The following is a 115343-nucleotide window of genomic DNA, read 5'->3' on the forward strand; positions in this document are numbered from 1 at the left end:
TCGCCATCGAGCGCACCCGGGAGTTCCGCGGCCGCTACCACGTGCTGGGCGGTGCGATCAGCCCGATCGAGGGCGTCGGCCCGGACGATCTGCGGATCAGGGAGCTGCTGGCACGGCTCGCCGACGGCACCGTCACCGAGCTGATCCTGGCCACCGACCCCAATCTGGAGGGGGAGGCGACCGCCACCTACCTGGCCCGGCTCTGCAAGCCGATGGGCCTGAAGGTGACCCGCCTGGCGAGCGGCCTGCCCGTCGGCGGGGATCTGGAGTACGCGGACGAGGTCACACTCGGTCGCGCCTTCGAAGGGAGACGACTGCTCGATGTCTGACCGGACGATCAACCAGCAGCCACACGCGCCCCATCAGGCCGGGCCGGAGGAGGCCAGGGACACCGCGCAGGTGCCGCGTCCTCCGCACACGCACGGCCACGGCTCGGAGCCGGACGACTTCGCGGTGCAGATCGCGGACTCGGTGGAGAGCTTCGTGCTCTCGGTGACCGAGGTCGCCAAGGGCGACGAGCCCGGCAGCGCCGTCTCCCTCCTCCTGCTGGAGGTCTCGCAGTTGCTGCTGGCCGGCGGCCGGCTGGGCGCCATCGAGGACGTCGTCCCCGAGGACCGCTTCGAGCCCGACGCTGGTCCGGAGCCGGACGGCGAGCAGCTGCGGGAGCGGCTGGCGGTGCTGCTCGCGCCGATCGACGTCTACCACGAGGTCTTCGACCCGTACGGGCCGCCGGAGAAGCCGAGCGCGTTCCGGATCTCGGACGACCTGGCCGGGGTGGTGAGCGAGCTGCAGCACGGGCTCACCCACTACCGCGAGGGCCGGGTCAGCGAGGCGCTCTGGTGGTGGCAGTTCTCGTACCTGTCCAACTGGGGTACGACCTGCACGGCCGTCCTGCGGGCGCTGCAGTCGCTGATCGCGCACGTCCGGCTGGACAGCCCGATCGGGGCGGCGCCGGACGGGGCGGACACCGACAACGACGGGCTCACCGACGAGCAGCTGGAGCAGCAGGCGGGCGACCTGATGGCGGCCGAGCTCGGCCTGGGCCACTAGGGCTGTCGACCCCTGGCGCGACCGGGGGCGCGAGGAGGCGGAGGGCGGGGACGTCGGCCGCCCGGGGGCCCCGGCGGACGGGAGTGTGACGGAAACCTCACTCCCGGCCACCGACGGAAAACCCCGGGGCGGCCGCCCCTTCGTCCGCCGATTCTCCGGAACGGCGCCCGCCCGCCCGCAGACCTGCCGGTGGCGGTATCCACACCCCCGCTCACCTGCCGAAACGTGTGTCTCATCATATGGAAAGCGGAGGTCGGGGCACCCCCGCTCGGTAGACTGGCGCCGACCGCACAGCCCCCGCCACCCGGGGGTGAGGGGGCCGAGGGCCCCCGGAAACGACACAAGTCGAGGAGCGCACGTGGGCCTTGTCGTGCAGAAGTACGGCGGCTCATCCGTTGCGGATGCCGAGGGCATCAAGCGCGTGGCCCGTCGAATCGTTGACGCCAAGAAGGCCGGCCATGAGGTCGTCGTCGTGGTGTCCGCGATGGGCGACACGACGGACGAGCTCATCGAACTCGCGGAGCAGGTGTCACCTCTCCCCGCCGGCCGCGAGTTCGACATGCTGCTGACCGCTGGAGAGCGCATCTCCATGGCACTGCTGGCCATGGCGATCAAATCCCTGGGCCACGAGGCGCAGTCGTTCACAGGAAGCCAGGCCGGCGTCATCACCGACTCCGTCCACAACAAGGCGCGCATCATCGATGTGACGCCGGGCCGCATCCGCACCGCCCTGGACGAGGGCAACATCGCGATCGTGGCCGGTTTCCAGGGCGTCTCGCAGTCGAGCAAGGACATCACCACGCTCGGCCGGGGCGGCTCGGACACCACCGCCGTCGCCCTCGCCGCCGCCCTCAAGGCCGAGGTCTGCGAGATCTACACCGACGTGGACGGCGTGTTCACCGCCGACCCGCGCGTGGTGAAGAAGGCCCGCAAGATCGACTGGATCGCCTACGAGGACATGCTGGAGCTGGCCTCGTCCGGTTCCAAGGTGCTGCTCGACCGCTGTGTGGAGTACGCGCGCCGCTACAACATCCCGATTCACGTACGCTCGTCGTTCTCGGGTCTTCCCGGGACGATCGTCAGCAACGACAACCCGCACCAGCCCGAAGGGGGCGAGATGGAGCAGGCCATCATCTCCGGAGTCGCCCATGACACGTCCGAGGCCAAGGTCACGGTCGTCGGCGTCCCCGACAAGCCGGGCGAGGCGGCACGCATCTTCCGTGCCATCGCCGACGCCGAGGTCAACATCGACATGGTCGTGCAGAACGTCTCGGCGGCGTCGACCGGTCTGACCGACATCTCCTTCACCCTGCCGAAGGCCGAGGGCCAGAAGGCCATCGACGCGCTGGAGCGGGTCCGGGAGGGCATCGGCTACGAGTCGCTCCGCTACGACGACGCGATCGGCAAGATCTCGCTGGTCGGCGCGGGCATGCGCTCCAACCCGGGCGTCACGGCGACCTTCTTCGAGGCGCTCTCCGCGGCCGGCGTCAACATCGAGCTGATCTCCACCTCGGAGATCCGGATCTCGGTGGTCACCCGCGCCGACGACGTCAACGCCGCCGTGCAGGCCGTCCACTCCGCCTTCGGGCTGGACAGTGAGACGGACGAGGCCGTGGTCTACGGGGGCACCGGGCGATGACCCGGCGGCCGAACCTCGCCGTCGTCGGCGCCACCGGCGCGGTCGGCGAGGTGCTGCTCGGCCTGCTCTCCCTCCGCCAGGACATCTGGGGCGAGATCCGTCTCGCCGCCTCCCCGCGCTCGGCCGGCCGCAAGGCGGTCGTGCGCGGGGAGTCCGTCGAGGTCCTCCCGCTGTCCGAGGAGCTCTTCGACGGGGTGGACGTCGCGCTGTTCGACGTCCCCGAGCAGATCGCCGCCCGCTGGGCGCCGATCGCGGCCGCCAAGGGCGTCGTGGTGGTCGACAACTCCGGCGCGTTCCGGCTGGACGACGCCGTCCCGCTGGTGGTGCCCGAGGTCAACGCGGCCGCCGTGCGGATGCGCTCGCGCGGGATCGTGGCGAGCCCGGACTCCACCACCCTGACCATGATCGCGGCGATCGGCGCCCTGCACGCCGAGTACGGCCTGGAGTCGCTGGTGGTCGCCTCCTACCAGGCCGCCTCCGGGCTCGGCCGGGACGGCACGGACGCGCTGCGCGCCCAGCTCGCCCAGGTGGCCGGCACCGAGGTCGGCGAACAGACCGGCGACCTGCGGGCGGTGATCGCCGACCACGGACCGTTCGCCGCCCCCCTCGCGCTCAACGCGGTGCCCTGGGCCGGCGTGCTGACCGACGGCGGCTGGTCCTCGGAGGAGCGCACGGTGCGCGACGAGTCCCGCAAGATCCTCGGTCTGCCCGGGCTCAAGGTCTCGGCGACCTGTGTGCGGATCCCGGTGGTGCGCACCCACGCGCTGGCCGTGCACGCGGTGTTCGAGCGCGAGGTCACCCAGGAGCACGCCCACGAGATCCTCCGCGACGCCCCCGGGGTGCTGCTGTACGACGACCCGGCGGCGGGGGAGTTCCCGACACCGAACGACGTGGTGGGCACGGACCCGGTCTGGGTGGGCCGGCTGCGGCGCGCCCTGGACGACCCGAACGCGCTGGACGTCTTCCTCTGCGGCGACAACCTGCGGCGGGGCGCGGCGCTGAACGCCCTTCAGATCGCCGAGCTGGTGGCGCGGGAGATCGCCGACCGGGCCACGGCGGCGGACGACGCCGAGGCGAACGGCGTCGAGGCGAACGGCGTCGAGGCGAACGGCGTCGAGAGGTTCCGCGTCGAGGGGTCCGGCGCCGCCGGTGCCGAGGGAGCCGGGACGGGCGCGGACGGTGGCGCGGCGGGCTGATCAGCCCGTCCACCCGGAGTCTGCGCGGTTTGTTCGCGGACTGCTTGACGAATCCTCGCTGAATTCCCTGGAGGGGCGTTCGGACCATGCGCGAGAATATGCGCGGGGGCCGGGCAACCATGACAGGGGATCGAGTGTCCAACGGGCGTGGCGAACGTGATGGTGGGGGCGGGGGCGGGCATCTCGGCGGCAGCCGCGGTGACGTTCCCGTCGCGTGTCCAGTGGCCTGCGGATAGGCCGGAAGATAGCCAGATGACGGCAGTTGCACCCGGTGCCGCGGGTCCTGGCGCCGACACCGCTGCCGGTGCCAGCGAGGACCTCCTCACCGAGACCTATCAGGCGCACTACCGCTCGCTGCTGCGGCTGGCGGCACTGCTCCTCGACGATCTGTCGAGCTGCGAGGACGTGGTCCAGGAGGCGTTCATCCGGGTGCACGCGGCCAGGCGGCGGGTGCGGGAACCGGAGAAGACCCTCGCCTATCTGAGGCAGACCGTGGTCAACCTGTCCCGGTCGACGCTGCGGCGCAGGATCCTCGGACTGCGGCTGCTGCCGAAGCCGATGCCTGACATGGCCAGTGCAGAAGAAGGCGCCTACGATGCGCTGGAGCGGGACCAGTTGAAGGTCGCGCTACGGGGTCTGCAACGCCGTCAGCGGGAGGTGCTGGTGCTGCGCTACTTCGTGGACATGACGGAGGCGCAGGTCGCCGAGACCCTCGGCATCTCGCTCGGTTCGGTGAAGGCGTACGGCTCACGGGGGCTCGCCGCGCTGAGGGTCCAGATGGAGGCCGGGCATGGCTGAGGACGGTCGGATGGGTGACGGCGCCCGGCGGGGTGACGGTGGCCGAACGGGCGACGGCGGTCCGTCGGGTGACGGCCGCCCGTCGGGTGACGGCGGCCGGCCGGGCGGTGCAGGCCGGCCGGATGACGGCGGTCGGCCGGCCGACGGCGGCGGGGCCGGCCACGAGGAGCGGCTGGTGAGGGAGTTGATGCTTCGGGCGGTCGCCGAGGTCCAGCCGGATCCCGCCGGACTCCAGCGCATCCGCCGGGCGGTGCCGCGGCGCAGGGCCGCCCGGCGCGGGGCCTGGACCGGCGTCGCCGCGGTGGCCGTGGTCGCCTCCTTCCTCCTGCCGGCCCTGCACACCACGGACCACCTGGGCCTGTCCGGCGGCCCCGGGTCGTCCGGCGCGGGCAGCGGCAGTGTCTCGCCCAGTCCCGCCGGCACCCTCCCCGGCGGGAGCACCGGCGGTGCCCACCGCCCGCCGGTCCTCGACAGCGGGGCCCCGACCGTTCCCGGCAGCCCGTCCGGCAGCGTCGGCAGTGAGCCGAGCGCCGGCGGCAGCAGCGCCGGCCAGCAGCCCGGCACCTTCGACCCGAGCCCCAGCACCACCGACGGCGGGGCCGACACCCCGGTCCTGGCGCTCTGCACCCGGGCCGATCTGGGACAGGGCACCGCGCAGCTCGGCGCCCCCGACGCGGACGGCCGGATCTACGGATCCTTCACGATGACCAATGTCTCCGGACGCAGCTGCCGGCTCGGCGGGCCCGGATCGGTCACGGTCACCGGCAGGACGGGAGCCACCGGCAGCAGCGGCAGCACGGGGGCGGACAACGGGAGGATCCGGATCGCCTTCCACACCGCGGGCGACCCGGCGACCGGTCTGCCCGCGCCCGGGCCCTCGGCCGGCCCCGCGGCGGGGGCCGATGCCGGGAGCAACGGCCTCGTCCTCGCGCCGCGCGCCGTCTACCGGGTCGACATCGCGTGGATCCCGGACCCGGCGGGCTGTCCCGTCCTCGGTGGGACGACCTCGCCGAGTGCCTCCGCCGGTTCGGGAGGAGCGAGTTCGACCGGTGGCGCGGCGGGCGGTGGTGCGGCGGGCGGGGCGACCGGTGGCGGCGCCACCGGGTCCGCAATGGGCAACGGCGGGGCGACCGGCGGCCCGGGCACGGGCGGGGGCGGCGCGTTGCCCGGGGCCGGCGGTTCCGGCGGGGCGGGCGGCCCGAGCGCCACGGGCCCGGGGCCGGGCTCCGGGGCCGGAGCGGGCCCGAGCACCGGAGGTGGCGCCGGTCCGGGCCCCGTCGGCGTCGCGGCGACCGGCGGCCGGACGGGCGGTCCGGGAACGTCCACCGGTGCTCCCGCCGGGGCGGGCGAGCTGAGCGGGGCGGGCGGGGCCACCGAGGCGGCTCCGGCGGGCGGTCCCACCGGGTCACCGAGCACGACCCCGCAGCCGAGCGGTTCGACGACCGGGGGGAGCACCGGGACCCCGAGCCCGTCCGCGACCCCGGTGCCCGGGCCGGGCGGGGCCTCGTCGAGCGTCACCCTGGCGTACACGCCGGCCCCGGGCAACCCGGCCTCCGCCCGGGTCGTCCTGGCCGACGCCTGCGCGGGCACGGTCTACCGCACCGCGCCGCGGGTCGTCGTGCCGGACGCCCGGACGCCGGCGCCCGGTACCTCGCCGTCCGCGGGGTGACCGGCGCGGGCGTCCGCCCGGGCGGTTCGAGCAGCCCGGGCGGCTCGGCGGGCCCGGCCGGAGCCGCGCGCGGGAAGTCGGCGGGGCCGACTTCCGGCTCCGAGACGGGGGCCTGGGGACGGGCGGAGTGTGAGGAGTGGTTACCGTGGGGGGTGTGTACCGGTTTCTCCTCACCCCGCGCTGGCTGAGCGGCACCGCGCTGGCCGTGGCGGCCGTGGCGGTGTGCGTCTGGCTCGGTTCCTGGCAGCTCGGCCGGTTCGAGGACCGCGTCTCCTCGCACCAGGAGATCAGCCGGGCCGTGAACGACGCCGGCGCGCCCCGTCCGCTCGGTGAACTGCTGGCCGCCGACCGGCCGCAGGTCACCACCGACACCGTCGGCCGCGCCGTGACGGTCACCGGCACCTTCGACCCGGAGCACCAGTTGCTGGTCCCCAACCGGGTGCTGGACGGCCGACAGGGCTACTACGTGCTCACCCCGCTGCGCACCGCCGACGGCCGGACGGTCGCGGTCGTCCGCGGCTGGGCGCCGGGAACGCCGCCGGCCGGGGCACCGCAGGCCGGGGCGTCCGCGCCCGGGGCGCCGGTGGACGCGCCCACCGGCGAGGTGACCATCGGCGGTCGGCTCCAGGCGGGCGAGACCAGCGGGAGCAACGGCGCCGTGGCCGGCGGCCTCCCGGAGGGGCAGCTCGGCACCATCAACCGTGCCGCCCTCGTCAACAAGCTCGCCCTCGACGGCTGGTACGACGGCTGGGTGTCCGCCGACGTCGCGCCGGACGGGCTCACGCCGGTGCCGACCGTCCAGCCGCAGGGTGGAGACGGCCTCTCGCTGCGGGCGTTCCAGAACCTCGGCTACACGCTGGAGTGGTTCGTCTTCGGCGGTTTCGTGGTGTTCATGTGGTTCCGGCTGCTGCGCCGCGAGGCCGAGGCCGAGCAGGACCGGGCCCTCGGACTGGACCCGGTCCTGGACTGACCGCCCGGCTCCGGTGCCCCCAGCTCCGGCGCCCCCGGAGCCGGGGCCGCCGGCCTCGGGTCAGCGGGTCGGCTTCGCCGGTGGCACGGCCGGGACCGCCGGCACGGCCGGGACCGCCGGCTTGGACGGCAGTACCGGCACCCCTGCCGAGCCCGACGGCATCGGTGGAACCGGAGCGGTCGGTGACGGTGGTGCGGTCGGTGACGCTGACGTGGCTGGCGGCGGGTTGTCGCAGCGGCGGCCGTTGTTGCCGCCGCTGCCGTTGGAATCGTCGTCGGAGTCGTACCGGTCGGTGTGGTGACGCGTCGTGCGGCCGCTCTTCGAGCTCTTGGAGCTCTTCGACCCCTTCGAGCCGGACTTGGCGAGCAGCACCACCCCGCCCTCCTCCCCGGCCCCGGCCCCGGCCACCGCCGTGCGGAAGGCGGCCTTCACCACCGTGGAGGTGGCCGTGGGCGGCGCGGTGGCGGACGGCGGGGCCGGGGAGGAGGGCGGGGGCGAGGCGGACGGCGCGGCGGAGGACGGCGAGACGGCCGGCGGGCAGGCCGCGCTCCCGCCGTCGTCGTCCTGCCCCGAGCAGCCGGTGAGCACCAGTGCCCCGGCCACCCCCGCCCCCAGGATCGTCAGCAGGCGTCTCACCCGTGTCCCCCGTTCACTGCTTCTCGGTGTCCGCCAGATTCTCGCCGACCGGGAGTCCGCCGAGGTGCCGGCGGACGAAGTCGATCTCCAACCGCAACTGCTTGATCCGCTCGTCCACGACCAGCGAGCCGTGCCCGGCGTCGTAGCGGTACACCTCGTGCGGCTTGCCGAGCCGCTCCAGCGCCTCGACGTAGTTGTCGATCTGCTTGATCGGGCAGCGCGGGTCGTTGACCCCGGCGCTGATGTAGACCGGGACCGCGACCCGGTCGATGTACGTCAGCGGGGAGGAGGCGGTCCAGCGCTCGGGCACCTCCTCGGGCGTCCCGCCGAAGAGCGTGCGGTCGATCGCCTTCAGCGCCTCCATCTCGTCGTCGTACGCGGTCAGGTAGTCCGCGACCGGAACGGCGGCGACGCCGAGGCTCCACAGCTCGGGCTGCACGCCGAGCCCGAGCAGGGTGAGGTAGCCGCCCCAGGAGCCGCCGGCCAGCACCAGCCGGTCCGGGTCGGCCAGCCCGCTCTCCACTGCCCAGCCGCGCACGGCCGCGATGTCCTCCAGCTCGATCAGGCCGACCCGCTCGCGCAGCGCGTCCGTCCAGGCCTGGCCGTAGCCGGTCGAGCCGCGGTAGTTGACCCGGACCACCGCGAAGCCGTGGTCCAGCCAGGCGGCCGGTCCGGCGGCGAAGGAGTCGCTGTCGTGGTGGGTCGGGCCGCCGTGGACCTCGAAGACGGTCGGGAACGGGCCCTCGCCCGCCCCGGCCGGCCGCTGGACCAGCGCGTGCACCCGGCCGCCCGGCCCGTCCACCCAGACGTCCTCGACCGGCACCGAGCCGGGCGGGACGGCGCCGGGCGCGCGCAGCACGACCGTGCCGGCGGTGGAGCGGACGGCGGACGGGTCGGCGGCGGAGGACCACAGGAACTCCACCGTGCCGTCGGGGCGGGGGGTGGCTCCGCCGACCGTGCCCCGCGGGGTGTCCAGCCGGGTGAGCACGCCCTCGTCCAGGGAGTACGAGAACAGCTCGCTGCGCGCCTCGTACTCGTGCTCGATCAGCAGCGCGCGGGCGCCGGGGCGCCACTGGGCGGAGAGGTCGCCGGGCAGTTCGCGGCCCTGCTCGTCGCGGAGCACGAGGGCGGTCTCCTCGCCGGTCGCGACGTCCCAGATCATCGGCTCCCAGCGGCCGGTGCGCTGGTGGGCGACCAGCAGCCGGGTGTCGCCGTCGACGGGCGCGAAGCCGAGGCAGGCGACCCCGCGCGGGTGCTCGTGGCCGGTGACCTCGTCCAGCTCGGCGACGGTGGGGACGGCGGTTGCGGCGTCGGCGTCGGCGGCGGTTTCGTCGGCGGTTCCCGTTCCGGTTCCGGCCGCGGTTCCGTCGCCGACGAGGCGGACCACCCGGATCGCGCCGTGCATGGCGTCGCCGTGCTCGGTGTGGTCGATGGCCAGCAGGGTGCCGTCGTGACTCAGGTCGCCGACACCGCCGTACTCGGCGTGCCGGTAGATCTCGACGGCCTCGGTCGCGCCCGGGCGGCGCAGGTGCAGGGTGGTGCCGTCCTCGTCGGTGGACCGGCCGACCACCACGGTGCCGTCCCGGCCCAGGGCCAGACCCGCCTCGTAGGACGGGGCCAGGCCGGGGACGGCCTCCTCGTCCGGACCGGTGGCGCCCTCGGGACGGCCGGCGAACGGCTGGCGGCGCCAGACGCCGTACTCGTCGCCGTCGCTGTCGTCGAACCACCAGATCCACTCGCCGTCGGGGGACAGCTCGGCATCGGTGGTGCCGTTCGGGCGGTCGGTGGCCCGCCGGTGGGTGTCGGTGGCGCGGTCCCAGGCGTAGACCTCGTAGGTACCGCTGGAGTTGGACACGTACAGCGCCCGGTCGGGGGCGTCCTCGGCCCAGTCCGGCAGGGAGACCCGTGCCGCCCTGAACCGCTGCTCCCACGCCGGAACGGCGCTCTTCTCCTCGCTCATCCACCCACCCAACCAGATCGGGGCGAGGAAACGGAACGGGACGGGGAAACGGGGGAGGGGAGGGCCGGTGCGGCCCTCCCCTCCTGCCTGTTCCTCCGGGCCTCGCGCCCCGGCCGACCCTCCCGGTCGTCCCGGTCCTGCTTGTCGTCCCGATCGTTCTGGTCCTGCTGGTCCTGCCGGCCCTGTGGGCCCTGTGGGCCCTGTGGGCCAGGTCGACGGTTCCGGTCCTTCCGACCGGCTCACCCCGCTCGGCGGGGCAGCAGCTGGACCAGGCCCGCCAGCAGCACCTCCAGGACCGCCAGCGCCCCCAGGCAGCGCCCGAAGGCGGTGGCCGGGTCGGCGGCGCCGTAGTAGAGGACGCCGATCAGCGCGACCCCGAGTGCCCCCGCGACCTGCTGGACGGTGGCCACCAGGCCCGCGGCCGAGCCGGCCAGCCGGGGTTCGACGCCGGCCAGCACCAGCGAGGTCACCGGGGCGATCACCAGACCCATTCCGAGCCCGTCCACGAACAGGCCCGGCGCAAGCCACCAGACGCTGCCCGTGGTGCCCGCCAGGTGCACGGCCAGCCCGAGCAGACCCAGGCCGGCGGCCATCAGCAGCCCGCCCAGCGCGATCGCCTGCCGGCCGAGCCGGGCGGCCACCCGGTGCGCGGCGGTGGAGGTCAGCAGGTAGCCGAGGCCGATCGCGGTGAAGACCAGGCCCGCCCCGAGCGCGTCCAGCCCGAGGCCCGGCTGCAGATAGAGGGCGAGCACCAGGAAGAACGAGGCCTGGCCGAGCCAGAAGGCCAGCTGGGCGAGCAGACCGGTGGTGAACGCGCGGTCCCGGAACAGCCGGGTGTCGAGCAGCGGCGAGCCGCCCGCGAGCCCGCGCCGGTGCTGGTGGACGGTGAGGAGCACGAGCAGTGCCGCCGCGCCGGCCAGGCAGAGCCCGGTCCACAGCGGCCAGCCGCTCTCGCGGCCCTGGATCAGCGGCAGCACCAGACCGGTCAGGGCGAGGGTGACCAGCACGACGCCCACCGGATCGAGGCCCGGCCGGTGCGGGGCGCGCGACTCGGGCAGGCAGCGTCGGACCAGGGCCAGGGCGGCCAGGCCGACCGGCAGGTTGAGCAGGAAACAGCTGCGCCAGTCCAGGCCGAACAGGTCGGCGCGGATCAGCACGCCGCCGATCAGCTGGCCGAACACCGCTCCGAGGCCCATCGTCAGGCCGTACATGGCGAACGCCCGGGCCTGCGCCGTGCCGGTGTAGGCGGTCCGCAGGATCGCCAGCACCTGCGGGCCCATCAGTGCGGCCGCCAGCCCTTGGGCGACCCGGGCGCCGACCAGGCTGCCCGCCGTCGGCGCCAGGCCGCAGGCGGCCGAGGCCAGGGTGAACAGGGCCAGGCCGAGGCCGAACATCCGGCGGCGGCCGTACCGGTCACCGAGCCGGCCCGCGGTGATCAGTCCGACGGCGAGGGCCAGGCCGAAGCCGGCCACCACCCATTGGACGGCGGCCGGTCCGGCTCTCAGGTCGGTCTGGAGGGAGGGGATGGCGACGTTGACGACGAAGACGTCCAGGGCGGTCATGAAGGTCGCGGTCAGCAGGACCGGCAGCAGGCCGCGCGGTGCGGGGGCGGTAGGGGAGGTGGTGGTCGGTGCGGGGGCGGCGCTGGGGGCGGCGGGGACGGTGGGGGCGGTGCTCCGGGCGGTCAGGGTGCTGGACAACGTCTGCTCCGGTGGGTGCGTGGCGGCGGGGTGTGTGGTGCTGGGGTGCGTGGTGTGGGGTGCGTGTGGGCCGGGACCGGGGCGGGCACAGGTGGCGCCCGCCCCGGGGTACGGTCGGCAGTCGGCGGAGGCCGACGGTTCAGGCGCCGGGGACGCGGTCGAGGAAGCCGTACACCGAGGCGATCCGGCCCTCCGCGTCGGCGACCAGCACGTCGAAGCCGATGACCAGCGGCTCCTCCCCGGCCGGGCCGAGGTTCCACGTGAAACGTGCGATGTCGTGGTGGGCGTCGACCGGGCCGAGCGTGAACACCAGGCCGGGGAACTGCCCCTGCGCCGCGCCGATCAGCGCATCGACGCCTTCGCGCCCGGTGACGGCCGCCAGCGGGTCGGTGTAGCGGCCGTCCTCGGCCCACGCCTCGTCGATCAGCTTCCGGCGGGCGGTCGGGTCGGTCTCGTTCCACGCGGCGAGGTAGGTGGCGGCGAGCTGTCCGAGGTCGGTGGGCAGGTTGGCGGTCATGGTCTTCTCCCTTGTCCGGTGCGGTGGTTGGTGCGGTGTCCGGTGGCCCGTTTCCCGCTGGTCGAAAACTTACGGACGACGGGCCGCGGGCGAATCCGTCACGGATAGGTAGGGGGTACCGGGGTGAGCGCCAGTAGGGTCGGACCTGCCGGGCACGGGGGCCCGCGGGGGAGGAGACCGGGATGCTGTACGGGCGGGAACGGGAGCGGGCGGCCGTCGACGCGCTGCTCGACGGGGCGCGCGGCGGTCGCAGTGGCGTCCTGCTGCTGCGCGGCGAGCCGGGGATCGGCAAGACGGCCGTGCTGGAGTACGCGGTGGCGGCGGCCGGTGACGGGTTCCGGGTGATCCGGGCGACCGGCGTCGAGTACGAGGCCGAGCTCCCCTTCGCCGGGCTGAGCCTGCTGCTGGCGTCCGGCCTGGACCACCTGGACGCCCTGCCCGGGCCGCAACGGCGTTCGCTGGAGGGCGCGTTCGGGCTCGGTGAGGCGACCGGCGGCGCCGACCGGCTGCTCGCCGGACTGGCCACGCTCGGGCTGCTCGCCGAACTCGCTTCCGAGCAACCGCTGTTGTGCGTGGTCGACGATGTGCAGTGGCTCGACCGCTCCTCGCTGGACGCTCTGCTGATCGCCGCGCGCCGGCTCCAGGCCGAGGGCGTCGCCCTGCTGCTCGCCGCCCGGGACACCGGGGCCGGGGCGGACGCCGGGGCCGGGGCGGGCATCGGCGGGACGGGCATCGGGGGAGCGGGCATCGGTGGGGCCGGCGACCCGGCCTTGCCGGTTACGGCCGCCGGACCGCTGGCCGGTCTGCCGGAGCTGCGGCTCACCGGCCTGGCCGAACCGGACGCCGTCCGCCTGCTCGACGACCGTACCGGCACGGCCCTCACCGGCCCGGCCCGCCGCCGACTGCTCGCCGAAGCCGCCGGGAACCCGCTGGCACTCGTCGAACTTCCCTCCACCGAGGCGGATTTGGCGTCCGGTGGGCTCGCGCTCACCAGTCGGCTCCGGATCGCCTTCCACGGCCAGGTCACCGGCCTGCCGCCCGCGACCCAGACCCTGCTGCTGGTCGCGGCGGCCGAGGAGAACGGCGAGCTGGACGTCGTCCTGGCCGCCGCCGCGGCGCTCGGGGCCGGCGCCGACGCGCTGGAGCCCGCGGAGCGGGCCGGACTGGTGACCGTCGGCACCGACCGCCGGTTCGCCTTCCGGCACCCGCTGCTGCGTGCGGCCGTCCTCCAACGGGCCCCGCTCCAGCAGCGGTTGGCCGCCCACCGGGCGCTCGGCGAGGCACTGGAGGAGGGCGACCGGCGGACCTGGCACCTCGCCCTCGCCGCCACCGCGCCGGACGCCGGACTCGCCGACGCGCTGGAGCGGACCGCCGTCCGGGCCGAGGCCCGTGGTGCCCACGGCGGCGCGGCCGCCGCGTACGAGCGCGCCGCCGGGCTCACCCCGGACCGCGACGGAGCCACCCGGCGCCTCGTGCTGGCCGCCGAAGCGGCGACCGAGGAAGGGAAGCTGGAGCTGGCCGAGTCGCTCGCGGACCGGGCCGGCGCGCGCACCGACAGCGTCTTCGCGCACGCGCTGCTGGACCAGGTCCGGGCCGTCGCGCAGTTCTGGCGCGGTGCCTACCCGGCCGCGTACCGGTTGCTGCTGGACGCCGCCGCGACCGACATCGAGCCCGCGCACGCGGCCCGGATGCTGCTCCAGGCCTTCCACGCCGCCTGGTACGTCGGGGAGGAGCCGGTGGCCACCGTGCTCGACCGGCTGGCCGCACTGCCGCTGGGCGCGGACGAACCGCTCGCCCCGCTGGCCCGGCACCTGCCGGCCGCCGTACTGCCCGCGCTGGGTCGTCCCGCCGACCCGCTGCCCGAGGTCCGCGCCACCGTCGCGGAGGCCCGGAGGGCCGGGGCGGAGAGCCCGGTCGACCTGGTGCAGCTGTGCGGCGCGACCCTGGTCCTCGGACGGGACCACGAGACGCTGGAGCTGGCCGCCGAACTCACGGCCGAGGCCCGGGCCAAGGGGACGGTCGGGGTGCTGCCGACGCTGCAGTTCTTCCTCGCCGAGGCCGAACTGTTCCACGGCCGGCACCGTGACGCCGAGGTCACGGCGGCGGAGGGCCTGGCGCTCGCCCGGGACACCGGCCAGGCCCAGTGGACCAGTCAACTCGCCTCGCTGCTGGCCTGCTTGGCGGCTCTGTCGGGGGCCGACGAGCGGTGCGCGGAGCTGGCGGCCGCGGCGCTGGTCCCCGGTTCGGCCGCGCCCGCCGCCGGGGAGCCGTGGGCGCACTGGGCGCTCGCCCTGCTGGACCTCGGCCGGGGCCGCGCGGCGGCGGCCGCCGACCGGCTGCACGCGCTCACCACCGGGCCGTACCGGCACCATGTCGGCGCCACCCGGGCGGTTCCCGACCTGGTCGAGGCCGTCGTCCGGCTGGGCGGACCGGAGCGGGCGGCCGAGCCGTACGAGCGCTTCGCCCGCTGGGCGGCCGCGGCCGGGACGCCCTGGGCGGAGGCCCTGCGGCTGCGCTGCCAGGCACTGCTCGGACCGGACGAGTTCGCCGAATCCGCGTACCGTGCCGCCCTCGACCTGCACGAGGGCGCCCACCGCCCGTTCGAACACGCCCGGACCGCCCTGCTGTACGGCGAGTGGCTGCGCCGGGAGCGCCGTCGGACGGACGCCCGCCCGCACCTGGGCGCCGCCCTGGAGACCTTCGAGCGACTCGGCGCCGAACCCTGGGCGGACCGCGCCCGCACCGAACTGACCGCCACCGGCACCGCCGCCCCGGCCCCGGCCGCCGCCGGGGGCGCGCTGACGGGGCTCACCCCGCAGGAGTTGCAGATCGCCCGGCTGGCGGCCCGGGGGCTGACCAACCGGGACATCGCCGCGCAGCTCTTCCTCAGCCCGCGGACCGTCGGGCACCACCTCTACAAGGCCTACCCGAAGCTGGGGATCGCCTCGCGGACGGAGCTGGCGGCGTTGTTCGCGGCCTGATCGAGAGTCCCGTTCCATTGCAACGGCGATGCGGTCCGGCATTGCCTTTCGACTTCGAATCCATTGCAACGAATGCCCATGATCCCAGCATCTACAAGGCTTTCCCTTTGTTTGGCGTTGACGGACCCGTGAACGCAATGTAGCTTCCTGAGTGTTCGGAAGTTCATGAACACAACGGGCGGGGAGGGTCACCATGACCAGCAGCAACGGCGGATTCACCGACGAGGGACTGCGCAAGGTGCGCGAGGTGCTGACGCGGCACGTCGAGTCGGGCCGGATCCCGGGCGTCGTCGCCCTGATCGGCCGGGGCGACCGGACGCACGTCGAGGCGATCGGCACCATGCGCCACGACGGCGGCGCGCCGATGGGCCGGGACACGATCTTCCGGATGGCCTCGACCTCCAAGCCGGTCACCATGGCCGCCGCCACGGTCCTGCTCGACGAGTGCCGGCTGCGGCTGGACGACCTCGTGCAGACCTGGCTGCCGGAACTCGCCGACCGCCGCGTTCTCGAGCGGATCGACGGCCCGCTCGACGACACGGTGCCGGCCCGGCGGCCGATCACCGTCCGGGACGTGCTGACCTCCACTTTCGGCCTCGGCATGGACATCACGGCGCTGGGCAGCCCGATCATGGGCGCGATCATCGAGAACGGCCTCACGCCCGACCTGCCGCAGCCGATGCCGGAACCGGACGAGTGGCTGCGCCGCCTCGGCACGCTTCCGCTGATGCACCAGCCCGGTGAGCGCTGGCAGTACCACATCGCCAGCGACCTGCTCGGCGTGCTCGTCGCCCGGGTCACCGGCCAGTCGTTCGAGAGCTTCCTCCGCGAGCGGGTCTTCGGTCCGCTGGGGATGGCGGACACCGGCTTCCACGTGCCCGCCGAGAAGATCGACCGGCTGCCCGCCCTCTACGCCCCCGACCCGCGGACCGGCGAGTTCCACGTCTGGGACGAGCCGGCGGACGGTCGCTGGAGCCGGCCCCCGGCGTTCCCCGGCGGTGGCGGCGGCCTGGTCTCCACCGTCGACGACTACCACGCCTACTTCCGGATGCTGCTCGACGGCGGCCTGCACGGCGGCGGGCGCGTCCTCTCCCGCCCCGCGGTCGAGCTGATGACCACCAACCGCCTCACCCCGGAGCAGACCGCCCTGCGCGAGACCCTGGCCAAGGAGAACGTGCACCTGTCGTACGGCCAGGGACAGCACGGCGGCTGGGGCCTCGGCGCCGCGGTGCGGACCTATCGCGGCGACTACGCCCCCGTCGGCCAGTTCGGCTGGGACGGCGGCAGCGGCACCTCCACCTACGCCGACCCGGAGCACGGGCTGGTCGGCATCGTGCTCACCCAGGTCGGGATGACCGTCCCCGACTCGGCGCGGCTGATCCACGACTTCTGGACCACGGTCTACCAGGCCCTCGACGCCTGACCGGGCCACCGGGCCACCGGGTCACCGGGTCACCGGGCCGCCGGCGCTTGCCCGACCGTGCGGCTAGGCCGAGTTCTGGAGCGCGCCCCCGCCACTCCCGCCGCCGACCCGGACCGCCAGGTCCCGGCCGAGCGCGTACGCGGCCGAGACCAGCGTCATGTGATGGTGCCAGCCGGTGTACGAGCGTCCGGAGAAGTCCAGCAGGCCGAAGTCCGAACCCAGCCGGTTCACGGTGCTCCGCGTGGCCGAGGCGGCGTCCAGCAGTGCGAGCACACCCGGGGCGTCCTCGGCCAGATCGGTCAGCCAGTACCGCCGCGGTCCGCCGTCGCCGTCGCACCGCGCCCACAGCCGGTGCACCGGCGCCGACGGCGTTCCGGCCACCGTTCCCGCGGCGCCCGGAGCCGCTCCCGCTCCTGGAGCCGGAGCCGGTCCCGGCGCGGTCACCGGGCCGGGCGGCAGAACGGGCGTGCCGCGCAGCACCGGCTGCGGGTCGGGCGACATCCGCGGCCGGCGCCACGGGAACAGCGACTCGGCGGGCACGGCGCCCTGCTGCACCCGCCCGTGCCGCCCCGTGGTGGCCTGGAGCACCGGCCGGACGGGCTGATCGCCGCGGACCTCCAGCAGGTAGGGGACGGAGCGGCGGGCGAGCGCGGCGGCCAGTCGGACCGGGTCGTCCGTCGCGTCGAGGGTGGCGACCAGCGGTGCCACCGGATGGTGGGCGGCGAGCCGGTCCACCATTCCGGTCAGCAGGTCGCCCGCCGGGTGCGGGGCCACGTCCTCGGGGATCCGGGCCCGGGCGCGCCGCTGCGGGTCGTCCGTCCAGCCCGGGTCGAGCAGCAGCGACCAGTCCACCGGCACGGCGTCCCGGTCGGTGGCGACGAAAAGACCGGTCGCCGCCTGGCATTTGACGGTCCGCCCGGTCGACGGGTCGAACCGCCGGTGGACGCCCACCACCTGGTCGCCGCGCTTGGGGACGACCACGAGCGCGGCGGTCCAGGCCCGCACCGGGCGGGGGCCGGCGGCGAGGTCGGCGAGCACCCGGCGGGCCGGACGCCAGTCCCAGGGGCTGCCGTTGATGAACTGCTGGAGCGAGAGCGAGACGGTGGCCGCCTCCGCCGGTCCGGTGGCGAGACTGGCGGCCATGTTGGCCAGGGACTTGCGGCCGGGAGCCGCCAGCAGGCCCTGCAGATAGGCCCGGGCCCAGCGGCGCTGGTCGGTCCGGCCCAGCTGGGCGAAGACCTGCTCGGCGAACCGGGAGACGGCGGCTTCGCCGACCGGTGAGAGGGGTTGCGAGTCCATGTGATGAGCTCCCCGGGTGGTGTGGTGCTGTGAGGTGCCGTCCTCGGGAGGATAGTGAACGATCGCTTTGTTCCGACTGCCCGTCGGGCCCGGGAGGCGCTTTGGCGAATTCCGGTGTCCCGGTGGCCGACGCTCGCGCCGCGGACACGGTCAGACCGGCGGCGTGGAGGACGGGTCGGGATCCGTCGCCGCCGCGTGCCGCCAGAGCCGCCGGAGCCGCCGCCGGATCTCCTCCGGAGCGGCCGGCCCGCCGCCGCCCAGGGGGACGATCCCCCGCCGCAGCACCGCCGACCCGGCCACCAGGCAGTGCGCCAGCGTCTCCAGATCGACCTCGTCCAGCACCGGCGCGACGCCGGCAGGCACCGCCGACCGCTCACGGGCCAGCCGGTCGCGAAGCTCGGGACCCCAGGCCGTGTACCAGTTGCCCGCCGACTCCGGCCGCTCCCAACTGAGCCGAGCGGCTGCCCGCACGCTCGGCTCCTCGTCCAGCAACCGGGCGAGCAGATCGATCAACCCGCCCGCGCCCGGGTCGGGCGCTCGACCGTCACCCGTGAGCGCGGCCCCCTCGGCCCGGACCGCGTCCGCCAGGGCGGCCTTGGACGCGAAGTGGAACGTGAGCGCCCCCAGCGTCACCCCGGCGCTCCGGCTGATCCGCGCCAGCGAGGTCCCCTCGTACCCGTACAGGTCGAACTCGGTTGCCGCGGCGCACAGTAGAGCACGACGAGTCTGCCGGGCGCGTTCCTGCCGCATCACGCGCCACCACGGACACGACGGGCACGGGGCCGCGCCGCCACGACGGCGGTCGGCGAAAGCGAGTGGCCCAACCACATGGTGGAGATGCCTCCTTCGGGCGATCGGGACGTGCCGGTGCGTACCGGAACGACGACACTCCGACGCTACGCCGCCCCACCCCCCGCCCGCCCGCCAACCGAAGGATTCCCACCCCACCCACCCCCGCCGGCCCACCCGCCCCCGCCGGCCTCCAGCACAGCCAGACCCGTAATCCTGCCCGGATCCGGCCCGGTGGGACGCAGGCGGGACAACGCGCCCTCGTGTACGCGCCCGCGCCCCAAATCGTCCCTGCTGCTGGCCTGCCCTCCGGGCCAGCAGCAGTCCGGTCACAGGCGACCCCCGCCCGCACTACTGCCGCTGCCCTGTACCGCCATCAAGTGTCTCCATCGCACGGGATACGTTGGTCGGACGGTGGCTCCTGGTGTGCTACCTGCGGCGGATCAAAGGTAGGTCGAGGGGGAGATTCTGATGACAGCATGGCTGATGTATATGGGGGACGACCCCAAGCGCGTGGGCAGTGGTTACGACGACAGCGGTCCGAGTCACTACAGCTGGGACAGTCGGGTCCCGAACGCGGGACATGTTCAGGTTGGCGACGAGATCGTGCTCTGGGACGGCCAGACCTCAATAGGAATGTCCGTGATCGAGGACATCGTGACGCGTTCCGCAAGCAAGGAAGTCAGCTCATGCCCGAGCTGTGGCAAGGCCGATATCGCCGAGCGGAAGACGAAGACACCGAAGTACCGGTGCTGGAACCAGAACTGCAAGGCGGAGTTCGGGGAGCCCAAGACCCAGACCGTACCCGTCACCACTTATCGCAGTCGGTACGACTTCGCCTGGATTGGCCTGCCCGGTGTGGTCAGCGGTAGTGAACTGCGAGAGCTGTGTGAGGAGCCCGGCTCCCAGAACGCGATGCGACGGCTGCGGTGGGACGACTTCCAGCACCGTATCGAGACGGGTAAGAACGCCACTCCTCTCGAGATCATCAAGACCACCCGCGATGCCATCGCGGGTGGTCACTCAAAGGCGATGGTCCGAGTCCGTAGGGGGCAGCCGGCGTTCCGCGCCGCGCTCTTGGACGTGTTCGGAGAGGTCTGTGCCTTCACCGGCCCGGCGCCGGCGTGCGTGCTGGAAGCGGCTCACCTCTACAGCTATGCCGCGAACGGCAAGCACCACGCGAACGGTGGTCTACTGTTGCGTCGAGACGTTCATCGTCTCTTCGACCTGGGCCAGATTTCCATCGACCCACAGAGCCTTGCCCTTGATGTCGCTCCGAAGGCCCGGGCCTATCCCGAGTACGCGAAGCTCCACGGCCAGGTCTTGGCGGTGCCCATTACGAACGCGCACAAGAAGTGGATCGCCAAGCACTGGCGCATGCACAGAGATGTAGGCGCGAGCACCGCGTCCCCCACGCTGGACGGTCCCTGATCGCGCTACCTCCTGCGCAGGGGGCGAATCCCGGCGATTCCAGCCCTGTGCGGCGAAGCGCCCTGAGCCCACTGGCGGGGCCGGCGGCGAGGGCGCCACGCCACCGGAGGGGCCGCGAGGGCCGAGTGTCATGCGCCGACTGATCAGGATGTGAGTCGGGACGCGCGAGTGTGTCCCGACTCACATCCCGTTCGTGGGGGAGGAGCCCGGGAGCCTGAGGGCCGGTCACCCAGGTCGGCACGCACAACGCCAGAGGGCCTATCGGATTTCTCCGATAGGCCCTCTGGACTGGGTCGGGGTGGCGGGATTTGAACCCACGGCCTCTTCGTCCCGAACGAAGCGCGCTACCAAGCTGCGCCACACCCCGGTCTTTCTGTTTGTCGCTCCGTCTCCTTCGCGACGAGTAGAACTCTACCGGACGCTCGCCGAGAGACGAAATCCGGTTTCTCGGCGAGCGGGGCGGGTGGGTCAGCGGGGGGTGGGGGTGAGGGTGAGGAGGGTGGCTTCCGGGGGGCAGGCGAAGCGGACGGGGGTGTAGCGGTTGGTGCCGCAGCCGGCCGAGACGTGGAGGTAGGAGCGGCGGCCGCCGGCCTGGTGGGTGGAGAGGCCCTTGACCCGCTTGGCGTCGAGGTCGCAGTTGGTGACCAGGGCGCCGTAGAAGGGGACGCAGAGCTGGCCGCCGTGGGTGTGGCCGGCCAGGATCAGGGGGTAGCGGTCGGCGGTGAAGGCGTCGAGGACCCGCAGGTACGGGGCGTGCACGACGGCGAGGGAGAGGTCGGCGTCGGAGGAGGGGCCGCCGGCGACCTCGCTGTAGCGGTCGCGCCGGATGTGGGGGTCGTCCAGGCCGGTGAACTCCAGGTCGAGGCCGGCGACGGTGAGGCGGCCGCGGGTGTTGGTGAGGTCGAGCCAGCCGGCGGCGTCGAAGGAGTCGCGCAGCTTCTCCCAGGGGTTGTGGACGGCGCCGGTGATCCCGCGGCGGGCGGTGCCGTCGGCGTTGTTCATGCCGTGGCTGCCGGTGCGCATCGCCTGGAGGTAGCGGGCGGGGTTCTTGCGGGCGGGGCCGTAGTAGTCGTTGGACCCGAAGACGTAGACGCCGGGGAAGTCCATCAGCGGGCCGAGCGCGTCCAGGGTGGCGGGGACGCCCTCCGGGTCGGAGAGGTTGTCGCCGGTGTTGACCACCAGGTCGGGCCGCAGGCCCGCGAGGCTCTGCAGCCAGCGCTGCTTCCTGCCCTGCCCGCTCACCATGTGGATGTCGGAGACCTGCAGTACCCGGACGGGCCGGGCGCCTCGGGGGAGGACCGGGACCTCGACCCGGCGGAGGCGGAAGGAACGGACCTCGTACCCAACGGAGTAGGCGAGGCAGGCGGCGCCGGTGGCGGCGATTCCGAGGGGAACGGAGTACAGCGGTCGCATCGGTCCATGCTCTCAGACGGCGGATCAGCAGGTGAACTGTCGGGGTGCGCCCGGGGACACGTCAGGTCGTCCCCCCGGGGCGTTCGCGGCGGGCGCGCAGGGCGCGGACCTTGTGGCGGTTGCCGCAGCGTTCCATCGAGCACCAGCGGCGCCGGCCGGGACGTGAGGTGTCGACGAAGAGCAGTTGGCAGTCGTCGGCGCCGCATTCGCGGATCCGGTCCGCGTGCGGGCCGGTGAGCAGGGCGATGGCGTCGCGGGCGAGGGTGGAGGCGAGCTGGTCGCCGTCGCCGGGCAGGGGCGGCGCCGCGGTGCCGTCGGGGGCGATCTGCGGGGCGAGCGGCGGTCGGGCCGCGGCCCGGTTGAGCACCGCGTGGTCGGCGGGACCGGCGGGCGCGGGGCCGCCGCTCGCGCGGGCCGCGGCGAGGCGCCAGAGGGCGTCCCGCAGGGTGCGGACGGCGGCCAGTTGGCCGTCGCTGATCCGGACGCTGCCGGGCGACAGGCCGAGCCGGGACTGTCCGAGCCACTCGAGCAGGTCGGACGGCCGGTGCAGGATCTCGTACCGGGCGTAGCGGCCCGGGCCGCCGGTGGGCAGGAGCTCCAGGCAGAGCGTGCCGGGGTCGAAGTGGAAGCGCGTTCCGCCGGGGTAGTGCAGGACCAGGCCGGGGCTTCGCTCGTCCGTCATGTAACCAGTTTAAGAGGTTATTCCGGGGCGGGGAAGACACGAGGGGAGCGGGGGCGGGAGACGGCTGACGGGTGGGGGCGGATTAATGCTGGGCGTCGGAACGTGGCAGGTGGGAGACTCGGGGCCATGACGACGCTCAAGGAGCAGCTGCACCAGGACCTGACGGCTGCCATCAGGGACCGGGACGAGCTGCGCTCGTCCACCATCCGGCTCACGCTGTCGGCCGTCACCAGCGAGGAGGTGGCGGGGAAGACGAAGCGCGAGCTCTCCGACGCCGAGGTGCTCAAGGTGATCGGCCGGGAGGCGAAGAAGCGCCGGGAGGCCGCGGAGGCGTTCGACAGCGCCGGCCGGGCCGAGCAGGCCGCGCGTGAGGTGGCCGAGGGCGAGGTGCTGGCCGGGTACCTGCCGAAGCAGCTGTCCGACGAGGAGCTGACGGCCATCGTGGCCGCGGCCGTCGCCGAGAGCGGCGCGGTCGGTCCGCAGGGCATGGGCGCCGTGATGAAGCTGGTGCGGCCGAAGGTCGACGGCCTGGCCGAGGGCGGCCGGGTGGCCGCCGCGGTGAAGTCCGCCCTCGCCGGCTGATCGGTCCGCGGAGCGGATCCGGGTCGAGCGGCAGCGGGGGAGCGGCAGGCCCGGCCGCACGTGCCCGGCCGCACGCGGCCGGACGCAGGGCCGGGAAGCACGCACGCCGAGGACAGGAAACAGGGGCGCCCCCCGAGCGAGATGCTCGGGGGGCGCCCCTCGTCCGTCCTGCCGGAGGCCCTGCGGGCCGTCCGCTCAGTGGTGGCCGCGCCCGTTCCCGCCGCCGTCGTTCCCGCCGATGACCCCCGGCGGGAAGGTGAACCCGCCGCCGATCAGGCCGCCCGCGTTGGTGCCGGGGTTCGGGTTGGCCGCCGGCGGCGGCGGGTTGCCGCCCGCGTTCGGGTCGCCGCCCGGAGCGGGCGAGGCCGGGGGGGTCGCGCCCGGGGTGGCGTTCGGGTCCGGCTTGGGGGCCGGGTCCGGGATGTCGATGGTCTGGAAGGTCTCCTTCGGGGAGCCCTTGAGCGCGCCGTCCATGGCCATCTTCCAGATCGGACCGGGGCCGGTGGCACCGAAGACGCCGTCGGCACCGTAGTAGGTGTCGCCGATCTTCATGTTCTTCATCTCGACGCCGCCGGTGGGCCCGCCGATCCAGACCGCGGTGGCGAGCTGCGGGGTGTAGCCGCTGAACCAGGCGGCCTTCTTCTTGTCGGTGGTACCGGTCTTGCCGGCGATCTGGCGGCCGTCCTCCAGACCGAGGGTGGCGCCGGTGCCCTTCTCGGTCACGTTGAGCAGGACGGTGTTCAGCGCGTCGGCGGTCTGCTCGGAGAAGGCCTGGGTGCAGGTGGTCTGCGGGACCTTGACCTCCTTGCCGTCGACCGTGCTGATCTTGTTGATCGCGATCGGCGTGCAGTGCTTGCCGCGCGCGGCGAAGGTCGCGTAGACGTTCGCCATGGTCAGCGGCGACATCTCCTTGGTGCCCAGGGTGATCGAGGGCACGACGTCCAGCTTGGCGCCGGAGGCGGTGGTGGTGATGTTGAGCTTGTCGAGCATCTGCTTGACGGGGCAGAGCCCCATGTCCTGCTCCATCTGGACGAAGTAGGTGTTGACCGAGAGGGCCATCGCCTGCTTCAGCTCGTAGGGGCCGACCTCGCTCTTGCTCTCGTTCGGGACGTAGCGCTCGTTGCCCTTGTAGGTGTTCTTCCAGGTGCCTTCGCAGGTCTTCATCGTCGGCCACTCGATGCGGTTCTCGGACGGGTACGGCTTGGTGGGCGCCATACCGTTCTCGAGCGCGGCCGCGGCGATGATCGGCTTGAAGGTCGAGCCGGGCTGGAAGCCGTTGCCGCCGCCCATCGCCGCGTCGACGTTGAGGTTGACGACGGTCTGGTTCTTCGACGGCTCCAGGCCGTACGGGCGGGTCTGGGCCATCGCCAGGATCTTGCCGGTGCCCGGCTCCATCATGGTCGCGGCGGCCGACACCGGGTCGGTGACCTTGACCTTGCCGGTGACGGCGGCCTGGGCGGCGGCCTGCTTGTCCGGGTCGAGCGTGGTGTAGATGTTCAGACCGCCCTGGTCCCAGAACTTCTTCCGCTCGGCGGCGTTCTTGCCGAAGGCCGGGTCCTGCTTGACCACGTGCCGGACGTAGTCGCAGAAGAAGCCCATGCCCGCCTGGGCGGTGATGCAGCCGTTCTGCGGGTCCTTGTACTTCAGACCCAGCGGGGCGGCCTTGGCCTCCTTGGCCTGCTCCGGGGTGACGTGCTTGTTCTCGACCATCTTGTCGATCACGACGTTGCGCCGCTTCACCGCGTTGTCGGGGAAGCGCACCGGGTCGTACTGCGAGGGGTTCTGCACCAGGCCGGCCAGGGTGGCGGCCTCGGCGACGGTGAGGTCCTTGTTGGACTTGCTGAAGTACCGCTGCGAGGCGGCCTCGATCCCGTACGCCTGGTGACCGTAGAAGGTGATGTTGAGGTAGTTGGTGAGGATCTGGTCCTTGGTCAGATCCTCCTCCAGCTTGATCGCGACCTTCAGCTCCTGGATCTTGCGGCCCAGGGTCTTGCGCTGGGCCTCCAGGACGGCGGCCTGGTCGTCGCCGGCCTTCTCGACGTTGACGTTCTTCACGTACTGCTGGGTCAGCGTCGAGGCGCCCTGGGACGCGGTGCCGCTCTCCGCGTTCTTGCTGATCGCGCGGAGCACGCCCTTGAGGTCGACGGCGCCGTGGTCGTAGAAGCGGGCGTCCTCGATGTCGACCTGCGCCTGCCGCATGTACGGGGACATCTGGTCGGCGGTGAGGACGGTGCGGTCGCGCTCGTAGACCTTGGCGATCAGGCCGCCCTTGGCGTCGAAGATCTGGGTCGCCTGGGTGAGCGGCGGCGTCTTGAAGTCGTCCGGGATGTTGGAGAAGCCCTCCGCCGTGTTCTTGGCGGTCAGGCCGAGCGCGCCGACGGCGGGCAGGGCCATGCCCGCCAGCAGTACTCCGGACAGCACGCTGACCCCCAGGAACTTCACTCCGTGTCCCGCGTAGTCGAGCGGTGACCCGCGGCGCTTGCCGCGCGGAGCTCCGGTGTTGCCTGGGGGCTGGGGTGCCTGGGGGCGCTTCGGTGCCATGGGGAGAACCCTACGTTGCCGAATGCCGCACACCGGGGCAGGTGTTCGCCTAGGCTTGTCACAAGCTTGCGACAGCTTCGCTGCGTCAGCATCGATCACTCTTGTGAGTGATGAGAATTGCCCGAATTGCCTGCCTTTGGCGCATTTTTGAGGCAGCTGTTGGTGGCTGCACACCTGTGTCCGGTAGCACTGTGTGACGGCCCGCGTGGCGAGAGTACTGAACGCGATCCTGGCAATGCTTGCGACCTGCGATCACTCCAACGAGTGAGCTGATCGCCACCCATAGTCCAATCGGGTCATTCGAGATTGAGCCCGAAGGGGCTGTTGCAAGCTGTCGTTCTTCCGTAACGTCCTCAACTGGCAACGGTGAATATGCCGTTGCCGCCGTGGGGGAGCCTCGATTCGGGAGAGGACGGCGCCGGCATGGGCTGGGTAGACGACTGGAGTGCGCAGGCCGCCTGCCGCACGAGTGATCCGGACGAACTGTTCGTCCAGGGGGCGGCGCAGAATCGCGCCAAGGCGGTGTGCAGCGGGTGCCCGGTGCGCACGGAGTGCCTGGCGGACGCGCTGGACAACCGGGTGGAGTTCGGGGTCTGGGGCGGGATGACCGAACGCGAGCGGCGAGCGCTGCTGCGTCGGCGGCCGACCGTGATCTCGTGGCGGCGGTTGCTGGAGACGGCCCGCACCGAGTACGAGACTTCGCTGGCCACCGGCGTGATACTGACGGACTACGCCCAGGCGGGCTGAGCCACCGCCGCACGGGCTTCGGCCGTGCGGAGCGGAGTCGGCGCGCACCACCCGGGTCGGGGGGCTCGGGTCCGGAGGTCCGGGTCGACGGCCCGGACCGCGCCGGTGGGTCCGGCCGGACGGGTCCGGTCCGCCGAGCCACCGGGTGTCAGTCCGCGGACCCGCCGAGCCGTTCGCCGATCGTCCGCAGTCCCTCCAGGTCGTGGACGTCCCCGGGAAGCGCGGCGACCTCGATGATCGGCACGTCGGGGTACACCGAGACGAAGCGGTCACGGGTCCGCCGCTCGCGCACCATCACCTGCATCCGTTCGGCGTGCAGCCGCAGCAGTCCGGCCGCCAGCAGCTCGGCGTCCGGCGAGACCTGCTCGGAACCGTTCTCCTCCAGCGCCTCGGCCGCGGCCAGCGCCCGCTCGGCGGTGAGCTGCGGGGCGCCGGTCCCGTGCACCCGGTTGAGCACCAGCCCGGCCAGCGGCATCCGGTCGGCGGCCAGCCGGTCCACGAAGTACGCCGCCTCGCGCAGCGCGTCCCGCTCCGGGGCGGCCACCACCAGGAACGCCGTGCCCGGCGCCTGGAGCAGCTGGTACGTGCGGTCCGCCCGCTCCCGGAAGCCGCCGAACATCGAGTCCGTCGCGCTGACGAAGGTCTGGACGTCGGTCAGCAGCTGGGCGCCGAAGATCTTCCCGAGGGTGCCGGTGATCAGGCCCATCCCGACGTTCAGGAACTTCATCGCGGACCGCCCGCCGACCTTGGCCGGGGCGGTCAGGATCCGGATCACCTTGCCGTCGAGGAACGAGCCGAGCCGGTTCGGCGCGTCCAGGAAGTCCAGCGCGGACCGGGACGGCGGGGTGTCGACGACGATCAGGTCCCACTCCTCGGCCGCCCGCAGCTGGCCGAGCTTCTCCATCGCCATGTACTCCTGGGTGCCCGCGAAGCCGGCCGACAGGGACTGGTAGAAGGGGTTCTCCATGATCGCGCGGGCCCGCTCGGGGTCGGCGTGGGCCAGCACGACCTCGTCGAAGGTCCGCTTCATGTCGAGCATCATGGCCTGGAGCTCGCCGTCGCCGGTCACGCCCTTGACGACCCGGGGGGTGTTGTCGAGCTCGGTCAGACCCATCGACTGCGCCAGCCGCCGGGCCGGATCGATGGTCAGGACGACGACCTTGCGGCCGCGCTCGGCGGCCCGCAGACCGATCGCCGCCGCGGTGGTGGTCTTTCCTACGCCGCCGGAGCCGCAGCAGACGATGATCCGGGTCTTCGGGTTGTCGATCAGCTCGTCCACGGCGAGCCGGCTGCCGCCGACGCCCGCTCCGCCCTGTCCGGTGGTGCCCTGTCCGTCGGTGCCGGTCCGCCCGCTCACGCTGCCCCCTGACGCTTCAGTTCGCCCGCCAGCCGGTAGAGCGTGCCGAGGTCCACACCCTCGCCCAGCAGTGGAAGTTCGTAGGTCGGGAGCTTCAGGTGCTGCAGGTCGGCGCGCCGGGCGCGCTCCAGTTCCACCCGCTCGGCGTGCTCCCTGGCCTGTGCCAGCAGTGGATCGAGCAGCGGTTCGACCGCCGCCCGGACGGTGTCCGGCTTGCGCGAGCGGCCGCCGAGACCCGCCTCGCCGAGCGCCAGCGCGACCTCCTCGCGGTGGTCGCCGTCGACCGCGGCCACCGCGGCCGCGTCCAGCAGCGGCGGCCGGACCATGTTGACCAGCACCCCGCCCACCGGCAGACCGGCCTCGCGCAGCTCGGCGATGCCGTCCACGGTCTCCTGGACCGGCATCTCCTCCAGCAGGGTGACCAGGTGCACGGCGGTCTCCGGTGACTTCAGCACCCGCATCACGGCCTGCGCCTGGCTGTGGATCGGCCCTATCCGGGCCAGCCCGGCCACCTCGGAGTTGACGTTCAGGAACCGGGTGATCCGGCCGGTCGGCGGCGCGTCCATCACCACCGCGTCGTAGGTCCGCCGTCCGTCCGGGCCCTTGCGGCGGGCCGCCTCGCAGGCCTTGCCGGTCAGCAGCACGTCCCGGACGCCGGGGGCGATGGTGGTCGCGAAGTCGACGAACCCGACCTTCTGCAGTGCCTTCCCGGCCCGGCCGAGCTTGTAGAACATGTCGAGGTACTCGAGCAGAGCCTGCTCGGTGTCGATGGCGAGCGCGTGCAGCTCCCCGCTCACCGGGCCGCCCGGCGATCCGCTCGCGCCGCCGGACGATCCCTTCGCCGCGCCGCTCGCCGGCAGGCCCAGCTGGGCCGGGGTGACCGTGGCGATCCGGCGCTCCTCGTAGGGGAGTGCCGCTATGCCGAACAGTTCGGCGATGCCCTGCCGGCCCTCCACCTCGATCAGCAGGGTCCGGCGTCCCTCCGCCGCGAGCGCCAGTGCCAGCGCCGCGGCCACGGTGGTCTTCCCGGTCCCGCCCTTGCCGCTGACCACGTGCAGCCGTACGCCCTCCCAGTCGGGATCGCGCCGGGCCGCCTGGCCGGGGGTGCGTGCCACGCTCCGTCTCCGTCCGTCTCCGAGGGCCGGCACCACGCAGGTGCCCTCCCGCGAGGGTAACCAGGGACCGCACCGGATGCCGGGACTACCCGGGGCGCCGGACTCGAATCATGCCCGCTTTGTGGGCCACCTCACACGCACGAGCGCGCCCGGACGCGGACCGGGGCCGATCGCCGGGACGGAACGTCTAGAGTCTGGCCATGACCAAGTGGGAATACATGACGGCACCTCTGCTGGTGCACGCCACCAAGCAGATCCTGGACAACTTCGGCCACGACGGCTGGGAGCTCGTCCAGGTCGTACCGGGTCCGAACCCGGAGCAGCTGGTGGCCTACTTCAAGCGGGAGAAGCAGGCATGAGCAAGGTCGAGGAGAAGCTGGCCGAACTGGGCCTGACCCTGCCGCCGGTGGCCGCCCCGGTCGCCGCCTACGTGCCCGCGCTGCGTACCGGTGACTTCGTCTTCACCTCGGGCCAGCTGCCGATGGTGGCGGGCAAGCTCCCGAGCACCGGCAAGGTCGGTGCCGAGGTCACCCCGGAGGAGGCCAAGGAGCTCGCGCAGATCTGCGCGCTGAACGCCCTGGCCGCCGTCAAGTCGGTGATCGGTGACCTCGACCTGGTCGAGCAGGTCGTCAAGGTCGTCGGCTTCGTCGCCTCCGCCCCCGACTTCACCGGTCAGCCGGGCGTGATCAACGGCACGAGCGAGCTGCTCGGCAAGGTGCTCGGCGACGCGGGCGTGCACGCCCGCAGCGCGGTGGGCGTCACCGTGCTGCCGCTGGACGCCCCGGTCGAGGTCGAGATCCAGGTCCGGGTCCGCGCCGGAGCCTGACCGACCGCACCCGCGACCGGACGACTCTCGGCGCGCTCGACGCCCTCGAGTGCGCCGGACACCCTCGACGCGCCGGACACCCCCGACGCGACGGACACCCTCGACGCCCCGCCCGCCCCGGCCCGTACGGAGTCCGGGGCGGACGTGCGTCCGGGGTGGACGGCCCTCGGGACGGGCGAGCGCCCGGGCGAGCGCGGGCCCGCGGAGGGACGGTCCGTCGGAGACGGTCCGCACGAACGGATCACCCCTGTCCAAGCCCGCCCCCGGGCGCTTAGCATCCGGGCATGGACCAGCGAGCAACGACGCTCCCGATGCCCCCCGGCTGGCCCGCCCGGATCAGGGCGGCGGACGCCGGGGAGCTGACCCCGCCCGTGCCCAGGCAGTCCGCCACCGTGGTGCTGCTCCGGGACACCGGGACGGACGCCGGCCCGGAGGCGTACCTGCTACGACGGCGGACGTCGATGGCGTTCGCGGCCGGGATGTACGCCTACCCGGGCGGCGGGGTCGACCGGCGGGACGCGGAGGCCGAGCTCGGCTGGGCCGGTCCCGGCCCGCAGGAGTGGGCCGAACGGCTCGGCGTGGACGCCCGGACCGCGCAGGCCGTGGTCTGCGCCGCCGTCCGCGAGACCTTCGAGGAGGCCGGCGTCCTGCTGGCAGGTCCGGATGCCGACAGCGTCGCCGAGCCCCGGGACTGGACCGCCGAGCGCGCCGCCCTGGAGGCCCACGAGCTCTCCTTCGCCGACTTACTGCGCGACCACGGGCTGCTGCTCCGCAGCGACCTGCTGGGCGGCTGGGCCCGGTGGATCACCCCGGCCTTCGAGGAGCGCCGGTACGACACCTGGTTCTTCGTCGCCGCCCTGCCGGCCGGGCAGCGTGCCGCCCTCGAGGTCGGCGAGGCGGACCGGGTCGCCTGGCTCACCCCGGCCGAGGCCGTCCGGGGCTACGAGGAGGGCCGGTTCGGGATGCTGCCGCCGACCGTCACCGTGCTGCGCGAGCTGACGCCGGTGCGCAGTGCCGCCGAGGCGCTGGGGGCGGCGGCGGACCGCTCGCTGGAGCCGGTGCTCGGCCGGGCCGAGGTGCGGGGGGAGCGGCTGACCGTCCGCTGGCCGGGGTACGACGAGCTGACGATCGACGGTACGTTCCCCGAGGAACGCGTCGGCTGACCGCGCCCCACCGACCCACCGCTTCGCCCGTCCCCGCCACCGCTTCCTGCCCCACCGCTTCCCGATCCGCCCCGATCCGCCCCCGCACCGCTCCCGAGTGACCCGTACGAGAAAGGACCGACCCGATGACCCACAACGACGTGGCTCGCCGGACGGCGCCCGAGATGCCCGCCCGCCGCCTGAACCCGCGCCGCCCGGCCTGTGAGAGCGACTCGGTCAGCTTCACCGAGATGGCCCAGCGCGCCCTCACCCGGGCACTGCCGCTCCGGGCGCTGCACCGCGACACCGGGGACCGCCGGTGAGCGGACTCCTGCCGGGTGACCCCGCCGCCGGGATCGGCGGCGAGGCCACTCCCCGTGCGCTCTGCGTGCTGGCGCCGAACCCGTCCCCGATGACCCTGGACGGCACCAACACCTGGCTGCTGTCCGAGCCGGACTCGGACCTCGCGGTGGTGATCGACCCGGGCCCGCTGCACGAGGGCCACCTGCGCCGGGTGATCGAGACCGCCGAGCAGCGGGGCAAGAGGGTGGCGCTCACCCTGCTCACCCACGGGCACGCCGACCACTCCGAGGGGGCGGCCCGGTTCGCCGAACTGACCGGCAGCGAGGTCCGAGCGCTGGACCCGGCGCACCGGCTCGGTCCGGAGGGACTCACGGACGGCCAGCGCCTGGACGTCGGGGGCCTCGACCTGCGGGTGATCGGTACCCCCGGCCACACCTCGGACTCGCTCACCTTCCACCTGCCCGCCGACGGTGCGATCCTCACCGGCGACACCGTCCTCGGGCGGGGCACCACGATGGTCGCCCACCCGGACGGCAGGCTCGGCGACTACCTGGACTCGCTGCGGCACCTGCACGGCATGGCGGCCGAGCACGGCGTCCGGACGGTGCTGCCGGGGCACGGGCCGGTGCTCGCGGACGCGCTCGGCGCGGTGGACTACTACCTGGCCCACCGGGCCGGCCGGCTGGCCCAGGTCGAGACCGCGGTCGAGGCCGGCTGCCGGACGTCGGCCGAGGTGGTGGCGCGGGTCTACGCGGACGTGGACCGCGCGCTGTGGCCGGCGGCCGAGCTGTCCGTGCTCGCGCAGCTCCAGTACCTCAGGGACCACGGACTCATCCCGGACTGACCGGGCGCCGGGCGCCGCCCGCCGCACCGTCCGCTGCGGCGGACCCACCGGACCGGCCGGACCCACCGGAGCCGGGAAGGACCCGCCGGACCGGCGAAGGGCCCGTACGCCGGAGCGTACGGGCCCTTCGCGCGGGTTCGGGGATCGCGGACTACCGCGAGCGGCGGGAGAGCCGCTCGACGTCCATCAGCACGACCGCACGGGCCTCCAGCTTCAGCCAGCCGCGGCCGGCGAAGTCGGCGAGCGCCTTGTTGACCGTCTCGCGGGAGGCGCCGACCAGCTGGGCCAGCTCCTCCTGGGTGAGGTCGTGGGCGACGTGGATGCCCTCGTCGGACTGCACGCCGAAGCGGCGGGAGAGGTCCAGCAGAGCCTTGGCGACGCGCCCGGGCACGTCGGAGAAGACCAGGTCGGACATCACGTCGTTGGTCCGGCGCAGGCGGCGGGCGATGGCGCGCAGCAGTGCGATCGAGACCTCGGGGCGCGCGTGCAGCCAGGGCTGGAGGTCGCCGTGGCCGAGGCCCAGCAGCTTGACCTCGGTCAGCGCGCTCGCGGTGGCGGTGCGCGGGCCCGGGTCGAACAGCGACAGCTCGCCGATCATCTCGCTGGGGCCGAGGACGGCGAGCATGTTCTCGCGGCCGTCCGGCGAGGCCCGGTGCAGCTTGACCTTGCCCTCGGCGACGACGTACAGCCGGTCGCCGGGGTCGCCCTCGTGGAACAGCGACTCGCCGCGGGCGAGCGTCACCTCGGTCATGGAAGCGCGCAGCTCGCCGGCCTGTTCGTCGTCGAGTGCCGCGAAGAGTGCGGCGCGCCGCAGAACGTCGTCCACGTGCTTCCTCCTTCTCGGCCGGCCGGCCGTCAAGCCCTCCGGCACAAGTTCGTACAGTGCTCTGCATCACCAAGCATGGCGCATGTCGCTCCGATCATATGAGGAGGGGGTGTGCCGAGGTGTGCTGCGCGGGGCCATTCGTACCGTCGGAACCGCCCCGGCCCCCGGCCCCGGGCGGCTCGGGGAGCCGCGCCGGACCGGCTCGGGAGCCGTCCGACGGCTACCGGAGGCTCACTCGGCGGCGGCGCCGGCCCGGTCCGCCGCGAGCAGGGCGTCGGCGACGGCGGTGCGCGCGTGCAGGACGGCGTGCCCGGCCCGTTGCGCGCTGGTCAGCCCGGCCGCGCGCAGGGCGGTGAGGTGCTGGGAGGTCCCGGCGGTGGAGAGCCCGGTCCGGCGGGCCAGCTCGGTGGTGGAGGCCGGTGCGTCCAGTTCGGCGAGCAGCCGGGCCCGGGAGCGGCCGAGGACGGCGGCGAGTGCCTCGGCCGGTTCCGCGACCGGCCCGGACTCCCACAGGGTGGCGACGCCGCGGGCCGGGTAGGCGAGCTGCGGCGGGTCCGGCGGCAGGGTCCGGGTCAGCACCCGGGGCCAGGCGAACACCGACGGCACCAGGACCAGCCCGGCCCCGGCATCCAGCCGCTGGACCGCGCAGTGCCGCTGCTCCAGCCGCAGCGCGCCGCCGTCCCAGCGGACCGTTTCGTGGAGGTCGTCGAGGACCTGGGCGCTGCCGAGCCCGGCGGACTGCCGGGCGCGGTGCAGCACGTCCGCGTCCAGCAGCGCGCGGATCCGGGCCCAGTGCGGTCGCAGCGCGAACCCCCAGTACTCCTCGATGTCGGCGACCAGGAGGGGCAGCAGGCCAGCCGGATCGCGGTCCAGGGGTTCGAGGACGGCCGGCAGCCGGCCGCCGCGTTCGCCGGCCAGGAGGGCGAGATCGGCCCGCACCTGCTCGGGCGGGGTCGCGGCGACGGAGGCCAGTTCCTCGGCGAGCGTGGCGGCGGCGCCGACGGGTACCGGGGTGAGGAAGTCCGGCAGGTGGCCGACGGCCGGGACCAGCGCGGCCAGCCGCCGGACGGCCGGCCCGGTGGCCTCCGCGGCCCGGCGGACCTGCGCGGCCCAGGGCCGGTGCAGGGCGGGGACGGCCCGGTGGGCCAGGACCCGGAGGCTGGTCACCACCTCCCACATGGGGGAGACGGCGAACCTGGTGCGTGCCAGGTCGTCCGTCGAGAACGCGAGTTCGGTCCGCATCGGTGCCCGCCCACTCTCCCGCTCCGGCCCAGGGTTCGGTCCAGGATTCGGTCCCAGCTTAATCACTGGAGGGTGCCCGCCGACCGGTCGCAGGATGGCGGCGGCGCGTGACCCCCACCGCCGCCCGGGCGGCTCCCGGGCGGCTCGCGGAGTCCCTCGCGCCGCCCGTGATCCCTCCCGTGATCCCTCCCGTGATCCCTCCCAGGACTTCTCCCGGGACCTCTCCCGGGATCCCTCCCGAACCGAAAGCCGGTGACCAGCATGTCCACCTCCTCCCCGCTCCAGCCGTCCACCCTCCGCGCGCGGGCCGAGCGGCTGAGGGCGCTGGTCGCGGACGGCGTGCTCGTCCTGCCGAACGCCTGGGACGCCGGGAGCGCCGCCGTGATCGCCGCGGCCGGGGCGGCCGCGATCGCCACCACCAGCGGCGGCGTCTCCTGGTCGCTGGGCCGGGGCGACGGCCAGCGCCTCGACCGCGCGACGGCGGTCGAGGCTGCCCGCCGGGTCGCCGCCGCCGTCGACCTGCCGGTCACGGTGGACGCCGAGGGCGGCTACGGGCCCTCGGCGGACGATGTCGCCGAGACGGTCCGGGCCCTGGTGGGGGCGGGCGCGGCCGGGGTCAACCTGGAGGACTCCGCGGCCCCCGGCGGCCCGCTGTTCACGGTGGAGGAGCAGGCCGGACGGCTTCGTGCCGCACGGTCGGCGGCGGAGGCGGCGGGTCTGCCGGAGCTGCTGGTCAACGCCCGGACGGACGTCCTCCTGTTCGGCCTGGGCGGACTCGACGAGGTGCTCGTCCGCGCGGAGGCGTACGCGGCGGCGGGTGCGGACGGCCTGTTCGTCCCCGGCCTGCTGGACCTCGAGGCGCTGGCCGAGCTCTGCGCCCGGACGCCGCTGCCGGTCAACGCGATGGCCGTGGCCGGCGGGCCGGGCGTCGCCGAACTCGCCGCCGCCGGGGTGCGCAGGATCAGCGTGGGTACCGCGCTGGCCCAGTTCGCCTACACGGCCGCCCGCCGGGCGGCCGCCGAACTGCTCGGCCCCGGCGCCCTGACGGAGCCGGTCGGCGCGCTCGGCTACGGCGACGTCGACGCCCTCTTCCGGGGCTGACGGGCCGGCGGGCCTTCCCCCGGGCGGTCCCCGTCCTTCCTCTCCCTTCACTGCCCTTCCGCGCCCGGTCCTGGCCGATCCGCCGCAGGAGCACGGCCGTGCGGCGTAGCCTTCACGCATGGCAGAGAGCAAGGTCCGGACGACCGCGTCTGCGGGGAAGCCGGTGGGGAAGGCAGGCGGGGCGCCCAAGCCCGAATCGCGGCTGGCGATGGTGCGGCGGGCACGGAGGATCAACCGGGAGCTGGCGGAGCTGTACCCGTACGCGCACCCGGAGCTGGACTTCGACAACCCGTTCCAACTGCTGGTGGCCACCGTGCTGTCGGCGCAGACCACCGACCTCCGGGTGAACCAGACGACGCCGGCGCTGTTCGCCGCGTACCCCTCGCCGGAGGACATGGCGGCGGCGAACCCGGCCGAGCTGGAGGAGATCATCCGTCCGACCGGGTTCTTCCGGAACAAGGCGAAGTCCCTGATCGGCCTGTCGATCGCGTTGCGCGACGAGTTCGACGGCGAGGTCCCCGGCAGGCTGGCGGACCTGGTCACCCTCCCCGGGGTCGGTCGGAAGACCGCCAACGTCGTCCTCGGCAATGCCTTCGGCGTCCCCGGGATCACCGTGGACACCCACTTCGGACGCCTCGCCCGCCGGTTCGGGTGGACGACCGACGAGGACCCGGTGAAGGTCGAGGCGGCGGTCGCGGAGATCTTCCCGAAGTCCGAGTGGACGATGCTCTCGCACCGCGTGGTCTTCCACGGCCGGCGGATCTGCCACTCCCGGAAGCCGGCCTGCGGAGCCTGCCCGATCGCACCGCTCTGCCCCTCCTACGGCGAGGGCGAGACCGATCCGGAGAAGGCGAAGAAGCTGCTCAAGTACGAGATGGGCGGACAGCCGGGCCAGCGGCTGCGCCCGCCCGCGGACTTCCCGGGCGAGGCCGGCGCCCGCGCCGACGCCGCCGCCCACCACGGCGAGGTCGCCGACCTGGCGGTGGCCGAGTGAGCGACCGGGGGATCGTGCGGGGGGTGGAGCGGGACGGGCTGCCGACCTGGCTGGAGCCGGTCAGGGACGCCGCGGAGCGGGTGCTGCCCGAGCAGCTCAGCCGCTTCCTGCCACCGGACGACGGCGGCCGCGCGGCCGCCGTGCTGATGCTCTTCGGCGAGGGCGCGTCCGGTCCCGACCTGCTGCTGATCGAACGGGCCCGCTCGCTGCGCTCGCACGCCGGCCAGCCCTCCTTCCCCGGCGGTGCGCTGGACCCGGAGGACGGTGACCCGGCCGGTCCCGGCCCGGTGGCGGCGGCGCTGCGCGAGGCCTGGGAGGAGACCGGCCTGGACCCGGACGGGGTGCAGGTGTTCGCCACGCTGCCCGCGCTGTACATCCCGGTCAGCCGGTTCGTGGTGACGCCGGTGCTTGGCTGGTGGCGCGAGGAGTCACCGGTCCGTCCGGTGGACCTGGGGGAGACCGGCGCGGTGTTCCGGGTGCCGATCGACGAGCTGACCGATCCGGTGAACCGGGCCAGGCTGCGGCACCCGTCCGGCCACATGGGACCGGCCTTCGCCGTCGGGGGCCGACTGGTCTGGGGCTTCACCGCCGGGGTGATCGACCGGGTGCTGCACCACAGCGGGCTGGAGCGGCCGTGGGACGCCGGCCGGATCGTCGAGCTCTCGGACGAGGCGCTGGAGCTGGTGCAGGGCGACCGCGAGCGGTCCCGGGCGCTGCTCGGCCGCGACGCCGGGCCGCAGTGAACCGGACGGCGGGCGGATTCGACCATCGCCCGCCCGTCGGGGTGGTCCGTCGTGGGAGGGTGTCCGGGTGAATGTCCTGGATGTGCTGTTGATCGCCGCCGCGATCGGATTCGCCGTGTCGGGCTACCGGCAGGGCTTCGTGGTCGGCGTGCTGTCGGTCCTCGGCTTCCTGGGCGGCGGACTGCTCGCCGTCCAGCTGCTGCCGCTGCTGCTCGACCATCTCAGCCCCGGGACGACCGCCTCGGTGATCGCGGTCGTGGTGGTGATCGTGCTGGCGGCGATCGGCCAGGCGATCACCACCCACTTCGGCTGGAAGCTGCGCGGCCACATCGACCGCCGCCCGGCCCGGACCCTGGACGCCGCGGGCGGCGCCGTGGTCAACGTGATCTCGATGCTGCTGGTGGCCTGGCTGATCGGCTCCGCACTGGCAGGGACGTCCCTGCCGACCGTCTCCAAGCAGGTCCGCACCTCGGCGATCCTGGGCGGGGTCCAGGACACCCTGCCCTCCGACGCCCCCAACTGGTTCTCGGACTTCTCCAAGGTGCTCGCCCGCAACGGCTTCCCGCAGGTGTTCAACCCCTTCGAGCACGAGCCGATCACCCAGGTCGACATCCCCGATCCGACGCTGGCGGGCAGCCCCGCGGTGGCGAGGGCGCGACAGAGTCTGGTCAAGGTCGTCGGCACCGCCACCTCCTGCGGCAAGACCCTGGAGGGCAGCGGCTTCGTCTACGCCCCGCACCGGGTGATGACCAACGCGCACGTGGTCGGCGGGGTCAACGAGCCGACCGTGCAGATCGGCGGGGTCGGCCAGCTGTACGACGCGACGGTGGTCCGTTACGACTGGCAGCGCGACATCGCGATCCTCGACGTGCCCAAGCTGAACGCGCCGGCCCTCACCTTCGCCGGCGAGGCGAAGACCAACGACAACGCGATCGTGGCGGGCTTCCCGGAGAACGGCGCCTTCAACGTCCAGCCGGCCCGCATCCGCGGCCGGATCCAGGCGAACGGGCCGGACATCTACCACCGCGGCCAGGTGGTCCGCGACGTCTACTCGGTGCGCTCACTGGTGCGCCAGGGCAACAGCGGCGGGCCGCTGCTCACCCCGGACGGCCAGGTGTACGGGATGGTGTTCGCCAAGTCGCTGGACAGCGCGGACACCGGGTACGTGCTGACCGCGGCCGAGGTGCGCGAGGACGCCGAGCTGGGCAGTGTGGCCTCGGGACGGGCGGACACCCAGGGCTGCGCCCTCTGACGCGCGGGTCCGCGGGCCTTCCGACGCGCGGGCCCGCAGGTCTTCCGACGCGCGGGTCCGTGGTTCCGGGGGCGGGGGTCGATCAGGTGTCGCGACGGAGCCGGGCACCCACCCAGCGGGCACGTCGGCCGAGGATGCGCGGGATACCGAGCCGGTCCTGCGCCGTACGGGGGTGGCCGTCGGTACCGTCGAACCCGCCGTCGTACCCGCTGTCGTACCGGCGGTCGTAGCCGGTGTCGTATCCGCGGTCGTGACCGCGGTTCTCCGCCCACTCGGAACGGTGGGCGGAACGCTGCGAGCTGTCGCTGTGCTGTCGGCCGCGCGGGGCGCTGCCGCGATCGGGCATCCAGGTCATACCGCAATGGATGCCCCTGGGCCGACGGGGGTAACCGCCCGGCCGGCCATCAACGTGGCCTATGCGCTTGTCATATGTGCGTCACCCGAGGGGAGTTGGGACCTCGGTCCCGGTTCCCCCGATCGGGTGCGGGACCTTCTGCCCGGTCCGGGGGCCCCGCACCACCTCAGTCCTTGTGCCGGCCGATCCAGTCCAGCAGCTCGGCCGTGAACTGCTCCGGCGCCTCCTCGTGCGGGAAGTGCCCGATGCCCGGCAGCAGCCGCCAGCGGTACGGCGCGGCCACGTACTCGCCGCCGCCCAGGGCCGTGTGCGACAGCAGCACCGGATCCGCCGCCCCCTGGACGTGCAGGGTGGGTGCGGTGATCGGCTTCTTCATCCGGCGGGCGAACTGGATGCCGTCGGGGCGGGCCATCGAGCGCAGCAGCCACCGGTACGGCTCGATCGAGCAGTGCGCGGTGCTGGGGATCCGGATCGCCTCCCGGTACGCGGCCACCGCCGCGCGGTCCAGCTGGTTGCGCCCGGTCCAGGCGTCCAGGTAGCGACCGACCAGCGCGGCGTCGTCGGCGACCAGGCGGCGCTCCGGTATCCACGGCCGCTGGAAGCCCAGGATGTGCTCGAAGGCGGCCATCTGCCGCCGGTCGGTCAGCAGCGCCCGGCGGAGGTCCCGGGGGTGCGCGGCGGAGACCACGGTGAGGCTCTGGATCACCGAGGGCCGCATCACGGCCGCCACCCAGGACAGCGTGCCGCCGGAGGCGTGGCCGACCAGGTGTGCCCGGTTCTCGCCGAGGGAGCGGATCACCCCGGTGATGTCCAGGGCGAGGTTGCCCGGGTCGTAGCCGCGGGGGGTGCGGTCGCTGCCGCCGATGCCGCGCAGGTCCAGGGCGACGGCCCGGTAGCCGGCCTCGGCGAGTGCGGTGAGCTGGTGGCGCCAGGCCCACCAGTACTGCGGCCAGCCGTGCACCAGGAGGACCAGCGGGCCCTCGCCGAGTTCGGCGATGTGGAAGCGGGCGCCGTTGGCGGCGAGGTCGCGGTGGGTCCACGGTCCGGCCTGCCGGACGTCCCAGGCGGCCGCGGGCGCGCCCTGGGCGTCGCCGCCGCGGTCGGCGGGCGCCGCGACGCCGCCGGGGACGGTGCCGCCGGAACCGGAGGCGGTCCCGCCGTCATCGGTGACGGTGCCGTCGGAACCGGACGCGGTGTCGCCGGAACCGGCGGGCGGCTGTGCGGGCACGGGCTTCTGGTCGAGCGACATACCGAGAGCGTGTCACATCCGCGCGCCGGACACGCGCCCGGCACTCGCACTCGGACCGTTCGGGCCCTCGGAGCGCCGGCCGCGTGTTCTCACGACGCGGGGCCTGGCCTACGGGATGCGGCCCAGGGCGCGGTCGATCTCCTCCTTGGTGGCGGGACGCGGCCGCGCGTTCTTCAGGACGTCGGCGGTCTTCTGCGCGCCCTCGATGGTGCGGACCGGCTTCTCGATCTTCTTGAACGAACGCAGCGCCAGCAGGCCCAGCAGCACGGCCAGCAGCAGGTACGCGCCGGCCACGACCAGGAACGACCAGCCGAGCGAGAGGCCCAGCGCGTGGATGCCGAACGCCGCGGCGGCGCTGAGCATCGGGACGGCGGCCAGGGCCACCACACCGGCGACGGCCAGCGAGACGCCGCCGGAGACACCGCGCTTGACGTCGGCGCGGATCTCGGCCTTGGCGAGCGCGATCTCGTCGTGGACCAGGGCGGACAGGTCGGCGGTGGCCGCGGCGAACAGCTGCCCCACCGAACGCTCGCCCTCATAGGGCGCCCGGCCGTTGCTGGACGGGTCTGCGGCTCCTGCGGGCATCAGCGGTTCTCCTCTTCGGCCGTGCGGCGAGTGACGCCGCCGCACGGTGCGGCTCCCCGGTGGTTCCGGGTACCGGGGCGGGCCCGGTGGCGTCGGTGGACTGTCGACAGTTCAGAATCATGCCCCTACCGGACGAGCGGACACCACTCCGGGGGGCCCGGCGAGGGACGTGTTCCGGGCAGGTCCGGTCCGGGTCCGGCTCAATGCGGGCGCTGCGGGCCCTCGTCGGCCGGGTGCGTGCCCTGCCGCGGCCGGTTCGGAAGGTCCTGCTGTCCGGCCGGTCGGTCCTGGTGTCCGCCCGGTCGGTCCTGCTGTTCGGCTGTGCGGTTCTGCTCTTCGGCCGCGCGGTTCTGCCGCTCCGCCACGCGTGCCTGCCAGGCCGGGTCGTCCAGCTGGTAGACGTCGGGGATGCCGTCGCCGTCGAGGTCGCGGTCCTCCTCCTCGCACAGCTCGCGGTAGTGCCGGTTGCGCAGCTTCAGCAGCACGGTGGCGATCAGTGCGCAGAGCAGCGAACCCATCAGGACGGCGGCCTTGGCCCGGCCGGCGAGCGCCGGGTCGTCGGGGAAGGCCAGTTCGCTGATCAGCAGCGAGACCGTGAAGCCGATGCCGGCCAGCACCGAGACGGCGAACATGTCCGCCCACTTGAGCTGCGGGTTCAGTTCGGCGCGGGTGAAGCGGGCGGCCAGACGGGTGCCGCCGAAGATGCCCACGGTCTTGCCGACCAGCAGGCCGAGCACGATGCCGAGCGGGGCCGCCTGGGTGAACACCTCGCGCAACGCCGGTCCGGAGACCGTCACCCCGGCGGCGAACAGGGCGAAGACCGGTACGGCGATCCCGGCCGAGACCGGGCGGACCAGGTGCTCGATGTGCTCGCCGGGGGAGGTCTTCTCGTCGCCCTCCCGGTGGCAGCGGAGCAGCAGGCCCATCGCGACGCCCGCCACCGTGGCGTGCACGCCGCTCTCGTGCATCAGCGCCCAGATCACGAAGGCGAGCGGTACGAACAGGTACCAGCCGTGGACCCCGCGCCGGTGCAGGAACCAGAACAGCACCAGCCCGGCGAAGGCCAGCCCGAGCGCCCAGAACTTGATGCCGGAGCTGTAGAAGATCGCGATGATCAGGATCGCGATCAGGTCGTCCACCACCGCGAGGGTGAGCAGGAAGGCGCGCAGTGCCGAGGGCAGGTGGCTGCCGACCACGGCCAGTACGCCGAGCGCGAAGGCGATGTCGGTGGCGGTCGGGACGGCCCAGCCGTTCGGATGGCCGCCGGGGCCGGAGTTGGCCACCGTGAACACGATCGCGGGCAGCGCGACGCCGCAGACGGCGGCTATCACGGGGAGGATCGCGGCACTGGGGCTGCGGAGTTCGCCCGCCACGAACTCGCGCTTGAGCTCGATCCCGGCCACGAAGAAGAAGATCGTCAGCAGGCCGTCCTTCGCCCACGCGTCCAGGCTGAGGTCCAGGTGGAGCGGCGTGGAAGGGCCGACGGTGTAGTCCAGGACGGCCTGGTAGGCGGCCGGCCAGACATTGGCCCAGATCAGTGCGACCACCGAGGCGAGCAGCAGCAGCACGCCGCCGACGGTCTCGGTGCGCAGCGCGTCCGTGATGTAGGTGCGCTCGGGAAGGGACAGCCTGCCGAGGAGCTGGCGGCGTCGGGTCGTCGGCTCGTGGACGGGCGGCTGGCTGGCCACGCGCGGCCTCCTGGGGGCGGGGACGGTGTACGGAGATGCACCGGTGGTGCATTGCCGACCAGACTTCCCGGCTCGCCCTGTGACGCGAATCTTGATGCGTCGTTGACAGTCTAACGGAAACAACAAGGCGACATCCGGATTGTCATACTTCAGGACCTAAGCCTGGGTGGCCCGTTGTGCACCCGTCCGTACGGCCGATCGGCACCCGAACGGAGTCGGCGGCGTGCAGACGGGTGAACGGCTCTCTATCGTCGACCGCAGGGCCCGGCCGAGGTCGGAGCCCCGGTCCAGGGGTTTTCCCCCGGGCTCCCGACCTTTGCGCTGTGGAGGCGCCGCCATGCCCAGACCGCCCCTCTTATCCTTCCGTTCGTATACGTCTCGTGGGTCTCGTCCGTCCTGCCCGCCCCGCACGGTCCGGTCCGGCCGCCGGAGCGCCCTCCGATGAATGCCCCGCTGTACGGCCCGCCCGACCCCGAACTCGACCGCCTGCTCCGCCCGCTGTTCCGTGCCGCCGCACCGGCCGGCGGCGCCGCCGTCGTGGTGATCCGCGGCGACGAGCGGACCGTCGCCTGCCGAGGCCACGCCGTCCGCTCCACCGAACGCCCGGTCCGCGCCGACACCCGCTTCGAACTCGGCTCCGTCACCAAGACGTTCACCGGCCTGCTGCTCGCGGAGATGGCCGCCCGCGGCGAGGTCGGCTACGACGATCCGATCGACCGCTACCTGCCCGCCGACGCGGCCCCCGGCTACCCGCAGGAGCGCCCGATCACCCTGCTCCACCTGGCCACCCACACGTCCGGCCTGCCCCGGCTGCCGGACGGCGTGCTGCCCGGGCAGGTCCCGCGCTGGTTCACCCGCCCGTACGCCACCTTCGGACCGGCCCACCTGCTGCGGGCGCTGCCGAGGACGGCGGTGCGCGGCACGCCCGGCACCCAGGTCCGGTACTCCAACCTCGGCTGCGGACTGCTCGGCCTGCTGCTCGCCAACGCGGCCGGGCAGCGGTACGACGATCTGCTCGCCGCCCGGGTCTGCGGGCCGCTCGGTCTGATGGACACCTCCTGCGGTCCCGGCCGTGAGGAGGACGCCGGATACCGGCGCGGGCGGAGGGTGCCGTCCTTCCGGCTGCCCGCACTGCCGGCCGCCGCCGCGCTCCGGTCCACGGCGGACGACATGCTCCGCTACCTCCAGGCGCACCTCGCGCTGGACGCCGTCCCGCTTCCCGAGCGGGCGGACGCGGCGGTGCTGCGGACGGCGCTGAACGAGGTGCGCCGCCCGCGCACCGACGGGCGGCGCGGTGGGCCGCGGATCTGTCTGGGGTGGAACCACCGGGCGCTTCCGGCGGGGGCGGCGGAACCGCGGGCGGCCGCGAGGCCGGCGGGGGCCGGGGTGGCCGGGGCGGGGGCATCCGTGGCCGCGGTGGGGGCCTCCGTGGCCGGGGCGTTCGGGCGGTCCGGGGCTGCCGGGCGTGCCGGGGTCGCGGGGCGTCCGGGGGCTGCCGGGCGTGCCGAGGCTGCGGGGTGGGCCGTGCTCCCGGTGCCGGTGGCGTCCGACGGGGCGGGCCCGGTCGAGGCCGGCGAGGTGGTCTACCACGTGGGTGCCGACCGGGGGTCCACCGCCTTCGTCGGATTCAGCCCCCGGGTCCCGGTGGGTCTGGCGGTCCTGGCCGGCGGACAGCCGCTGCGCAGCCGGGCCCTGGTGCAGAGCGCGCACGAGACCCTGCGCGTGCTGATCGCCGAGTTCGGCGAGGGCTGACCACCTGACCTGTGCCGGAGCCGACGGTGCCCCGGGCGGTGGAAACCGCCCGGGGCACCGTGGCGTCGGCTGCCCGCCCCGCCGCCCGAAGGTGGCGTGGCGGGCAGCCGACGCGAGGTCGGACCTCCCGGATCAGCCCTCGGAACCGGCCGGCGGGAGCTGGGCCTGGATGAGGTTCATCACGGTCGAGTCGGCGAGGGTGGTGGTGTCGCCGATCTCGCGGCCCTCGGCGATGTCGCGCAGCAGGCGGCGCATGATCTTGCCGGAGCGGGTCTTCGGCAGTTCGCCGACCACCTTGATCTGCTTCGGCTTGGCGATCGGGCCGAGGGTGCGGCCGACGTGCGAGCGCAGCTCCTCGACCAGCTCCGGGCTGTCGGTGGCGGTGCCGCGCAGGATGACGAAGGCGACGATCGCCTGGCCGGTGGTGGCGTCGGTGGCGCCGACGACCGCGGACTCGGCCACCGAGGGGTGCCCGACCAGCGCCGACTCGACCTCGGTGGTCGAGATGTTGTGGCCGGAGACCAGCATGACGTCGTCGACCCGGCCGAGCAGCCAGATGTCGCCGTCCTCGTCCTTCTTGGCACCGTCGCCCGCGAAGTAGCGCCACTCGGGGTCGGCCGCGTTGTGTCCGGCGCCGAAGCGCGACCAGTAGGTGTCGATGTAGCGCTGGTCGTCGCCCCAGATGGTGCGCAGCATGGAGGGCCACGGCTCGGTGAGGACGAGGTAACCGCCGGAGCCGTTGGCGACCTCGACACCGTTGTCGTCGACAACGGTGGCGGCGATGCCGGGAAGGGCGCGCTGGGCGGAGCCCGGCTTGGTCTCGGTGACGCCGGGCAGCGGGCTGATCATGATGGCGCCGGTCTCGGTCTGCCACCAGGTGTCCACGATCGGGGCGGTGGAGGCGCCGATGTGCTCGCGGTACCAGATCCAGGCCTCGGGGTTGATCGGCTCGCCGACGCTGCCCAGCACCCGCAGGGAGGACAGGTCGAACTTCGCCGGGATGTCGTCGCCCCACTTCATGAAGGTGCGGATCGCGGTGGGCGCCGTGTAGAGGAGGGTGACGCCGTACTTCTGCACGATCTCCCAGAACCGGCCCTGGTGGGGGGTGTCCGGGGTGCCTTCGTAGATGACCTGGGTGGCGCCGTTGGAGAGCGGGCCGTAGACGATGTAGGAGTGTCCGGTGACCCAGCCGATGTCGGCGGTGCACCAGTAGACGTCGGTCTCCGGCTTGAGGTCGAAGACGGCGTGGTGGGTGTAGCTGGCCTGAGTGAGGTAGCCGCCGGTGGTGTGCAGGATGCCCTTGGGCTTCCCGGTGGTGCCGGAGGTGTAGAGGATGAACAGCGGGTGCTCGGCGTCGTGCGCCTCGGGGGTGTGCTCGGTGGACTGGCGGGCGGTGAGCTCGTGCCACCACACGTCCCGGCCCTCGGTCCAGGCGGTGTCCTGGCCGGTGCGGCGCACGACGAGGACGTGCTCGACGCCCTCGGCCTTGGTGAGGGCCTCGTCGATGGCGGGCTTGAGGGCGGAGGGCTTGCCGCGCCGGTAGCCGCCGTCGGCGGTGATGACGAGCTTGGCCCGGGCGTCCTGGATGCGGGAGGCGACGGCGTCGGCCGAGAAGCCGCCGAAGACGACGGAGTGGGTGGCGCCGATGCGGGCGCAGGCGAGCATCGAGACGACGGCCTCGGGGATCATCGGCAGGTAGATGGCGACGCGGTCGCCCTTGGTGACGCCGAGTTCCAGCAGGGCGTTGGCAGCCTGGGAGACCTCGTCCTTGAGCTGGGCGTAGGTGATGGAGCGACCGTCGCCGGGCTCGCCCTCGAAGTGGATGGCGACGCGGTCGCCGTGGCCGGCCTCGACGTGGCGGTCCACGCAGTTGTACGCGATGTTGAGCTTGCCGTCGGCGAACCACTTCGCGAACGGCGGGTTCGACCAGTCGAGGGTCTGCGTGGGCTCGACGGCCCAGGTGAGGCGGCGGGCCTGCTCGGCCCAGAAGCCGAGGCGGTCCTCGGATGCCTGAGCGTACGCGGCCGCGGTGACGTTGGCGGCTTCGGCGAGCTCTGCCGGCGGGGCGAAACGCCGCTCCTCCTTGAGCAGGTTGGCCAGGCTCTCGTTGCTCAACGCGCACTCCTCATGAGTCATGATCGGGGTCGTTTCCCGTGCGTGGGGATTGTCCCGTGTGTCCCAGCGCACAGCTCACCAGGCGAAGAGGTCAGTTGACAAGAGGCTCTGGCTAATTGGTGTAGACCTTTGATCGCTCGTCGAACGGCCGCCCGAGGTCGGAGGCGTCTCGGGCGGCCGGAGGAGGTGGGCCCGCGTCCTTGGCCCGCCCGGCCGGACGCGGGCCCGGCTCTCAGGCGGCCAGGCCGGGGCCTCCGCCGTCCCTGGCCGGATCCGCGGCGACGGTACCGGTGGTCGGAACCTGTTCGAATTCATTCACTCGTTCGGGCGTGTCGTGCTCCCTGCGCGGGGTGGACGACAGCGTCGCGGGGGCGGACGTCGCTGCGGAGGCGGCGGTGTCGGCGAAGGTGGGGGTGTCGGTGGAGGTGGAGGTGGCAGCGGCGGAGGTGGCAGCGACGGCCGGCGCCGGTGCCAGCGCCTCGACCGGGCTGAACCGGCCGCTGCCCGGGTCGAGCACGTAGGCCTGCGCGGTGGCGAAGTCGAAGTACATGCCGACCAGCCGCAGGGTGCCCTCGGCGACCCGCCGCTCCACGGCCGGGTTGGCCATCAGCTGGTCCAGCTGCTGGACCACGTTCGTGATGCAGAGCTGTTCGGTCACATCGACCACCGCGCGGTCGGTGAACTCCGCCGGGACCCGGCGCAGCCGGTCCAGCGAGCCCCGGCCGTTGCGCAGCCAGCGGGCCAGGGGAGTGGGTCGGCCGGGCTGCTCGTGCACCCCGTCCAGCAGCGCCTTCATCGCCCCGCAGCCCGAGTGCCCGCAGACGGTGATCGACCGTACCTCCAGCACCTCCACCGCGTACTGCACCGCCGCCGCCACCGAGTCGTCGGCCGCGCCCGGCTCGTGCGGGGCCGGCACCAGGTTGCCGACGTTGCGCACGGTGAAGAGGTCGCCGGGGCCGCTGTTGGTGATCATGCTGGTGACCATCCGGGAGTCGGCGCAGGTCAGGAACAGCTGCGAGGGGGTCTGTCCCTCCCGGGCCAGCCGGGCCAGCTCCGGCCGGATCAGCGGGGCGGTGTGCAGTTGGAACACCCGCACCCCGTCGAGCAGCCGGACGTGCGGGTCCTCCTGCTGTTCGATGCAGTGGTGGCCGACCCAGGGCGTCCACGCGCGGCAGCGGTGCGGGCCGGGGGAGCTTCCGGTGCGGACGGTGCCGTCCGGGTCGAGCACCTCGTCGTCCTGGCGGCGGGTCACCATCGACACCTGTCCGCCGCCCGCCTGGTGGCCGGTGCGCCAGCTGTGCAGTGTCTCGTAGGCGGCGTGGTCCAGGAAGGAGCCGTCGTGCACGACGGCGACCTCGGCGCCGGCCGGGATGCCGGCCAGGGCCCGGCTCAGCCGGGGCACCGCGGCGAAGGTCAGCGGGCCGTGCGTCTCCACGGTGAACGCGCCGTCGGGGCCGGCCAGCACGTCCACGTGCGCGCGGGTCAGCCGGTAGAGCGCGAGCAGCGCGGCCGTGGCGGCGCCCAGCGCCACACCCGGCAGTACGCCGAACAGCACCACGGAGACCACGGTGACCAGGTAGACCGGGAACTCCCGGTGCCGGTGGACCTTGCGGATGTGCGCGAAGCTCACCATCTGCAGGCCGACGACCAGCACCAGGGCGGCGAGGGCGGCCAGCGGGATCCGACGCAGCCCGCCGGTGAGGGCCATCGCGGCCGCCAGCACCCACACCCCGTGCAGCACCGAGGACCAGCGACTGCGGGCTCCGGCCCGGACGTTGGCGGTGCTGCGTACCGCGCCGCCGGCGATCGGCAGTCCGCCGACCAGTCCGCTGATCATGTTGGCCAGCCCCTGGCCGCGCAGCTCGCGGTCGAGGTCGCCGGTGCGGTGCGACATCCGGTCGACCGCGACGGCGGAGAGCAGTGATTCGACGCTCGCCACGGCGGTGACGGTCAGCACGGCGGCGAGCACGGCGAGGGGCGCTCCGTGGGGAAGGTCGGGGACGAGGTCGTGCGGCTCCCAGGCGGGCAGGTCGACCCGGGCGAGCCGCAGGTCCAGCGTGACCGCGAGCGTGGTGGCGGCGGCGACGGCCGCCAGCGGGCCGGGGACCTTGGCCAGTCGGGTGCCGAACTCGCCGTACCGGCCGGGGAGTCGGCCCAGTCGGGGCCAGCCGAGCAGCACCGCCGCAGTGACCGCGCCGACGGCCAGGGCGGACGGGTGCGGGGCCGCCAGCTGGCTCGGCAGGGCGAGCAGATTGGCCAGGGCGGAGCTCTGCGGGGAGCCGCCGAGGACGACGTGCAACTGGGCGATCGCGATGGCGAGGCCGACGCCGGCCAGCATGCCGTGCACGATGGCGGGCGAGACGGCCAGTGCCGTCCGGGCCACCCGCCTTACCCCCAGGAGGAGTTGGAGCAGGCCGGCGGCGAGGGTGATGGCGCAGGTCGCTTGCCAGCCGTACTGGGCGATGAGTCCGGCCGTGATCACGGTGAGCGCGGCCGAGGGTCCGCTGACCTGCAACGGAGTGCCGCCGAACAGTCCGACCACGATGCCGCCGACGGCCGCGGCGGCGAGGCCCGCGGTGAGCGGGGCGCCAGTGGCCAGGGCGATGCCGAGGGAGAACGGCACGGCGATGAGGAAGACCACCAGGGAGGCCGAGAGGTCCTGCGCCCAGGTGGCGCGGGGACGTCGGCCCGGCGGGGCGTGGTCGGTGGTGTCGGAGGCGATGGGTGCGCTGGAGATGTCGAGGGTCATGGGTCTTCCCGTCTGTCCGGGGGAACGAACGCAGTCAGGTCCGGCAGTGAGTCCGGTCATGGGCTCGGTGGAGCGGATCGGCTGTCGTGGGTCGCGACGGTGTGGCGGGATGGTGCGGACGGGCCGGGAGTGCGGGTGTCACCGGCCGGGCCTTGGACCATCGGGGGCTCCGGTGGTCACTCGGTGGGCGCTGGGAGGAGCCAGGCCACGTCGAGGAGCACCGGAACGGATGCTGAACATCAAGACTCGGTACATCAAGACTCGGTAAACCGAGGGTAATGAGAGCTTTGCACAGCGTCATCCGGAGCGACAGGCAATATCCGTCTGGTTCACCCCAATGGGTGGTGGCCGAACGGATGCGAATCTGCTGGTGGGGGCGCCGCGGCCGTGGCGGTGACCGTTGTCGGCGGCAGCACCGCGGGCCGCGGTGGGCCAGGGCGAGGCGGGGCGGGGCGGGTCAAGTCGGGGCGGGGCGGACGCAGGAGGGCCGCGGCCCCGTTCCGGGGTCGCGGCCCGTGTCCGCCGTGTCCGCCGCGGTCGTGCCGCGCGGTGGTGCTCCGCGTCGGCGCTGCGCGGTGCCGATTCGGTCAGACGGTCGCGCCGGCCGCCGCCGGTTCGTCGCCGAGCGCGAAGTCCGGGTCGACCTGGGTGGCGAGGTCGATCCCGACCTTGGCGTTCGCCCAGCTCTCGGCATTGCGCAGGTGGAACAGGACGGCCTGCTCGGTGTAGCGGCGCGGGTCCCGCAGGTCGTACGCGGCGTCCGCCGCCGTCCTCAGCTCGTCCAGCACCGCGCGGTTGGCGGCTTCGAGGGCGCGCAGCGACGGCCGGGCGCCCTGCTCCAGCCGGCGCACCCAGTCGGAGTGCCCGAAGGAGGTCAGCAGGTCCTCGCCGACCTCCCGGTGGAGGAAGTCCAGGTCGTCCTGGCTCTGCACCTTGTTGCCGACCACCCGCAGCCGGACGCCGAAGTCCTGTGCGTAGTCCCGGTACTGGCGGTACACCGAGACGCCCTTGCGGGTGGGCTCGGCCACCAGGAAGGTGAGGTCGAAACGGGTGAACAGGCCCGAGGCGAAGGAGTCGGAGCCGGCGGTCATGTCCGTCACCACGTACTCGTCCCGGCCGTCGACCAGGTGGTTGAGCAGCAGCTCGACCGCGCCGACCTTGGAGTGGTAGCAGGCGACGCCGAGGTCCTCCTCGGTGAAGGCGCCGGTCGCCAGCAGCCGCACCGAGCCCTCGTCGAGTGCGACCGGGCGGGCGCAGGCCGCGTAGACCGGGTTCTCCTCGACGATCCGGAGCAGTCGTGAACCGCGCCCGGGCGGGGTGGTCTTGATCATTTCCTCGGCGGAGCGGATCAGCGGGTTGTCGCCGCGCAGGTACTCCTTGATGTCGGGCAGGTGGGCCCCGAGCGAGGGCAGGGCGGCGGACTGGTCGTCCGTCAGGCCGAGTGCGGGGCCGAGGTGCTGGTTGATGTCGGCGTCGACGGCGAGGACCGGACGGCCCGCGGCGGCCAGGTGGCGGATGAACAGCGCGGACAGCGTGGTCTTGCCACTGCCGCCCTTGCCGACGAAGGCGATCTTCATCTTGGGACTCCGGCTCTCGCTCCAGGACCCGCCGCGTCCGCGGTCCGCGCCGCGGCGAGGTCGACGATCTCCCGAGTTGGAAATCGTTATCGTCTTCGACAGCCATGCTATCCGGGGTTTCGGGCCGTTTGCGGGAGGGAAGTGAGGATTGCCTCGAACGGGTGATGCGTGGTTGCTGTTCCGGCAGAGGCGTCCGGGTCATTACTCTCGGGTAGGTGAGCACTGGAACAGATCCCCTCGCCCCGCTGGCCCAGCTCCCCGGGGTGCCCGACGCGGTGGCCGAGGTGCGCAAGGCCGTCGACCGCCTCTACGGCCACCGGGTGATGCGCCGCCGCGCGGCCGAGGTCACCTCCGAGTCGGCCCTGCGCGGCGCCCGCGCCTCCGCGGCGCTGGCGGGCTCGGACTGGCCGCTGGAGGAGGTCCGCCGACGCAGCGACTTCGGCGCCGACCCCGAGACCCGGACGGTGGGCGCCGCCCTGCGGATCGCCGCCGAGGCGGGGCAGCTGCTGAGCATCTGGCGGCACTCGCCGCTCCAGGTGCTGGCCCGGCTGCACCTGCTGGCGGTCGGCGACGCCGACCCCGCGGCGGGTCGGCCGCGGCAGGCAGGAGAGGGCGTCGAGGACCTGTTCCCGGCGGAGCTGAAGCCGGCCGAAGGCGTCGCGGCGGAGGTGGTCCCGGCTGCCGTGGCGGCCGCTCCGGCGGGCCCTGTGCCGGCCCTCCCGGCGGCACCCGGTCCGGAGGAGGTCGCCGCCCGGCTGGACCAGCTCTCCCGGCTGCTGGTGGCCCGAGCCGAGGGCCAGGGCGTCGGGACGCCGGCCCTGGTGGTCTCCTCGGTCGTGCACGGCGAACTGCTGGCGCTGCGGCCGTTCGGCGCGTACAACGGCCTGATCGCCCGCGCCGCCGCGCGGATCGTGCTGATCGCGGAGGGCCTCGACCCGAAGTCGATCTGCCCGGCCGAGGTGGGGCTCGTGGAGCTGGGGACGGACGCCTACCGGCGGGCGCTCGCCGGTTATCTGGCGGGGACGCCGGAGGGGCTGGCGGCCTGGATCGGCCACTGCGGGCGGGCCCTGCGGCTCGGGGTCCGGGAGAGCACGGCGGTCTGCGAGGCGATGCAGCGCGGGATGGTCTGAGCGGCGCGGTGCGGACGGCCCCGGTCCGGCGGGCGGGCCGGGGGCGGGGTCCGGACGGCCCCCCCGGGGGCTCCGGGCGAGCTCCGGGCACAAGGATGCGGCGGCACCCGAACCTGCCGGGTGCCGCCGCTGGCACAGATGCCGGGTGACCATGCATGCACCGGAAAGTGCCGATCAGACGGGGATCCTGCCCGTTCGTCTGGTGCGGCGGCCCGACAGCGGGTCGGCTGCATGTGGGTGCCCGGTTATCCGTGCACACGGTCCGTGGGGCCTGAACTGCGTTGTCGGTTTGACCTCTTGGGTCCTGACCGGGTCTCGCGGGCCGTGACTCCTTTGTATCGCGTTTCGGGCGAAAGGGGAACCCGAAATGAGAATTCTTCGACTTTTGCCCGTTTTGTCCAAGAGGTGCCGGGCGAGCCGGCCCACGCCGGACTCCCCGCCCGGTCAGGCCGTGGGGCGGCGCCGCCGGCGGGCCGCGTACCAGACGGCGCCGGCCGTCAGGACCGCGGCGCCGACCGCCACCGCCGTCAGCACCGAGCGGCTCGGCGCCGAGAACTCCGGGAGCCGTCGCCGGAGTTCCACCGGCCGGTCGAAGACCAGCACCGGCCACTCCCGTGCCAGCGCCTCCTTCCGCAGTGCCCGGTCGGGGTTGACCGCCGACGGGTGGCCGACGGCCTCCAGCAGGGGCAGGTCCGTCGAGGAGTCGCTGTAGGCGTAGCACTCGGCCAGGTCGTAGCCCTCGACCTCGGCCAACTCCCGGATGGAGGTGGCCTTGTTCTCGGCGTAGGCGTAGTACTCGATCTCGCCGGTGTAGCAGCCGTCCTCGATCTGCAGCCGGGTGGCGATCACGTGGTCCGCGCCGAGCAGTGCGCCGATCGGCTCGACCACCTCGGAGCCGGAGCTGCTGACGATGACCACGTCCCGGCCGGCCGCGTGATGCTGCTCGATGAGCGAGGCGGCCTCGTCGTAGATGATCGGATCGATCAGGTTGTGCAGGGTCTCGGCGACGATCTCGCGGACCTGCTGGACGTTCCAGCCCCGGGTCAGCGCGGAGAGGTACTGCCGCATCTTCTCCATCTGGTCGTGGTCCGCGCCGCCCACCAGAAAGACGAACTGGGCGTACGCACTTCGCAGGACGGCCCGACGGTTGATCAGGCCGCCCTGGTAGAACGGACGGCTGAACGCCAGGGCGCTCGACTTGGCGATGATCGTCTTGTCCAGGTCGAAGAAGGCGGCGGTGCGCGGGCCGCTCGGGCGCGGGCGCACGGCCGCCGGACGGGTCGCGGAGGGGCCGGAGCCGGTCGCTCCGGGCCGCGCGCCGGTCACGGCCGTCCCGTCGGCACCGGAGGCCCCGGGGGTCCCGTCGGGTCCGGCGGTGGCTGCGGCGGTGGAGTCCGGGGACTCGTCGGCGTACTCGTCGGCGTTCTCGGTGGTGTCCACGGGAACCGAGGATAGAGGGCTCCGCAAAACAGCCCGCCATTCGGCGTACTCGCGGGCGTGCGGGTTTGTGTTTCTGGCCGCTCGGGTACACCATGGAAGTCACGGATCGTTCGCGACCGTGCTAACCCGGTCCGGCTCCTCCCCCCCGAGTCGGGCCGTGGATAGACGACCCCCGCTCTCCCCCCCGGCGGGGGTCGTCGCACGTCCGGAGCCGTTTTCGGGGCTCGGGCGGCCCGCCCGGCGGATCCGCCGGTTGATCCGGGCGATCTCTACGGGGGGTGTCGGTCCGTCCGGCTGTCTCAGCGTTTTCGTCACTCTCCGTAGAGCTTTGGTCATGTCCGGCTCCGGATCCACCATGCCTGGAATGAGGCTCGGGCCTGCTCCCGGCAGCACCCGGTACGTGTGGCACTATCCCGTCCCGCCGGGTATGGCGGTTCATCTCCGCGAGCCCGATTAGTCAATTCTTTGTCCAATAGCCCCCCGTCCGGGTGAACGTTTTCCTCCACAGCCCCGAGTTGTCCACAGGGAATCGGAACCCGGAGGACGGAATCGGGATCACCGTCCAACGTGATGCCCGGCAGCGGTTGCCGGGCCCGGTTCCCACGGGCCCCCGGCCGACTGCCGGACCTTTCGTAGGTGTGCCCGGCCGCCGTGCGCGGCCCGGCACCGGGACAGGGGAGCCGCCATGTCGAAGCCCATCACCGACCACGCCGCCACCGGCGGGCCCGAGCCCGCCCGGCCGCTCGTTCTCACCGGGGACGACGCCCTGGCCGAGCACCTGCTGCGGATCTGCGCGGCGGCCGGCACCGATCCGCGGCTGGTCCGGGGCGCGCCGCCGCGCGAACTCTGGGAGGAGGCCTCGCTGGTCCTGGTCGGCGACGACCGGGCGGGGCACTGCGCCGCGATGCCCCGCAGACCCGGGGTGCTCCTGCTCGGGCTGGACCTCGACGACGCGGGCGTCTGGGTCAGGGCCGTCCAACTCGGCGCGGAGCACGTGCTGTTCCTGCCGGACGCGGAGACCTGGCTGCTCGACCGGATCGCCGACGCCGTCGAGGGCGTCGGCCCGCCCGCCCGCACCGTCGCCGTCCTCGGCGGCCGGGGCGGCGCGGGTGCCTCCACCCTGGCCTGCGCGCTCGCGGTCACCGCCGCGCGCCGGGGCCTGCGCACCGTCCTCGTCGACGGCGACCCGCTCGGCGGCGGGCTCGACATCCTGCTCGGCGGCGAGACGGCGGCGGGCCTGCGCTGGCCGGACCTCGCCGGCTCCCGGGGCCGGGTCAGTGGCGCCGAGCTGACCAGGGCGCTGCCCGCGCTCAGGCGGCTCGGCACGCTGGCCTGCCTGTCCTGGGACCGCGGAGACACCCCGACGGTGCCGCCCGAGGCCATGCGCAGCGTCCTCGCCGCCGCGCGCCGCGGCGGCGGCCTGGTGGTGGTCGACGTGCCCCGGCGGTTGGACGCGGCGGCCGGGCAGGCGCTGGAGCAGTCCGACACGGCGCTGCTGGTGGTGCCGGCCGAACTGAGGGCGGTGGCGGCCGCGGACCGGGTGGCCGCGTCCGTGCGGATGCGGATCGACGACGTGCGGGTGGTGGTGCGGCCTCCGGGGCCGTTCGGGCTCCCCGCGCACCGGATCGCCCGGGGGTTGCGGATGCAGCTCGCCGGGATGCTGGACCCGGAGCCGGGACTGGCCCTCGACCTCGAACAGGGGGTGCCGCCCGGCATCCGCGAGGGCGGGCCGCTCGCCAGGTTCTGCGGGGCCTTCCTCGACGAGGTGCTGCCGACGGTGCCGGCGGTCGAGGGGGGTGTGTACTGATGGTGCGACTGCGGAGGGCGGGCGGGGCCGAGGATCCCGGCGCCGGCCGGCCGGGTGCCGACGGGGCCGGTGGAGCGGCCCCGGAGGGCGGGTACCGGTCGGGGCACGGGGGTGACGGTCCGGGCGAGCGGCGGGTGCTGCGGGGCCTGCCCGGCCCCGGGAGCGGTCCGGCGGCGCGGCCGGGGCCGGAGCCGAACCCCTACGGGCGGACGGCGCGGGAGGAGCGCGCCGCCGCGCTGGTGGACGCCGTCCGGCTGCGGCTGGCCGAGTCCGGGGCGGTTCCCACCGCCGGTTCGGTGGCGAACGCCCTGCGGGCGGCCCGGCCGCCGCTCGGCGGGGACGACGTCCTCGACACCGTGCGCTCGCTGTGCGCCGAACTGGTGGGTGCGGGCCCGCTGGAGCGGTTGCTGGCGGCGCCCGACGTCACGGACGTCCTGGTCAACGGGCCGGACGAGATCTGGTTCGACCGGGGCGGCGGCCTGCGCCGGGCCACCGGCGTCCGGTTCGCCGATGCCGAGGCGGTGCGGCGGCTGGCCCACCGCCTCGCCACGGCGGCCGGGCGGCGGCTCGACGACGCGCGGCCCTGGGTCGACGCCCGGCTTCCGGACGGCACGCGGCTGCACGCCGTCCTGCCGCCGATCGCCGCCGGATGCACCCACATCTCGCTGCGGGTGTGCCGCTCCCGGCCCTTCACCGTGGACGAGTTGGTGGCGGGCGGGGCACTCCCGCCGCGGGGCGGCGAACTGCTGGCCGCCGTCGTGCGGGCCCGGCTCTCGCTGCTGGTGAGCGGGGGCACCGGCACCGGGAAGACGACACTGCTCGCGGCGTTGCTCGGCCTGGTCGGTCCGGACGAGCGGATCGTGGTCGTCGAGGACTCCGCCGAACTCTCGCCCGACCACCCGCACGTGGTGCGGCTCCAGGCCAGGCCGCCCAACCAGGAGGGGCTGGGTGAGCTGACCCTGCGGGACCTCGTCCGTCAGGCGCTGCGGATGCGGCCCGACCGGCTGGTGATCGGTGAGGTGCGCGGGGCCGAGGTGGCCGACCTGCTGGCCGCCCTCAACACCGGCCACGAGGGCGGCACGGGGACGGTCCACGCCAACACGGCGGCGGACGTGCCGGTCCGGCTGGAGGCGCTCGGCTCGCTGGCCGGGATGGACCGGCCGGCGCTGCACAGCCAGCTCCGGGCGGCCCTCGACCTGGTGGTGCACCTGGTGCGGGAGCCGGGCACCGGGAGGCGCAGGGTCGCCGAGATCCACACCGTGGGCGGCGACCGGCACGGGCTGGCCGTCACCACGCCCGCCGTGACGTTCACGGCGGACGGCGGCACGGTGCCGGGGCCCGGGTGGTCCAGGCTCGGCCGGCTGCTCGCCGCCCGTGGGGTCGTCGTCGCGGACGGTCCGCCGTGACGGCGGTCCCGGCGGAGGGGGTGTTCCTGCTGACGCTGTGCGGGTGCGCGGGCGGCGCGGTGCTGCTCCTCCGGTCGGGGAGCGGCCGGCGGAGCGGACGGGGGACGGCCGGTGGCCGGGGTAGCCGGGGCGGTCGGGGAGGTTGCGGTGGTGGTCGCGGTCCGTCCTGGTGCCGGTGTCGCGGCCGGCCCGGCCGGCCTGTCGGTGGACGTGGTGGCCGGCGAGGTGGTGGGTGCGGTGATCGGGACGAGGAGGTGGGCGAAGACCGTGGAGCTGTACGGGACTGTGCTGGGGTGGTGGCTGCTGCTGGCCGTCGGCGCGGTGGCGGGGTGGTGCCGGCTGCAGCGGCAGTGGGCGGGTGTTCGTCGGGCCGGCGCGGTGCTGACCGGGGCCCCGGGCGGCTCCGGCGGGAGAGGCGCGAGCGGGAGAGGGCGGCGTGCCGACGACGGCGAGCGCCGTGCGGTGGCGCGACCGGTGGCGCGACCGGTGGCGGCGGCCCTGCGGTGGTCGGGCGGTCCCTGGCGGGCTGTTCGGCGGGCGCCGGAACTCCTGCTCCTGCCCGGCGGGTCGGCGGTGGGGTGGGCGACGGCGTCGCCCGTCCCGGTGCTGGCGGCGCTCGCGGCCGTCCTGCCGGCCCGAAGGTGGCGCTCGCGCCGTGCCGCGGCGGCCGAGGCGAGGTACCGGTCGGCCGCCGTGGTGGAGCTGTGCGCCGGGCTGGCGGGCGAGTTGCGCGGCGGGGCGACACCCGAGCAGGCGCTCCACCTGGTGACCACGAGGATCGCGGCCGACCGGTCGGTGCTGGAGCGGATCGGTGCCGAGCCGATCGCACGGCTCGCGGCCGGCCGGTACGGCGCGGACGTCCCGGCGGCGTTCCGGCTGCTCGCCGAACGGCCGGGCGGGAGCGGGGCGGCGGCGGTTGCCGCCTGCTGGGAGGTCGCCTCCGCCGGTGGTTCGGGTCTGGCGGCCGGGCTGGACGGGGTGGCCGAGGCGCTGCGCGTCGAGCGGGTGCTGGCGGAGGAGATCGTCGGCGAACTCGCCGCGCCGCGCACCACGATCGCGGTCCTGGCCGCCCTCCCGCTGGCGGGGCTGCTGCTCGGCGCGGCACTCGGCGCCCGGCCGCTGGAGGTGTTGCTCCACACATCGGCCGGGCTGGCCTCCTTGGTGGTGGGCGCGGTCCTGGAGGGGCTGGGCCTGGTGTGGACGACCCGGATCGTCGGGGCTGCCGCCGCCGGTGCGCCGGTGGCCGCCCAAGGCCATGAGTCGGGCGACGAGTCGAGTCATGAGCCGAGAAGGGGAGGCGTCGACGGACGCGAGGAGTGGCGGTGCGGGATCACCCGGATCCGGGCCCGCACCCGGTCCGGCCCCGCGCGGCCGAGCGGGGCGTTCCGGCGGGAGGTACTGCCGTGGTGACCCGTGCGGTGGGTCGGGCGTCCGTGGTGCCGCCGGAGCCGGTACCGGCCTGTGCGGGCGGCCGCAGCGGTGGGCGCGCAGGAGGGAGCCGAGCAGGAGGGGCACGGATGGAGTGGGTGACCGAGCACGTGGCGGCCGCGATGTGCGCTGCGGCGGTGCTGGTGGGAGCGACGGCCGGAGGCCGGGCCCGGCGCCGGTGGCGTGCGCGCCGGAGGGCGGCCGCCCTGCTGGGCGGGGAGGAGCGGTCGCGCCGACAGCGGGCCCGTCGGAGGGCGCGGCGGCGGACGGCACGGGGGAGTCCTGCCCTGCCGGGGCGGGTCCGACGGGCAGCGATGGCGCTGGGCGCCGGCTTCGGAGCGGCGGTCTTCCTGGGCGGCGCCGCGGGTCTGGTGACAGGCGGACTGCTGGCGGCCGGGTTGCACCGGTGGCTGCCCCGGGCGAGGTCGCCGGCGGAGCGGCGGGCCGAACTGGACGAGGCACGGCTGCTGCGGCAGCTGCCGCTCACCGCCGAACTTCTGGCGGCCTGCCTCGGTTCGGCCGCCTCGCCGGCGGCGGCCGTCGCGGCGGTGGGCGCGAGCGTGGGTGCCCCGATGGGGCCCCGGCTGCTGTCCACGGCCGCCGAACTGGCCCTGGGGGCGCCCCCGGAGCTCTGCTGGCACCGGCTCGGGGAGGAGCATCCGCCGCTCGCGCCGCTGGCCCGCTGCCTGGTCCGGACGAGCCTGAGCGGCGCCCCGGCGGCAACGGCGCTCGCCGGGTTGGCGAGCGGCCAACGGGCGGAGGCCGTCCGGGCGGCGCACGCCCGGGTCAGACGGGCGGGAGTGCTGGCGACGGCGCCGCTCGGGCTGTGCTTCCTGCCGGCGTTCGTCCTGATCGGCGTTGTCCCGGTGGTGGTGGGGCTCAGCACGCGTTTCTCGCAGTCGATGTGACACATCGACCGTTTGCGGGACCGCCCGCCGATCGATCGGCGCCGGTCGTCGGTGCGGCGGTCTCTTGTCGGATTCGAAGCTTCGAACAAAGGAGGAAACTCATGAACCTGGCGATCGGTCCCGTGGCGGGTGCGGGTGCGGGTGCGGGTGCGGGTGCGGGTGCGGGTGCGGGGCTGGGGCTGGGGCGCCCGGCCGGGAGGCCGGTGGTCCGGAGCCGGTACTCGGCCCGGTTCCCGGCCCCGTTCCCGGTCCGGCTCGTGGTTCGACGTGCGGTTCGGCGGCGCGGCCGGATCGGGCTCGGCGGTCCGGACGCGGGAATGACCACGTCGGAGTACGCGGTCGGCACGCTCGCGGCGTGTGCCGTGGCGGCCGCGCTCTACAAGGTGGCGACCAGTGCGGCGGTGATGGAGGCGCTGCAGGCCGCCCTGGACCGGGCGCTCCATGCGACCTGACCCGTCGTCGGGATCGTCCCCGGGGGCGATGCCGCCGATTCCGCCGATTCCGACGGTGCCGCCGATTCCGCCGAGGTGGCGGCGGCGCGGCGACGCCGGGTTCGTCACCGCCGAGACCGCCGTCGCGCTGCCGGCGCTGGTGCTGCTGGCCGCGCTGCTGGTCTGGGCCGTCCTCGCGGCAGCCGCCCAACTCCGCTGTGTCGACGCGGCACGCGCGGGAGCCAGGGCGGCCGCGCGTGGGGAGGTCGATGCCGCCGGGGTGGCGCGGGCGGTGGCTCCGCCCGGGGCGGCGGTCCTGGTCGACCTGGCGCCCGACACCGTCCGGGTCACCGTGGACGCGCCGTACGGGGCGCCGGGCCGCTTCGCGGAGGTGCTCGCGGTGCGGGTGAGCGCCACGGCGGTCGCGGCCAGGGAGGACACCCTGCGAGGAGCGGAGGGAGGCGGTGGTGCGTGGGCGGGGTGAGGCTTCGTGCGCAGCGGTCGGACACCGGCTCGGCGACGGTCTGGCTGCTGGCCGGTGTGCTGCTCGGCGGTGTGGCGTTCACCGCCGCGCTGTCCTTGGGCGTGGTGGTCGGCGCCCGCCACCGCGCGGAGTCCGCCGCCGACCTGGCCGCGCTGGCGGCGGCCGACCGGATCCTGGTGGACACGGACGGTGGCTGCGCCCGGGCGAGGGCCGTGGCAGCGGCGCAGTCGGCCGCGGTGGTCTTCTGCGCGGCCGACCTCCCGGCGGACGCCGTGGAGGTGGTGGCGGAGGTGCCGGTCACGGGGCTGCCGGTGCGGCTGCCGGTCGGTCCTGCCCGGGCCCGGTCCCGCGCCGGACCGCTCCGGGCCGCGGTCCTGCCTGCGGACGAGGAGGCGCGGGTCGCCCTGGGCGAGGCCGGTCCGGCCGGAGCCGGCCGGTGAGCCCCGGGCGGTCATTCGGCCGGTCGCTCGGTGGACCCGGTGGATCCGTCGGCCGCCTCGGCTTCCGCCGCTTCCGCCGCCGCTTCGACCTCTGCCGCCGCGTCCGCCGCCTCCGCCGTCCTGGCGCCCTCGGCGTCCCCCGCGCCCTCCGCATCGTCCGCCGCTGCCCCGGGCGTTCCGGGAGCACCGGTGAGCAGGACGTCCAGCAGCCGGACGGCGGCGGCCTTGTCCAGCGGGTCGTTCCCGTTGCCGCACTTGGGCGACTGGACGCAGGACGGGCAGCCGCGCTCGCACTCGCAGGCGGCGATCGCCTCCCGGGTGGCGGTCAGCCACTGCACGGCCCGGCGGAAGCCTCGTTCGGCGAAGCCGGCCCCGCCGGGGTGGCCGTCGTAGACGAACACGGTGGGCAGCCCGGTGTCGGGGTGCAGCGGCACCGAGACACCACCGATGTCCCAGCGGTCACAGGTGGCGAAGAGCGGGAGCAGGCCGATCGAGGCGTGCTCGGCGGCGTGGGCGGCGCCGGGCAGTCGGTCGGGCGGGATGTCCGCGTCGATCAGCTGGTCCTCGGTGACGGACCACCAGACGGCCCGGGTGCGCAGGGTGCGGGGCGGCAGGTCGAGCTTGCTCTCGCCCATGATCTCCCCGGTGGAGATCCGCTTGCGGAGGTAGCCGACCACCTGGTTGACCACCTCCACCGAACCGAAGCAGAGCCGGCCCTCGCCCCAGTCGACGGTGGTGTCGGTGGAGAGGACGGAGATGGAGGTGATGTCCCTGGCGGAGGTCGTGTAGGGCGGGTCGGCGGGCTCGACCAGGGCGACCGAGTTCTCCAGGTCGAAGTCCCGGACGAGGTAGGTCCGGCCGCGGTGGAGGTGGACGGCCCCGGTGTGCACGGTGGTGTGGGCGGCCGAGGCGTCCACGGTGCCGAGCAGTCGGCCGGTCGGCGCCTCGACGATCTGCACCGGGCTGCCGCCGCTGCCCCGCAGGTCGACGGCGTCGGCGGCCCGCTCGCGACGGGTCCAGTACCAGGCCTCGCCGCGCCGGCGGAGCAGCCCGCGCCGCTCCAGCACCGGCAGCAGCGGAGCGGCCGACGGACCGAACAGCTCCAGATCGGTGTCGGTGAGCGGCAGCTCGGCGGCGGCGGCGCACAGGTGCGGCGCCAGTACGTGCGGGTTGTCCGGGTCGAGCACGGTCGCCTCGACCGGGGTGGCGAACAACGCCTCCGGGTGGTGCACGAGGTAGGTGTCCAGCGGGTCGTCCCGGGCGATCAGGACGGCGAGCGCGCCCTGGGCCTCCCGCCCGGCCCGGCCGGCCTGCTGCCAGAGCGAGGCCCTGGTGCCCGGGTAGCCGGCCATCAGGACGGCGTCCAGGCCGGAGATGTCGACCCCGAGTTCGAGGGCGGAGGTGGAGGCGAGGCCGAGCAGTCGGCCGGAGTGGAGTTCGCGCTCCAGGGTCCGGCGCTCGTCGGCGAGGTAGCCGCCGCGGTACGCGGCGACCCGGTCGGCGAGCGGGCGGCCCAGCTGGTCCTGGGTCTGGAGCGCGACGAGTTCGGCGGCCCGCCGGGAGCGCACGAAGACGACGGTGCGGGTCTCCCGCTCGACCAGGTCGGTCAGCAGGTGGGCGGCCTCGGCGGTGGCGGTCCGGCGGACCGGCGCACCCTGCTCGCCGACGTTCTCGGTGAGGGGCGGTTCCCACAGTCCGAAGACCATCGGGCCGCGCGGGGAGGCGTCGTCGGTGACCGCGGCGGCGGGCAGACCGGTCAGCCGGCGGGCGGTGACGGCGGGGTCGGCGGTGGTGGCGGAGGCGAGCAGGAAGACCGGGGAGGAGCCGTAACGGGCACAGATCCGTCGCAGCCGGCGCAGCACCTGGGCCACGTGCGAGCCGAACACACCGCGGTAGCTGTGGCACTCGTCGATCACGACATAGCGGAGCGTCTTGAGGAAGGAGGACCAGCGGGCGTGCGCGGGCAGGACGCCCCGGTGCAGCATGTCGGGATTGGTGAGGACGTAGGAGGCGTACTGGCGGACCCACTCGCGTTCCTCGGGCGGGGTGTCGCCGTCGTAGAGGGCGGCCCGGACGCGGGGCGGGGCGAGTTCCGCGGCCCGGCGGCGCTGGTCGGCGGCGAGTGCCTTGGTGGGGGCGAGGTAGAGCGCGGTCGCGCCCCGGCCGTTGCGTGCCTCGGTGCCGTCCAACAGGTCGGACAGCACCGGCGCCAGGTATCCGAGCGACTTGCCCGAGGCGGTTCCTGTGGCGATCACCACAGATTGACCGGATTTGGCCAGATTCATCGCCTCCGCCTGGTGGGCCCAGGGCTGCTGGACCCCCGTCTCCCGGGCGGCCGAGGCGATCTCGGGCCGGATCCAGTCGGGCCACGGCGCATAACGGGCGGGCCGGGCGGGAAGGTGCTCCGTATGGGTGAGCCGGTCCGACCGCCCCCGGGCGGTGGACAGGGTCATGAGCAGTGCCTCGGGCAGGCTGTGACGCGGCGGCATGAGGACCCAGTGTGTCACCGGCGTGACGGAGAATCGTCCTAAGCCATCGTGCGGTCATGGTCACAGGTGGTTGAATGTGGCCGTGACGGCCGTACGGCCGGGGGTCGCAGCGCCGAGGCTTGCCACGCATTCGCTGGGTGTGCCCGGGGTTCGCGACCATGCGGTGACGGCCGTCCGGCCGAGGATCGCAATGACGTAGCAAGGCAAGGTGCTGGAGGTTCCGTGGACCTGTCCCTGTCGACCCGTACAGTCGGCGACCGCACGGTCGTCGAGGTTGGCGGCGAGATCGATGTGTACACCGCCCCCAAGCTGCGCGAGCAGCTGGTCGAGCTCGTCAACGACGGCAGCTACCACCTCGTCGTCGACATGGAGGGCGTGGACTTCCTGGACTCCACCGGCCTCGGTGTGCTGGTGGGCGGGCTGAAGCGGGTGCGTGCTCACGAGGGCTCGCTGCGCCTGGTGTGCAACCAGGAGCGCATTCTGAAGATCTTCCGGATCACCGGTCTGACCAAGGTGTTCCCGATCCACACCTCGGTCGAGGACGCGGTCCAGGCGACCGACTGATCAGTCGACCCGATCGACCGGACCGGGCCGGTCCTCCGTGGCCGGCCCGTCCGATCCTCATGCGTCCGGACGCCCGGGGCCGCACGGCCCCGGCTCGTCCGGCCGTCCTCGGACCGGCCGTTGCCGGCCCGCAGCGACCGGGGCCGTATGTCCGGCCTCGGTCGGAACACCCCGAGGGGGAAGAGATGGCAACCGTCGAACTTCGATTCAGCGCGCTCCCCGAGCACGTGCGGACGGCCCGGCTGGTGGCCGCGGCAGTGGCCAGACGGGCGGGGGTCGACGAGTCGGTGCTCGACGAGGTGCGCCTCGCCGTCGGTGAGGCGTGCTCGCGCGCGGTCGGTCTGCACCGCCGCGGTGGGGTGACCGGCGCGGTGCGCGTCGCGTTGGTCGACCAGGAGAAGCGTTTCCTCATCGAGGTCGAGGACGAAGCGGGCCTCGACACCGTCCCGGCCACGGCGGCGGACGGCGCCGACCCGGACGAGGACACCCTGGGCCTCGCCGTTCTCACCGGTCTGGTCGAGGACCTGGAGGTCACCACCGGGGCCGGCGGCGGTCTGATCCGGATGAGCTGGCCGGTCTCGGCGGACGTACTCGCCGTCTGAGCGCACCGGTCGGCGCACGGCGCCGCACAGCGGGTGCGTCGACCGACGGGTGCGCGAACCGTCGGGTGCGTGGACCGGACGCCGGACAGGTGGGCGGACCGGAGCGGAAGAGCGGGTCCGAACGGGAATCGGGGGTCGAGCGGCGGCCGTGTAGGTTCGCAGTTCGACGACCGAAACCGAAAGGGCTCTCCCGGTGAACAAGCGACTGCTGGCCGTACCCGCGCTCGGGGCGCTGCTCGCGTTCGGCGCCGTCGGCTGCGGCGACGACAACAGCAAGCAGCTGGAGTCCTGGGCGGCGAACGTCTGCGGCGCGGCCAAGGACCCGATCGCGCAGGCGCAGACCGCGCTGGCGGACACCGGGCAGGTGAAGACCGGCGAGGCCCCGGCCGACCTCCAGAAGCGCCTCTCGGCGGACATCGGCCGGCTGGCGAAGACCAACCAGGACATCGCCGCCGCCATCGACGGCGCCGGTGCGCCCAAGGTCGACGACGGCGCGAGCCTGCAGAAGGACACCGTCACCGAGCTCACCAAGGCGGCCGACGGCTACCTGGAGGTCCAGAAGAAGCTGGACGCGCTCCCCAACGCCGACCAGGCGAAGTTCGCCGACGGGCTGCGCAGCGTGGCCGACCAGGTGCAGCAGCTGGCCTCGCTCTCCACACAGGCACAGGGCAAGCTCCAGCGCGGCGACCTGGGATCGGCGATGGCCAAGCAGGAGGGGTGCAAGCCGGGTTCGGCCGCGGCCGCTCCGACGTCCCCGGCCACCGGCGGCCCGTCCGACGGCTCCACGGGCGCGCCTGCGGACGGGGCGGCGGGCGGCGCGAGTCCGGCGGCGACCGATGCCCCCGGTGCCCGGACGCCGTCGACTCCGGCTCCGACCGCCTCGGCGAGCTGATCCCGCTTCGACCCGGGCCCACCGGCCCCGCGCGGCCTCCCGGTTGCAAGGGACCCGCCCCACGCACGCCCCCACCCCCGCACCCCGCGTACACCCCCGCACATACCGGCACACAGCCACGCACACCCATGCGCACCCCACGCACACCCCCCTCGGCCATCGGCCGAGGGGGCGGCGGTGTTGGGGACGGGACAGCCGGGCGGGCGGGGGAGAATGGCGGGGTGATCAGTAGCCCCGTTCTCGACCCGACCCGCCTCGCCAGACTGCGCGAGGCGCTGCTCGCCGCCTCGTACACCGCCGACGGCTGCCTGGACCTGCTCGGGCCCACCGGGTACGCGGCGCTGGCCCGCAGCGAGGCGGTGCCCGCGCTGCGGGCGACCCGTGGCGGCAGCCCGCTGGAGACGCTGGTGCGGCTCTTCCTGCTGCAGCAGCCCGTGCCCTACCCGGCGGCCGCCGCCGCGCTGCCGGTGGAGGACTGCCTGGCCGACGGCTGGCTGCGCCCGGACGGCGACTCGGTGCGCGCCACGGTGGACGTCCGGCCTTATGCGAACGAGGTGTCCGGGCTGCCGAGTTCGGACGCCTGGGTGGTCTCCGACCTGGGCTGCGCGGTCGGCGGCGCGGGCGGCATCGGCTCCGGGGAGACCGCGCACGGCGTGGCCCGCAAGGACCTCGTGCTCGGGGTGGGCGGCGCGTCCACCACGCTGGCCAACATCACGGTGCGTCGGCCGGTCCGCTCGGTGCTGGACCTCGGTTCGGGCTCGGGCGTGCAGGCGCTGCACGCCGCCCGGCACGCCCAGCGGGTGACCGCCACCGACCTCAACGGGCGGGCGCTGCGCTTCACCGAGCTGACCCTGGCGCTGTCCGGTTTCGACAACACGGAGACCGCCGCCGGCAGCCTCTTCGAGCCGGTGGGGGAGCGGCGGTTCGACCTGATCGTCTCCAATCCGCCCTTCGTGATCTCGCCGGGCGGGCGGTTCACCTACCGGGACGGCGGGATGGCCGGCGACGACCTGTGCCGCAGCCTGGTCCGCTCGGCCGCCGACCACCTGGAGCCGGGCGGGCACTGCCAGCTGCTGGCCAACTGGCAGCACGTCAAGGGCGAGGACTGGCAGGACCGGCTGGCCGGCTGGGTGGCCGGGACCGGGCTGGACGCCTGGATCGTCCAGCGCGAGGTGCAGGACGTGGCCCAGTACGCGGAGCTGTGGCTCCGCGACGGCGGAGACCACCGCGGTGCCGGCGACGACTACCAGGCCCGGTACGGGGAGTGGTTGGACGCCTTCGAGGCCGGCCGGGTCGAGGGCATCGGATTCGGCTGGATCACCCTGCGTGCGAGCGGCGCCGAGCGTCCGACGGTCCGGGTGGAGGAGTGGCCGCACCCGGTGGAGCAGCCGTTGGGCCCGCACATCGAGGAGTGGTTCGACCGGCAGGACTTCCTGCGCACCCACGACGACGCGGGCCTGCTGGCGGCGCGGTACGTGCTGGCCGACGAGGTGGTCCAGGAGCAGGTGGGCGCCCCGGGGGCGGAGGACCCGGAGCACGTGGTGCTGCGCCACAACCGCGGGATGCGGCGGGCCACCAAGGTGGACACGGTGGGCGCGGGCTTCGTCGGGGTCTGCGACGGGACGCTGTCGGCGGGCGAGATCGTCGACGCGATCGCTCGGCTGCTGGGCGAGGACCGGGTGGTGCTGCGCGACCGGGTGCCGGAGTCGCTGCGGCTGCTCACCGAGCAGGGGTTCATCCGGCCCGCCTCCTGACCGTCTCCTGGCCGGGGCCGGGCCCGGACACGGGCGCGTTGCGGCGCCCGGCCCGGCCCGGCCGTCGGCGTACCCCGGTGCCCGCCGCCCCGCCGCCCCGGTGCTCCGCCGCCCGGCCGCCCGGGTGCTCCGGCCTCCCGGCGCCACGGAACGGGCGCTCGCCGACGGCACCCGGTTCACCTCACTGTTTCCCCTGGTTCGCCGGGCAGCCGCCGAACATCTCCCCCTTGTTGGTCCTGCACTGTGAGGCTCTGTCCACAGGCTGTGGACAGAACTGGGGGCGGCCGGGGTGGAAACGACGACGGCGACGGCGGGTGGCGCGATACTCGCCCTCTTCGGCGGCGCACTCCTGCTCTGGTGCGCCGCCGAAGCGCGCTTGCGCCACCGGATCCGGCGCCGCGGGCTCCCGGCCGTCGCCACCGTGCTCCCGGAGTCCGACGTCCACGGGGCGCTCGACAGCGCACCGCTGCTCTCCTTCGCCACCCGCCCGGTCCCCGGCGGTCGCACCGGGGGCGCGCCGGGTGCCGAGGCGGCCGGTGAGCTGGTGCTGACCCGGCCCCGGGGCCACATCCCGCTGCGCCGCCCGGCCCATCTCGTACCGGGCGGTTCGGTACGGATCGCCTACGATCCGCACCGTCCCGCTCGAGCGGTGCTGCTGGCGGAGGGAGCCGGCCCCCGGCCACTGGTGGCCGACCTGCTGTGGACGGCGCTCGGCCTCGGCTGCCTGGCCGCCGGAGCCGTCCTGCTCCTCGCCGCCGCCTAGCCCCACGACCCCCGCTTGCGCCCCGTCCGCTCCCTGTCCGCCCCCCTCCGCTCCCCGTTCGCTCCCCGCAGCCCGGTGACGCGACCCGCGGTGCGGCCGGTGCGGTGACCTGCGCGGCGACCGGTGACGCCGCCCACCGCCTACCATCCACGGCGCCCGGGCGCACCAGTATTCCGTTGACAGATTTTGAAATCCGTCATTCCATCCTTCGAAACCCGCCGAAGCCCCCCTCCGCAGGGCGCGATCCGTCGTCGTCGGGTTACCGTTCGAGTGGCGTCGGTCGGCCTTGCCGGTGAAATCGCGGGAACCGTCCGTTTGACAAGGGTGGCCGGGGTACGGTCACACTCCGCTGGTGGGGTCGTCGTACAGCGGCAGCCCCGGGTCGGTGGAGGGGTCGGGCGGAGCGCAGCCCGTGCTGCCAGCGCCGACCAGCTCATATAACGACCGGGAGAGAAGAGCGAAGGTGTCCCCGAGCAGCGAGACCGCGCACGGACAGCGACTCGTCATTGTCGAGTCGCCGGCCAAGGCGAAGACGATCAAGGGCTACCTTGGCCCCGGCTACATCGTCGAGGCGAGCGTCGGACACATTCGCGACCTCCCGAGCACGGCCGCCGAGGTCCCGGACAAGTACACCGGCGAGGTGCGCCGCCTCGGGGTGGACGTGGACCACGACTTCGCCCCGATCTACGTGGTCAACGCGGACAAGAAGTCCCAGGTCAGCAAGTTGAAGTCGCTCCTCGCGGAGTCCGACGAGCTCTTCCTCGCCACCGATGAGGACCGCGAGGGCGAGGCCATCGCGTGGCACCTCCAGCAGGTGCTCAAGCCCAAGGTGCCGGTGCACCGCATGGTGTTCCACGAGATCACCAAGGCCGCCATCCAGGAGGCTGTGGCCAACCCGCGCGAGCTGAACCAGCGCCTGGTCGACGCCCAGGAGACCCGCCGCATCCTCGACCGCCTGTACGGCTTCGAGGTCTCGCCGGTGCTCTGGAAGAAGGTCATGCCGAAGCTTTCGGCGGGCCGGGTGCAGTCCGTGGCGACCCGGCTGGTGGTCGAGCGCGAGCGGGAGCGGATGGCGTTCCGCTCGGCCTCGTACTGGGACCTGGTCGGCACCTTCGGCACCGGCCGCACCGCGGCCGACGCCGCCAACCCGGAGAACTTCGGCGCCAGGCTGTCCTCCGTCGACGGCAAGCGGATCGCCAGCGGCCGCGACTTCGGCCAGGACGGCCGGCTCAAGGCGGGCAGCGCCAACACCCTGCACCTGGACGAGCAGGCCGCCCGCGCGCTGGCCGCCGCCCTGGAGCAGACCGCGTTCTCGGTGCGCGGGGTCGAGTCCAAGCCGTACCGCCGCTCGCCGTACGCGCCGTTCCGCACCACCACGCTCCAGCAGGAGGCCAGCCGCAAGCTGGGCTTCGGCGCCAAGCGGACCATGCAGGTGGCCCAGAAGCTGTACGAGAACGGCTTCATCACCTACATGCGTACCGACTCCACCACGCTGTCGGAGACGGCGATCAACGCCGCCCGGGCGCAGGTCACCCAGCTGTACGGCGCCGACTACCTGCCGGACGCGCCCCGCACCTACGCCTCCAAGGTGAAGAACGCCCAGGAGGCGCACGAGGCCGTCCGCCCGTCCGGCGACCGCTTCCGCACCCCGGCCGAGACCGGCCTGGCCGGCGACGACTTCAGGCTCTACGAGCTGATCTGGATGCGCACCGTCGCCTCCCAGATGAAGGACGCGGTCGGCCAGTCGGTCACCGTGAAGGTGGGCGGCCGGGCCGCCGACGGCCGGGACGCCGAGTTCTCCGCCTCCGGCAAGATCATCACCTTCCACGGCTTCCTCAAGGCCTACGTCGAGGGCGCCGACGACCCGAACGCCGAGCTGGACGACCGCGAGCGCCGGCTGCCGCAGGTCACCGAGGGCGACCCGCTGGCCGCCGAGCAGCTCACCCCCGAGGGCCACGCGACCAAGCCCCCGGCCCGCTACACCGAGGCCTCGCTGGTCAAGGAGCTGGAGGACCGGGAGATCGGCCGCCCCTCCACCTACGCCTCGATCATCGACACCATCATCGGCCGCCGGTACGTCTTCAAGAAGGGGACGGCGCTGGTCCCGTCGTTCCTCTCCTTCGCCGTGGTCAACCTGCTGGAGAAGCACTTCGGCCGACTGGTCGACTACGACTTCACCGCGAAGATGGAGGACGACCTCGACCGGATCGCCGCCGGCGAGGCGAAGTCCGTGCCGTGGCTGAAGCGCTTCTACTTCGGCGAGGGCACCGGCGAGGGCCTGATCGCGGGCGGCGCCGCCGAGGCCGGCAACGGTGACGGCGACCACCTCGGCGGTCTGAAGGAACTCGTCACCGACCTCGGCGCGATCGACGCCCGGGAGATCAGCTCGTTCCGGATCAGCGACGACATCACCCTCCGGGTCGGCCGCTACGGCCCCTACGTGGAGCGCGCCTCCGCCGTCGAGGGCGAGCCCGGCCAGCGTGCCGACATCCCGGACGAGCTGCCGCCGGACGAGCTGACCGTCGAACTCGCCGAGGAGCTGCTGGCCCGGCCCAGCGGTGACTTCGAGCTCGGCCCGGACCCGGTCTCCGGCAACATGCTGGTCGCCAAGGACGGCCGCTACGGCCCGTACGTCACCGAGATCCTGCCCGAGGGCACGCCCAAGACCGGCAAGAACGCGGTCAAGCCGCGGACCGCCTCGCTGTTCAAGACGATGTCGCCGGACACCGTCACCCTGGACGAGGCGCTGAAGCTGCTCTCGCTGCCGCGGGTGGTCGGTGTCGACCAGGACGGCGTGGAGATCACCGCGCAGAACGGCCGCTACGGTCCGTACCTCAAGCGCGGCACCGACTCCCGCTCGCTCACCGGCGAGGAGCAGCTGTTCACGGTCACGCTGGAGGAGGCGCTGGCGATCTACGCCCAGCCCAAGCAGCGCGGCCGGGCCGCCGCCGCCCCGCCGCTCAAGGAGCTGGGCACCGACCCGGTCAGCGAGCGCCCGGTGGTGGTCAAGGACGGCCGGTTCGGCCCGTACGTGACGGACGGCGAGACCAACGCCACGCTCCGCAAGGACGACGAGGTCGAGACCATCACGCCCGAGCGCGGCTACGAGCTGCTCGCCGAGAAGCGGGCGCGCGGGCCGGTGAAGAAGACCGCGAAGAAGGCCCCGGCGAAGAAGGCGGCGGCCAAGAAGACCGCGACGAAGACCGCGGCCAAGAAGACCACCGCGGCGGCCAAGACGGCGGCGAAGAAGACCACCACCGTGAAGAAGGCCGCCACCAAGACGGCGGCGGCCAAGACGGCGGCGAGCAAGTCCACCGCCACCGACGAGGGCTGATCCCAGGTCGAAGGCGTCCGGGCCCGCGTCCGCTCCGGCGGCGCGGGCCCGTCCCGTTCGCGGCCGGGGCGTGACAGGGGCGTACGCGGTCTGTCACAACCCGGTGGCGGCGCCCGTCCGGAGCCGTGCTCCCCTCTTTTGCGCCATGCCCCGACCGCTACGCTGACCGTATGACGAGCGAGGAGCAGCCCACCCCCAGCGCCGCGGCGGCCGGACCGGGCGGCACGCCCGACCTGCCCGAGGTCGCGCCTGCCGGGACCGCCGGCGAGCGGATCCGGGCGCTGCTGCGGCTGCGCCCCTACCGGCGCCTGTGGACCACCCAGCTGATCGGCGGCACCGCCGACCGGCTCGGCCTGCTGGTGCTGCTGATGCTCACGGTGATCGCCGCCGTGCTCGGCGGGCAGTTCGGCGACCTGCCGCGCAGCCTCGCCTTCGCGGTCGCCGCCGTGCTCGCCACCCGGTTGGCCGCCACCGGGCTGGTCGGCGCCGCCCTGCTCGGCCCGGTGCACGGACTGCTCACCGGCCGGCTCGACCGGCGCTGGACGCTGTTCGGCGCCGACGTGCTGCGCGTCGTGCTGATCGGCGTCGCCCCGTGGTGGATCGTCTGGCTGGGCTCCGGCCCCGAGCCCTCCGGCGCCGCGACCTGGGTCCTGCTCGCCACCGTCTTCCTGACCGGCGCCGCCGAACGGGTCTGGGCGATCGCCAAGGCCGCCGCCGTCCCGGCCCTGCTTCCGCCCGTCGACCCGTACGCGCCGGCCGGCGAACGCCGGCCGTCCGCCGCCAACCTGGCCACCGTCCGGACCCTGGACCACCGCACCGGGTGGGCCGCGCTGCCGCTCGGCGCCGGCGCGCTCGTGCTGCTCACCCTGCTGAACAACGTCTTCGCGGCGCTCGGATCGGACTGGCTGCGCGCCCACCAGACCACCTTCGCCGCCCTGGGTGCGGCCGCCCTGTTCGCCGTCTCGGCCACCCGGGTGTACCTCCAGGAGCTGCCCGGCGGTCCCGTCAGGGTGCCGCCGGCCTCGCCGCTGCGCGGGCTGCGCGCCCCGACCGACGCCACCCCCGGGCCCGCCCTGGCCAAGGGCCGCACCGGTGCCGCCCCGTACTTCACCTTCGCGGTCTCCGCCGGGTACGCGACGATGGCCGGCGTCGCCGCGCTGGCCCTGCTGACCGCCGTCGAGCACCGCGCCGGGCCGATCGGCTACGGCATGCTGGTGCTGGCCGCGACCGGCGTCCCCGCGCTGGGCATCCGGATCACCCGGGCCGTGCTGCCCACGCTCTCCCGCCGCCGACTGCTCGTGCTGGCGCTGCTCACCGAGGGCGTCGCACTGGTCCTGGCCGGTCTGGTGCTGGACTTCGTGCTCCTGCTGCTGCTCACCGTGCTGGCCGCGCTGGCCGCCGGCGTGGTGATCTCCACCGGCCGCAGCCTGCTCGCCCTGGAGGTCGAGGAGGCCCGGCTGCCCAAGGTCACCGAGCACCTCTACGCGGTGCTGCGGGTCGTCGTCGGCACCGCGCTGGTCGGCCTGCCGCTGATCGCCGCCGCCTACGGGGACGTCCAGTACGGCGCCCTCGAGCCCGGCTCGTTCACCTTCGTCCACGGCGGCGCGGCCCTCGCCGTCGGCACCGCCGGACTGCTCACCCTCGTGCTGGCCGCCGTCGTGCTGCTGCGCACCGACGACCGGCGCGGCACCGTTCCGTTCGGCCGGGACCTGGTCGACGCGGTGCGCGGCGCCACCGGTCCGGCCCCGCACCGGGCGGGCACCGGCTTCTTCATCGCGCTGGAGGGCGGCGACGGCGCAGGCAAGTCCACCCAGGCCCAGGCGCTCGCCGAGTGGATCCGGGGCAAGGGCCACGAGGTCGTGCTCACCCGTGAGCCCGGCGGCAGCCCGATCGGGCAGCGGCTGCGCAGCCTCGTCCTGGACGTCGGCAACACCGGCCTCTCGCACCGTGCCGAGGCGCTGATCTACGCGGCCGACCGGGCCGAGCACGTCGAGAACGTGATCCGCCCGGCGCTGGCCCGCGGCGCGGTGGTCATCACCGACCGCTACATGGACTCCTCGATCGCCTACCAGGGCGCCGGCCGCGACCTGGCCGCCACCGAGGTGGCCCGGATCTCCCGCTGGGCGACCGGCGGGCTGCTGCCCGACCTGACCGTCGTCCTGGACGTCGACCCGACCCGGGCCCGGGAGCGGTTCACCGAGGCGCTGGACCGGCTGGAGTCCGAGCCGACGGAGTTCCACCAGCGGGTGCGCTCCGGCTTCCTGGCGCTCGCCGCCGCCGATCCGGCGCGCTACCTGGTCGTCGACGGCAGCCAGGCCCCGGGCATCGTCACCACCTCCGTCCGCCACCGGCTCGACCGCGAGCTGCCGCTCTCCGAGCAGGAGAAGGCCGCCCGCGCCGAGCAGGAGCGCAAGGCCGCCGAGGAGGCCCGGCGCCGGGCCGAGGAGGAGGCCCGCAGGCGCGCCGAGGAGGAGGCCGCCGAGCGCAAGCGCCAGGAGGTGCTGGCGCAGCTCCGGGCCGAGCAGGCGGAGAAGGAGCGGCTGGCCGAGGAGGAGGCCGAGCGGGTCGCCGCCGAGGCCGCGCGCAAGGCCGCCGAGGAGGCGCGCCTGCGGGCGGAGGAGGAGGCCCGCAAGCGGGCCGAGGAAGAGGCGAAGCGGCGGGCCGAGGAAGAGGCGCGCCGGGCCGTCGAGGAGGCCGAGCGCAAGCGGCTCGCCGAGGAGGCGGCCGCCCGGGCGGAGCTCCAGCGTCAGCGGGAGCTGGCCCGGGAGGAGCAGCGGCGCCGGGCGGAGGAGGCGCTGCAGCGGGCCGAGGAGGCCCGGCTGGCGCAGGCCGCCGCGCTGGCGGCTGCCGCGGCGGCCGCCGCCGAGGCGGCGCAGCGTGCGGAGCGCGCGGGCCCGGGCGGGGACGTCCGGGGTGCCGCCGGGGCGGGCCCGGACGACGCGGTGACCACCGAGCTGCGGGTCGTGAAGGACTCCGGGCCTTCGGACCGGCGGGACGGCGGGGACGCGACCAGGGAGCTTCCGCTGCTGGGCGGGGGCGCCGCCGGGCGGTCCGGCGGGGCCGCGGGCGGCGTGGCGGACGTGGCGGAGACGGCGGTGCTGCCGGTGGTTCCGGCGGACGAGACGGCGGTGCTGCCGCGGATCCCGGCCGACGAGACGGCGGTGCTGCCGCGGGTCCCGGCGGAGGACGCCGACCGGACCGCGGTGCTGCCGAAGGTCGAGCCGGGTCGTCCCGGGGACCGGGTCGCGCCGGGCCAGGTTCCGCCGGGCCTCTGGCGGGACGACCGTCCGGGCGGCGGGACCCGTCCGGCGCCGGCGGAGCGTCCGGTGGACAGCACCCGCGAGCTGCCGGTGGTCGACCCGCAGCAGGAGCAGCCCGCCGCCGACCCGAGGCCCCGGCCGGACTGGGCGGAGGAGACCCCGCTCGACGATCTGCCGAGCCTCACCGACACCCTGCTCGGCACCCGCGAGGAGTGGGCCAGCTGGGGCCAGGGCGGTCAGGGCGGTCAGTCCGCCCCGTCCGGTCCGACGGGGCACGTGGGTCCGGCGGGCCCGGGCGCCGGTGACGGGCGGCGTGACGCCGGCCAGGACGACGGCAAGGGCAAGGGCCGGCGCTGGGGCCGCCGGAGCTGACCGGCCGGAACGGCGGCGGCGACGCGAACAGCGGGACCGGCTGCACGTCCGCACGGCTCCACGTCCGCACGTCCGCACGGCTCCACGTCCGCACGGCCGTGCGGACAGCCCGGGGCCGGTGCCGGTGGGTCCGGTCCGGTACCGGCAGGCCCGGTCCGGAGCCACCGGGCGACGTCGTACCGGGCACGTATGCTCGACGGCGGGAAGCGGGAGACGAAGGCCGGACGGGTCCGTCCGGCGCCCTCCGGCTCCCGCCGTCGCCGGTGTCGGGCGGGGGCGGCAGGTCCGTACCGAGCGTGGGAGCAGCAGTGGCCGTCTGGGACGACCTGGTGGGCCAGGAGCGGGTGGTCGAGCAGCTGACCGGCGCCGCCCGGGCGGCCGGGGCGATCGTCGATGCCGGGCGCGGCACCGAGCCGGTGTCCGGTGCGAACGCCTCGCTGATGACGCACGCCTGGCTGTTCACCGGACCTCCCGGGGCCGGCCAGATCACCGCCGCGCGGGCCTTCGCCGCCTCGCTCCAGTGCACCAGCCCCGACCTCGCGCTCGGCGGCACCCCCGGCTGCGGCTTCTGCGACGGCTGCCACACCGTGCTCGCGGGCAGCCACGCCGACGTGAAGTACGTCCGCACCGACGGCCTGTCCATCGGCGTCGGCGACATGCGCGACCTCGTCCTGCGCGCCTCCAGCTACCCCACCGGCGGCCGCTGGTCGGTGATCCTGGTCGACGCCGCCCACCGGCTCACCGAGGCCGCCGCCAACGCGCTGCTCAAGGGCGTGGAGGAGCCCTCCCCGCGCACCGTCTGGCTGCTCTGTGCCCCCTCCGTCCAGGACGTGCTGCCGACCATCCGCTCCCGCTGCCGGCTGCTGGTGCTGCGCACCCCGGCCGCCGAGGCGGTCGCCGACATGCTGGTGCGGCGCGACGGCGTCGATCCGAACACCGCCCGGCTGGCCGCGCTGGCCGGGCAGGGCGACATCGAGCGTTCGCGCCGGCTGGCCGTCGACGAGCAGGCCCGGTCGCGGCGCACCGAGGTGCTGCGGATCCCGCTGGAGGTCGGCGACATCGGCGGCTGCCTGGCCGCCGCCCAGCGTCTGGTCGACACCGCCAAGGCCGACGCCGAGGCGCTCGCCGACACCCGGGACAGCAAGGAGACCGACGACCTCAGGGCCGTGTACGGCGCGGCCGAGGGCGGCAAGGCGCCGCGCGGCATGGCCGGCGCGGTCAAGGAACTCGAGAAGCGGCAGAAGAGCCGGGCCACCCGCACCCGCCGCGAGACCCTCGGTGTCGCCCTGCTGGACCTGCTCGGCTTCTACCGGGACGTGCTGGCGATCCAGCTCGGTTCGACCGGCGCGCTCGCCAACGAGGACCAGCGGCAGGCGCTCGACCGGATCGCCCAGGCCGGTCAGCCGGAGTCCACCCTGCGCCGGATCGAGGCGATCCTCGCCTGCCGGGTGGCCCTGGACCGCAACGTCGATCCGCTGCTGGCCGTCGAGGCGATGACGGTGGCACTGCGCGCGGGCTGACCGCCGGGCCGGGGCGACGCGCCGGTACGGGGTCCGGGTTCCCGCGGAGGTGTGCACGTTCCGGCTCGGGCCGGGTGCCCGCGACGAGGTCGGCCGGGCCTACCGCGACGAGGTCCGCCGGGCCACCCGCGACGACGTCGGCCGGGCCAACCGCGACGGGCCCGGTACGGCTTCCCGCCTCAGTGCCGCGTCCCACCTTCGAGTGAACGAGCGATACGCGCCGGGCGCACCGTCGTAGGACGTCCCGCTCGCGCTGCACGCTGGGGGCCGACTGCGCCCCGCCGCCGGGGCCGTCGCGTCCCGTACGGTGCCGGGCCCGACCGCCCGTCCGGCCCTCCCCGAGGTGGTGCGTCCCATGGTCCGTTCGCTTCTGCTCGTTCCCCTGCTCGCCGTCGCCGGGGGAGGGGTCTGGTTGGCCCGCGGTGCGCTGGTGCGGTGGCGGGACCTACGGGTCGCCGAGACGTACGAACTGAGCGGGGACCAGTGGCCGATGCTGGTGCGGGCGGCCGGCGCGATGGTCTGCGGGATCTGCGTCACCGTGCTGACGCTGCTGACGGCGGTGGGCGCGTTCGGGAACCTCGAGGGCGGGGCCACCGGGCGGACCGGTTCGGCCGCCGACCGGTTCGACGGGACCGGGGCCGGCAACGGGTTCGGCGGCGGGGCCGACGGCCCGGGCGCCGGCCGGCCGGCCGCTCCGCCGGTCGAGGCCGTCGACGCCGCGGCCGCCGCCACCTCGGCGAGTACGCCGACGCCCTCCCCGCTGCCGGTGGTCAGCCGGTTCGACAGCGTCGGCCACCCGGGCGGCGGCGAACTGCTCCAGTCGGCCGTGCCCGGCCCCGACGGCCACCCGCGCAACGTCCGGGTCTGGCTGCCCGCCCAGTACGCGAAGGACCCGAACGCCCGCTTCCCGGTCGTCGTGATGCACGCCGCCACCCCCCGGAAGACCGCGGACACCGAAGTCCCGGACGTCTTCGAGGGCCTCGCCTCCGCCGTGCAGAGCGCCAGGTCCAAGCCGTTCATCCTGGTCGCCCCCGAGGCGCCGAACGGCACCGCGCACCCCTGCGAGCTGGTCGCCGCCGCCCCGATGGCGGTCGCCGACGACGCGGCGCTGCGCACCACCGTCGCGGCCACCTTCCGCACCCTGCCGCCCGGCCCGGCCGGCTGGGGCACGCTCGGCGTCGACGACGGCGCGCCCTGCGCGGCCGCGGCAGGACTGGCCCGCCCCGACCTGTACGGCGCGGCGGCCGCCGTCTCCGGCCGGTACGACCCGGCCGCGCTCGCCCGGACCGGCGCTGAGGCGCCCGCGGCCGGGACCCCGAGGCTGCTGCTCGCCGCCGGGAAGGCGGACACCGCCGGGCTGGACGCCGCCCGCAAGCTGCAGTCGGCGCTCCACGGCGGCACCGGCGCCGCCGCCCGCGCCGAGGTGCGGATCTCCGACAACGCGACCGACTACTCCGCGGACCGGGTCCGGCTGCGGTTGGTGCGGCAGGCGGCCCAGTACCTCGGCGAGACGCTCGGCAAGGCGTCCTGAGCAGGCCCCGTGCGGGCACTACGCTTCCGGTACTCCCCGGTGGCGGCGCGGCCGCCGGCGGGCGTGGACGGCTGAGGGGATCCCAGATGCGGGCCGACGGGCGGCAGGACGTGTCAGCGCGGGTTCGGGCGCGCGAGCGTCGTACCGGCACCGCCGCCGCGGTGGCCCTGGTGACGGCGGCCGGTCTGCTGGCGAGCGGCTGCTCGGCCGGCGGCGCGGGGACGCCCGACACCTCCCGGTCCCCCACCGCGGCCTCTTCCGCCTCTTCTCCCTCCTCCTCCTCCGGTGCTGCCCCGGCGGGCCTCGCCGGGCCGGCCGGCGGCGCGTCGGCCGTCACGCCGTTGGAGCCGCTGCCCGCCGCCGTGCCGCCCGCCCTGGCCCCCTACTACGCGCAGCGGCTCAGCTGGACACCCTGCGACGACGGCTACGAGTGCACCACCTTCCGGGTACCGCTGGACTACGACCGCCCCGACGGCGGCGACCTCACGCTGGCCGCCGTCCGCGCCCCCGCCGTACCGGCCGGGGCCGGCGGCGCGGCCGCCCCCGGCGAACGGCTCGGCTCACTGCTGCTCAACCCGGGCGGGCCCGGCGGATCGGCCGTCGAGTACGTCGAGGGCGTGGCCCCCACCTACGACGCCGGGGTCCGCGCCCGCTACGACCTAGTCGGCCTCGACCCGCGCGGGGTCGGCCGCAGCTCGCCCGTCACCTGCCTCGACGGGGAACGGATGGACGCCTACACCGCCGCCGACATCACCCCCGACGACCAGGCCGAGATCGACGCCCTGGTGGCCGCCGCCAAGGAGTTCGCCGAGGGCTGCCGGCAGCGGTCCGGCGACCGGCTCGGACACCTGAGCACCGTCGAGGCCGCCCGCGACACGGACGTGCTGCGCGCGCTGCTCGGCGACGAACGGCTGCACTACGTCGGCAAGTCCTACGGCACCTTCCTCGGCGCCACCTACGCGGGCCTGTTCCCCGGCCGCACCGGCCGGATGGTGCTCGACGGCGCGATGGACCCCTCGCTCGACTCCCTCACCGGCAACCGCACCCAGGCGGGCGGCTTCGAGACCGCCTGGACGGCCTTCGCCCGGGACTGCGCCGCACGCGAGGACTGCCCGCTCGGCCGGACCGAGCAGCAGACCGGCGAACGGCTCGCCGCCCTGTTCGCCGCGGTCGACGCCCGCCCGCTGACGACCACCGACGGCGCCCGCCGCCTCAGCGAGGCCCAGGCGACCACCGGCGTCGTCCAGGCCATGTACGCGGACTTCCTCTGGCCCCGGCTGCGCACCGCGCTCGCCGACGCGGTGGCCGGCGACGGCACCGGCCTGCTCAAGCTCTCCGACGCCTACTACGGGCGGGAGGCGGACGGCTCGTACCCCAACCTGATGTTCGCCAACATGGCGGTGAACTGCCTCGACCTGCCCGCGCCGTTCGCCGGCCCGGACGACGCCGCCCGCGCGGTGCCGGACTTCGAGCGGACCTCGCCGAGGTTCGGCCGCGACATGGCCTGGATGGCGCTCACCTGCACCTACTGGCCGGTCCGGCCGACCGGCGCACCGCACACCGTCCGGGCCGCCGGAGCCGCCCCGATCGTGGTCGTCGGCACCACCCGGGACCCGGCCACCCCCTACGCCTGGGCGCAGGCGCTGGCCGGCCAGCTGGAGTCCGGACGGCTGCTCACCTACGACGGCGACGGCCACACCGCGTACGGCCGGCACGACGCCTGCCTCGACGGCGAGGTCAACCGCTTCCTGCTGGGCGGCGAGCCGCCGGAGAACGGCAAGACCTGCGGGCGTTGAGGGCGTGCCCGTTACGATGGGCGCCCCCTCCCCTCCTCGTCCCTCCCGGAGCCCATCGTGCTCGGAGTCAACGACCTGACGACCTACGTCCTCGGCGCCCTCGTCATCGTCCTCCTCCCCGGCCCCAACTCCCTCTACGTGCTCTCGGTCGCCGCCCGCAAGGGCGTCCGCACCGGGTACCGGGCCGCCGCCGGCGTCTTCGTCGGCGACTTCACCCTCATCAGCCTGACCTCGCTCGGCGCCGCCTCCCTGCTGAAGGCCAACCCGGCCGTCTTCGCCGTGGTGAAGTTCGGCGGCGCCGCCTACCTGCTCTGGATAGGCATCGGCATGCTGCGCGCCGCCCGCGGCCTCTGGCGCGAGCACCGGTCCCCCGACGGCGCCGCCGACGGCACCACCGAGGCCACCGGTCCCGGCGAGCGGCCGTTCCGCCGCGCCCTGGTGATCAGCCTGCTGAACCCCAAGGCCATCCTCTTCCTGCTCTCCTTCTTCACCCAGTTCGTCGACCCCTCCTACGGCAGCCCGGTGCTCTCCTTCACCCTCCTCGGCGGGATCCTGCAGACCTTCAGCGTTCTCTACCTCTCCGTGCTGATCTTCGCCGGCACCTCGCTCGCCTCCGCCTTCCGCCGCCGCAAGCGCCTCTCCGCCACCCTCACCGGCAGCGTCGCCGCCCTCTTCGCCGGCTTCGCCGCCAAGCTCGCCGTCTCCTCCGCCTGACCCTCCACCCCCGGGCCACCGCGTTACGGATCACCCGCGAACCTGTGTAGACTGGCCCGCGTTGCCGACACTTCGGCAGCGGTGCCGCCTTAGCTCAGTTGGCCAGAGCAACGCACTCGTAATGCGTAGGTCGCGGGTTCGAATCCCGCAGGCGGCTCTGTAGAAGCCCCAGGACTCACTCGCCGTGACCTGGGGCTTTTGCGTTTCCGCGTACGGTCGGTGCGGCTGCGGCGTGTGGGCGGTTGGGGGCGGAGGGCCCGGTCGGTTTTCCGGCCGGGCCCTTGCGGTGTTCGTGGTGGGGGTGGGGCGGGGGTCAGAGGAGGGGGGTGGGGACGGGGGCGGCGGCGCCGACGAGGAGGACGAGTTCGTGGCCGCCGGGGTTGGTGCGGAAGGGGACGGTGCGCCAGTTGTTGGCGAGCCAGACGTTGCCGGAGGGGTCGATGCGGATGCCGGTGTTGCGGTCGAGTCCGTCGCTGGGGTAGCCGGTGTCGGGCGGGGAGAGCGGCTGGCCGGTGCGGTAGCCGGGCGGGCAGGCGGTGAGGTCGGTGCCGCAGAGGCGGGCGACGCGGTGGCCGCCGAAGTTGGCGACCCAGACGGTGTCGTCGCCGTCGATGGCGATGCCCCAGGGGAGGAAGAGGCCGCCGTTGGTGAAGGGGGCGGGGGCGGTGGTGCCGTCGGGGTGGATCAGGGTGACCGAGGCGCCGGGGCGGGTGGCGGGGTCGTCGGTGGCGGAGGTGGCCGCGGCGGCGAGGTCGTCGGCGGTGCTGCCGGCGCAGGGGACGGGGAGGATGCCGCTGTTGCCGACCCAGGCGTTGCCGCGGCTGTCGGTCGCGACGGCGAGCGGGCGGCGCAGGCCGCCGCCGGTCACGGTTCGGCGGGGGGTGCCGTCGGGGTCGAGGAGCTGGACGCTGTCGTTGCCGTTGCCGGTGACCCAGAGGCGGTCGGTGGGGTCGACGGCGGCGCCGAAGGGCTTCTGCAGACCGGGGAGGGGGATCTCGCGGGCGCGGGAGGCGTCGCCGTCGGGGATCCGGGTGACGCCGGTGCCGCCGCAGTTGGCGGTCCAGACGGTGCCGCTGCGGTCGGCGGCCATGCCCTGGGGCTGGGCGATGCCGCCCTGCTGGAAGCCCTCGGGCGGGGAGAGCGGGGTGCCGTCGGCGGTGAAACGGGACAGGCTGCGTTCGAGCGGGGTCGGGTCGATCGGGCAGCCGTCGCCCTGGAAGCCGAAGTTGCCGGCCCAGGCGGTGCCGGCGGCGTCGACGGTGATGCCGAAGCCGGCCCCGTAGAGGCCGCCGCCGCGGTAGGGGGCGCCGGGGGCGTCCTGGCCGGTGGGGGTGATCCTGAGGAGGGCGCGGCCGCCGCAGACCGGGACGGTGGGGTCGGCGTCGTAGCGGTAGTTGTTGGTGACCCAGGCGTTGCCGTCGGCGTCGAAGGCGATGTTGCCGGGGCCGTCGATCTCGTGGCCGTTGCCGTCGTAGCGCAGGGCGACGGTCCAGGCGGCGGGGGCGGCGGACAGGGCGGGGAGGTAGCTCGGGCTGGTCCGCGCGAGGTCGAAGAGCTCGGCGGCGTTGTGGCCGGGGTCGTGGGCGATGTCGACGGCGGCGCGCAGGGTGTCGTGGGGCCGTTCGTGCCCGGGGCGGCGGGCCAGGTCGAACAGCCGGTCGCAGGAGTCGCCGGTGACGCAGGCGGCGAGCAGGTTGGCGAGGGTGTTGAACTCGGCCATGGTCGAGGTGAGGTGGCCGTTGGGCGGGGCGGCGAGGGTGGCGGCGATGTCGCCGGTGCCGGTGTCGGCGAGGTTGTGGGCGATCGCGGCGGCGTTCTGCAGGCCCGGGTGGGTGCCGGAGACGCCGGCCGGGCCGGTGAAGCGGGCCAGGGCGTAGGCGACGGCGACGGTGGTGCGCTCGTTGACGACGAGTTCCGGCGGGGCGGCGGCGCCGGTGAGCACGGCGGCGAGGGTGGCCGGGCCGTGCAGGTCGGCCAGGACGTAGAGGACGGCGCGGGGGTCCTCGGGGCGGCGGTAGTCGAGGGTGAACCGTCCGTCCTCGGTGCTGCGGGTGCGGGCCAGGACCCGGGGCTCGTCGTGCCCGCCGTCACCGGCCTGGTAGAGCGTCACCTCGGCTTCGCCGAGCGGGGTTTCTCCGCTGCGGACCACTCCGCACTGGACCGTCGGTTCCGGGCGGTCGGGGGCGGTGGCCACCGCGGGCACGGGGCCGGCGGCGAGTTGGGCGAGGAGGGCGGTGGTCAGCAGGACGCCGTGGCGTCGGCGCATGGGGGCTCCGTCGGATCGTGGGGAAGGAGTGGGAAGGAGCGGAGAAGGAGCGGGGAACGAGGTGTCCGCTTCCTGCCTGCCACATCGCGTGGCCGGCCGCGCGCGACCGGCCGGGGAAGGCGGGGGAAATTGCCCGGGACGGCGGAGGCGGGCCGGTGCGGGGCCCCCGTGGGGAGGCGGGGCCCCCGTGGGGAGGCGGGGCGCCGTGGCGCCGGCGGGGGCGTGGGAGGTGGGCGCACGAACCGGCGCGGGGGCGCATGGGCCGAGAGGTCTTGTGCGTCGATTTTCGGGGCGGTTCGGGAAGGTGGTCCGAGGGTTCGGGAACCGCTTCCGGAAGTACCGGCAGAAGCGTTTCTGTTTCGCGCTGTTTCGTGGCGCACAACTTGACATGGCCTGGCGAAATGGGGGTTGTGACGAAGTCGGCACAGGACTTCGTCGCAGGTCAGGAATGTTACCGACGGGTCGCGAAAGAAAGTACTTGACTTGCCGTCAGGGCCATTCCTAGGGTGAAACGAGTATGAGCCGGTGTGCTTCGGCACGCAGCGGTACGGGGGACGATGGACTTGAATATGGCAGTGGCTGACAATTGTAGAACCGAAGTCGGCCATTCCACTTGTTCGACTGGTGGGCAACGGCAGGGGCGGTGACGACCGCCTGACGTCGCACGGTGTCGACGGATGCCAACGACGTTCTGTTGCAGGCCAGTTGCTCGGCTGTTTCGCGCGCTGTGGGAGTGCGCCGCCGAGCCGGACCTCCTGATGCATTTCCGGACAATGGCATCCCTGATGTCCTGTCCGAAGGCATCGAATTCGCCTGTGATCGCGTTCTCGAGTTAACCGAAGATTAACCGGAACCGCCTCTCCCGAGTGTGGGGGCGTGAATACGGTCTCATCGGTCAAGAAAATTCGGCGCGATCCGCCGGTGCAGCTGATCACGCAAATGAGTATGGGGGAAGTGTGCGTCATGCCTGAAACTTCGATTGCCGTCCTCTTTCCGGGCCAGGGTGCGTTCTACGGCCGTGCCCTCGCCGACCTCCGGGACGAGTTCCCCGAGGTCGGACCGGTCCTCGCCGAGATCGGTGACGCCGCCCGTCCGCTGCTCGGCGACCGTGCGGTGGACCAGCTGTTCGCGACGCGGACGCCGGACACCGAGCAGCTGCTCCGGGAGGCCCCGGAGGCGCTCCAGCTGGCCATCTACGCGGTTTCCACCGCGACCTACGCCGTGCTGAAGGCCCGCGGTCTGCGCCCGAACGTTCTGATCGGCCACAGCCTCGGCGAGATCGCCGCGCTGGTCGCCGCGGGCGCGTTCACGCCCGCCGAGGGTGCCGAGATCGTCTGCCACCGGAGCATCGCCCTGCGCGAGGCCGGGCTGGGCGACGCCTACATGGCCGCCATCGGCACCGACGCGGGCCGGGCGCAGCGCCTCGTCGACCTGGTCGGCGACCCGCTGACCGGTATCGCGGTGGAGAACCACGCGGGTCAGACCGTGCTGTCCGGCCGGGCCGAGACGCTGGACACGATCGGCCGGCTGGCCGCCGTGCTGAAGATCGACTTCGCCCGGCTGAAGTCGCCGTACGCCTTCCACAGCCCGCTGCTCGGCCCGGCGGCGGAGAAGTTCGCCGCGCGGATCGCGGACATCCGCCAGCGTCCGCTGGAGACCACCGTCCACTCGCCGATCACCGGCCGCGCCTACGAGGACGGGGACCGGCTGACCGAGCTGCTGGCCGGTCACTTCACCGCCCGGGTGCGCTTCGGCGACACCGTCCGCGAGCTGGCGGGCACCGGTGTGTCGGTGTTCGTCGAGAGCGGTGCGCTGGACGCGCTGAGCCGGATCACCGGCCGCATCGTGGAGTCGCCGGTCACCACCGTGCCGACCCTGCTGCCGGAGGCGGGGGGCGCCGCCGTGCTGCGGCAGGCGCTCGACCGGCTGGCCTCGGTGGGTGCGGTCGCGGCGGGTGCGGGCGGCGGCTCCCCGGCGGACCAGCTGCGGGCGGCGCTGCTGTCCGACGTGCCGGCCGAGGACTTCGAGGCGTTCTGGAACGGCCGGGGCGTGGAGGTCCGGGCGTTCGCCCGCGAGGCCTACCTGACCTACCTGGGCGCGAAGGAGGAGGAGCCGAGCGTCGACGCGGCGAACGGCAGCCTCGGCGGGAGCGCGAACGGCAGCCTGAACGGCAGTCTGAACGGCAGCCTGAACGGCGGTGTCGCGGCCGGGCCGGCGGCGGCCGTGGACCGGGACACCCTGGTCCGCCAGCTCGCCGACATCTACGCCGAGGCGCTGGAGTACCCGGCCGAGGTCTTCGAGGAGGCCACCGACCTGGAGGCCGAGCTGGGCGTCGACTCGGTGAAGCAGACGGAGCTGCTGGTGCGCGTCGGCAACCGCTACGAGCTGCCGCCCCGGCCGTCCGACGTGCGTCCGGCCGCCTACAACACCCTGGGCAAGATCGCCGACCTGATCATCGCCTCGGGCGGATCGGTGTGAGCGGGGTGTCCCAGGAACTTCAGGGAAAGATCGCCCTGGTCACCGGCGGGGCGCGGAACGTCGGCAAGGTCATCGCCAAGCGTCTCGCCGCCGACGGCGCGCTCGTCGTCATCAACCACCTCCACTCGCCCGGCCCCGCCCGGGAGACCGCCGAGGAGATCGAGCGGGCCGGCGGCCAGGCGCACGTCATCCGGGCGTCGGTCGCCGTCCGGGGCCAGGTCGATCGGATGTTCGACGAGATCGAGGAGCGCTTCGGCGGCCTCGACATCCTGGTCAACAACGCCGCCAACGGTGCCCTGGTGCCGGGCGGCGAGGTCACCGACCAGCTGATCGACCGGGCCCTCAACACCAACCTCAAGGGCGGCCTCGCGTGCGCCCAGCGCGCCGCCGCGCTGATGGCGCGGCGGGGCGGGGGCAGCATCGTCAACCTCTCCACGCTGGGCGGCGGCCAGTTCGTGATGGCCAACTACCTGGCCTGCGGGCCGGCCAAGGCCGCGGTGGAGGCGATGACCCGCTACCTGGCCGTCGACTACGCCCGGGACGGGATCCGGGTCAACACGGCCGCCGCCGGCATGCTGTACAGCGAGGTCGTGGACCTCTTCCCGGACGCCGAGCGGATGCAGCGGGCGACGATCGAGGCCACCCCGATGGGCCGGCTCGGCCACCCGGAGGAACTGGCCGAGGTGGTGGCCTTCCTGGCCTCGCCGCGGTCGAGCTGGATCACCGGCCAGGTGATCCTGGCGGACGGCGGACTGTCCACCGGGCAGGCGCTGCTCTCGCCGCCGCGCGCGCTGGTGGAGCCGGTGCCGCCGACCGTCCCGGTCGGGGAGCCGGCGGACGGACGGGCGGAGGCGGTGAGCACCCCGGCGAGCGCGCCGGCGGTCGCCGCCGTCACCGCACCCGTCACGACCCCCGTCACCGCCGCCGTGCAGGCCGCGGTGACCCCGCGTCAGGCGCCCACCGTCGCGGCGGCACCGGCCCCGGCCCCGGCCCCGGCCCCCGCCCCCGCTCCGGCTGCGGCCGCCCCGGTGACCGCGCAGAAGCCGGTCGAGGAGGAGGCGTTCGACGAGGACGACGAGATCGCCATCGTCGGCATGGGCATCGTGGTGCCCGGCGCCAACGACCTCGACGAGTACTGGCACGAGCTCATGCACGGCGCCGAGCGCTTCGTCGAGATCCCCGCCGACCGGTGGGACAACGACAAGTTCCACTCGGCCGACAAGCGCGACGAGGACAAGACCTACTCCAAGCGCTCGGCCTTCATCACCGACTTCGTGCCGCACCCGCAGCTGGCCCGCGAACTGGCCGAGGCGGGGACCGACCCGAACGCGGTGGAATCCACCACGCTCTGGCTGCGCCACTCGCTGCTCCAGGCGATGGAGGGCGTCCGGCACGACCCCGAGGACCGCTGCTCCTTCCTGGTCGGCTACACCGCCGACGGCAGCCAGCACCTGGAGGAGGCGACCGTCCGGGCCGGTGTGCTCGGCCGGATCGCGCCCATCCTGGACGGCCTCGGCCTGTCCGGGGCGGACCGCGCCGCCGCGCTGGCCACCGTCGAACGACGGCTGGCCGGGCACTACCCGCGCAGCGGCCCCGAGCCGCTGCACTTCTTCCCGCACCGGGTCGGGCTCAACGCGATGCGCGACGTGCTGCCGGACTCCGCCGAGCTGCTGCTCGTGGACACCGCCTGCTCCTCCTCGCTCTACGCGGTGGACCTGGGCCTCAAGGGCCTGCTGGAGGGCCGGCACGACATCGCGGTCTGCAGCGGCTCGTTCGCCGTGGGCCCGCGCGGGTCGATCCTGTTCGCCAAGCTCAACGGCCTGTCGGTGAGCGGCGAGGTCCGCTCGCTCGACAAGGACAGCGACGGGGTGCTGTTCTCGGACGGCGCCGCGACCGTCGTGCTCAAGCGGCTCAGCCGGGCCCGCCGGGACGGCGACCGGGTGCTCGCCACCCTGCGCGCCTTCGGCTCGTCCTCGGACGGCAAGGGCAAGGCGATCTACGCGCCCAGCGCGGCCGGCCAGAAGCTGGCGATCCGCCGCGCCCTGGACCGGCCGGGCATGGACGACGTGCGGCCGGACTGGATCGTCGCGCACGCCACCGGCACCCCGGCCGGCGACCTGGCGGAGTTCACCACCCTGCGCGAGACGCTGGGCGGTCACGAGCCGGGCCGCGCCCCGGTGGTCGTCACCTCCAACAAGTCGGTGATCGGGCACACCGGTTGGGCCGCGGGCGTGGCCTCGCTGATCGAGGTCGTGCTGGGCTTCCGGCACGACGTGATCCCGCCGCAGCACCGGTTCACCGAGACCCCGGCGGACTTCGCGATCGGCGGCTCCAACCTGGTCGTGCCGACCGAGGCGGTGCCCTGGCCGCGCGGCGCCCGCCGCCGGACGGCCGCCGTCTCCGGCTTCGGCTTCGGCGGCACCAACGCCCACCTGGTCGTCCAGGAGCCGCCCGCTGCGCCGACGACGGCGCCCGGGAGCCCGGTGCCGGCGCCGACCCGGCAGACGGAGCCGCAGCGGATCGCGATCGTGGCCCGGACCGCGCACGTGCCGGGCACCGAGACCGCCGACGAACTGGCCTCCTGGCTGGGCCGGACCGGACCGGACGACGTGTCCTTCGGCGACACCTACCCGCTGCCGTCGTTCAAGCAGGTGCGGATGCCCCCCGGCATGATGCGGGGCATCGACCGCTGTCAGCTGATGATCCTCAAGTGCGCCCACCGGCTGCGCGACAGCCTGGGCGCGTTCTGGGAGGACAACAGCGAGACGACCGGTGTGGTGCTCGGCCACCTCGGGGCGACCCGCAACGCGACGCTCTACGCGCTGCGCTGCTACCTGGACGACCTGACCATCGCGCTGGAGGCCGACGACTCGCTGGCCTCGGCGCCGTGGCTGCCGCAGGCGCTGGAGCTGCTCCGGACCGAGGTGCGGCGGCTGGTCCCGCCGTCCAACGAGGACTCCTTCCCCGGCATGATGCCGAACGTGATCCCGGCCCGGGTCGCCAACTACTTCGACCTCAAGGGCCTCAACATGACGGTCGACACGGGGTTCACCTCGACCCTGAGCGCGATCGACGTCGCCATCCGCTACCTGCGGCAGGGCGAGCTGACGATGGCGCTGGTCGGCGGCATCAACGGCAACAGCACCGACGAGGTGCGCCAGCTGCTGGACGAGGCCCTCGACGGCGGCAGCGTGCTGGCCGAGGGTGCCTTCCTGTTCGCCCTGGTGACGGAGGAGACCGCCGCCGCGGCCGGGCTGGAGGTGCTCGGTTACCTGGACACCCCGCTCGCCGAGGCGGAGGCGGCCGCGGACGCGGCGGCCGGGCCGGTGCCGACCGTCGAGTGCGGCGCCGTCCGCCCCGGCCGGGAGGCCTGCTACCTGGGCGCCGAGGGCGCGATCGGCATCCTGCAGGTGCTGGCCGAGGAGCCGGCCCGGCGCGACGCGCTGGTGGTCTGCCGCGGCGAGAACGGCGCGCCCGACCTCGGCGTCCGGGTCTCGGCCCCGCTGTCGGCGGCCGTGCCGGCGCCCGAGGCCGACCTCCACGTGCCGTCCGCGTTCTACGACGAGCGGCAGTACGACGACCGGCACCCGCTGGTGGTGAGTCGGCACGTGCCCGGGCTGACCGAGACGCCCGGCGAGCCGGTCCGCGCCGAGCTGCCGTTCTGGCCCGCGGAGCCCACCGTCGTCCTGACCGACCGGCCGGAGACGGTGACGGCGGCCGGGGCACCGGCCGGCACCCTGGTGCTGTCCACCGTGCCCGGCGGCCCCGGGGTCCGGCACGTGCCGGACGCCGAGGCGCTGGCGGGGCTGCTGGACGAGGCGGACCCGCGGCGGCTGGTCCGGCACATCCGGGTGGTCACCGACCTGTCCGGCGCGGATACCGCCGGCCCGGCCGAGGCGCAGGCGCTGAGCGCCCTGCACGAGCTGGTCTTCCTGACGGTGCAGCAGCGGCACGAGGCGCTGGCCGACGAGGCCGGCGGCGCGAGCTGCGTCGGGCTGTTCCTCGGGGCGATGACCGACCGCACCCCGCACCCGTTCACGGGCATGTTCACCGGCCTGTTCAAGGTGATCCACCTGGAGTACGCGCCGCACTGCCTGACCTACGCGCTGATCACCGGGACGCGGGAGGCCGCCACCGGGGTCGCGCAGGCGGAGCGGGAGTCCGCGTTCCGGCGCGGCGTCCCCTCGGCCTTCCACGACGGCGGGCGGCGGCTGACCGTCACCCTCGCCGAGGAGCCCGGCGAGCTGCTGCCGCCGGGGGAGGCGACGCTCGGTCCGGACAGCGTCGTGGTCGCGGTCGGCGGCGGGCGGGGCATCACCGCCGAGCTGCTGGCCGAGGTCGCCCGGCACTTCCGGCCCCGGGTGTACGTGCTCGGCAGCAACCCGGTGGACTCCCACCCGGCCGAGTACCTGGAGCTGGACGACGAGGCCTTCGCCAAGGGCCGCGCCGACTACATCCGCAAGCAGCTGGCGCTGCGGACCGGCCGCAACCCCGCGCAGCTCAACCGCGCGTACGAGCGGATCGGCCAGGCCCGGGTGATCCGGGCCAACCTGCGCCGGATCGCCGAGCACAGCGGCGCGGGCGCGGTGCACTACGTGCCGTGCGACGTGACCGACCGCGAGCAGGTCATGGCCGCGATGGACCGGATCCACGCCGAGGCCGGGCGGATCGACCTGCTGGTCAACGCGGCGGGGCTGAACCGTTCGGCGCCGATCGCGACCAAGAGCCTGGCGGAGTTCCGGCAGGTCCGCGACCTGAAGGTGCTGGGCTACTTCAACCTCAAGCACGCCCTGCGGGGCCGGCTGCCGCGCGCCTGGTGCAACTTCGGTTCGCTGCTGGGGATGACCGGCCAGGTCGGCGAGGCCGACTACGCCTCGGGCAACGACTTCCTCGGGGCCGCGGCGACGTACCACCAGCAGGTGCTGGGCATCCACGAGTTCACCGTGGGCTGGACCCTGTGGGGCGAGGTCGGCCTGGGCGCCAACGAGTTGACCAAGGCGTACTTCGAGAAGAGCGGGCTGTACTCCGCGATGAGCACCGCGGAGGGCGTGCACCACTTCGTCCGCGAGCTCAACCTCGCCAAGCCGTCGCCGTACACCGTGCACCTCGGTGACGCGGAGCGGCGGGCGGTCGACCGGCTGCTGCCCGGCTTCCTCAACCCGGGGGCGCCGCGCGGCGGTTCGGACTCGGTGGCGCCGTCGGAGCCGGTGCGTCCGGAGCGGCCGGCCGCGGCGGCGGAGAAGCTGCCGTTCTACCTCGGTGAGGTGGTCGAGCGCGGCACGGACACGGTCACCTTCGAGCGGGTCTTCGACCTCGAGCGGGACGACTACCTGCGTCACCACAAGGTCGGCGACGCACCCACCCTGCCGGGGACGTTCGTCACCGAGATCGCCTTCGAGGCGGCCTCGTGGCTGGTGCCGGACCTCAAGGTGTACGCGTTCGAGGACCTGCGCTTCCACCACTTCCTCAAGGTCCGCGAGTCGGACCGGGCCGGGCTGCGGAAGCGGATCCGGGCCGAGCTGGTGGAGCGCCGGGCCGACCTCGGCCAGGCCGTGGTGGCGGTGCGGATCACCCACGACGTGGTGGCGCCCAACGGCACCGTGCTGGTCAAGGACCGGCTGCACTTCGAGGTGCGGGTGCTGCTGGCGGGCGACCTGCCGGACGCGCCGCACTGGAAGGCCTGGCACCCCGCCGCGGAGACGCCGGTGCCGGACCCGTACCACAGCCCGGGCTCCCCGGTGCTGCTGACCGACCTGTTCGTGTCGACCACCGACACCCGGCTGCACCCGGACGGCAAGCGCGCCACCTACAACCTCGAACTGCCCCTGTACCACCGGGTCTTCGGGAGCTTCGGGATCCCCGTGGTGCTGCTCGACGGGCTGGCCAGGACCGGGGTGCTGGCCCTGGTCGACGGTGACCTGGTCCCGCTCGCGGCCCCGCTGGGCATCGGCCGGATCGACGTCTACGAACACGGCGGCGACAGCCAGGTCGCGGCCCGGTACGGCCGGGTCGACCTGTACGCGGTGCTGCCCGGCGCGGAGGCCGACGGGCGGAACGCGGGCAGCGGCAACCGGTTCGTCGCCGTCCGTCCGGACGGGCGGATCCTGATCCAGATGAAGGACCTGGACTGGACGCTGATGGGCTATCTCGACCGGAGCACCGGGAAGTTCGTGACCCCCGAGGAGGTGGCCGAGGCGGCCGCCGCCCGGGCGGTCGGACCCGAGGCGGTCGAGCCCGAGGCGGTCGATCCGGGGGTGCTCGAAGCCGGGGTGGTCGAGCCCGAGGCGGTCGAGCCCGAGGAGGTCGAACCCGGAGCGGTCGCTACCGGGGTGGCCCCCGCCGAGGCCGGCGAGGTGGTGACGGCGATGGGAAAAGCTGAGGCCGGCGCGGCTGGTGGGCCGACGCCGGCGGCCACGGACCCCCAGTACGCCACAAGCAGGAAGGCGGGCACCGACGTGACCGCGAGCAAGGACAACGGCCGGGAGCCGGCCCCGGAGCCGGGCACGGCGGTGGCCACGGTCGTCGCCGCGCCCGAGCGCCGCCCGGCACGTCGCCCCGCGTCCGCCGTCGCACGGCTCGCCCGCCCCGCCCCGGGGCCGCGCGGACTGCGGACCGTCCCCGGCAACCTGCGCAAGTTCCAGCGCAACGCCCCGGCCCTGTTCACCGAACTGAGCCGCGCCTACGGGGACATGGTCCGGCTGCCGCTGGGCTACTTCACCGTCCACCTCAACTACCACCCGGACAACATCAAGTACGTCCTCCAGGACAACAACCAGAACTACATCCGCGGCAAGGGCTACGACGCTTTCAAGATCTTCATGGGGATGGGCCTGCTCACCCTCGACGGGGACGAGTGGAAGCAGCACCGCCGGGTGGTGAACCCGCTGTTCCACAAGACCGCCATCGACAACATGGCGACCACCATGACCGACTCCACCGCCCTGGTGCTCGACCGCTGGGAGCGGGCCGGGTCGGACAAGGCCGGCATCGACGTGGTGCCGGAGATGATGGACCTCACCCTGGGGGCCCTCGGCAAGGTCATGTTCGACACCGACCTCCACCCGCTCAGCGACCGGGTGGGGCCGGCGATGGTCACCTCCATCGAGGCCATGGTCTTCCGCGGCACCCTCAACCAGCTGACCCCCGAGTTCGTCCCGATCCCGTACAACCGGCGCATCCGCCAGGCGCGCAAGGTGATGTACGACGTGGTGGACGGCATCGTCGAGGCGCACCGGGACGGCCGGCACGAGGGGCTGACCGACCTGGTCAGCCTGCTCCTCCAGGCCCGGGACGAGAGCGGCGGCGAGTGGACCCGGCAGCAGGTCCGGGACGAGATCATGACGGTCTTCATGGCCGGCCACGAGACCACCGGCACCGGCCTGGCCTGGGCGCTCTACGAGCTGGCCAAGGACCCGGAGGCGCAGGAGCGGCTGCACGAGGAGGTCGAGCAGGTGCTCGGCGGGCGCACGCCCACCATCGAGGACCTGCCGAAGCTCCCGTACGCCAGGATGGTCACCGACGAGACCCTGCGGCTGCACCCGCCGATCTGGGTGTACCCGCGCGACGCCGTCGCGGAGGATGACGTCAACGGCTGGCACGTCCCGGCCGGCGGCAGCGTCTTCATGGTCCCGTACGTCACCCACCGGCACCCGGACTACTGGGTCGACCCGGAGCGCTTCGACCCGGAGCGCTTCACCGAGCAGAACCGCGCCCAGCAGCCCCGCTACGCCTACTTCCCGTTCGGCGGGGGCCAGCGCAAGTGCATCGGCAACCAGATGGCGCTGGTGCAGACCCACCTGACACTGGCCATGGTCGCCCAGCGGTTCCGGCTGCGGCTGGTCCCCGACCACCCGCTGACGCTGGGCACGCTGGTGTCCTTCCGCCCCGTGGACGGCATCCGCCTCGTCGTCGAGCCCAGGAAGCGATGACACGCCGATGACACTCAAGGAACCGATCACCCTCGCGGAGGCCCTCGCCCCGCCGGTGGTGGACTACCCGCAGGACGGATCGGTGCGCCCGGTGCGGCGCCACGTGTGGGAGCCGGTGGAGACCGCCGCCCTCCCGCCGGGCGCCGCCCCCGGGCTGCGCGGGCGCTCGATCGCGGTGGTCGGTGGCCGGGAGGCCACCGCCGCCGCGGTCGCCGCGGCGCTCACCGCGGCCGGGGCGGCGGTGCACCGGCTCGCGCCGCCCGCCGAGGGGCAGCGCGGCGGCTTCGCCGAGGCCGCGGCGGCCCTGTTCGCCGCGGCCGGGCGGATCGACGGGATCGTCGACCTCAACCTCGAGGAGCCCTTCGACCGCAGCGGCCCGGACGGCTGGGAGGCACCGTTCCGGCAGACGGTCGCGATGCTCCAGGCCTGCTTCGCGGACTGGATCACCGAGACCGACGCGGTGCGGCTGTTCTACCTCCCGGTCACCTGGCTGGGCGGTCGGATGGGCTTCGGCGCGGACCGGGTCGAACAGCCGCTCGGCGGTCTGTGGGCGGGGCTCGCCAAGGGCCTGCCCCGGGAGGTCCCGAACTGCAACATCAGGATCCTCGACCTCACCGCCGAGCACTCCGCGGAGGAGATCGGCGAGCTGGTGAGCCGGGAGCTCTACCGCTGGGGCGCGTTCGAGATCGGCCACCACGGCGGCCGCCGCTACAGCCTGCGGGCCCGCCACGCCCAGCCCGCCCCGCCGGTCCGCGCGCTGCGGCCCGGCGACACGGTGGTGATGTCCGGCGGCGGGCGCGGCATCGGCTACGCGCTGGCCCGTTCGCTCGCCGAGGAGTTCGGCGCGCGGGTGGTGGTCAGCGGTCGCGGCGCGGTGCCCGACGCGGCGGCCGTCCCGGCACTGGCCCTCGACGAGCGGGAGTTCCGGCGGTACCGGGACGAGCGGCTGCGGGAGGCCGTGGCCGCACGCCGGGTGCCGCAGGTCCGCGGCGAGCTGGAGAAGCTGGCCCAGGAGCGGGAGCTGTGGGCCAACCTCGCCCGCGCCCGCGAGGACGGTCTGCGGATCGACTACGTGCAGTGCGACATCACCGACCCCGAGCAGGTCGCCCGGCTGGTCGACGAGGCCGGCGACCGGCTGGCGGGCGTCGTCCACAACGCGGGCGTGGACGTACCGGTGCGGCTGCCGGGCAAGACCGAGCAGATCGTCTCGCTGGTCGTCCGGGTCAAGGTCGGGGGCTTCCTCAACCTGCTGCGCGCGGTGGCGGACCGGCCGCCGCTGGCGTTCTTCTGCAGCGTCGGCTCGCTGACCGGCCGCTGGGGCGGCATGGTCGGCCAGCTCGACTACGGTGCCGCCAACGAGGCGCTGAGCCGGCTCGGGCTGTGGGCCTCGCAGGACGGCGAGCAGTCCGGCCGGGTCCGGCGGACGCCGGTCTCCACGGTCTGCTGGCCGACCTGGGAACGCCTCGGGATGATCACCAACTACGAGGCCACGCTGCGCTACATGTCGGCGGTGGACGTCCGCGAGGGCCTGTACCACTGGAAGCGGGAACTGTTCTCCGGCGGCAGCGGCGAGTCGACGTTCATCGGCGCCGTCGGTCCGGCGATGCTGCCGTCCGTGCTGCGCGGCTACCAGCAGGACACCGGGCTGCCCGGGATCGAGCGGCTCGCCGCGAGCCGCTACTACCTGGGCGAGCCGCTGGACTTCCGGCCGTACGCCGCGCTGACCACGGAGCACCTGCTGACGGCCGGGGAACTCCCGTGCTGCGACGACTTCCGGGTCGGCGGCGAGCCGGCGCTTCCGGTCTCGCTCTGCCTGGAGTACCTGCGGGCGGCCGGCGACTGGGTGCTGCCGGAGAACGGGGACCAGCTGCGGTTCGCCGAACTCCGGGACCTGGAGGTGGACCTGGCGGAGCTGACGGTCGGCCCCGGGCGGCGGACGGCGGTGCTGACCCGGCACGCCGAGGGCCGCTGGTCGCCGGACGGCGACTGGCGGGTCGCGGTCACCCTGGAGCGGGAGGGCCGGCGGCTGGCCGGCGCCGAACTGGTCTACCGGGCCGGTGAGGTGCCGTCGGAGCGGGCGGTGCTGCCGCCGACCGGGGCACTGGGCGCGGAGGACGTGGCCCCGCCCGCGCCGGGCGGCGCGCTCGCCTGGAGCGGGCACGCCTTCCGGCTGGCCGCCTGGCAGCGGGACGCGGTGGGCGGCCGGCTGTACGGGCGCGCGGAGCCGGGGCGGACGGCCGATCTGCTGCTGGCCTCGCCGGCGCCGGGTTCGGCCCTTCCGCTCCACCAGTTGGAGAACCTGCTGCGGGCCGCGTGGCTCGCCCGGGCCGACACCTCCTCGGCCGGGCCGGTCCGCCGCCTCACGGTGGAGCGGCTGTCCGTCGCGCCTTCGGCCGGGGAGAGCACCGTCCTGCTGGTCGGCACCCCGGACGGCCGCGACTGGACCGGCTACCACCCGGTCGAACTCTTCGAACCGTGCCCGGTGGTGCTCCGGGTGACCGGCCTGCGCCACCACTGACACCGGACGGTCCGAGGCCGGCCGTCCGGTACCCGACCAATCCACCGTGCCCCGGGGCACGGCACGACACCACCAGGGGGATCCGTTGACCACGATCGTTGACCGGTCGAAGGCCTATTGCGTCGTGGGCGCCGGGGCAGGTGGGCTGTCCGCCGGAAAGAACCTGCGGGAGTTCGGCATCGAGTTCGACGTGATCGAGCGAGCCGACGACGTGGGCGGCAACTGGTACGGCGGCAACACCTACAGCGCCGCCTACGACTCGGTGCACCTGATCACGTCCAAGCCCTACATCCAGTACGACGACTTCCCGATCCCGGCGCACTTCCCGACCTACCTCGGCCGGGAGCACGCGCACGCCTATCTGCGCTCCTACGCCGAGCACTTCGGGGTGTACGAACACGTCGAGTTCAACCGCACCGTCGAGTCGATCGAGCGCCGGGACGGCTCGCCGGACTGGTTCGTCACCCTCGACGGCGGCGAAGTCCGCCGCTACGCCGGGGTGGTGATCGCCAACGGCCACAACTGGAGCCCCCGGTACCCGGAATACCCGGGCACCTTCGACGGGAAGATCCTGCACTCCTGCGAGTACCGCGACCCCGAGCCGCTGCGCGGCAAGCGGGTGCTGGTGGTCGGCGGCGGCACCTCCGGCTGCGACATCGCGGTGGAGTCCTCCCAGAACGCCGCGTCCACCTCGCTGAGCATCCGCCGGGGCTGCTACTACTGGCCGAAGTACCTGTTCGGGATGCCCACCGACGTGCTCTACGAGAACGTCCTGAAATGGCGCATGCCCCGGCCGGTGGTGCGCTTCTTCGGTAGTCTCTTCCTGCGGCTGAACAGTGCCGGACGGCCGGAGCAGTACGGACTGCCGAAGCCGTCGCACAAGCTGCTGGAGGAGCATTTCGTCATCAATTCGACGCTCCTCTACCACTTGGGGCACGGTGATATCGGGGCGAAGCCGGACATCGCCGAACTGCGCGGGGACCGGGTGAAGTTCAGCGACGGGAGCGAGGAGGCGTACGACGTGATCGTCTACGCCACCGGCTACCGGATGACCGAGTTCCCGTTCATCGACCGCAAGTACTTGAACTGGAACGGGCGCACTCCGCAATTGCATCTCAGCGCCTTCCACCCCGAGTACGACAATCTTTTTGTCATCGGTTACTTCCAGACTTCCACCGGCAACTGGCCGATCATGGATTACCAGTCCCAGCTCATGGCCCGCTACCTGCACCTGCTGCGCACCGACCCGCGGCGGGCGTCCTGGTTCAAGCAGGCCAAGGCCACGCCGATGGCGGCGGCCGAGCTGAACGGCGGCATCCAGTACTACGACTCCGAGCGGCACTGGCTCCAGGTCGAGCACTTCTCCTACCGGGCCCTGCTGCGCAAGCTGGTCCGCCGGATGAACGCCGACCCGTCGCCCGCCGCGCGGAACCGGGGCACCGCGGGCGGGGCGGGCGGTTCCGGCACCGGTTCCGGTTCCGGCTCTGCGGAGCAGGCCGACCTGCCGGCGGCGACCCGGCTGAGGAGCCACGCATGATGGACCTGATCGCACGGTTGGCGAACCGGCACGCCCGGGTGATGGTGCTGTGCGCCGTGCTGGTGGCCGCGGTGGCGGCCTTCATCGGCGCGCCCGTCGTCACATCGCTGACCGGCGGCAACCCGGACTTCGTCACCCCGGGGTCGGGCAGCGTCCGGGCGGACGACCGGATCGGCGCGGCCACCGGCATCCAGAGCGACGGCGGCATCATCGCCCTCGTCGACACCGGTGCCCCGGTGGACGACCCCCGTACCCGGGAGGAGGTCGACAAGGTCGCCGGGCTGATGGCCGGGGACCCGACCTTCGCGGACGTCCTGACGTACTACCGGACCCAGGACAGGAACCTGGTCTCCCGGGACGGGCGGCGGACGATCGTGGTCGGCCGGCTCAAGGACAGCGCGGAGGACCACTACCAGGACGCCGTCGACCGGCTGTCCGACCGGCTCGACGGCGATGCGGCGGTCAAGCTCGGCGGCAGCGAGGTGGTCGGCAACCAGGTCGTCAGCACCGTCCAGCACGACCTGGAGCGGGCCGAACTGCTGGCCTTCCCGGTGCTGTTCCTGCTCTCGCTGTGGATCTTCCGCAGCCTGGTGGCCTCCGCGCTGCCGCTGGTCATCGGTGGCCTGAACGTCGTGCTGACCCTGTTCGGGCTGCGGGTGGTCGACCAGTTCACCCCGATGTCGATCTTCTCGCTCAACCTGGTCACCGCGCTCGGCCTCGGCCTCGCGATCGACTACAGCCTGCTGATCGTGTCCCGCTTCCGCAGCGAGATGACGGTCGAGCCCGACATCGACCGGGCGATCCGGGTCACCCTGCACACCGCGGGCCGCACCATCCTGTTCAGCTCGCTCACCGTGAGTGCCGCGATGGCCTCGCTGTTCGTCTTCCGCCAGCGCTTCCTCTACTCGATGGCGGTCGGCGGCCTGCTGGTCTCCGCCTCGGCGCTGCTGGTCGCGCTGCTGGTTCTGCCCGCGATGCTGCGACTGCTCGGCCGGCACATCGACTTCCTGGCCCCGGCCCGGTTCCGCCGCTCGCTGGAGGCGCCGGAGAACACCGACGGCGGCTGGTTCGCGCTGGCCCGGGGGGTGATGCGGCGGGCCCCGCTGGTCGCGATCGGCGCCGGCGCGCTGCTGGTGCTGCTCGGACTGCCGTTCCTGAAGGTCGCCTTCACCACCGTCGGTCCGGCCTCGCTGCCCACCAGCACGAGCAGCCGCTCGGTCGCCGACACCCTGCGCGCCGAGTTCCCGGCCGACCCGCTGGAGTCCGTGCAGGTCGTGGTCGCGGCCGGCGGCGACACGGCGGGCGCGCAGCCCCGGATGGACGCGCTCCGCGACCGGATCGCGGCGCTGCCCGGCGCGGCCGCCGCCACCCCGGCGGTGGCGCTGAACGCGGACACCTGGTTGGTCCAGGTCACCCCCCGGGAGCCCGGCCTCAGCGGGGAGAGCCAGACCCTGGTCAAGGACGTCCGGGCGCTCTCCGGCCCGGACGAGGTCCTGGTCGGCGGCCAGACCGCCACCTTCGTCGACCTGGAGGACAGCCTCACCGGACGGCTCCCGGCCGCCGCGCTGATCGTCTTCCTCACCAGCATGCTGGTGCTGCTGCTGATGACCGGCTCGCTGGTGCTGCCGCTCAAGGCCGTGCTGATGAACCTGCTCACCCTCGCCGCGACCTTCGGCATCCTGGTCTTCGTCTTCCAGTGGGGCCACGGGGCCGGGCTGTTCGGCACCGAGGCGCAGAACGCGCTGGACGCCACCCAGCCGGTGCTGCTGTTCGCGATGGTCTTCGGACTCTCCACCGACTACGGCGTGTTCCTGCTCGCCCGGATCAAGGAGGCCAGGGACGCCGGGGTCGGCGAGGCCGAGTCCGTGGCCCAGGGCCTGGGCCGCACCGGCCGGGTCGTCACCGCGGCGGCGGTGCTGTTCTGCGTCGCCCTGGGTGCGCTCGCCACCTCCGAGATCGTGTTCATCAAGGAACTCGGGCTCGGCACCGCGCTGGGCGTGCTGTTGGACGCCACCATCGTCCGGGCGCTGCTGGTGCCCTCGTTGATGCGTCTGCTCGGCCAGTGGAACTGGTGGGCCCCGGCTCCGCTCCGGTGGCTGTACGAACGATTCGGGCTCCGTGAGGGCGAGGCACCGCCGCTGGCCGTCGAGAAGTCGTAAGGTTTTGACGCACCGTCACCACTATCGACCGGCCTTGCTACGACCAGAGGTGGAAACGTGTACCACGCCATTGTCCGGCGCAATCTCCGCAATTCGTTCGCCGACGTCAACCGCGGCAACTATGCAGCCATCGTGCGGCAGTTCACTCCCGACGCGGAGCACTGGTTCTCCGGTGCGCACGCGCTGTCGGGCAGCCGCGACACCGCCGAGCAGATCCAGCGGTGGTACGACCGGCTGGCCGAGGTCATGCCCGACCTGCGCTTCGAGCTGAAGAAGGTCGTCGCCAAGGGCTGGCCCTGGGACACCGTCGCCTTCGCCGAGTGGGTCGACCACCTGACCGACCGCGAGGGCAACAAGTACTCCAACCAGGGTGTGCACGTGGTGCGGATCAAGTGGGGCAAGATCACCGAGCTGCACATCTACTGCGACACCGAGCTGCTGGAGTCGGTGCTGGACAAGCTGGGCGAGCAGGGCGTCGGCGAGGCCGTCGCCACGCCGGTCGGCAGCCCCGGCCCGTTCCGCGAGGCGCGCGTCGGCAGGTGACGCGCGCGGGTACACCGACGCGGGCGGTCCGGTGCTACCGGGCCGCCCGCGTCGGCGTTCGGTGAGCGTTCGGCCGGTGTTCGGTCGGCATGCGGCGCGGGTGGGTGCGGGGCGGGTGCGGGTGGGTGCACTTTGCAAAGTGACACTTTGCAAAGTGCACCCACTGTGAATGCCGCCTGACCTGCAACGCATCGGACCCGTGCAGACTTTGCAAAGCGTGCACTTTGCAAAGTCCACGGGCTTTGCAAAGTGCACGTACGAGGCCCGCGCCGGAGCGGGGAGCGGCCGGCCGGGCTCCGGCCGGGGGTCAGCGCACCGGCCGGGGGTCGGCGCAGGGGGGAGTGGGGACGATGAACGCGCAGGATCCGGAAGTGGTCGAGCTGTGGCTGCTCGAGGCCGCCACCGTGCCGGTGGGACCGGCCGAGCTGGACGGCCTCGACGAGGAGGAGCACCGGCGGGCCGGGCGCTTCGTCCGGGATGCCGACCGGGCCGTCTACCTGGCCGCGCACGTCGCGCTGCGGCACGTCCTCGGCCGGCGACTGGGGCTCGCCCCGGCGGAGCTGGCCTTCGGCCGGGAGCCGTGCCCCGGCTGCGGCGAACCGCACGGGCGGCCGCGGCTGGCCGGAGCCCCGGCCGGAGCCCCGCACTTCTCGCTCTCCCACGGCGGCGGCCGGGTGCTGATCGGCCTCGCCGGTGCCCCCGTCGGGGTGGACGTGGAGCCGTTGCCCGCGGCCGACAGCGTGGAGGTGCTCGCCACGACACTGCACCCGGCCGAGCGGGCCGAACTGGCGGACGTCCGTCCGGCGGACCGCCCCGGTGCGTTCGCCCGGCTGTGGACCCGCAAGGAGGCCTATCTCAAGGGCCTCGGCATCGGGCTCGGGCGCCCGCCCGCCGCCGACTACCTCGGCACCGCCGATCCGGTCCGCCGCCCGGCCGGCTGGGCCGTCAGCGACGTGCCGGCGGGGCCCCGGCACGCCGCCGCGGTGGCGCTGGCCGGGGGCGGTACGGCCGTGGGCCACCGGCTGCGGCACAGCCTGGGCTGACGCCCGCCGTGCTGCGGCGGCCGGCAGTGGGCGGTTGGTGCTCGGCGGCAGCGGTCAGCGGTCGGTGCTCGGCGGCAGCGGTCAGCGGTCAGCGCTCGGCACTCGGCGGCCGGCGGCCGGACCTGTGGCCGTCCGGGTCGAGGAGCAGTCCCTCGGTGCCCGGGGCGACCGAGGCGCTGAGGCCGGCCAGGCGGGCGCCGGGGTGGTGGACGCGCAGGTAGGCGTTGCAGAGGGCGCGGGCGGTCGACTCGGACTCGGCGAGGGTCGGGAGCGCGAGGAAGAGCACCACTTCGGCCGAGGTGGTGCCGCCGTCGACGTAGATGTGCTCGACCCCGGTCGGCCGGGGGAGGGCGCGCCGGAGTTCGGCGGCGCCGGGGGCGCCGTCCGGGAAGTCGAGTCGGGCCAGGATGAGGTGCATCGGGATTCCGGCCGGGGTCGGTCGCGCTGGAGCCGACCCCGGCGATAGAGGTCAACAGATGTGAGGATAAACGGAACTGACGCTCAGTCGAGCACGAAGCCGTTGCCCGGTCGGTCGGCCCGGCTGCGGCGGTTGTCCAGGTGCACGAAGGTGCGGTGCAGCCAGCGGTCCCGGCCGTCGTAGCGCGGCTCGAACGACGTCCGGCCGTGCACGGACAGCCGGTTGTCGACGAAGGCCATCTCGCCCGGCTGGAGCACCAGCATCGCGCCGACGTCCAGCAGCGCGTCGCGCAGCACCTCCAGGGCGGCGCGGCCGTCCTCGTCGAGCGCGGTGGTGGCGCTGAAGTCGACCCGGATGTCGGGGTCGTCGGGGTCGCCCTCCAGCACGGCGTGCTGCGGGGTGGCGTCACCGGCGGAGAACGACGGCGGCGGCTCGGTGACGAAACGCGACGCGCGGAGCACCGCGGCGACCTCGTCCGGGACCAGCAGCAGCGCCCGCCGGATCGAGGAGACCAGCGTCCCGGCGGTGCCGGTGTGGTCGTTGCGCAGGCAGAGCAGGCTGACGTAGTCCGGGCGGCGGGGGTGGAAGGCGTTCTCGACGTGCAGTTCGAGCAGGGTCGAGCCGGCGTTGCTCTGCGACTCCTCGCGGCCCGGCACCGGGACGACGTTCTGCACCAGGGCGCCGGACTTCTCCTCCCGGTAGGCGATGACCTCGCCGAGCGCCAGGCTGATCAGCGCCGAGACGGCCGCCTGCGGCGTGGCGGCGCGCTCGACCGACTCCGGGACGGTCGGCGTCAGCCGCATGGCGTCCTCGAAGACCGGCAGGTTGCGCAGGATCAGCAGCCCGTCCGGGCCCGGGTCGTGGCGGTAGTCGCGGATCTCCTCCAGGACGCGGACCGGCAGTCGGCAGGCGAGCTTGCGGGCGGCGTCCATCCAGGCCCGCTGGTCGACCAGCTGCGGCGGCACCTGGGCGAGGGCCTCGGCGAGCCCGGCGACCTCCCGGCGCTCCTGGTCGGTCAGGGTCAGGCCGGTCGTCGCCTGGATCGGCGCCGGAAGGGCTGTGGTCATGGTGCGGTGTCCCTCTCAGTGGGTCTGTGCGGACTGGACTGCGGGCGGGGCTTCGGACTGCGCTGCGGGCGGGGCTTCGGACCGGGTCGCGGGCCGCCCCGCCCCGTGCTGCGGGGTCGTTCGGAGCCGGAGGTCGGACCGCAGACGGCCGGTGATGCGGCCCAGCAGTTCGGCCTCCAGGGCTTCGAGGTAGAAGTGGCCGCCGGGGAAGACGTTCAGCTCGAAGGCGGACCCGGTGGTCGCGGACCAGGCCCGGGCCGCCTCGACGGCGCAGACCGGGTCGTCGTCGCCGGTGCAGGCGACGACCGGGATGCCGGTGGTTGTGGTCGTGGTGGCCCGGTAGTGGGCGAGCAGGCGGAAGTCGGCGCGGATCCCCGGCATCAGCAGCTCGCGCAGGGCCGGGATCCGCAGGGCGTCGGTCGAGTCGCTGCCCAGCGCGTCGACCAGCGCGAGCAGGTCCTCGTCCGTCGCCGGGCGGAGGGCGGAGTGGTCGACGAGGTGCGGTGCCGGCGACCCCGAGACGAACAGCCGGACCGGCGGCGGCGCCTCCGGATCGGCGGCCAGCCGGACCGCCACCTCGTACGCCACCAGGGCGCCCATGCTGTGGCCGAAGAGCGCCACCGGGACGCCGCGGAGCGGCCCCAGCGCGGCCGCGACCTCGTCCGCCAGCTCGGCGACACCGGCCGGGAACGGGTCCCCGATCCGGTCCTGCCGCCCCGGGTAGCAGACCGCCAGCACTTCGACGTCCGCCGGCAGGTGGCGGTGCCAGGTCCGGTAGGCGGCCGGGCTGCCGCCCGCATGCGGGAAGCAGACCAGCCGGAGCCGGGGCGCGTCCACCCGGTGCCGGCGGCGGAACCAGCGGGCGGCGGCCGGGGGGAACGGGGCCGGTGCCGTCATGCGCCCTGCTCGCGGGCGGTCGCCTCGTCGACGGCCTGCTGCCAGAGCCGGCCGAGGGTGCGCTGCCCGGACCAGACGGTCGCCAGCAGGTGGCGGACCAGCTCGCGGCCGCCGGCGCCGTTGCTGAGCAGCACCGCGCCCGTGCCCGAGCGGGCTCGCAGGCCGGTCATGGCCTGGTAGCCCAGCGCCTGTCCGCCGTGGCCGAACTCGAGGTCGGCACCGGTGCCGTCCAGGATGGTGCTCCAGCCGTAGTTGCGGCCGCCCAGCGGCGTGAGCATCCGGTGGACCAGCTCCTGGCCCACCAGGGCGCCCGGTCGCCCGAGGTAGCAGCGGCGGATCTCGGCCGCGAGCCGGGCCAGGTCGGCGGCGGTCGTCCACAGCCCGCCGGCCGCCGCCTCCGGGTGGACGACGAAGCCGTCCGGGACGGGCGTGCCGTCCGCGGCGTGCCCCCGGGCGAAGGGCCGGCCGGCGGTGTCCGGGAGGACCGGGTCGAAGCCGCTCGCCGTCATGCCCAGCGGTTCGAGCAGCCAGTGCCGGGCGAGCTCCGGGAAGGTGGTGCCGGTGGTGTCCGCCATCGCCTGCTGGAGCACGGAGAAGTTCAGCGGGTTGAGCCGGAACACCTCGCCCGGCGCGTCCGCCCGTCGCACCGGCGGGGTCTTGGCCGGGGCCCGCCCGTTCAGGACCTCGAGCAGGTCGGGGAAGGGCTCGTGGCGGGGGTAGTTGTCGTCGAGCGGCGGGTGCGGTGCGAGGCCGGAGAGGTTGGACAGCAGGAGTCGCGCGGTGACCGGACCGGTGCTGTTGCTGTTGCCGTTGCCGGTACCGGGAGCACCGGCGGGCAGCTGCCAGGAGGTGAGGTACTCGTTGATGTCCCGGTCGAGATCGAGGACGCCCTCGGAGGCCAGGCGCAGGACGAGGAAGGTGGTGGCGTGCTTGCTGATCGACCCGGCGGGGAAGAGCGTGTCGGCGGTCACCGGGGTGGGGTCGTCGGCGCCGAGCACGCCGTAGGTGCGGACGGAGGTCACCTCGCCGTGCTCCAGCAGCGCGATGCTCGCGCCGGGGACGGCGTGGCGGGCCATCAGTCCGGGGACCGGGTCGATGGGGGCGGTGGCGGCAGTGGTCGGGCGGGGGGTGCTCGTGCTCGTGCGGAGGTGGGTGCTCAGCTCGGCCAGCTGCTCGTCCGCGAGCCGGTGGACGGTCCCGGCCGTGTGGACGGCGGGCCGGTACGTCCAGCGGAGGTAGAGGCTGCCGTCCTGGACGTGGGCGTCGACGTGGAGGAGGTGGGCCGGGGAGGCGTCCGGGGCGAGGAGGCCGGGGGCGATGACGAGGTCGTCCCCGGCGGCCGGAGCCGGGACGGCCGGGGTCCAGCTGAAGCGGACCCGGGCCGGGGGCAGCGCGGCCAGCTCGGCGGCGAGGTCGAGGTCCGGCGCGAGGTGGCGGAGCAGGCCGTAGCCGTGGACGGGTGCGGGAAGTGCCCGCAGCTGGCGGGACACCGCGGCGACCGTGGCCGCCGTGTCGCGGTCCGCCGGGAGGCGCAGCGACACCGGGTGGGTGTCGGCGAGGGGGCCGACCGTCCGTGACAGCGCCGGGCCGAGGTCCGGGTCGTGGCGCGGGTCGGTGAGGACGTCGATCTCGATCCGGTCGCCGCCCGCCCAGCGTGCCAGCGTGCGGCCGAGGGTGGCGAGCACGGGGTGTGCGGGCCGCGGGTCGGCGAGGAGGACGGCGGTCAGGTCGGCGGGCAGGACGGTGACGGTGGTGGCGGTGGCGGTGGCGGTGGTGACGTCTTCGTGGTTCGGGCGGTCGGCCGGGAGGGCGGTGGCGGGCGGGCGGGCGAGCCAGCGTTCGCCCTGGTCGAGCAGTTCGGGGGAGAGCGCCTGCTCGGCCAGCTGTCCCGCCCAGGCCTGCCACGGCGTGGCGGGTGCCGGAAGGACCGGCTCCTCGCCCGAAGCGAGTTGCCGGTAGGCGGAGTCGAGGTCCTCGGCGAGCACCTCGAAGGAGCCGGCGTCGGCGGCGAGCACGTGGACGGTCAGCCACAGCTCGTCGGGCTTGCGGTCGTCGACGCGCACCAGGGTCGCCCGGACCGTGCGCGCCCGGCTCGGGTCGAGTGCCGCCCGTGCCTCGTCCAGCGCGTCGGCGATCGCGGACTCGTGGCCGGTGGCCGCGGTGCCGCGCAGGTCGAGGAAGCGGAACAGGTCGCCGGGAACCTCGGCCACTGGCCGGAGGACGGGCGGCCGCGCCTCGGTCACCAGGGCGGAGCACAGTACCCGGTGGTGCCGGACGACGGATTCCCATGCGCCGGCGAGCAGCGCCGGTTCGGCCTGTGCGCTCAGGGGGAGGCGGACGGTGCGGCTCGCGTCGGCGGTGCTGCTGAGGGTGCGGTGCTGGCTCGGGGTCAGCGGAAGGTCCAGCGGAAGGCCCTCGGCGTCCGGTTCGACGGTGACCACGGTGACCATGGTCGCCAACTCGGCCAGGGAGGTGGCCTGGAGGATCATCCAGACGGCGAGCGACAGCCCCGCCTCGCGGCAGGCCGCCAGCACCTGGACGGCGCGGATGGAGTCGCCGCCGAGGGCGAAGAAGTTGTCGGTGCTGCCGACGCGCGGCACTCCGAGCACCTCGGACCAGACGGCGGCGAGACGTTCCTCCGCCGGTCCGCGCGGGGCGACGTACTCCTCGGTGTCGAAGGCGTCCGGATCGGGGGACGGGAGCGCGCGGTGGTCGACCTTGCCGTTGGCGGTGAGGGGGATGCGGTCGATCGGCTGGTAGGCGGTGGGGACCATGTACTCGGGGAGCGCGGTGCCGAGGTGTTCGCGTACGGCCGCCGTGTCCAGTGCGACGCCGTCGGCCAGGAGCAGGTAGGCGACGAGGGACTTCTCGCCGGATCCGAGGGTGCGGACGGCCGCGACGGCGTCGCGGACGTGGGGGTGTTCGCGCAGGCGGGCTTCGATCTCGCCGAGTTCGATGCGGTAGCCGCGGATCTTGACCTGGTTGTCGATGCGGCCGAGGGTTTCGAGGGTGCCGTCGGGGAGGAAGCGGGCGAGGTCGCCGGTGCGGTAGAGGCGGGAGCCGGCCGGGCCGTGGGGGTTGGGGAGGAACTTCTCGGCGGTCAGGTCGGGGCGGCCGAGGTAGCCGCGCGCCAGGCCGGCGCCGTCGATGTAGACCTCTCCGGCGACGCCGATCGGGGTCGGCTGCAGGTCGGCGGTGAGGACGTACATGCCGGTGTTGGGGATCGGGGCGCCGAGCGGGATCGCCTCGGTCGCGGGGAGGGTGTCGATGGTCAGACCGGAGTTGCCGATGGTGATCTCGGTGGGGCCGTACTCGGTGGCGACCTTCGTGCCGTCGGCGCCGGCGAGCTGCTGCCAGCGCTCGGCGAGGGAGACGGGGAAGTTGTCACCAGCCGCGATCACCACACCCGCCAGGTCGCGGGCCTGGTCGGCGGTGAGCTGGTGGGTGAGCAGGTCGAGGTGGCCGGGGGTGAGCTTCACGAAGCTGAACGGACCCGCCTCGGCCAACGCCGCACCGAGGGAGGCCGTGTCGAGACTGTCGGGGAGCAGGGTGACGGCCTGGCCGCAGATGAGCGGCGTGAACAGGTCCGGGATCCCCAGGTCGAAGGAGATGGAGGAGAACAGCGGAGCACCACCGGTGCCGTGCGAGGCGTACTCGTCCACCGTCCAGGCCAGGTAGTTCACCAGACCCGCGTGCTGGACCATCACACCCTTGGGACGACCCGTCGAACCCGAGGTGTAGATGACGTACGCGAGCTGCGCGGGGTCCGTCGCACGGGCGGGGGCGGCTATTGGTCCTTCGACCAACTCGTTCACCAGCAGCGTGGTGCCCTCGAACGCACTCACGGTGTCCGTGACGAGGATCTGCGCGCGGGTGTCGTCCAGGATGAACGCGCGCCGCTCCGCCGGGAGGGTCGGGTCGAGCGGCAGGTACGCCGCACCGGCCTTCCAGATGCCGAGGAGGACGGGCACCAGCTCGGGGCCGCGCTCCAGGCACACACCGACCAGCGAGTCGGCGACCGCACCGGCCGCGAGCAGGTGGTGCGCCACCTGGTTCGCCCGCTCCTCCACCTCACGGTAGGAGAGCCGGACGGCGCCCGCGACGATCGCGACGGCATCGGGCGTCGCGGCAACCTGCGCCTCGAACAGGTCCAGCACCGTCCCCGTCGGCCGCTCCACGCGACCGCCCGAAGCCCAGTCGCCCAGCAGCGCTCGCTCGGCGTCCGCCAGGAACACCGCACTCGCGTCCCCGTCCGGATCGGCCGCCATGGCCTCCAGCACCGAGCGGTACATCCCGCCCAGCCGCTCCAGGTTCGCCCGCCCGACCACATCGGTGGACGAGAGGAGGCTGAACGTGCCACCACTCGCGATGGCGGTGAGCGCGAACTCGTTGCTGCCGTCGCCCATGGTGGCGGAGGTGTCGACGGTGTCGGTGTCGACCTGATGGAAGTCCAGGTACTCGAACAGGACGGTCAGCAGCTCACGCGAGTTGCCGGCCGCCCGCTGGATGGCGGGCAGGGGGTAGCGGCGGTGCGACCAGATCTCGGTCTCCTGCCGGTACACCCCCTCCACCAGCTCGCGCCAGGTACGGGCGGCGCCCGAACGGGCCGGGAACGGGAGGGTGTTGAGGTGCATGCCGAGCACCCGGTCCGCACCCGGCGCCTCCAGCCGGCCGTGATAGACCACACCCGTGTGGAAGGACTCCTCACCCGACACCATGCCCAGCACCTTCAGGTGCGCGGCCAGCAGCACACTCTTGAGCGACGTCCTCGCCGAGGCCGCCAGCGCCCGCAGACCCTCCTCGAGGTCCCCGTACTCCACCCGGAGACCGTGGTTCCGCACCTCGGCCGACGGGTCGGCCCAGGAGGCGGGGACGGCGGCGGGTGTGTGCCGGTCCAGGACGTCCTGCCAGAAGGACTGGTCGGACTCGCTGCTCAGCGAGGCCTGCTCGGCCGCGATGAAGTCGGCGAAGCGGACGGCCGGTTGGGCGTGCGGCGTGGGCTCGTCGCCGTCGCGGAGGGCGCGGTAGCAGTCGAGCAGTTCCATCAGCAGCGAGTTGAGCGACCAGCCGTCGGCGACGGCGTGCTGATAGCCGACGGTGAGGCGCCAGGCGTCGTCGGCCTCGACGTGGACGGTGACGCGCAGCAGCGGCGCGTTCGTCGTGTCGAAGCCCAACGCGTGCTCGGCGTCGACGAACTCACGTGTGATGTCGGCCTGTTGCTGTTCCGTCAGTCCGCGCACGTCGTGGACGGCGAGCGGGATCTCGGCGTGGGCGTGGACGAGCTGGAGCGGCTGGGCGTAGCCGGTGAGCGCGACCGAGGTGCGGAGGATGTCGTGGTGGGCGACGACGGTGGCGAGTGCTTCGCGCAGCGCGTCGGCGGAGAACGGCTGCGCGTCCGGGATCCGGAAGGAGTTGATGTTCTGGTAGACGTGCTCGTCGCCCGAGGCCAGCATCTCGACCAGCATGCCGGTCTGCACCTGCGACAGCGGGTACGCGTCCACCACGTCGGCCGGGAGCCGTTCGCGGTCACGGTCGCCGATGAGGGCGAACGGTGCCACGGCCGCGATCAGCGAGTGGCCGGACGCGCGGCCGTCGAGGTGGGTGGCGAGGGTGGCGACGGTGCGGTGCTCGAAGACGTCGGGGATCGACACGTCGTACCCGGCGGCCCGCAGCGCGCCGACCAGGCGCACGGCCCGGATCGAGTCACCGCCGAGGTCGAAGAAGCTGTCCTCGGCGCTGACCTGCGGGAGTTCGAGCACCTCGGACCAGACGGCCGCCAGGCGTTCCTCCACCGGTGTGCGGGGGGCGACGTACCGTTCGGCGGCGAACGCGGCCAGGTCGGGGGCGGGGAGGGCGCGGTGGTCGACCTTGCCGCTGTTGGTGAGCGGGACGCGTTCGATCGTGACGAAGGCGGCCGGGACCATGTACTCCGGCAGGTCGGCGGCCAGACGGGCGCGGAGTTCCGACGGTTCGGGGGCGGCGCCGTCGTTCGCCGGGACGAGATAGCCGACGAGGGACTTCTCGCCGGCGTCGGTCTCGCGGACCGTGACCACGGCCTCTCGGACGCCGGGGTGGGCGGTCAGCACGGCCTCGATCTCGCCGAGTTCGATGCGGTAGCCGCGGATCTTGACCTGGCTGTCGATGCGGCCGAGGCATTCGAGGGTGCCGTCGGGCAGCACCCGGGCGAGGTCGCCGGTGCGGTAGAGGCGGGAGCCGGCCGGGCCGTAGGGGTTGGGGACGAACGTGTCGGCGGTGAGGCCGGGGCGGCCGAGGTAGCCGTGGGCGAGGCCGTGGCCGTCGATGTGGAGCTGGCCGGTGACGCCGTCGGGCACTCGGCGGAGGTCCTCGGTGAGGACGTAGGTGCCGGTGTTGGCGAGGGGCCGGCCGATGGAGACGGCGGCGGCGTTCTCCGGGATCTCCCAGTAGGTGGACCAGATGGTGGTCTCGGTGGGGCCGTAGACGTTGACCAGCCGCTGGACCTTGTCCTGAAGGTCGGCGGCGAGCTGGACGGTCACGGGTTCGCCGCCGGCGAGGGCGGTGACGGCGTAGTTGTCGAAGCCCGCGGCCAGCAGCAGGCGCCAGCCGGAGGGGGTGGCCTGGACGTGGGTGACGCGGTGGGCGTCGACCAGCTCGACCAGCGCGGCGGCGTCCTTGGCCTCGGCGTCGGAGGCGAGGACGACGCGGCCGCCGGTGGTGAGCGGCAGGTGGAGTTCGAGGCCGGAGATGTCGAAGGAGACCGAGGTGGAGGCCAGCCAGGTCGCGCGGCGGGCCGGGGCGATGGACTCGTGGACGGAGCTCAGCAGGTTGTGCAGGGCACCGTGGCTGATCATCACGCCCTTGGGGCGGCCGGTGGAGCCGGAGGTGTAGAGGACATAGGCGAGCTGGTCGGGGTGGGTGGCGGCCGGCTCGCCGTCGCCGTCGCCGTCGCCGTCGTCGGCTTCGGCGTCCAGGAGCAGGCGGGTGCCGGTGAAGCCCTCGGTGCGGGCGAGGTGCGCGGACTGGGTGACCAGGACCGGGGCCCCGGCGTCGATGAGCATGTAGCCGATGCGGTCGGCGGGCAGGGCCGGGTCGAGCGGCAGGTAGGCCGCGCCCGCCCGCCAGATGCCGTACAGGGCGGGGAGCAGGTCGGGACCGCGGTCGAGGCAGACGCCCACGATGTCGCCGGGCCGCACGCCGGCGGCGCGCAGCCGGGCGGCGATCAGACGGGCGCGGTCGTGGACGTCCTGGTACGACAGCTGCACGTCTCCGGTGACCACGGCGACCGCTTGCGGCCGGGCCGCGGTCCGGGCCGCGAACAGCTCGGCGGTGAGTGCGTGGGTGCTCGCTTCGAGCCGCGATCCTGACACGGGGACTTGCTCCACTTCGGAGGTGGTGGGGGGCGGTGGGGTGCGCGTCAGTTCGCGGCGGCGGAAGTGTCGGTGTCCATGTGCCTGCGCAGGCTCAGCGGGCGCATGTCGGTCCACACCTCGCCGATCCGGGCGAGGCACTGCTCCTGGGTGCCGGCCGTGCCCTCCCGGCGCCAGCCCGCGGGCAGGGGGCGGTCGGCCCACCAGATCGAGTACTGCTCCTCGTCGTTGAGGACGACCAGGTGGGTCGGCGACTGCGGGTCGACGTTCAGCTCGGCCATGGCCGGTTCCCCGATCATTTGAGGCTGGTGGGCGCGGGTGCGGGCACGTCGCGGTCCGGCCGCGTCCCCGCACGGGAGGAGCGGCGGAAGGGAAGGCCCCGGATGCGCGGAGGCGAGGCGGGCGGCCCGCACGCTCGCACGTGAGGTGTGCAAGGAGTCTCCGGGGGCCCGCTATAGGGGCTCTATACGGAGGGAACGGACCGTCGGCGCAGGAAGTCGACCCGGTCGACTTCCTGCGTGGGAGTCACCGGGTGATCGGAGTTCGCGGGAGTGGGGACGGCGGGCTGTCGGGCGGAGTAAGGAGTCGGCCAGTCCGACTTCCCACTCCGGGTGCTCAGCGGGATTCACCGGCGGGGATCGTGGTGGCCGGGGGAGAATCGGGCGCATGCGTGCTCTGATCATCACCGCCGGTTCACGGGGAGACGTCGTGCCCTTCACGGGGCTGGGGCGGAGGCTGCAAGAGGCGGGGCACGAGGTCGTGGTGGCCGCGCATGCGGGGTTCGCGGGGCTCGTCGGGGGGTGCGGGCTGGGGTTCCGGGCGGTGCCGGGGGATCCGCAGGGGCTGATCCGGGACTGGGCCCGGGCGGGGTCGCGCGAGGAGGTGCGGGCGCTGACGCGGGCGTACGCGGACGGGATCGGCGACGGGGTGGCGCGGGCCGTGGAGAGTGGTGTCGATGTGCTGCTCACGGCCTTCGGGCCGGCGCCGCTCGCCCGGGCGGCGGGGGAGGCGCTCGGCATCCCCGTGATCGGTACCTACCTCGTACCGTCCGTCCCGACCGGGGAGTTCTCTTTGCCGAACGCGCGCGGTGAGGCGGGCGCGGACCGGGAGGGCAATCTCGCCGTGGGCCGGGAGGTGGTGCGGCGGGCGGAGGCGGTCTTCGAGGGCGCCGCCACCCGGTTGCGGGCGCGGTTCGGGCTCCCCGCCGAGGCGCCCTCGGCGGGGAGCGGTGTCCGGCCGGTGTTCCACGGCTTCAGCCCGTCGGTGCTGCCGCGCCCCGCGGACTGGCCGTCCTGGGTCGGCGCGGCCGGCTACTGGTGGCCCGCCCGGCCGGACGGCTGGCAGCCCCCGGCGGAGCTGGTCGACTTCCTCCGGGCGGGCCCGCCGCCGGTGTTCATCGGCTTCGGCAGCATGGCGGTGGGGGAGGGCGAGCGGCTCGGCGAACTGGTGGCCGGAGCCGTGGAGCGGGCCGGTGTGCGGGCGGTGGTGCAGGCCGGCTGGGCCGACCTGGACGCCTTCGGTACCGACATCCTGGCCGTCGGCGACGTGCCGCACGACTGGCTGTTCCCGCGCACCGCCGCCGTCGTCCACCACGCCGGGGCGGGCACCACGGCCGCCGCACTGCGGGCCGGCGTGCCCGCCGTGCCCGTCCCCGTCATGGCCGACCAGCCGTTCTGGGCGGCCCGGCTGTGCGAGCTGGGCGTCGCGCCCCGGGCGCTGCCCTTCGCGGACCTCACCGCCGAGGCCCTCGCCACCGCGATCACGGACAGCCTCACCGACCCCTCCTACGGCCGCCGCGCCGCCGACCTCGCCCGCGCCATCGCCACCGAGGACGGCGCGGCACCGTTGCTCGCCCACCTCGGCCGGGTCACGGCGGGCTGACCGGCGGCTGTGTCAGAACGAGGTGAGCAGGCTTCGATCAAGATCCTTAGTCCGCGACGGGAATTCTTCGAAGTTCAGGTGGACGGGTGCTTTCCCGACTCCCTAGCTTTTTAGCTGCCGGTCCGATCGGCCGGCTCTTGAGGAGGCGATCACCATGGCCGAACGCGCCAATTTGACGCGTCTGACCGGTAGGTTCGACGGTCCCGTCTGCGATGACGACGACTGTCCGAACATCTATGCCACCGATCGAGGAACCTTCGTGGTGCAGGGCGATCGGTTCGGTGCCCTCGCCGTTCCGGCAGGTGAGGCAGCGGTGGAGATTCCCCGTCACATCCTGGAGGAGGCAGTCCGTGCTCTTGGATGGTGACCAGTGGCGCAGGCACTTCGACGGGTACCGGCACAGCGCGTTCCGTCTCGAAGCGCAGCCCCTCTACACGATGCCGCGCGAGGCCGAGAACGTCGCGCGATTCCTGCGGGGAGAGCCGAAGCCGGTCGAGCACAACGCGGCGTGGCACACGCGAGTGCGGGGCTTCGTCTCCTCCGGTCGGACGATCGGGCGGGTGCGAGTAGTGCGGCAGCCGTTGACCGACTACCAGTGCTACCAGTTCGCCTGGGGCATCCCTGGCAACATCGCCGCAGGCGAGGACATCCGGATCCTGGACGTCACCGAACGGGACTTCGGCATCCCGCTCCAGGACTGGTGGATGTTCGACGAATCCTCGGTGGTGCGGCTGAACTTTCGTGCCGACGGCACGCAGATCAACCGGGAGTTGGCCGACGACCGTGCGGAGGAGTGCCGGGAAATGAGGCGAACCGCACTCGCTCATGCGGTGCCCTTCGCAGAGTATGTGAAAGCCCACGAATGACGCTGGAGCCGGATCGGCTCGGCCGCTCAAAACGGGACCTGGCCGGGATGCTCCGAGAACTGCGACTGCAAGCCGGTCTCACAGGAGACCGGCTTGCAGTGCGTTGCGGAATCAGCCAGAGCAAGATCAGCAAGATCGAGACGGGCAGGGTGATACCCGGTGTCGTCGATGTTGAACGCATCCTGTGGGCGCTCAAGGTGCCCGAAGAACTCGCTCGCGACATCACTGCGCTCGCCAGAATCGCGAACACCGAGTGGCAGGACAAGCGCATCTCCTGGCGGCGCGGGACGGCGAGGCGGCAAGCGGAGCTGAAGGCCCTGGAATCCGACGCTACCGAGTTGCGCTACTTCCTCCCTGCGATGATCACGGGGCTGCTTGCGACTCCTGAATACATGGATGCCAGTCTTGGGTACTCGGCCGGTGATCGTGCGGCCGTCGTCCTCCGCAAGATCGAACGTCAGGCAGTCCTCTACGACGAGTCCAAGACGTTCACCTTCGTCCTGACCGAGCAGGCGGTCAGGTGGGCTCTGCTTCCGCCGCTGGCCATGGGAGTGCAGATCGACCGATTGGTCTCGCTGTCCCGCTTGCCGAGCGTTCGCCTCGGCGTGCTGCCGATCGGACGGTTTTTGCCCCGTGGGCCGATGAACACATTCACGATCTACGACAATCGCCTGGTCACCGTGGAGACCTTCACCGGCCGGATCGTTTTCCGCGACCCCAAGGATGTCGGCCGGCACCGAGAGATTTTCGACCTGTTCGAGGAGGCAGCGGTGTTCGGCTCTGCGGCGCGGGGCGTGCTCGCCGATTGGGCCGAGGCGTCCCGTCGGTGAGGCTCTCCCGGGAGGAGGGTTCATGCATGTACGGGAATGCTCTTGCGAGGGCAGAATTTGACTCCTTACGGTGAGATCGCAATTGCGGACAGTTGTTTCCGTCTGTGATGCGCACTGACCCGAGGAGGACGCAGATGACGAAGACGCCTGCAGCGCCGTGGGGTACGACGAGAATGAGCCCGTTCGAGCCGGCCGCTCCCATCCCCATGACCCCGCCGATGGTCGACCCCGAGACCCAGATCGCCGTAATCGTCGACGAGGGCGGTCGAGTGGTCGAACTGGGAACGCACGGCACCAGTACGAACGGCCTCACGCCCACCAGCACCGGTCTGGGCGACGGGGCGAGTCCTGGCGGAGCGACGGATGTCGACAGTACCGAGTCCTATGACCAGGACCAGAGCTCGGACTGATGGCCGACACAAATGGGTCGGTGCTCGTGCTGACCAATGCGCAGGACGTGACGGCGGACCTCGTTCTGCGCGTCCTGGCAGAGCGGGCTGTTCCGGCAGTCCGGGTCGACCCCGGCCTCGATCTGCACACCGGATCCTCGTTGACCGCGTCGTACGGTCCGAGAGGCCGACGGGGCATCCTGCGGACGCCGAGCCGGAGTCTTGATCTGGCGACGGTGCGCTCGGTGTGGGTCCGGCGGCCCACGCGGTACGAGGGGCCGCCGGAACTCGACGGCCAGGATGCCGCTTTCGCGGCGGCCCAGAGCTTCTGGGGAGCCGGCGGCATTCTCGCTTCGCTGGCGGACGCGCACTACGTCAACCATCCCTGGGCCAACCGAGCGGCCGAGTACAAGCCGGCCCAACTCGCGGCTGCCGGGCGGCACGGATTCCGGGTGCCGGAGACCCTGATCACCAATGATCTGCCGACTGCCCGGGATTTCGTTCGGCGGCAGGTTGGCGGCGCGGTCTACAAACCGTTGTGGAACACCGCCTACACCGTGCAGGGCCGCCCGCACCAGGTGTGGGTGCGGGCGGTGGGTGCGGCCGAGCTGACCGTCGGGGTCGAGCATTGCCCTCACCTCTTCCAGGCCGTGGTGGGAAAAGCGTTCGACGCGCGGGTGACCGCAGTCGGCGACCGGCTGTTCGCGACCCGGATAGACAGCCCCGACCTCGACTGGCGCCGACGGCAGGACCGGATGGTGTGCACGCCGGTCGATCTGCCCGGAGCTGTTCGCGAGGCCGTCGCTGCGTACCTCGCAGAGTTCGGGCTGGTGTACGGCGCGTTCGACTTCGCGGTGACGTATTCGAGGGAGTGGCACTTCCTGGAATGCAACCCCAACGGCCAGTGGGCCTGGCAACCCCCTGAAACCACCGCGGTGATCGCGAGGGCGATCGCCGATCTCCTGGAGAGAGGGCGTGACGTATGACCACGTCTGCACGACTTCGTGCCACGCTGGTCGAGCAAATCGGTGCGAACGGCGTTCTGGTCGAACATGCATGGCGCGACGCGGCGCTTGCCGTAGCGCGCGAACTGTTTGTCGACTCGTACTTCTCTGCGATCCCGGAGAGCATGCCGACCGCCTATCGGACGGTCCGCCGGGGCGACCCGGGATGGCTGGAGGGGATCTATGCCGATCAGACCCTCATCACGCAACTGGACGGCACGATCTCGCCAGGATCGGGCAGCGATGGCGACGGCAGAGTGATCGGATCACCGACGTCCTCTTCGACTTTGCCCTCGTTGGTGCTGGCCATGTGGCAGCAGTTGGGTGTCGAGCCCGGGCACCAAGTGCTGGAGATCGGTACCGGAACCGGGTACTCCACCGCGCTCGGTGCGTATCGGCTCGGGGACGCCGCCGTGACGAGCATCGAGTTCGACCCGGTAGTAGCGGAGCGGGCGGCGGCTGCGCTCAAGGCGGCGGGTTCTGCACCCAGGCTGGTTGTCGGAGACGGTCTGCGCGGTGATCCGCACGGTGGTTCCTACGATCGGCTGATCGCCACCTGCTCGGTCCGCCACCTCCCGATTCCCTGGCTCTTCCAGGTGAAGCCCGGGGGGCGGATCCTGGTCACCCTCTGCGGATGGAGTTATGCGTCAGGGCTGGTACTGCTCAATGTCACCGAGCCGGGGCGGGCCACTGGACGCTTTCTGCCCGGCTGCACGAGCTTCATGATCGCTCGCGCGCACGAGCGGCCCGCGAGATCCGGGCTCACGCTGCTCTCGGGAGAGCAGCGGGCCTCCCGGATAAATCCATCGATCATCGGCACGTGGACCGGCAGTTGGGTGGCTCAACTCGCTGCCCCGTCCGCTGAACGAATGGGCGGGGGCGATGAGCAGACACTCGTGGACGTGGCCACCGGTTCGTACGCCCGGACCGCACCGGACCCGGACGGTGGCTGGACCGTCCGGCAGCGCGGGCCGTTGAGACTCTGGGACCAGGTGGAGCGAGGTGTCGAAGCCTGGCAAGCCGTCGGTGAACCGCACCAGGAGGGATTCGGGATCACTGTGTCGGAGATCGGTCAGCGGGTCTGGATCGGCGCGGAGGACGGTCCCGGCTGGGATCTGCCGATCTGACAATGCGGTTGTGGCGGCCGCCTCGCTCAAGGTCGAGCGAGGCGGCCGTTGCGGTACGGATCAGAAGAGGTCGGCGAGGCGTTGCCACCAGGGGGTGGGGCGAGGGGGTGCGGGGTCGGTGAGCACGGGGACGAAGGTGCTCT

85 protein-coding genes and 2 tRNA genes (2 of these 87 cut by a window edge) are annotated in these 115343 nt (G+C 73.8%); 57 read left to right on the plus strand and 30 right to left on the minus strand.

Annotation, left to right across the window (positions count from 1 at the left end):
• The 8 genes from recR to ACIPYS_RS11895 form a co-directional block, all read left to right on the plus strand.
• A protein-coding gene (gene recR, locus ACIPYS_RS11860; RefSeq protein ID WP_030392621.1) for a recombination mediator RecR crosses the window boundary here: on the plus strand, nt 1-329 show its 3' portion. It extends 271 nt beyond the left edge of the window; the window shows 329 of its 600 coding nt (coding positions 272-600); its start codon lies beyond the left edge, outside the window; its stop codon occupies nt 327-329.
• Nucleotides 322-1050, plus strand: coding sequence for a DUF5063 domain-containing protein (locus tag ACIPYS_RS11865; RefSeq protein ID WP_231978627.1), 729 nt, complete (start codon nt 322-324; stop codon nt 1048-1050). Before recR ends, ACIPYS_RS11865 begins: the two co-directional genes overlap by 8 nt.
• 358 nt (nt 1051-1408) lie before the next feature.
• The gene (locus ACIPYS_RS11870) at nt 1409-2689 is read left to right on the plus strand and encodes an aspartate kinase (RefSeq protein WP_093861004.1); all 1281 of its coding nucleotides are present in this window, start codon (nt 1409-1411) and stop codon (nt 2687-2689) included.
• Nucleotides 2686-3885 (plus strand): aspartate-semialdehyde dehydrogenase, encoded by a 1200-nt coding sequence (locus ACIPYS_RS11875; RefSeq protein WP_400745556.1) that lies wholly within the window; start codon nt 2686-2688, stop codon nt 3883-3885. The genes ACIPYS_RS11870 and ACIPYS_RS11875 overlap by 4 nt, the downstream gene beginning before the upstream one ends.
• A gap of 252 nt (nt 3886-4137) precedes the next feature.
• On the plus strand, nt 4138-4683 hold the full coding sequence (locus ACIPYS_RS11880) for a SigE family RNA polymerase sigma factor (RefSeq protein ID WP_093864961.1): 546 nt from the start codon (nt 4138-4140) through the stop codon (nt 4681-4683).
• 14 nt (nt 4684-4697) lie between these two features.
• Nucleotides 4698-4862: a hypothetical protein gene (locus ACIPYS_RS11885; RefSeq protein WP_400745558.1), complete on the plus strand. Its 165-nt coding sequence runs from the start codon at nt 4698-4700 to the stop codon at nt 4860-4862.
• The gene (locus ACIPYS_RS11890; RefSeq protein ID WP_400745560.1) at nt 4859-6352 is read left to right on the plus strand and encodes a hypothetical protein; all 1494 of its coding nucleotides are present in this window, start codon (nt 4859-4861) and stop codon (nt 6350-6352) included. Before ACIPYS_RS11885 ends, ACIPYS_RS11890 begins: the two co-directional genes overlap by 4 nt.
• 154 nt (nt 6353-6506) lie before the next feature.
• A complete protein-coding gene (locus tag ACIPYS_RS11895; protein ID WP_093861000.1) occupies nt 6507-7322 on the plus strand; it encodes an SURF1 family protein in 816 nt (271 codons plus the stop codon).
• Nucleotides 7323-7382: 60 nt separating this feature from the next.
• On the opposite strand, the gene ACIPYS_RS11900 is transcribed toward ACIPYS_RS11895, so the two are convergent.
• The 4 genes from ACIPYS_RS11900 to ACIPYS_RS11915 all read right to left on the minus strand — a co-directional run bounded on the left by ACIPYS_RS11900 (nt 7383) and on the right by ACIPYS_RS11915 (nt 12135).
• Nucleotides 7383-7958: a hypothetical protein gene (locus ACIPYS_RS11900; RefSeq protein ID WP_400745562.1), complete on the minus strand. Its 576-nt coding sequence runs from the start codon at nt 7956-7958 to the stop codon at nt 7383-7385.
• 13 nt (nt 7959-7971) lie between these two features.
• Nucleotides 7972-9918 (minus strand): prolyl oligopeptidase family serine peptidase, encoded by a 1947-nt coding sequence (locus ACIPYS_RS11905; RefSeq protein ID WP_093860998.1) that lies wholly within the window; start codon nt 9916-9918, stop codon nt 7972-7974.
• Between the two features lie 239 nt (nt 9919-10157).
• A complete protein-coding gene (locus tag ACIPYS_RS11910; protein ID WP_400745565.1) occupies nt 10158-11618 on the minus strand; it encodes an MFS transporter in 1461 nt (486 codons plus the stop codon).
• A gap of 139 nt (nt 11619-11757) precedes the next feature.
• Nucleotides 11758-12135: a nuclear transport factor 2 family protein gene (locus ACIPYS_RS11915; protein ID WP_093860996.1), complete on the minus strand. Its 378-nt coding sequence runs from the start codon at nt 12133-12135 to the stop codon at nt 11758-11760.
• Between the two features lie 182 nt (nt 12136-12317).
• On the opposite strand from ACIPYS_RS11915, the gene ACIPYS_RS11920 reads away from it, so the two are divergent.
• Nucleotides 12318-15116, plus strand: a complete 2799-nt coding sequence (locus ACIPYS_RS11920) for an AAA family ATPase (protein ID WP_400745568.1) — start codon at nt 12318-12320, stop codon at nt 15114-15116.
• Nucleotides 15117-15309: 193 nt separating this feature from the next.
• Nucleotides 15310-16539, plus strand: coding sequence for a serine hydrolase domain-containing protein (locus tag ACIPYS_RS11925; RefSeq protein WP_400745570.1), 1230 nt, complete (start codon nt 15310-15312; stop codon nt 16537-16539).
• Nucleotides 16540-16602: 63 nt separating this feature from the next.
• Here the strand turns inward: ACIPYS_RS11925 and ACIPYS_RS11930 are convergent, their stop codons facing one another.
• Both ACIPYS_RS11930 and ACIPYS_RS11935 read right to left on the minus strand, forming a co-directional pair.
• The gene (locus ACIPYS_RS11930) at nt 16603-17838 is read right to left on the minus strand and encodes an IS701 family transposase (protein ID WP_400745572.1); all 1236 of its coding nucleotides are present in this window, start codon (nt 17836-17838) and stop codon (nt 16603-16605) included.
• Nucleotides 17839-17988: 150 nt separating this feature from the next.
• The gene (locus tag ACIPYS_RS11935) at nt 17989-18588 is read right to left on the minus strand and encodes a TetR family transcriptional regulator (protein ID WP_400745574.1); all 600 of its coding nucleotides are present in this window, start codon (nt 18586-18588) and stop codon (nt 17989-17991) included.
• A 510-nt stretch (nt 18589-19098) separates the two neighbouring features.
• Here ACIPYS_RS11935 and ACIPYS_RS11940 point away from each other — a divergent pair.
• On the plus strand, nt 19099-20058 hold the full coding sequence (locus ACIPYS_RS11940; protein WP_400745576.1) for an HNH endonuclease: 960 nt from the start codon (nt 19099-19101) through the stop codon (nt 20056-20058).
• Between the two features lie 293 nt (nt 20059-20351).
• On the opposite strand, the gene ACIPYS_RS11945 is transcribed toward ACIPYS_RS11940, so the two are convergent.
• The 3 genes from ACIPYS_RS11945 to ACIPYS_RS11955 all read right to left on the minus strand — a co-directional run bounded on the left by ACIPYS_RS11945 (nt 20352) and on the right by ACIPYS_RS11955 (nt 22153).
• Nucleotides 20352-20425: transfer RNA gene (locus ACIPYS_RS11945), tRNA-Pro, on the minus strand.
• A gap of 101 nt (nt 20426-20526) precedes the next feature.
• Nucleotides 20527-21471: a metallophosphoesterase gene (locus ACIPYS_RS11950; protein ID WP_093860991.1), complete on the minus strand. Its 945-nt coding sequence runs from the start codon at nt 21469-21471 to the stop codon at nt 20527-20529.
• 61 nt (nt 21472-21532) lie between these two features.
• Nucleotides 21533-22153: an ABATE domain-containing protein gene (locus tag ACIPYS_RS11955; protein ID WP_093860990.1), complete on the minus strand. Its 621-nt coding sequence runs from the start codon at nt 22151-22153 to the stop codon at nt 21533-21535.
• Between the two features lie 126 nt (nt 22154-22279).
• Between ACIPYS_RS11955 and ACIPYS_RS11960 the strand changes: the two genes are divergently transcribed.
• On the plus strand, nt 22280-22735 hold the full coding sequence (locus tag ACIPYS_RS11960) for a GatB/YqeY domain-containing protein (protein WP_093860989.1): 456 nt from the start codon (nt 22280-22282) through the stop codon (nt 22733-22735).
• 195 nt (nt 22736-22930) lie between these two features.
• On the opposite strand, the gene ACIPYS_RS11965 is transcribed toward ACIPYS_RS11960, so the two are convergent.
• Nucleotides 22931-25276, minus strand: a complete 2346-nt coding sequence (locus ACIPYS_RS11965) for a transglycosylase domain-containing protein (RefSeq protein ID WP_093860988.1) — start codon at nt 25274-25276, stop codon at nt 22931-22933.
• A gap of 423 nt (nt 25277-25699) precedes the next feature.
• On the opposite strand from ACIPYS_RS11965, the gene ACIPYS_RS11970 reads away from it, so the two are divergent.
• Entirely contained in the window at nt 25700-26023 is a 324-nt protein-coding gene (locus ACIPYS_RS11970; RefSeq protein WP_037779213.1) for a WhiB family transcriptional regulator, read from the plus strand.
• 148 nt (nt 26024-26171) lie between these two features.
• Here ACIPYS_RS11970 and ACIPYS_RS11975 read toward each other — a convergent pair whose 3' ends face one another.
• Nucleotides 26172-27302: an ArsA family ATPase gene (locus ACIPYS_RS11975; protein WP_231978791.1), complete on the minus strand. Its 1131-nt coding sequence runs from the start codon at nt 27300-27302 to the stop codon at nt 26172-26174.
• Nucleotides 27303-27376: 74 nt separating this feature from the next.
• Nucleotides 27377-28495 carry an ArsA-related P-loop ATPase gene (locus ACIPYS_RS11980; RefSeq protein ID WP_400745580.1) on the minus strand — a complete coding sequence of 373 codons (1119 nt, stop codon included), beginning with the start codon at nt 28493-28495 and terminating at the stop codon, nt 27377-27379.
• A 200-nt stretch (nt 28496-28695) separates the two neighbouring features.
• On the opposite strand from ACIPYS_RS11980, the gene ACIPYS_RS11985 reads away from it, so the two are divergent.
• The 5 genes from ACIPYS_RS11985 to ACIPYS_RS12005 all read left to right on the plus strand — a co-directional run bounded on the left by ACIPYS_RS11985 (nt 28696) and on the right by ACIPYS_RS12005 (nt 31610).
• On the plus strand, nt 28696-28854 hold the full coding sequence (locus ACIPYS_RS11985) for a DUF4177 domain-containing protein (RefSeq protein ID WP_093860985.1): 159 nt from the start codon (nt 28696-28698) through the stop codon (nt 28852-28854).
• Nucleotides 28851-29321, plus strand: a complete 471-nt coding sequence (locus tag ACIPYS_RS11990; protein WP_030392643.1) for a RidA family protein — start codon at nt 28851-28853, stop codon at nt 29319-29321. The genes ACIPYS_RS11985 and ACIPYS_RS11990 overlap by 4 nt, the downstream gene beginning before the upstream one ends.
• Before the next feature lie 284 nt (nt 29322-29605).
• Nucleotides 29606-30484 (plus strand): NUDIX hydrolase, encoded by an 879-nt coding sequence (locus ACIPYS_RS11995; RefSeq protein WP_400745582.1) that lies wholly within the window; start codon nt 29606-29608, stop codon nt 30482-30484.
• A gap of 125 nt (nt 30485-30609) precedes the next feature.
• The gene (locus tag ACIPYS_RS12000) at nt 30610-30786 is read left to right on the plus strand and encodes a hypothetical protein (protein ID WP_159424929.1); all 177 of its coding nucleotides are present in this window, start codon (nt 30610-30612) and stop codon (nt 30784-30786) included.
• The gene (locus ACIPYS_RS12005; RefSeq protein WP_400745584.1) at nt 30783-31610 is read left to right on the plus strand and encodes an MBL fold metallo-hydrolase; all 828 of its coding nucleotides are present in this window, start codon (nt 30783-30785) and stop codon (nt 31608-31610) included. The genes ACIPYS_RS12000 and ACIPYS_RS12005 overlap by 4 nt, the downstream gene beginning before the upstream one ends.
• A gap of 151 nt (nt 31611-31761) precedes the next feature.
• Here ACIPYS_RS12005 and ACIPYS_RS12010 read toward each other — a convergent pair whose 3' ends face one another.
• Nucleotides 31762-32436, minus strand: a complete 675-nt coding sequence (locus tag ACIPYS_RS12010; protein ID WP_030392646.1) for a Crp/Fnr family transcriptional regulator — start codon at nt 32434-32436, stop codon at nt 31762-31764.
• A gap of 231 nt (nt 32437-32667) precedes the next feature.
• Nucleotides 32668-33678, minus strand: a complete 1011-nt coding sequence (locus tag ACIPYS_RS12015; RefSeq protein ID WP_093860982.1) for a helix-turn-helix transcriptional regulator — start codon at nt 33676-33678, stop codon at nt 32668-32670.
• A 261-nt stretch (nt 33679-33939) separates the two neighbouring features.
• Between ACIPYS_RS12015 and ACIPYS_RS12020 the strand changes: the two genes are divergently transcribed.
• The 4 genes from ACIPYS_RS12020 (at nt 33940) to ACIPYS_RS12035 (ending at nt 37768) form a co-directional block, all read left to right on the plus strand.
• Entirely contained in the window at nt 33940-34779 is an 840-nt protein-coding gene (locus ACIPYS_RS12020) for an isocitrate lyase/phosphoenolpyruvate mutase family protein (RefSeq protein WP_400745586.1), read from the plus strand.
• Between the two features lie 118 nt (nt 34780-34897).
• Entirely contained in the window at nt 34898-35773 is an 876-nt protein-coding gene (nth, locus tag ACIPYS_RS12025) for an endonuclease III (protein ID WP_400745588.1), read from the plus strand.
• A complete protein-coding gene (locus tag ACIPYS_RS12030) occupies nt 35770-36516 on the plus strand; it encodes a CoA pyrophosphatase (RefSeq protein WP_093860979.1) in 747 nt (248 codons plus the stop codon). Before nth ends, ACIPYS_RS12030 begins: the two co-directional genes overlap by 4 nt.
• A gap of 67 nt (nt 36517-36583) precedes the next feature.
• A complete protein-coding gene (locus tag ACIPYS_RS12035; RefSeq protein ID WP_093860978.1) occupies nt 36584-37768 on the plus strand; it encodes a MarP family serine protease in 1185 nt (394 codons plus the stop codon).
• Between the two features lie 82 nt (nt 37769-37850).
• On the opposite strand, the gene ACIPYS_RS12040 is transcribed toward ACIPYS_RS12035, so the two are convergent.
• The 4 genes from ACIPYS_RS12040 to nhaA all read right to left on the minus strand — a co-directional run bounded on the left by ACIPYS_RS12040 (nt 37851) and on the right by nhaA (nt 41645).
• Nucleotides 37851-38123: a hypothetical protein gene (locus ACIPYS_RS12040; RefSeq protein ID WP_093860977.1), complete on the minus strand. Its 273-nt coding sequence runs from the start codon at nt 38121-38123 to the stop codon at nt 37851-37853.
• Between the two features lie 166 nt (nt 38124-38289).
• The gene (locus tag ACIPYS_RS12045; protein WP_400745591.1) at nt 38290-39372 is read right to left on the minus strand and encodes an alpha/beta fold hydrolase; all 1083 of its coding nucleotides are present in this window, start codon (nt 39370-39372) and stop codon (nt 38290-38292) included.
• Nucleotides 39373-39480: 108 nt separating this feature from the next.
• On the minus strand, nt 39481-39957 hold the full coding sequence (locus tag ACIPYS_RS12050) for a phage holin family protein (protein WP_030392654.1): 477 nt from the start codon (nt 39955-39957) through the stop codon (nt 39481-39483).
• A 200-nt stretch (nt 39958-40157) separates the two neighbouring features.
• The gene (nhaA, locus tag ACIPYS_RS12055) at nt 40158-41645 is read right to left on the minus strand and encodes a Na+/H+ antiporter NhaA (RefSeq protein ID WP_400745594.1); all 1488 of its coding nucleotides are present in this window, start codon (nt 41643-41645) and stop codon (nt 40158-40160) included.
• A 441-nt stretch (nt 41646-42086) separates the two neighbouring features.
• On the opposite strand from nhaA, the gene ACIPYS_RS12060 reads away from it, so the two are divergent.
• Entirely contained in the window at nt 42087-43397 is a 1311-nt protein-coding gene (locus ACIPYS_RS12060) for a serine hydrolase domain-containing protein (protein WP_400745596.1), read from the plus strand.
• Nucleotides 43398-43529: 132 nt separating this feature from the next.
• Here the strand turns inward: ACIPYS_RS12060 and acs are convergent, their stop codons facing one another.
• The 3 genes from acs to ACIPYS_RS12075 form a co-directional block, all read right to left on the minus strand.
• Nucleotides 43530-45533 (minus strand): acetate--CoA ligase, encoded by a 2004-nt coding sequence (acs, locus tag ACIPYS_RS12065; RefSeq protein WP_173862076.1) that lies wholly within the window; start codon nt 45531-45533, stop codon nt 43530-43532.
• Between the two features lie 211 nt (nt 45534-45744).
• Nucleotides 45745-48261 (minus strand): SulP family inorganic anion transporter, encoded by a 2517-nt coding sequence (locus ACIPYS_RS12070; protein ID WP_400745598.1) that lies wholly within the window; start codon nt 48259-48261, stop codon nt 45745-45747.
• A gap of 587 nt (nt 48262-48848) precedes the next feature.
• Nucleotides 48849-49838: an ATP-binding protein gene (locus ACIPYS_RS12075; RefSeq protein ID WP_400745600.1), complete on the minus strand. Its 990-nt coding sequence runs from the start codon at nt 49836-49838 to the stop codon at nt 48849-48851.
• A 215-nt stretch (nt 49839-50053) separates the two neighbouring features.
• Here ACIPYS_RS12075 and ACIPYS_RS12080 point away from each other — a divergent pair, with 215 nt between their 5' ends.
• Nucleotides 50054-50968: an oxidoreductase gene (locus ACIPYS_RS12080; protein WP_400745602.1), complete on the plus strand. Its 915-nt coding sequence runs from the start codon at nt 50054-50056 to the stop codon at nt 50966-50968.
• Nucleotides 50969-51412: 444 nt separating this feature from the next.
• Here ACIPYS_RS12080 and ACIPYS_RS12085 read toward each other — a convergent pair whose 3' ends face one another.
• Entirely contained in the window at nt 51413-52234 is an 822-nt protein-coding gene (locus tag ACIPYS_RS12085) for an HAD family phosphatase (protein ID WP_093864958.1), read from the minus strand.
• Nucleotides 52235-53093: 859 nt separating this feature from the next.
• Here ACIPYS_RS12085 and ssd point away from each other — a divergent pair.
• The 7 genes from ssd to ACIPYS_RS12120 all read left to right on the plus strand — a co-directional run bounded on the left by ssd (nt 53094) and on the right by ACIPYS_RS12120 (nt 59312).
• On the plus strand, nt 53094-54215 hold the full coding sequence (gene ssd / locus ACIPYS_RS12090) for a septum site-determining protein Ssd (protein ID WP_093860970.1): 1122 nt from the start codon (nt 53094-53096) through the stop codon (nt 54213-54215).
• Nucleotides 54215-55621, plus strand: coding sequence for a TadA family conjugal transfer-associated ATPase (locus ACIPYS_RS12095; protein ID WP_400745604.1), 1407 nt, complete (start codon nt 54215-54217; stop codon nt 55619-55621). The genes ssd and ACIPYS_RS12095 overlap by 1 nt, the downstream gene beginning before the upstream one ends.
• A 147-nt stretch (nt 55622-55768) precedes the next feature.
• On the plus strand, nt 55769-57031 hold the full coding sequence (locus ACIPYS_RS12100) for a type II secretion system F family protein (protein ID WP_400745606.1): 1263 nt from the start codon (nt 55769-55771) through the stop codon (nt 57029-57031).
• 107 nt (nt 57032-57138) lie between these two features.
• The gene (locus ACIPYS_RS12105; RefSeq protein ID WP_400745608.1) at nt 57139-57957 is read left to right on the plus strand and encodes a type II secretion system F family protein; all 819 of its coding nucleotides are present in this window, start codon (nt 57139-57141) and stop codon (nt 57955-57957) included.
• A 101-nt stretch (nt 57958-58058) separates the two neighbouring features.
• Nucleotides 58059-58409 carry a DUF4244 domain-containing protein gene (locus ACIPYS_RS12110; RefSeq protein WP_400745610.1) on the plus strand — a complete coding sequence of 117 codons (351 nt, stop codon included), beginning with the start codon at nt 58059-58061 and terminating at the stop codon, nt 58407-58409.
• A 55-nt stretch (nt 58410-58464) separates the two neighbouring features.
• Complete coding sequence (locus ACIPYS_RS12115) at nt 58465-58872, plus strand: TadE family type IV pilus minor pilin (RefSeq protein ID WP_231978621.1); 408 nt, start codon at nt 58465-58467, stop codon at nt 58870-58872.
• A complete protein-coding gene (locus ACIPYS_RS12120; protein ID WP_093864956.1) occupies nt 58869-59312 on the plus strand; it encodes an Rv3654c family TadE-like protein in 444 nt (147 codons plus the stop codon). The genes ACIPYS_RS12115 and ACIPYS_RS12120 overlap by 4 nt, the downstream gene beginning before the upstream one ends.
• Before the next feature lie 11 nt (nt 59313-59323).
• On the opposite strand, the gene ACIPYS_RS12125 is transcribed toward ACIPYS_RS12120, so the two are convergent.
• Nucleotides 59324-61801 carry a DEAD/DEAH box helicase gene (locus tag ACIPYS_RS12125; protein WP_400745613.1) on the minus strand — a complete coding sequence of 826 codons (2478 nt, stop codon included), beginning with the start codon at nt 61799-61801 and terminating at the stop codon, nt 59324-59326.
• A 222-nt stretch (nt 61802-62023) separates the two neighbouring features.
• Between ACIPYS_RS12125 and bldG the strand changes: the two genes are divergently transcribed.
• From bldG to ACIPYS_RS12185, 12 genes are all read left to right on the plus strand, one after another.
• Entirely contained in the window at nt 62024-62365 is a 342-nt protein-coding gene (gene bldG / locus ACIPYS_RS12130) for an anti-sigma factor antagonist BldG (RefSeq protein WP_030392670.1), read from the plus strand.
• A 185-nt stretch (nt 62366-62550) separates the two neighbouring features.
• Nucleotides 62551-62967, plus strand: a complete 417-nt coding sequence (locus tag ACIPYS_RS12135) for an ATP-binding protein (RefSeq protein ID WP_093860964.1) — start codon at nt 62551-62553, stop codon at nt 62965-62967.
• Between the two features lie 193 nt (nt 62968-63160).
• Nucleotides 63161-63859 carry a hypothetical protein gene (locus ACIPYS_RS12140; RefSeq protein ID WP_400745615.1) on the plus strand — a complete coding sequence of 233 codons (699 nt, stop codon included), beginning with the start codon at nt 63161-63163 and terminating at the stop codon, nt 63857-63859.
• A 221-nt stretch (nt 63860-64080) separates the two neighbouring features.
• Nucleotides 64081-65613: a methyltransferase gene (locus tag ACIPYS_RS12145; protein ID WP_400745616.1), complete on the plus strand. Its 1533-nt coding sequence runs from the start codon at nt 64081-64083 to the stop codon at nt 65611-65613.
• 289 nt (nt 65614-65902) lie between these two features.
• Nucleotides 65903-66376 carry a DUF3592 domain-containing protein gene (locus tag ACIPYS_RS12150; RefSeq protein ID WP_400745618.1) on the plus strand — a complete coding sequence of 158 codons (474 nt, stop codon included), beginning with the start codon at nt 65903-65905 and terminating at the stop codon, nt 66374-66376.
• 463 nt (nt 66377-66839) lie between these two features.
• On the plus strand, nt 66840-69710 hold the full coding sequence (gene topA, locus ACIPYS_RS12155; RefSeq protein ID WP_093860960.1) for a type I DNA topoisomerase: 2871 nt from the start codon (nt 66840-66842) through the stop codon (nt 69708-69710).
• Between the two features lie 170 nt (nt 69711-69880).
• The gene (gene tmk, locus ACIPYS_RS12160; RefSeq protein WP_400745620.1) at nt 69881-73342 is read left to right on the plus strand and encodes a dTMP kinase; all 3462 of its coding nucleotides are present in this window, start codon (nt 69881-69883) and stop codon (nt 73340-73342) included.
• Nucleotides 73343-73650: 308 nt separating this feature from the next.
• Nucleotides 73651-74862, plus strand: a complete 1212-nt coding sequence (locus ACIPYS_RS12165) for a DNA polymerase III subunit delta' (protein ID WP_400745859.1) — start codon at nt 73651-73653, stop codon at nt 74860-74862.
• A 355-nt stretch (nt 74863-75217) separates the two neighbouring features.
• Nucleotides 75218-76393 (plus strand): hypothetical protein, encoded by a 1176-nt coding sequence (locus ACIPYS_RS12170; RefSeq protein WP_093860957.1) that lies wholly within the window; start codon nt 75218-75220, stop codon nt 76391-76393.
• Between the two features lie 110 nt (nt 76394-76503).
• Entirely contained in the window at nt 76504-78189 is a 1686-nt protein-coding gene (locus ACIPYS_RS12175; protein WP_400745622.1) for an alpha/beta hydrolase, read from the plus strand.
• Between the two features lie 57 nt (nt 78190-78246).
• A complete protein-coding gene (gene leuE / locus ACIPYS_RS12180) occupies nt 78247-78903 on the plus strand; it encodes a leucine efflux protein LeuE (RefSeq protein ID WP_400745623.1) in 657 nt (218 codons plus the stop codon).
• Between the two features lie 83 nt (nt 78904-78986).
• Nucleotides 78987-79060 (plus strand) — tRNA-Thr (locus tag ACIPYS_RS12185).
• Nucleotides 79061-79216: 156 nt separating this feature from the next.
• On the opposite strand, the gene ACIPYS_RS12190 is transcribed toward ACIPYS_RS12185, so the two are convergent.
• Nucleotides 79217-81169: a hypothetical protein gene (locus tag ACIPYS_RS12190; RefSeq protein WP_400745625.1), complete on the minus strand. Its 1953-nt coding sequence runs from the start codon at nt 81167-81169 to the stop codon at nt 79217-79219.
• A gap of 963 nt (nt 81170-82132) precedes the next feature.
• Here ACIPYS_RS12190 and ACIPYS_RS12195 point away from each other — a divergent pair.
• The 7 genes from ACIPYS_RS12195 to ACIPYS_RS12225 all read left to right on the plus strand — a co-directional run bounded on the left by ACIPYS_RS12195 (nt 82133) and on the right by ACIPYS_RS12225 (nt 99375).
• Nucleotides 82133-83647 (plus strand): acyltransferase domain-containing protein, encoded by a 1515-nt coding sequence (locus tag ACIPYS_RS12195; RefSeq protein ID WP_400745627.1) that lies wholly within the window; start codon nt 82133-82135, stop codon nt 83645-83647.
• A 5-nt stretch (nt 83648-83652) separates the two neighbouring features.
• Entirely contained in the window at nt 83653-91575 is a 7923-nt protein-coding gene (locus ACIPYS_RS12200; RefSeq protein ID WP_400745628.1) for a cytochrome P450, read from the plus strand.
• Between the two features lie 7 nt (nt 91576-91582).
• Nucleotides 91583-94093: a KR domain-containing protein gene (locus ACIPYS_RS12205; RefSeq protein ID WP_400745630.1), complete on the plus strand. Its 2511-nt coding sequence runs from the start codon at nt 91583-91585 to the stop codon at nt 94091-94093.
• A gap of 85 nt (nt 94094-94178) precedes the next feature.
• Nucleotides 94179-95630: an NAD(P)/FAD-dependent oxidoreductase gene (locus ACIPYS_RS12210; RefSeq protein ID WP_159424925.1), complete on the plus strand. Its 1452-nt coding sequence runs from the start codon at nt 94179-94181 to the stop codon at nt 95628-95630.
• On the plus strand, nt 95627-97789 hold the full coding sequence (locus ACIPYS_RS12215) for an MMPL family transporter (protein ID WP_400745632.1): 2163 nt from the start codon (nt 95627-95629) through the stop codon (nt 97787-97789). The genes ACIPYS_RS12210 and ACIPYS_RS12215 overlap by 4 nt, the downstream gene beginning before the upstream one ends.
• 57 nt (nt 97790-97846) lie before the next feature.
• Nucleotides 97847-98332, plus strand: a complete 486-nt coding sequence (locus ACIPYS_RS12220; RefSeq protein WP_400745634.1) for a nuclear transport factor 2 family protein — start codon at nt 97847-97849, stop codon at nt 98330-98332.
• A gap of 350 nt (nt 98333-98682) precedes the next feature.
• Nucleotides 98683-99375 (plus strand): 4'-phosphopantetheinyl transferase family protein, encoded by a 693-nt coding sequence (locus ACIPYS_RS12225; RefSeq protein ID WP_400745636.1) that lies wholly within the window; start codon nt 98683-98685, stop codon nt 99373-99375.
• Between the two features lie 88 nt (nt 99376-99463).
• Here the strand turns inward: ACIPYS_RS12225 and ACIPYS_RS12230 are convergent, their stop codons facing one another.
• The 5 genes from ACIPYS_RS12230 to ACIPYS_RS12250 all read right to left on the minus strand — a co-directional run bounded on the left by ACIPYS_RS12230 (nt 99464) and on the right by ACIPYS_RS12250 (nt 109384).
• Nucleotides 99464-99793 (minus strand): hypothetical protein, encoded by a 330-nt coding sequence (locus tag ACIPYS_RS12230; protein WP_400745638.1) that lies wholly within the window; start codon nt 99791-99793, stop codon nt 99464-99466.
• A gap of 83 nt (nt 99794-99876) precedes the next feature.
• Nucleotides 99877-100860, minus strand: coding sequence for a TauD/TfdA family dioxygenase (locus tag ACIPYS_RS12235; RefSeq protein ID WP_400745640.1), 984 nt, complete (start codon nt 100858-100860; stop codon nt 99877-99879).
• Between the two features lie 15 nt (nt 100861-100875).
• Entirely contained in the window at nt 100876-101757 is an 882-nt protein-coding gene (locus ACIPYS_RS12240) for a thioesterase II family protein (protein WP_400745642.1), read from the minus strand.
• A complete protein-coding gene (locus ACIPYS_RS12245) occupies nt 101754-109103 on the minus strand; it encodes an amino acid adenylation domain-containing protein (RefSeq protein ID WP_400745644.1) in 7350 nt (2449 codons plus the stop codon). The genes ACIPYS_RS12240 and ACIPYS_RS12245 overlap by 4 nt, the downstream gene beginning before the upstream one ends.
• Nucleotides 109104-109150: 47 nt before the next feature.
• The gene (locus tag ACIPYS_RS12250) at nt 109151-109384 is read right to left on the minus strand and encodes an MbtH family protein (RefSeq protein WP_400745646.1); all 234 of its coding nucleotides are present in this window, start codon (nt 109382-109384) and stop codon (nt 109151-109153) included.
• Between the two features lie 385 nt (nt 109385-109769).
• Between ACIPYS_RS12250 and ACIPYS_RS12255 the strand changes: the two genes are divergently transcribed.
• From ACIPYS_RS12255 to tgmC, 7 genes are all read left to right on the plus strand, one after another.
• The gene (locus ACIPYS_RS12255) at nt 109770-110984 is read left to right on the plus strand and encodes a glycosyltransferase (protein ID WP_400745648.1); all 1215 of its coding nucleotides are present in this window, start codon (nt 109770-109772) and stop codon (nt 110982-110984) included.
• Between the two features lie 154 nt (nt 110985-111138).
• On the plus strand, nt 111139-111351 hold the full coding sequence (locus ACIPYS_RS12260; RefSeq protein WP_400745650.1) for a hypothetical protein: 213 nt from the start codon (nt 111139-111141) through the stop codon (nt 111349-111351).
• Nucleotides 111335-111850 carry a DUF6879 family protein gene (locus ACIPYS_RS12265; protein WP_093860945.1) on the plus strand — a complete coding sequence of 172 codons (516 nt, stop codon included), beginning with the start codon at nt 111335-111337 and terminating at the stop codon, nt 111848-111850. The genes ACIPYS_RS12260 and ACIPYS_RS12265 overlap by 17 nt, the downstream gene beginning before the upstream one ends.
• Nucleotides 111847-112680 (plus strand): helix-turn-helix domain-containing protein, encoded by an 834-nt coding sequence (locus ACIPYS_RS12270; protein WP_400745651.1) that lies wholly within the window; start codon nt 111847-111849, stop codon nt 112678-112680. The genes ACIPYS_RS12265 and ACIPYS_RS12270 overlap by 4 nt, the downstream gene beginning before the upstream one ends.
• 134 nt (nt 112681-112814) lie before the next feature.
• Nucleotides 112815-113090: a putative ATP-grasp-modified RiPP gene (gene tgmA, locus ACIPYS_RS12275; protein WP_400745653.1), complete on the plus strand. Its 276-nt coding sequence runs from the start codon at nt 112815-112817 to the stop codon at nt 113088-113090.
• Nucleotides 113090-114055, plus strand: coding sequence for an ATP-grasp ribosomal peptide maturase (gene tgmB, locus ACIPYS_RS12280; protein WP_400745655.1), 966 nt, complete (start codon nt 113090-113092; stop codon nt 114053-114055). Before tgmA ends, tgmB begins: the two co-directional genes overlap by 1 nt.
• Nucleotides 114052-115200: an ATP-grasp peptide maturase system methyltransferase gene (gene tgmC / locus ACIPYS_RS12285; protein WP_400745657.1), complete on the plus strand. Its 1149-nt coding sequence runs from the start codon at nt 114052-114054 to the stop codon at nt 115198-115200. The genes tgmB and tgmC overlap by 4 nt, the downstream gene beginning before the upstream one ends.
• A 60-nt stretch (nt 115201-115260) precedes the next feature.
• Here the strand turns inward: tgmC and ACIPYS_RS12290 are convergent, their stop codons facing one another.
• Nucleotides 115261-115343 carry the 3' portion of a hypothetical protein gene (locus tag ACIPYS_RS12290; protein ID WP_400745659.1) on the minus strand. 1180 nt of this gene lie beyond the right edge of the window, so 83 of the gene's 1263 nt are visible here — the last part of the coding sequence; its start codon lies beyond the right edge, outside the window; it ends in the stop codon at nt 115261-115263.

This window comes from Kitasatospora sp. NPDC089913, assembly GCF_044748625.1.
GTDB lineage: Bacteria > Actinomycetota > Actinomycetes > Streptomycetales > Streptomycetaceae > Kitasatospora.

Bases quoted from the DNA above. Each gene is read 5' to 3' on its own strand.
- ACIPYS_RS11865 (WP_231978627.1), top strand. From the start codon at position 322: ATGTCTGACCGGACGATCAACCAGCAGCCACACGCGCCCCATCAGGCC.
- ACIPYS_RS11875 (WP_400745556.1), top strand. From the start codon at position 2,686: ATGACCCGGCGGCCGAACCTCGCCGTCGTCGGCGCCACCGGCGCGGTC.
- ACIPYS_RS11880 (WP_093864961.1), top strand. From the start codon at position 4,138: ATGACGGCAGTTGCACCCGGTGCCGCGGGTCCTGGCGCCGACACCGCT.
- ACIPYS_RS11905 (WP_093860998.1), bottom strand. From the start codon at position 9,918: ATGAGCGAGGAGAAGAGCGCCGTTCCGGCGTGGGAGCAGCGGTTCAGG.
- ACIPYS_RS11915 (WP_093860996.1), bottom strand. From the start codon at position 12,135: ATGACCGCCAACCTGCCCACCGACCTCGGACAGCTCGCCGCCACCTAC.
- ACIPYS_RS11920 (WP_400745568.1), top strand. From the start codon at position 12,318: ATGCTGTACGGGCGGGAACGGGAGCGGGCGGCCGTCGACGCGCTGCTC.
- ACIPYS_RS11925 (WP_400745570.1), top strand. From the start codon at position 15,310: ATGACCAGCAGCAACGGCGGATTCACCGACGAGGGACTGCGCAAGGTG.
- ACIPYS_RS11930 (WP_400745572.1), bottom strand. From the start codon at position 17,838: ATGGACTCGCAACCCCTCTCACCGGTCGGCGAAGCCGCCGTCTCCCGG.
- ACIPYS_RS11935 (WP_400745574.1), bottom strand. From the start codon at position 18,588: ATGCGGCAGGAACGCGCCCGGCAGACTCGTCGTGCTCTACTGTGCGCC.
- ACIPYS_RS11940 (WP_400745576.1), top strand. From the start codon at position 19,099: ATGACAGCATGGCTGATGTATATGGGGGACGACCCCAAGCGCGTGGGC.
- ACIPYS_RS11950 (WP_093860991.1), bottom strand. From the start codon at position 21,471: ATGCGACCGCTGTACTCCGTTCCCCTCGGAATCGCCGCCACCGGCGCC.
- ACIPYS_RS11955 (WP_093860990.1), bottom strand. From the start codon at position 22,153: ATGACGGACGAGCGAAGCCCCGGCCTGGTCCTGCACTACCCCGGCGGA.
- ACIPYS_RS11960 (WP_093860989.1), top strand. From the start codon at position 22,280: ATGACGACGCTCAAGGAGCAGCTGCACCAGGACCTGACGGCTGCCATC.
- ACIPYS_RS11965 (WP_093860988.1), bottom strand. From the start codon at position 25,276: ATGGCACCGAAGCGCCCCCAGGCACCCCAGCCCCCAGGCAACACCGGA.
- ACIPYS_RS11970 (WP_037779213.1), top strand. From the start codon at position 25,700: ATGGGCTGGGTAGACGACTGGAGTGCGCAGGCCGCCTGCCGCACGAGT.
- ACIPYS_RS11985 (WP_093860985.1), top strand. From the start codon at position 28,696: ATGACCAAGTGGGAATACATGACGGCACCTCTGCTGGTGCACGCCACC.
- ACIPYS_RS11990 (WP_030392643.1), top strand. From the start codon at position 28,851: ATGAGCAAGGTCGAGGAGAAGCTGGCCGAACTGGGCCTGACCCTGCCG.
- ACIPYS_RS11995 (WP_400745582.1), top strand. From the start codon at position 29,606: ATGGACCAGCGAGCAACGACGCTCCCGATGCCCCCCGGCTGGCCCGCC.
- ACIPYS_RS12000 (WP_159424929.1), top strand. From the start codon at position 30,610: ATGACCCACAACGACGTGGCTCGCCGGACGGCGCCCGAGATGCCCGCC.
- ACIPYS_RS12015 (WP_093860982.1), bottom strand. From the start codon at position 33,678: ATGCGGACCGAACTCGCGTTCTCGACGGACGACCTGGCACGCACCAGG.
- ACIPYS_RS12020 (WP_400745586.1), top strand. From the start codon at position 33,940: ATGTCCACCTCCTCCCCGCTCCAGCCGTCCACCCTCCGCGCGCGGGCC.
- nth (WP_400745588.1), top strand. From the start codon at position 34,898: ATGGCAGAGAGCAAGGTCCGGACGACCGCGTCTGCGGGGAAGCCGGTG.
- ACIPYS_RS12040 (WP_093860977.1), bottom strand. From the start codon at position 38,123: ATGACCTGGATGCCCGATCGCGGCAGCGCCCCGCGCGGCCGACAGCAC.
- ACIPYS_RS12045 (WP_400745591.1), bottom strand. From the start codon at position 39,372: ATGTCGCTCGACCAGAAGCCCGTGCCCGCACAGCCGCCCGCCGGTTCC.
- ACIPYS_RS12050 (WP_030392654.1), bottom strand. From the start codon at position 39,957: ATGCCCGCAGGAGCCGCAGACCCGTCCAGCAACGGCCGGGCGCCCTAT.
- ACIPYS_RS12060 (WP_400745596.1), top strand. From the start codon at position 42,087: ATGAATGCCCCGCTGTACGGCCCGCCCGACCCCGAACTCGACCGCCTG.
- acs (WP_173862076.1), bottom strand. From the start codon at position 45,533: ATGACTCATGAGGAGTGCGCGTTGAGCAACGAGAGCCTGGCCAACCTG.
- ACIPYS_RS12070 (WP_400745598.1), bottom strand. From the start codon at position 48,261: ATGACCCTCGACATCTCCAGCGCACCCATCGCCTCCGACACCACCGAC.
- ACIPYS_RS12075 (WP_400745600.1), bottom strand. From the start codon at position 49,838: ATGAAGATCGCCTTCGTCGGCAAGGGCGGCAGTGGCAAGACCACGCTG.
- ssd (WP_093860970.1), top strand. From the start codon at position 53,094: ATGTCGAAGCCCATCACCGACCACGCCGCCACCGGCGGGCCCGAGCCC.
- ACIPYS_RS12095 (WP_400745604.1), top strand. From the start codon at position 54,215: ATGGTGCGACTGCGGAGGGCGGGCGGGGCCGAGGATCCCGGCGCCGGC.
- ACIPYS_RS12105 (WP_400745608.1), top strand. From the start codon at position 57,139: ATGGAGTGGGTGACCGAGCACGTGGCGGCCGCGATGTGCGCTGCGGCG.
- ACIPYS_RS12110 (WP_400745610.1), top strand. From the start codon at position 58,059: ATGAACCTGGCGATCGGTCCCGTGGCGGGTGCGGGTGCGGGTGCGGGT.
- ACIPYS_RS12125 (WP_400745613.1), bottom strand. From the start codon at position 61,801: ATGCCGCCGCGTCACAGCCTGCCCGAGGCACTGCTCATGACCCTGTCC.
- ACIPYS_RS12135 (WP_093860964.1), top strand. From the start codon at position 62,551: ATGGCAACCGTCGAACTTCGATTCAGCGCGCTCCCCGAGCACGTGCGG.
- tmk (WP_400745620.1), top strand. From the start codon at position 69,881: ATGACGAGCGAGGAGCAGCCCACCCCCAGCGCCGCGGCGGCCGGACCG.
- ACIPYS_RS12170 (WP_093860957.1), top strand. From the start codon at position 75,218: ATGGTCCGTTCGCTTCTGCTCGTTCCCCTGCTCGCCGTCGCCGGGGGA.
- ACIPYS_RS12190 (WP_400745625.1), bottom strand. From the start codon at position 81,169: ATGCGCCGACGCCACGGCGTCCTGCTGACCACCGCCCTCCTCGCCCAA.
- ACIPYS_RS12195 (WP_400745627.1), top strand. From the start codon at position 82,133: ATGCCTGAAACTTCGATTGCCGTCCTCTTTCCGGGCCAGGGTGCGTTC.
- ACIPYS_RS12205 (WP_400745630.1), top strand. From the start codon at position 91,583: ATGACACTCAAGGAACCGATCACCCTCGCGGAGGCCCTCGCCCCGCCG.
- ACIPYS_RS12215 (WP_400745632.1), top strand. From the start codon at position 95,627: ATGATGGACCTGATCGCACGGTTGGCGAACCGGCACGCCCGGGTGATG.
- ACIPYS_RS12225 (WP_400745636.1), top strand. From the start codon at position 98,683: ATGAACGCGCAGGATCCGGAAGTGGTCGAGCTGTGGCTGCTCGAGGCC.
- ACIPYS_RS12230 (WP_400745638.1), bottom strand. From the start codon at position 99,793: ATGCACCTCATCCTGGCCCGACTCGACTTCCCGGACGGCGCCCCCGGC.
- ACIPYS_RS12235 (WP_400745640.1), bottom strand. From the start codon at position 100,860: ATGACCACAGCCCTTCCGGCGCCGATCCAGGCGACGACCGGCCTGACC.
- ACIPYS_RS12240 (WP_400745642.1), bottom strand. From the start codon at position 101,757: ATGACGGCACCGGCCCCGTTCCCCCCGGCCGCCGCCCGCTGGTTCCGC.
- ACIPYS_RS12250 (WP_400745646.1), bottom strand. From the start codon at position 109,384: ATGGCCGAGCTGAACGTCGACCCGCAGTCGCCGACCCACCTGGTCGTC.
- ACIPYS_RS12255 (WP_400745648.1), top strand. From the start codon at position 109,770: ATGCGTGCTCTGATCATCACCGCCGGTTCACGGGGAGACGTCGTGCCC.
- ACIPYS_RS12260 (WP_400745650.1), top strand. From the start codon at position 111,139: ATGGCCGAACGCGCCAATTTGACGCGTCTGACCGGTAGGTTCGACGGT.
- ACIPYS_RS12270 (WP_400745651.1), top strand. From the start codon at position 111,847: ATGACGCTGGAGCCGGATCGGCTCGGCCGCTCAAAACGGGACCTGGCC.
- tgmA (WP_400745653.1), top strand. From the start codon at position 112,815: ATGACGAAGACGCCTGCAGCGCCGTGGGGTACGACGAGAATGAGCCCG.
- tgmB (WP_400745655.1), top strand. From the start codon at position 113,090: ATGGCCGACACAAATGGGTCGGTGCTCGTGCTGACCAATGCGCAGGAC.
- tgmC (WP_400745657.1), top strand. From the start codon at position 114,052: ATGACCACGTCTGCACGACTTCGTGCCACGCTGGTCGAGCAAATCGGT.